Here is a 115,343-nt window from a genome sequence, read left to right as displayed (position 1 = left end):
TTTTTTCTTTTCTCTATTTTCTCTATTCTGCTGATTTTTCCCTCTTACTGTCCTCATTTCTTCTATGCTTTTAATAAGCTATTTTATTAATTGTAAGTAAAATAAGGATGTAAAATGTCTGATGGCACAATAAATACTCATGCTTTTGCTTGTACTACCCTTGCGATCAAAGATAAGAAAAATCGCATTTATCATGGTAGAACAATGGAATTTTCAGCAGACAAACCTGCCTCAATATTTGCCTATTATCCTAAAGGCCATACATTCCAACAAAACGCCCCCAATGGTACACCAGGATTAAAATATGCCACTAAATATCCTTTTATTGCCATTACAGCACCAATTAATTTAGAAGGAACAAAAGACGTACTCGAAGGAGTCAATACACAAGGGCTTTCTTTTAGCTTGAATATGCTTCCTGATTCAAAGCTAAATGATATTACCCCAGAAAACTACTCAACCTCAGTGCCGATCGCCGCAATTGGCGAATGGGCTTTAGCACAATATTCAACCGTTGAAGAATTAAAACAAGATATCCCTAAAACGGCATTTTGGTCACAAAAGTTATTACTATTGCGCAATTTGCCCAGCCCTTTCCATTATGCTTTTTATGATAAAACGGGAGCCTGTATTGTTGTTGAGGTTTCAGAAGGAAAATTGCATATTTATGATAATCCGACTTATTGCATGACCAATGGGCCATTATTTCCATGGCATCTTACTAACTTAAATAATTACACCCACCTTTCTAATATTAATATTTCCACCAGCACACTGGGAAATATTAAAGTAAAACAACCAGATAGTGGAATTGCTTTAGTAACATTGCCAAGCTCTGATACTTCTGTTGATAGATTTATTCGTGCTGTTTACTACACAACGTATTATCACCAAGTTTCTGATCAAGACACACAACTTGTTGAACTAGCTCATATTATGAATCGTTTTGATCGCCCTAAAAATTCCACAATCGATCCTTTACTGGGTAATAACACGTTAAAAGCCCTTCATACAAGCGAATTTTCAGTATGGACAACACTCACCGATTTAGAACGAGGAATACTTTTTTTTAGGGGATATAACGATCTCAACTTCCAAAAATTTACGCTTGAATCGTTTAAAAATGAAATAGAACCTATTTTCATAAAAGTAAATTTAGGTAGTGCTTTATAGCTATAAATATAAGTAACAATAAAACAATACAGATAAAATGTTTTTCTATCAGACTTTTATGAATAAAAATCTTTTGTGAAATAACACGCATTTTTTGTACTGAATATTTGCGTTTTAGGTGTTATTTTTTCTATTGTTCAACTAATGGTTCAGTAGAATGTGGTAAATAAATCCAGCATTTTCCTATATATGTGCCATACTTATTAATGGTTTCATATAAATGCTACTTGTTCCTTTACACAAACTAATAATAGAGGTTGTAACTATGAAAGCGAAACTTGTACTAGGTGCGGTAATTCTGGCTTCAGGCTTATTAGCAGGTTGTTCTTCTAGTAATAATGCACAATTAGATCAAATCTCTTCTGATGTAAGCCGCCTGAATACTCAAGTTCAGCAATTAAGTGGTGATGTACAATCTGCTCGCGCTGAAGCTAAATCAGCTTACGACGAAGCAGCTCGTGCAAATCAGCGTTTAGATAACCAAGTCACTACTTATAAAAAGTAATTTGACTCACCAATAGGCTGAAAACAGCTTTAGGTAAGTATTAATCGCAAAGCCCTAACAATGTTAGGGCTTTGGTTTTTTATAAGGTTATTAATTATTGTGAAGTTTATCGATACCCAGGGCTTTTATACGCTCATTTAAATTAAAATTAGTAGCTAAGTGCGAATTATATTTGATATTTTTATCAGCTTGAATAGATATCTGACTAAATGTATCCCTAATTTTATCAACACTTTTTTGCTGAGTTATTGTTAGTACAGAATACTCCATATCACTTACTTTTTTAAATTCATTCTCTAGAATATTAAACAGCTCAGTCACTGACTTTGAAGATTTTGTGTAGGAGACTCTAGAGCTCGCCATATCAGGCAAAACCTCTATTTCAATTAACTCATATTTCCTCGATCCCTCTTTGGGAATGACTCGTTGAAGGAGCTCATTGCACATTAATTGAATATTTTCACTTTTTAGCTTTTTATCTCCACATAAAAACGTTTTGCAGCTATTTTCCACCTGAGATAAATTATTAAATAGTCTCTCTAAACCATCCCCCACACTAGAAGTGATATTATTATTTCTCTTTATCGTATGTTCATTACTAACTGAAACTCTCATTAAAATACCTTACTATCAATAGAAAACATTTTGATAGTAAGGCATTTTTAACGCTATTGATTTTATAAAGAAGTCTTTTGTTATTTTTGTGAAACTTAAAACAAAACAGGTGCCTGAAGCACCTATTTTATTTTTAATAATATCATCCAAACTGACTAGTAAGCAGTAACCTCTACAGGAATGCCAGAACGTCGAATAAGCTCTGCATCGACTTTATCTTTATCCACTTTACCACTCTCATACCAAGCATTAAATTGCTTCGTGAATGTAAGAGGCATAGTTTGTGGATCGTCATCTTCATTACGTGATAGTGGTTGGTGGACTTCAATAAACTGTCTACCGTCTGCGGTTTCAGTAAATTTAATCGGCTTATTGATTACCTGAACACGGCTACCTTTAGGTACCACGTTAAATAACGTCTCAATATCATTTGGTCTTAAACGAATACAGCCCGAACTCACTCTTAAGCCAATACCAAAATCAGCATTAGTACCATGAATAAGATATTCACCTCGACTATGTGCCAATCTTAGGGCATATGCTCCCATTGGGTTTTCAGGGCCAGCAGGAACAACAGCAGGTAGCGTGATCCCTTTAGCTGCATAGTTTTTGCGAATATTCGCCGTTGGAGTCCAAGTTGGATCTTTAATTAATTGAGAAATCGATGTCACCATTTCAGGTGTTTCTCGTCCTAATTGACCAATTCCAATAGGGTAAACATCAACCGTTCCACCCTCTTTTGGATAATAATAAAGGCGCAATTCAGCAAGGTTAATAACAATACCTTTATGTAAAGTATCAGGCAAAATCATCTGTAATGGGATCGTTAAGGTTTTACCTGCATCAGGCAAAAGAGGATCAATACCAGGATTCGCTTCCATCATATTGAGCAATCCCACTTGGTATTCAGACGCAATGGTTTCTAGTGAACGCTTATCATCAGGAACTATATATGAAAAATTTTCACCAATAATACGCTGGTTATCAGCAGGTAGTAGATATTCTGTCGCATAAGACAAGTGACTACTCATTCCTAGCAGCGATACACCCAAGAGAGTTAACCATTTTTTCATCGTTTATCCCGTGTGTTAGAAATAAAATAAACTGACTATTATGATGATAACATTATCATTGTTATGCTTTCATATAATAAGTCAGTTTAGAACATTAATGTGGGATCAGGTAACATTTATGCTACAGCGTATTCTGAAAAACGCTTAATCAGTGTCGTGACCATCGCATGTAAGCCTTGAGTTCGAGAAGGTGTTAAGTGGCTTTCTAGCGCTAGTGATGAAAAATACTGTTTTACATCTGTGGCTAATGCTTGTTCGAGCGTCTTCCCCTGAAATAAGATAATTACCAAGGCAACAAGCCCTTTCACAATGCCTGCATCACTGTCACCAGCCAGTACCAGTTGTTTATTATCATTAAGAGAAACCGCTATCCAAACTTGGCTTTGACAACCTTCAATAAAATTAGCTGAAATACGTTGTTCATCTGTTAAAGGAGTGAGGCGCTCACCTAACTCCATCATATAGAGATAACGTTGTTCCCAATCCTGACAACGAGAGAAATTGCGTAATAATTTTGCTTCATCTGGCAAATTGGCCACTGCCATGAATAACCTCTTTTTTAATCTTTAACCTAATAACATTTCAACACGTAATAGCGCATTAACCAACGCATCGATATCATTTTTATTGGTATATAAACCAAGAGATGCACGACACATCGCAGGAACTTGGTAATAATCCATAATTGGCATCGCACAATGATGCCCTGTACGAATCGCAATACCATAATTATCAAGAAATGCCCCAACATCATAAGCATGGTGTTTACCTAAATTAAACGCTATCACACCTTGTCGAGAATCATTGCCATAAAGCGTTAAAGATTTTACTTTTTGCAACTGCTCTTGGGCATACTTCATTATATGATTTTCATACTCAGCAATATTATTCATGCCTAATTGTGAAAGATAATCTAACGCAGCACCTAAGCCAATCATTCCCATTATATTAGGAGTTCCTGCTTCAAAGCGCCAAGGTGCATCTGCATAGGTAATATCACCATTAATGTGAACATGCTTTATCATTGCGCCACCGCCTTCCCAAGACGGTAATTCATCCAGTATCTCTTTTTTACCATACAGCAAGCCAATACCAGTAGGTCCATAAAGTTTATGGCCGCTACACACAAAAAAGTCGCAATCAAGTTGTGAAACATTAATTGTTTGATGCATTGCACTTTGAGCACCATCAACCAATATATGTAACTCCCCTCCTTGATCAATAGCATATTGACGAGCATCACGAATAATTTGAGCGATAGGATTCACTGTGCCCAATACATTTGATTGATGCGTAAGGCTGAGTAATTTAGTTCGTTCATCGATTAAGCGAGGTAATTGAGCTAAATCCAGTGTGCCGTCTTGTAATAACGGTAACACTCGAACATTAAAACCACACTGTTTTGCCAGCATATACCAAGGAACAATATTTGCGTGATGTTCCATTTCTGTGATGATGATATTGTCACCATCATTTAAAAATCGTTGGCTATAAACATTTGCGATTAAGTTGATCCCTTCTGTTGTTCCCTTAACAAAAATAATCTCTTCTTCGCTATTGGCACCTAAAAAATCACTGGCTTTTTTACGAACATTTTCAACTAACGTTGTCGCATTTGCACTTAACGTATGAATGCCGCGGTGAACCGCGGCATATTGTGTTAAGGCAAATTGTTTTTCATGTTCAATGACGCAAGCCGGTTTCTGAGCACTTGCGGCACTGTCGAGATAAACCAGTGTTTTTCCTTTTACTTGTTGTAAAAGGATTGGAAAATCATCTCGCGCTTTTTCAATGGAATGCGTCATAATGCCTTATTTTATACCTCTAATAAGCGCTGATTAATTCTGTCTAATACCTGCGCCTTGATCACACTATTTTCTAGTGATTCAGTTAATTCAGCCGCAAATGCATGGATGATCATTTTACGGGCGTCACTTAAAGAAATACCTCGTGAACGCAAATAAAATAGTTGCTCATTATCAATCCGACCTACTGTGGCACCATGGCTACATTTCACATCATCAGCATAGATTTCAAGCTGTGGTTTAGTATCAATTTGTGCTTTCTCACCCAGCAACAGATTGTTATTAGTCATTTGACCATCTGTTTTTAAGGCTTGAGGTGTCACCGTGATCATACCGTTAAATACGGCTTTCCCTGCATCCATCGCAATACTTTTATGCAGTTGACGACTCTGGCAATTTTTCTCACCATGAACCAGCCATGTACGGGTATCCGCTATTTCGTCTGCTTTAGGTAATACAACGCTATTCATCGAAAGTTCTGTATTTTCACCTTTTAGTGCCGAACTCGTGTGATGACGACTAAGTTTAGCGCCTAATAAGAATGCATAACTATTGACACGAGCATCACGACCTATCGTCAGATCATTATGAGCAAAATGCTGACTTACGCCATTTTCAAAACTTAATTTGATATGATTAAAAGAGGCATTATCACCAATCGCTGCGGTTAATCTTGCTCCCGTAAAGTGACGGTTTTCGTTATCACTGCTGATATAGTGCTCTACCACTTGCATCTGGGTATTCGCACCAACATCAAGGTGAAAACGATAATTTGCACTATTTACCTCTGCGCTTTGATCACCTTGAGTAATATTGAGGATATAAAGTGGTTTATCCGCAATAACACCCGCTTTCAGGGTGATCAACAAAGGATGTGGCGCTAAACTTTCAACTAAATGCAGGAAAATTTCACCATTTACCGCTTTAGGTAATTCACTTTGGTTATCAAGTAAAGTGACTTGATAAGGACCAAAATCTTTACTGCTTTCTATCGGTGAAAATGTGCCATTTACCATAACAATACGGTAGCAATCAAAAGACAAAGCGTGTTTAGCCATTAAACTTTGCACATCAAAAGGTGGTAACTGTTGATAGTGCTGGCTTAGCGTTTCTTCTAATGGCGTATAATGCCAATCTTCATGACGGTAAGCTGGGAAACCTACTTTCTCGACTTGTAGCCAGTGATTACGCGCATTGAGATTATCGTCGCCTTTACGTTGATGGTATAACGCTGAAAACGTTTTTAGTGCTTGTTGATTACGCAGTTCAACTTGGCGCTGTTTTTCACGCTTTTCATTGAGGGTCAATAAGCCAGCCATAACCTTGTTCCTCCAATTTTTGCGCCAATGAAAAATCACCAGATTTAATGATTTTTCCCTGATAAAGCACATGTACAAAATCAGGTTTAATATAATCAAGAATGCGTTGGTAGTGTGTTACAACAATAAAAGCACGTTTGCCATCACGTAAGCTATTAACACCATTAGAAACGATTTTTAATGCGTCGATATCAAGCCCTGAATCTGTTTCATCTAAAATACACAATTCAGGCTCTAATGCAGCCATTTGCAAAATATCGTTACGTTTTTTTTCACCACCAGAAAATCCCACGTTAACTGAGCGTGTTAACAAATCTTGTGGCATATCCAATAATTTGATTTTATCTTCAATAAAGTCTTCAAAATCAAAGCGATCTAACGGCTCTTGACCCCGATACTCTCTCACCGCATTCACCGAAGATTGCAAGAAAAATTGGTTGCTGACACCGGGTATTTCAACAGGATATTGAAATGCCATAAAAATACCTTCACCTGCGCGATCTTCTGGTTCTAATTCCAATAAATCTTTATTTTTAAAGGTAATTGAACCTTCATCAACTTCATATTCATCACGACCAGCAAGTGTTGCTGATAAGGTACTTTTACCCGAGCCATTTGGTCCCATAATCGCGTGGACTTCACCTGCACGAACCTGCAAATCTAATCCTTTAAGGATCTCATTGCCTTCAACACTGACATGTAAATTTTTAATCTCTAACATAATATATGCCTTCGGTATCTTTATACTCAGAATTTGGTTAATAGTTAACCGACGCTATGTTCTAAGCTGATTGCTAATAATTTTTGTGCTTCCACAGCAAATTCCAGCGGTAATTCTGAGAACACATCTTTACAAAATCCGTTTACAATCATTGAGATTGCATCATCTTCGCTTAACCCACGCTGACGACAATAGAACAACTGATCCTCACCAATACGTGACGTTGTCGCTTCATGTTCAAGCTGTGCAGAGTTGTTCATTACTTCAACATAAGGGAAAGTATGCGCACCGCACTGCGTACCAATTAACATGGAATCACATTGGGTAAAATTACGGGCATTTTGCGCACCGGGGAGTACTTTTACGAGTCCGCGGTAACTATTTTGGCTTTTACCCGCAGAAATACCTTTAGAGATAATGGTTGATTTGGTATTTTTGCCGATATGGATCATCTTAGTACCAGTATCTGCTTGTTGGTTGCCATTCGTTAAAGCAACCGAGAAGAATTCAGCGGTCGAATTATCCCCTTTTAAAATCACACTTGGATATTTCCACGTAATTGCAGAACCTGTTTCTGATTGTGTCCATGACATTTTGGCGTTTTCGCCTTCACAGATAGCACGTTTAGTCACAAAATTAAGAATACCGCCTTCACTATCGCCACCAGAGAACCAGTTTTGCACAGTAGAGTATTTTACTTCGGCATCTTTATGGATAATGACTTCAACCACAGCAGCATGAAGCTGATAGCTATCACGAACAGGTGCTGAACAACCTTCGATATAACTGACGTAACTACCTTCATCAGCAACCAAAATAGTTCGTTCGAATTGACCTGTTTGAGCCGCATTAATACGGAAATAAGTCGATAATTCCATTGGGCAACGAACCCCTTTTGGAATATAGACAAAAGTACCATCAGATGCGACAGCAGCGTTTAGTGCAGCAAAGTAGTTATCATGGCTTGATACCACAGTGCCTAAATATTGGCGCACTAAATCAGGATATTCTTGAATAGCTTCGCTAAATGAACAGAAAATAATGCCATGTTCGGCAAGCTCTTCACGATATGTTGTTGAAACGGAAACAGAGTCAAAAATGGCATCAACAGCAACGGCTTGCCCTTCTCTTACAGGCACACCAAGTTGGTTAAAGGCATCTTCAACTTCTTTGGTTAAATAATCTTGCGTAGCTTGCTTATCACTCGTCACCGCTTCATTTGTGCCACCAGCACAGCTACCATTAGCACAACATGAGCTACAAGATGGCGCTGAATAATAGCTATAATCTTGATAATTAAGCGATGGATAATCTGCTTTTAGCCAATGAGGCTCTTCCATTTCTAGCCAATGGCGATAAGCATCTAAACGAAATTTCAGCATCCACTCTGGTTCGTTTCTTTTTGCCGATATTGCACGTACAACCGCTTCGTTTAATCCTTTTTCTAAGGTATCGGTTGAGATATCGGTATAAAAACCTTCTTTATAGTGATGATCGCTTAGCCATCCCTGAACTTCATCACCAATTTCAACATTGCTCTGAGACATAATCTGACTTCACTATGTTATACCCCGAAGCTCTCACCACATCCGCAGACGTTTTGAGCTTTAGGATTATTAAATTTAAACATTTGATTAAGTCCTTCACGAACATAATCAACAACTAACCCATCGATAAATGGCATTGCTTTTAATGAGACAAAGAGTTTTGCTCCATTATGTTCATAAACAAGATCATCATCATTTGGGGCAGTAGCGAGTTCAATAACATAACCATACCCTGTACAACCAGAGGGTTTGATACTTAAGGAAAGCCCTTGTTTTTCTGGGTTTTTCTCAATCAAATGGCAGATATGCTTTGCTGCATTATCCGTTAATACAATGCCTTGCCAAGCTGTGTCATTAAGAGAAAAAGTTTCAACGTTGTTTGTCATTTCTGACCTCATTTCGAAAGGAGATTGATATCTTTCCTGACACTAATGGTAATGATAACCCTTATCACTTCAACCATGTCTTTTGAAAGGATATTCTATAAATGTGTGTTTTTTGTTCTATTTTTGCGATTATTTTGTTAACGGTTAATATTAACACAATGTAATATAACACTTTTTTGCTCTTTCATTACAAAAAATAAAACTTTTAATTTTTCTTATATTTCGCACAATACGCATATAAGTTGCAATGTAAATACATGTTATATGTTATCACTGAAATTTAGAGAAAAAAGCATAAAAATGTGTTTTTACATTACAGCTTATTAGCCCTGTTCACATGCATTTTTATGCTTATCATGAAGGATAAGATAGCACCACTTAAGTGATGACCTCTTATTGGATTGTGTGCTCTTTGAACTTATTTACTGATAGTGATGGTTTGAATATATTTGTTTGTACATTCAAGCATTTGACTATTTTTTTGTTTGTTCGATTGGCTATTGAAGTTGCTAATCAACTGTAGTTGCCATACTCGGTTCGTTTTAAGATCAGCCGCTAAAATACCTTCATAGCTCACATTCTCTTTTGCGTATTTCCCTTCAAAAAAGACATGTCGGCTCTCCACATTTGGGATAGTTAATGGTTTTATCGATGTAGATATTTCATTCATACCATCTATTATCGCAATATTATCAACTATACCTTGCGCTCCTGCGTCCACATCGTAACTCATTGCATCGATCATTTTAAAATAAACCAGACGAACCTCTATCAAATCGCAAATAGGTTCTGATTTATAAACCATCATTTCTGTTGTGACATCCTGAATATTATCTGGTAATGATTTAAAATAATTTTCAGTATCTTCTCTGCTCATTGTAAATGAAGTGGGATAAACCATATTAAAGCCAGAAACAGTTTGTACTGGAATATTACTTATATCATTACTCGTTTCAGAGGTAGAATTATTATCACATCCGCTGATTAATAAACCTGCAATTAATAATACTGTGGTGTTGAATTTAGAAATAGTTAACATTATTGGTCGTCTTATCTTTTATTATGAAGATAATGATTATCATTAAAAATAAAATCCAAATAAAGAAATAATTTTATTTTCTCTCTCTATTTTTATTCTTTTGACATTATCTATAAACATAAAAAAACGCACAAAGCGAGTATTTCACTTTGTGCGTATGTCGTTTTTATTCTTTAAGAAATAACAGATGTCGTTAATCTAGAAATACATACTTGACGACCTTCATCATCAAATATTTCTATTGACCAGACTTGGTGTGAGCGTCCTAAATGAATAGCTTTGCATACACCTCTTACCTTGCCTTCTCTCGCTGAACGAATATGATTCGCATTGATTTCTAGCCCGACAATCTTCTGTTCACCTTCGGTACAAAGATAACCTGCAACAGAGCCCAATGTTTCCGCTAAAACAACAGAAGCACCACCATGCAAAAGCCCTAAAGGCTGCTTAGTACGATGATCAACAGGCATTGTTCCTTCAAGATAGTCATCACCAAGACAGGTTAATTCAATACCCAAATGGCTCATCATATTGTTTTGTCCAATATGATTAAGATACTCAATTGTCGTTTCACGTTTCCATATCATGGCATAATCTCCAAAAGTGCCTGTAGTGGGTGTTTTAACTCAATATTATCAATACGTTTTACTTGACTACGACAAGAGTAACCGGTGCTTAAACAACGCATTGTTGGTAATGTTTTTAATGCATTACCCCATGAGAGTTGATAAATGCCCAACGAGTTTTCATAATTATTTAGCTCATGTCCATAAGTACCTGCCATTCCACAACATCCAGTGCTCACAAATTCGAGTTGCTGCCCATAACGTTGGAAAATAGCCTGCCACTGTTTCATACTTTGTGGTAGTGCCGTCACTTCTGTACAGTGCCCGAAAAGATACCATTTTTCAGCATCATCACGAACGGCTATTGGCTCAGATATCAACTTACTTAGCCATTCATGAACAAGTTGAACATTAAAATCCCCACGTTTATCACCCAGTATTTCACGATATTCATCGCGATAACAAAGCACTAATGCAGGATCAACGCCCACCATAGGGATACCTAATTTTGCAACACGATTAAGCATAGTTGAGGTTTTTTGCGCTGTTTTACTAAATTGCTGTAAAAAACCCTTAATATGTTGCGCTTTACCATTAGGCGAAAACGGCAACAATACAGGTTTAAATCCAATTTTTTCAATCAGTTTAATAAAATCAGCAACCACTTTTGCATCGTAATAGCTGGTGAAGGGATCTTGTACCACCAGCACATGATGACTTCTTTGTTTTTCAGATAAACGTTCTAAGTCTTCTAGCGTCATATCTAACGCTTTATGCCCAGCCAATTGCTGTCTTAATGTCGGTGATGACAGCAAAGGTAAATCAACCATTCCTATCGTATGTTTACTTAATGATTGCACCAATGGTTGCTTCATAAAAAAGTTAAAGAATCCGGGTGCTTTCGCCATAATGGGTGTTGTTAATTCAACATTAGCAACAACATGATCTTTTAACGGACGTAAATAACGCTGGTGATAAAGTTCAGTGAATTTAGAACGAAACGATGGCACATCAATTTTAATCGGACATTGCGTTGAACAAGCCTTACAAGCCAAGCAGCCGTTCATTGCCGCTTTGACTTCATGGGAAAAGTCATATTCGCCACGTTTAGCTTTCCAAGTATTACGTGTTTTCTCAATTAAACCTCTTAAACTAGGTTTATTATTTTCAAGGCTAGACTCAAGCTGTTTTGGACTAACACCTTGCTCTGTTAATAAGCGTAGCCACTCTCTTACGAGTGCAGCTCGTCCTTTAGGTGAATGAATGCGTTGTCCGCTGATTTTCATTGAAGGACACATTGGGCTTTTAGCATCAAAGTTAAAGCAAAGTCCATTACCATTACAATCTAATGCACCTTTGAAATCTTGACGCACAGATAAAGGAATTGTGCGATCAAAAGTACCTCGTTTGATAGTATCAACCTGCTTCATGGGTTCATCGACCTCTAATGGAGGGCATATTTTCCCAGGATTCAGCCTATTTCGAGGATCGAACACCGTTTTGATTTGACGCAATTCATGATAGAGCGTTTCACCGAAAAATTCGGGGCTGTATTGCGCTCTAAAGCCTTTTCCATGTTCACCCCAAAGTAATCCACCATATTTAGCTGTTAACGTGACAATGTCGTCTGAGATGGATTTCATCAATAATTCTTGTTGTGGATCGCACATATCAAGAGCGGGTCTTACATGCAATACGCCTGCATCAACATGTCCAAACATGCCATAATTGAGCTGATGGTTGTCAAGCAATGCTCTAAATTCTGTAATATAATCAGCAAGATGTTCTGGCGGTACACAGGTGTCTTCTACAAAAGGAATTGGCTTTGCTTGCCCTTTTGCGTTACCCAATAAACCAACCGCTTTTTTACGCATAGCATAAATACGGTTAATATCCGCCAAATCTTCACAGACTTGATAACCGATAACACCGCCCTGACCCTCTTTCATTAATGAATCTAAGCGTTGGCATAATGATGCGACTTGTGAAGCGATAAGATTTTCATCATCACCCGCAAATTCAACAATATTCAGGCCTTGCATATCTTTATCAGGTATATCAGTGATCAACTCTTTAACGGAGTGCCACACAATATCTTCACGAGCGAGATTTAATACTTTGGAATCAACAGTTTCAACAGAAAGTGCATTCGCTTTAACTAAAAAAGGCGCATTACGTAATGCTGAGTCAAAGGAATCATATTTTACATTGACTAAACTGCGCTGTTTAGGAATTGGCGTAATATCAAGTGTCGCTTCAGTAATAAAAGCTAGCGTTCCTTCAGAGCCTGTTAAAATTCTTGTTAAATCAAATCGTTTCATGTCATCACTAAAGACATGACGTAAATCATACCCAGTTAAAAAGCGATTTAATTTAGGGAATTTTTCAAGAATAAGCTTTCGTTGCTCTTTGCAACGAGACAAAACGGTACGATAAACTTTACCGATTGCAGAACTCTCTTGGGCAATATTTTCTGCTAGTGCGGTATCCATAGCTCGCGTTTCAAGCAGTTCACCCCCTAACAAAACCGCTCTAACACCAAGAACGTGATCAGAGGTTTTACCATAAACCATTGAACCTTGCCCTGATGCATCGGTATTGATCATTCCTCCTAATGTAGCGCGGTTACTAGTAGATAGCTCAGGTGCAAAAAAGAAGCCGTAAGGTTTTAAAAAGAGATTAAGCTCATCTTTTATCACTCCGGCTTCCACTTTCACCCAACGTTCTTCTGGGTTTATCTCAATGATACGTTTCATATAGCGAGATAAATCGACAACAATACCCTCTGTTAAAGCCTGCCCATTAGTCCCTGTTCCTCCTCCTCTTGGGGTCAGAGACAGAGAATGAAATCGAGGTTCATCAACTAAGCGAGCAATAATAGTGACATCAGCTGTTGAGCGAGGAAAAACTACAGCCTGTGGCAATAACTGGTAAATACTATTATCTGTTGCCATAGTGAGTCTGTCAGCGTAACTGCTGGAGATATCACCGGTGAAACCGTTTTTTCGAAGGGTATCAAGAAATTCTGTTGTGAGTTCACTGACTTGCGGTGCTTGCGATATACGTGGGATCATTTGTTATAGCTCTTTAATCTAATAGTCCACATTGCTTAATTTTAGATGTTGAAATGTATACTAAGAGGTACTTTGCCTCATTTTGTACTTTCAGACCGATACCTGTTCACCTTATCATACAATTCTGGCAAATTGCGTAGTGATATAAACAACGTGATATTTGCAATGTTTATTCATCTGCTTCTAGCATTTTTATTCGTGTAGGGATTTAAAACCATGGAAAAACCGCAGATCCATACAGATATACCCAAAGTTTTATTCACTGTTCTTTTTATTTCTTTTTTTATTATCGCCAGTTTTTGGATCCTAAATCCCTTTATTGTGGGTTTCATTTGGGCTGGAATGATTGTTGTAGCAACATGGCCGTTACTTCTTATTATTGAGAAACGGGTAAAATATCGTTGGCTATCAACCATGATAATGATGATTTTGATATTACTGATCTTCGTTATCCCTATTATCTTATTAATTAGTAGTGTCATTGATAATAGCGCCCCCTTAATTGAATTAGCGAAATCACCCTCGAATATTCAGCCGCCTCAATTATTATGGCTTAACGATATCCCTATGATAGGAAGCAAGCTTTATGATACATGGCACTCTATTCTTGTCTCAGGGGGCAATGCATTAATCTCAAAAATCCAACCATATGTTGGGCAAGCTGCAAACTGGTTTTTCGCTCAAGCCTTAAATATTGGTCGATTTGCCCTACATTTGGGTGTGATGTTGTTATTTTCAGGCTTACTGTTTTTACAAGGTGAAAATGTCGTATCTTGGTTGCGCCATTTTGCTATTCGTTTAGCAGGTCAACGTGGTGATGCTGCAATCTTACTTGCATCTATGTCTATTCGCGCCGTTGCATTAGGTGTCGTTTTAACTGCCTTAATTCAGGCTATTGTTGGCGGTATCGGCCTTGCTGTATCTGGCGTACCTTATGCTACCGTATTAACCGTCATTATGTTTATTTGCTGCCTTGCTCAAATTGGCCCTTTATTAGTATTGATCCCTTCAATTTTATGGCTATTTTGGACGGGTGATACCACTTGGGGCATTGTCATGGTGATTTGGGGTGGTGCTGTTGCAACAATGGATGGTGTATTACGGCCTTATTTAATCAAGATGGGTGCTGATTTGCCTATGGTATTAATTCTCACCGGTGTTATTGGTGGGATTTTAACATTAGGTATGATTGGTTTATTTATTGGTCCTGTTGTTCTTGCTGTTGCACATAGTTTATTAAATGCATGGATTAATGAAGTACCAAAACCGAATCCTGATTTAACTGAAACAGTAGAATTTATGAATAAAAACTTTATCGAAAAAGAATAAATAATAATTGAGCATGTAAGTGTAGCTACTTACATGCTCTAAAAATAACAGAGCAAAGTTTAATAAAGATTATCAATTTAGGAATAAACCATTATATTTTTATATTAAAACTTACATTCTGAAACAAATTACATTTTTTAAACCTGTTTGTTACCAGCAAGTTATATTCAATTTTAAATAAACCAATATTCTTTTTATTGAGATAATTCTTAGAGCATAATTAACACATTTCTCTTAATATAAATATCAACGAAACAAATGTTTCATCAAATTAATAATTTCGCCGTTTATATTAATAGATTAATTGGCGGGATTAAAGAATATAAAATATTGCTGTGTGTAGTCTTTGCCTGTCAGCCCATGATAGGCTTTTTTTTTGCCTATTATTTAATAATTGTATAAAAAAAGCTCACATAATATTGTGAGCTTTTATTTATAATGATGATATTAATTCTATTGTGCTAATTTTACCCAAGTTTTAATTACGGTATCTGGGTTTAACGATAAACTATCAATTCCCTCTTCCATTAGCCATTGTGCAAAATCTTCATGATCAGAAGGTCCTTGACCACAAATACCCACATATTTTCCATTACGTTTTGCGGCTTGGATTGCCATTGATAATAATGCTTTCACTGCATCATTGCGTTCATCAAACAGTGCAGAAACCACACCTGAATCTCGGTCAAGACCTAATGTTAATTGGGTCATGTCGTTAGAGCCGATAGAAAAACCATCAAAGTGTTCTAAAAATTTATCCGCTAATAAAGCATTTGATGGAATTTCACACATCATAATGACTTTTAAGCCGTTCTCACCCCGTTTCAAACCGTTTGCCGCTAATTCGTCAATCACTTCTTCCGCTTGGCGTACAGTACGAACAAATGGGATCATTACTTCAACATTCTCTAACCCCATATCATTACGGACACGTTTTACAGCTTCACATTCAAGCGAGAAACAGCGACGGAAATCGTCAGAAACATAACGCCCTGCACCACGGAATCCTAACATTGGGTTCTCTTCATCTGGCTCATAACGGTCGCCCCCTACTAAGTTGGCATATTCGTTAGATTTAAAGTCAGATAAACGAACAATAACGCGTTTAGGCCAGAATGCCGCTGCTAATGTTGCAATCCCTTCCGTTAGTTTGCTGATGTAATACTCAACTGGAGATTCATAGCCTGCCATCATTTCATTGATTTCGGCTTTCAGCGCTTCAGTTTGGTCGTCATACTCTAATAATGCACGAGGATGCACACCAATCATGCGGTTAATAATAAATTCTAAACGCGCAAGACCAACACCATCATTTGGTAGGCCAGCAAAATCGAATGCACGATCAGGATTGCCGACGTTCATCATGATTTTGAGCCCTAATTCAGGCATATTATCGATTGCGGAGCTCTGAATAGAAAAATCCAGTTTGCCATCATAAACAAATCCTGTATCACCTTCAGCACAAGAAACTGTTACAACTTGTCCTTCAGTAATACATTCTGTTGCATCACCACAACCCACAACAGCTGGAATACCTAATTCACGAGCAATAATTGCGGCGTGACATGTTCTGCCACCACGATTAGTCACAATCGCAGAGGCTTTTTTCATGATAGGTTCCCAATCTGGATCTGTCATGTCAGTAACCAACACATCACCCGCTTCAATTCTATCCATCTCACTTAAGTTATGAATAACTTTGACGGCACCAGTACCAATACGATGACCAATAGCACGGCCTTCAATGATAACAGAGCCAGTTTCATTTAATTGATAGCGCTCCATAACTTGTTGGTTAGAACGAACCGTTTCTGGACGTGCCTGAACAATGTATAAGCGACCATTATGTCCATCTTTAGCCCATTCTATATCCATTGGACGACCATAGTGACGTTCAATCAATACAGCTTGTTTAGCTAGCTCTTGAACTTCACTATCAGTCAAAGAGAAACGATTGCGCAGTGACTCTGGTGTATCTTCGATACGGACTTGTTTACCATGTTCAACACTGTCTGCGTAAACCATTTGGATCTTTTTAGAACCAAGATTACGACGGACAATAGATGGTAGACCTTTTGCTAAAGTTGGCTTGTGTACATAGAACTCATCTGGGTTAACTGCACCCTGTACAACCATTTCACCTAAACCATAAGCTGATGTAATAAAGACAACTTGATCAAAGCCAGATTCAGTATCGATGGTAAACATCACACCTGAAGAAGCAAGATCAGAACGCACCATACGTTGAACACCCGCAGATAATGCAACACCACGGTGATCATAACCTTGGTGAACACGATAAGAGATGGCTCGATCGTTAAATAACGAAGCAAATACATGTTTGATTGCAACGAGTATGGCATCAATACCTTGAACGTTTAAAAACGTCTCTTGTTGACCTGCAAAAGAAGCATCAGGCATATCTTCTGCAGTCGCAGATGAACGAACGGCAAACGAAGCTTCAGATTCACCTTCACTTAATGTGAGATAAGCATCGCGAATATCTTTTTCAAACTGAGGCGTAAAAGGTGTATCAATTACCCACTGGCGAATTTGATTACCTGCTTGAGCTAGTTGATTAACATCATCAACATCAACACTATCAAGTAATTCATAAATACGCTGATTGATACCGCTCTGTTCCAGAAAATCATTAAACGCTTGCGCTGTGGTAGCAAACCCATTAGGAACAGAAACACCCAGTTCCGCTAGGTTTGTGATCATTTCACCGAGGGAAGCATTTTTCCCACCAACACGATCAACGTCATTCATACCTAATTGGTTATACCAAAGCACATTGCACGGGGTGAGGCTATTGCTGGACATTGAGAACAATCCTTTTTTAAACAATTATGAGAGAGAGAAAAAAAGAAAAACCCGCTGTCAAAATGACAACGTAAATAAGCGTATCACAATGTGATGCTGAATATAGAAAGGTGAATCGATCAACCAGAAAACTTTATTTTTTTATCCTTTATAATCACTAAAAATGCTTTAGATAATATTGTTTGATTTGCTAATTCAGCTAAAAAAAGGTGAGCGTTATGATATTAAGCTTGAATTCTATTAATTGTGATAATAATGAACCCATTGATAGAACAGTCTTTTTTATCTCTGATGGTACAGCGATTACGGCTGAAGTATTAGGCCATGCGGTACTTTCTCAATTTCCATTAAAAATGAAAAGTTATACATTACCTTTTGTTTCTACTGTGGAAAGAGCTGAAGAAATAAAACAGAAAATCTCTGAAATTTATAAAAAGAGTGGCGCTAAACCCCTTGTTTTTTATTCTATTATCAGCCCTGAAGTTAAACAGATAATAAATAGCAGTGAAGGTTTTTGTCAGGATATTGTGCAATCTCTCGTAATACCACTTGAAAAAGAAGTGGGGATCGAAGCATCACCAAAATTAAATAAAACTCATGGATTGACTGAAAAAAATCTTAGTAAATACGATGCTCGTATTGCCGCCATCGAATACACCCTTTCTCATGATGATGGCATATCATTACGTAATCTCGACCAAGCACAAGTGATCTTAATCGGTGTTTCTCGTTGCGGAAAAACCCCCACCAGCCTCTATTTAGCAATGCAATTTGGTATTCAAGCTGCCAACTATCCATTTACTGCGGATGATATGGATTTCTTAAAACTACCCGCGGAACTAAAAGAGTATCAGCATAAATTATTTGGCTTAACCATTGCGCCAGAACGTCTTGCTGCTATTCGTGGTGAACGTCGCGAGAATAGCCGTTATGCATCGATTCGCCAATGCAGAATTGAATTGGCTGAAGTAGAAGCACTTTTTAGAAAAAACAATATTCCTTATCTCAACACCACGAATTATTCTGTTGAAGAAATTTCAACCAAGGTAATTGATTCTATGGGATTAGCAAGAAGAATGTTTTAACCCTTTATGGCGACTTTTTTATTCGTTTTTCTCTGTGAACGCTGTTGAAATTAGCTGAATTTCGTTTATTGTGATCTTAATCACTGGGTAGACTTACCCTGTATATTTATTGAGATGAATTATGTTAAAGACAGACGAACTACGGACTAAGGTGCTAGACAGTCTGGTAACACCAGAAACCTTAGCAAAAGAGTTCCCCATTTCTGATGAGATAATCCAAAATATCACATCAGCACGTAAACGAATTGAAGCGATCCTTACCGGCGAAAACAAGCGACTATTAGTGATTGTAGGACCTTGCTCTATTCATGATCCTAAAGCTGCCAAAGAGTACGCCACTAAGCTTAATCAGCTAAAAGAACGTTATCATGACCGCTTAGAAATCGTCATGAGAACTTACTTTGAAAAACCGAGAACAGTTATTGGCTGGAAAGGTTTAATTTCTGATCCTTACCTTGATAACTCTTGCAACGTCAACGAAGGTATTCGCCTTGCAAGAAAGCTATTAATTGAAATAAATGCGTTAGGTTTACCCACTGCAACTGAATTTCTCGATATGGTCACAGGCCAATATATTGCAGATTTAATTAGTTGGGGCGCCATTGGTGCTAGAACGACTGAAAGCCAAGTTCACCGTGAAATGGCTTCTGCACTTTCTTGCCCTGTTGGCTTTAAAAATGGCACTGATGGCAATACCCGTATTGCAATTGATGCTATTCGTGCCGCTCGTGTTGGTCATACCTTCTTATCTCCAGATAAAAATGGTCGTATGACAATTTACCAAACCAGTGGTAATCCTTATGGTCATATTATTCTGCGTGGAGGTAAAAAACCGAATTATCACGCAAGCGATATTGCTGACGCGGTTGATGCACTAAAACAAGTGGATTTACCGGAGCATCTTATTATCGATTTTAGCCATGGTAACTGTGAAAAAATTCATCGTCGTCAATTAGAAGTAGCCAGAAATGTGGGTCAACAAATTAAAGATGGCTCACAAGCGATTGTTGGCGTGATGGCTGAAAGCTTTTTACAAGAAGGCTCACAAAAAGTTGTGCAAAATAAACCACTTAATTATGGACAATCTATCACCGATCCTTGTTTAAGCTGGAATGACACAGAACAACTTCTTGAATTATTAGCACAAGCCGTTGAGAGTCGATTTCAATAGCCTTATTTTTAAGGGGATAATCCTTATCCCCTTTTATCTTTTATATTCATTATCTTCCTCCTGATCCTCCCTCTTTCTGACTTTATATTCAGGTAAAATATCAGCCTATTTTATTCCATTGTTTTAAATTTCATCACCTACCTATTTATTACTCACAATATGACTTAAATTTACTTATTTACGTTAAAAAAAGCTTGTCTAAACACTTTTGTTAACGATAATGATTATCATAATGATAACGCTTATTACTCTTAGTGTATTATGAATAAAAAAGCTAATAATTTGGATAGTTCTTTAATCAGACAGAACCCTCATTCTTCAATAATTCAGTCTATTAATAGCATTGAATTATTAGGCAAAGATGGCGTGGTTTACATTCAACATAACGGAGAGTTGTATCAACTACGCCAAACTAAAGCAGGAAAACTGATCCTGACTAAATAATCTTTTTTGACAATAACGTGCAAGCCACCTATCGACTCAGCTAGGCAGCCAGCTAAATAACTCCATATACAAGGACTTTTTATGGATATTTATGGTATGTGTATGCTGAAAAAACATTTCAAATATTCAAGTATAGCAACGGCACTTTGTCTGCTGTATTCCCCTATTGCCTCTGCACACCTCGAAAATACAGGAACGGACTCCCTTACTGTTATTGGCTATAACGATAATCGATCCTCAGACTTTCACTCTGTTATTGATACTTCTTCGGCTAAAACACAAACCGCATCAACTACTGGTGAAATATTAAAAGATGTTGCTGGTGTGACGTTATCAGGAACCGGTATCACGAATGGCACGAATATTTTGATGCGAGGATACGACCAAAAAGGTATCAAGATCCTCGTTGATGGTATTTATCAACCACTAGAGAACACCATAAATAATTTAGGTGGTATCTTTCTTGATCCCTCTTTAATTCGACGTGTTGATGTAAAACATGGCTCCGCATCCACTTTGCATGGTGCAGGTGCTATGGGAGGAGTTGTCGCATTTAATACTCTTGATCCTCGCTCCATATTAGGTACGGATAAAAAATTAGGCGCAAAACTATTTAGCTCAGTTTCATCAGCAGATCGCCATTTTTCTTATGGTGGCATTATTGCAGCCAGACACGATATTGCAGAAGGTTTATTTGCGTATAGCCAACGTCAACGTGGTCCTATTCGTCTTGCTAATGGTGATAAATTAGAAAACCACGAGCATATTAAAAATTTCTTTGCAAAAGCCTATTTTTATCCAACTGAAAATCAAACACTTATTATTTCAGCTCGTCATTATGATAATTCAGGTGAACAACGAGAAGTACTGCATCGAATGGGCGGATTTGGCAAAAATGAAAGTAACCAGATGCAGCGCGACACTCAGCAAAAAAATTATGCGCTCACTCACCACTATGTTTCTGATACAAACTCATGGTTAGATTTAACCACTTATCTTTACTATTCACAGTTTGATATTAACCAAACATTTTTAACAGATACAAAGCTCACTCACACTGAATTAAAAAATAATATCCAAGGTAAAGTTGGTACATACGAGGCACGTACACAATCGACTTACGGACTTAAATTTGAAGATAGTGCCAATATCCATTGGTTTGATACATTCAATCAATCTGTGATTGTTGGCACCGAAGCTTATCAGCAGAAAATGCGGTCAAATGAACAAGCAAAAAACTTTCCTTTAGCGAAAATGAATTATATCGCAGGTTGGTTGCAAAGCTCTCTCAGTACACCATCACTCCCTCTCACACTCACAACGGGTATACGTTATCACTATTACAAAAATATACCTGGTGAAGGGCTTGATCCTTTCTTCAGTAAATTTTCGGCTAAAACATTACAAGCAGAAAAACACACATCGAGTTATCGAGGAACAACTGAAAATATCACGTTAGCCTTCACACCAACACGTTGGTTACAACTTTATTCTACCTATTCAACTGCGTTTCGTGCGCCAACTTTAAATGAAATGTTTAATGATTCATTCCATTTTAAAGCGGGTTTTTTTAATGCGCATTGGGTGCCTAATCCAAACTTAAAACCTGAAAGAAATAGCACTTGGGAATATGGCGCTGATTTCTCATTTAAACAGCTTTTATCACAACAAGATAAACTCATTTTAAAAGCCGCTTATTTTGATACTAAATCAAAGGATTACATTACTTATGGTCCTTGGCATTCAAGTTCATTTGCGGGTAAATTAAATCTCCAAGCATTTAATATTCCCAACGCAATGATTGAAGGTATTGATCTTAGTCTGCGTTATTCACACCCATTAATTTCTCTAGGCTTAAGTTATAACCGTACTCATACCCTAGAGTTAACCACACATGAAACCATTTCGCCGGTTCGCCCTGAAATACTGACGACCTTTATTCAACTTCCTGTCGCTAAAACCCCATTCTCATTAGGGTGGTCAGGAAAATTCGCTGGTACTACCGCGAATAAAGGCACACATCGCGGACAAGCGCCTCATGTGAAAGGTAAAACCACAAATCGAATGCAAGAGCTTATTACTCAATATCCGGGCTATGGTATTCACGATTTTTCAATCAGTTATCAATCGCAAAACAATAAAGATATTCAAGCCGCATTAGTGCTCGCCAATGCGTTTAATCGGGAATATTTCTCAGCATTAGGTGTGCCACAAGAAGGTAGAAATATCAAAATGTCCATCAGTTATCGCTGGTAGATGAGGAGCAATAATTTACATAACAAAGGGCTGTATTTAACAGCCCATTAAATAACGGAGATCCATCTGCATGTCTCAGTCATCCCTATTGATTAAATTCAGTTTGCTGGCAATTGCAGTTTCTTCTGCTTGTGTATCTGCACAAGAGAAGATGCAAACTAGTGAGAAAAAAAAAACAGAAGTGCTTACAGTTTATGCGACGGGTAATGAGCGAGATAGCTTTACATTACCGATGATGTCAACGGTTATAAAAAATAACAATGCGTTGTCAGAAACTGCAGGAAGTGCTTCTGAATTACTTCGCCATGTGCCTGGCATTTCAATTTCAGGCGCAGGTCGTACTAATGGTGAAACCATCAGTATGCGTGGATACAGTAAGAATGGAATACTGACACTTGTAGATGGCGTTCGCCAAGGAACAGACACCGGTCATATCGACAGTATTTTTGTTGATCCTCTGCTTATAAAACAAGTTGAAGTGATTCGAGGTCCTTCTGCTCTTTTATATGGTAGTGGTGCCCTTGGCGGTGTTATTGCTTACGATACGGTTGATGCAACCGATTTGCTTTCAAAAAACGAACAAGGTGGTGTTCGAGTTACTGGTCTTGGTAATACCGCTCAGCATAGCCAAGGTTTGGGTGTTACGGCTTTTGGTCGACATGATAACCTTGATGGACTCGTCGCATTATCAGCCCGTGATAAAGGAGATACCCGTTATGGTGGTGGTTATCGCGCTCAAAATGACGAAACCATTATTAATCTCCTTTCTAAAGGGCGCTGGCTAATTGATGATAGCAACACATTAAGTGGACAATTCCGCTATTACCATAACAATACAAATCAACCTAAAAACCCTCAGGTTCCCTCAAATCCTACACTTGCTAATGTAGAAACTGATCGCACCACGACACAAAAAGATGTTCAGTTAACCTATCAATTTGATCCTTCAGACTCACAATGGATTAATTTGAAAACACAAGCTTATTACAGTGAAGTTGATATCAATGCCAAAACGGTACAAAAAGGATTTGAAGGTCGAGAGCAAAAAACCTATGGCGTAAAACTAGAAAACCGCTCGCAAGTGGGTACATACAGCTTTGCATCACATGGATTGACTTATGGTGGCGAGGTTTATAAACAAAAACAATCACCAAGCCAAAATACAGAAAGCTTCCCACAAGCCGATATCCGTTTTATGTCCGGTTGGGTGCAAGATGAAGTCACTTTACGTGATTTACCTGTCTCCCTAATTTTAGGAACGCGTTTTGACAAATATAAGAGCCAAAACGATCGTTATGATGACATTACTGCGGATAAATGGTCATCAAAAGGAGCGATTAGTATCACACCAACTGATTGGTCAATGCTTTATACCTCTTACTCACAGGCATTTAGAGCACCAACTTTAGGTGAGATGTATAACGATGCGAAACATTTTGATGCCCCTTTCCCTGGCGCACCAACAAACTATTGGCGTCCAAATCCTAATTTAAAGCCTGAAACCAATTCAACCACTGAATATGGATTTGGTTTTCAATTCGACGACTTATTATCTAATAATGATAATCTGAAAATTAAAGCTGCCCATTTCAATACTCGCGCAAAAGATTATATTGATGCAGATGTTGCTATTTTTCAGGGATATACACAATCAACTAATATTTCAAGAGCAACTATTTGGGGATGGGATGTTTCTATGAGCTACCAATCGAAATTCTTCAATTGGGATTTAGCCTACAACCATACCAAAGGGAAAGATAATGCGACTAACGCCTCAATTACCTCAATTGAGCCAGATACATTAACCAGTCGCTTTGATGTTCCTGTACCAAGTACCGATTTTTCTGTGGGTTGGGTCAGTCAATTTACCAAAAAAACGGACTTTACCAAACATGACCGTTTTAATCGCCCAACCAATCGCCAACAAGCAGGTTATGGCGTTAATGATTTTTACCTTCGTTATGAAGGTAATGCCTCATTAAAGGGGCTAACAACCTCGTTTGTACTGAGTAACGCATTTGATAAAACTTATTACTCTTCTGCTGGTATTCCTCAAGAAGGTCGAAATGCAAAAGTACTTGTGAGTTATCAGTGGTAATTAACAATAAAATCAACGATATAATAGGAGTTTCTGTGAATAAACCTCTTTATGAGAGCTACCTGCAAGCTAAAGCGGACAAAAAAGCATCGTATGCACGAGATCTCGCTACTTACTTAAATGTCAGTGAAGCCGAACTCACTCATGCCCGTGTAGGTCACGATGTAAAGCGTCTACGCAATGATGTACAAGAATTATTAAAAGCATTAAGTAAAGTAGGTGAAGTCAAAGCGATTACTCGTAATGATATTGCAGTTCATGAGCACCTTGGTGAATACACAAATGCCCGCTTTAACGATCACGCAGGTTTAATCTTGAATCCGCGTGCAATGGATTTACGCTTTTTCTTCGCTTATTGGTCAAGTATTTTTGCACTTGCCGAAGAAACATCAAAAGGAACGCGTTATAGCATTCAATTCTTTGATATGCATGGTGATGCATTACATAAAGTCTATACGACAGATAACACGAATATGGATGAATGGGATGCACTTATTCAATCATTCTTATTGGAAGAAAATCCTGCTCTGGATATCACTCCTGTTGAACCATTCTCAAACACACCTGTTAGTAATGAATTAGCGGAACAACTCGAACAACAATGGCGTTCAATGACTGATGTTCACCAATTCTTCAAATTACTAAAAGAAAATAATTTAAGTCGTCAACAAGCATTCAAAGCTGTTCCTGATGACCTTGCTTATCAAGTTGATAACAACGCACTGAAAACCTTATTAGAGCTCGCTAAAGAAGCACAAAACGAGATCATGATATTTGTCGGTAGCCGTGGTTGTGTACAAATTTTCACAGGCCAAATTGATCGTTTAGTACCGCACCAATTTGAAAATAGCGAGCAAGTTTGGATTAACGTTTTCAATCCTGCTTTTACACTTCATTTAATTGAAAGTGAAATTGCAGAAAGTTGGGTAACACGTAAACCAACTCAAGATGGGTTTGTTACCAGCCTTGAAATCTTTGATAACAAAGGACAGCAAATTGCTCAACTCTATGGACAACGCACTGAAGGTACTGCTGAGCAACTACAGTGGCGTGAACAAGTGAATACCCTCACTAAAATCGCCTAATCGGAGAATGATTTAATGAAAAAATGGCTTCTTTTGATCCTGTGTAGTGTCATGTCATCCATCACTTCTGCCAATGAACGTATCGTTACTATTGGTGGCGATATTACAGAAATTGTTTTCGCATTAGGTGCAGGCGAGCAGATTATTGCAAGAGACAGCACCAGTTTAGTTCCTGAACAAGTGAAAACACTTCCTGATGTGGGTTATATGCGAATGTTAAATCCAGAGGGGATCTTATCTGTCAAACCAACGTTGATCATTACTAGTGAACTTGCTCGCCCTTCTTTAGCATTACGTCGTATTAAAGAGGCAGGAGTTGCTGTTAAAACGATTACAGGTACACATTCATTAGAAGCCATTAATGAAAAAATAGACACCATTGCGACTGTTTTAAATAAAGAACAAGAAGGCAATGTTCTAAAAGAGAAACTCGCCTTATCTATCAAGCAAATTTCAACCACTCCTATCGATAAGAAAATCATTTATATCATGAGTCATGGTGGTGTTGTTCCAATGGCAGCGGGTCAAGATACAGCTGCAGACACCATTATTTCACTAGTTGGTGGTAAAAATGCCATGCAAGGTTTTACAAGCTATCGTCCACTTTCTCAAGAAGGTGTTATTGCAAGCCAACCTGATATTTTGCTAGTAACCAAAGAAGGTATTAAAGGTATTGGCGGAATTGAAAAACTGTGGGAATTACCCGGCATAAAATACACACCAGCGGGTAAAAACAAGCATTATGTTGTTGTTGATGACATGGGATTATTAGGCTTTACCCTTTCAACACCAGAAGTCATGCATCAAATTCGTCAAGCGTTGGAGCAATAATGTCTCGTTTTCGTTCACCGTGGATGAGTATTTTAGTTTTACTCTTTTTACTCACCACTGTTACATTAATTTCTGTGAATAGCGGTGCATTAGCCCTTTCGTTTCATACATTATGGAATAGCTCTTTTGATGATATGGAATGGCAAATTTGGCTAGATATCCGCCTACCTCGCGTATTATTAGCCATTCTTGTGGGAGGCGCGTTAGCAATATCAGGGGCAATAATGCAGGGATTATTTAGAAACTCATTAGCTGATCCTGGTTTACTTGGTATTAGTAGCGGTGCAGCATTAATGGTTGCCATTGTGATTATTCTACCGTTCTCTTTTTCGCCAGCCTTTGCATTCTACAGTCATATCGTCGCCGCCTTTATTGGCGGTTTAATTGTGGCAATGATTATCTTCTCATTGCATCAATTGAGTGATGGTAGTTTAGCGCGATTATTGCTTGCTGGCATTGCTATCAATGCGCTATGTATGTCGTTTATTGGTGTATTAAGTTACATCAGTACCGACCAACAATTACGTCAATTCTCACTTTGGATGATGGGTTCATTAAGCCAGATTGACTGGAAAACCTTATCTATTGCTACCCTTGTGATCATTCCTGTCAGTATTTTGGCATGTTGGCAAAGCCATAAACTAAACCTATTACAACTTGGCGATGAAGAAGCGCATTACTTAGGACTAAATGTAAGAAGAACTAAATTCATTTTGTTACTTCTTAGCGCCATTTTAATTGGCTGTGCTGTCGCACTGAGCGGTGTTATTGGATTTATTGGACTTGTCGTCCCGCACCTTATCCGTATGCGTATTGGTAGTAATCATGTATGGCTATTACCTGCCACTATTTTAGGTGGTGCAACACTATTACTCGCTGCTGACACATTATCACGAACACTGGTATCTCCAGCAGAAATTCCTGTGGGGCTCATTACAGGATTAATTGGTGGTCCTTATTTCCTTTGGCTGATCTTACGACAACCCGCAGGAAGAATGTCATGATTGAGAAACAGAATACGCCATTACTCTATGGAAATAATTTAACTTACCAAATTGGCAATAAGGTGATTATTGATGATGTGTCACTTTCATTTAATGCTGGGGAGTTAGTTACCATTATTGGTCCTAATGGTGCAGGAAAATCGTCGTTATTACGCTTATTAACAGGCTATACAACACCAACACAAGGTCAATGTTATTTTAAACAAAAAAACTATTCACAATGGAATAGCCAACAATTAGCGCAAAACCGTGCCGTTATGCGACAAAATAGTCAGCTCTCATTTTCATTCTCAGTCGAAGAAGTGGTTGCCATGGGAAGAACACCTCATGGGCAGCAACACAAAAAAATTGCAATTGAAACCGCACTACTCCAAACAGATTGTTTAAAATTTAAAGATAGAGACTATCGTCAATTATCGGGAGGAGAACAACAACGAGTACAACTTGCTAGAGTGTTAGCGCAATTATGGCACCCCACACCACAAGAAGCCGTATTGTTCCTTGATGAACCGACCTCCGCGCTTGATCTTTACCACCAGCAACACAGCTTACGTTTATTAAAACAATTGGCAAAAACGCAGAATCTTATGGTGTGTTGTGTTTTGCATGATCTTAATTTAGCGTCTCTTTATGCCGATAGAATTTTATTACTACATCAAGGAAAGCTAGTTTGTGAAGGTACACCACACAGTGTACTCACAACAGAAAATATACAAAAATGGTATGGCGCAGATGTGAGTGTTAATACTCATCCAGAACATTTATATCCTCAAGTTTTTTTACGCCCCTAAAAGAACACAATCTAAATTTTTGTTACCAAGCCACCTTTTAGCATTACTTTCTAAAAGGTGGCTTAGTTAATTTATTATCAATAAACTTATCAATTGAAAATAAAATGGTGAAGGTAAGCCACATCAATTGATTAATAAATCTTATTTTTATTTTTCGACACCCAATCAAATAAATTGACTTTTAAATACACCTTAATCAATGATTAGCTTTTATTTCGCACAAAAAAACATAACAAAGCCAAAAATAGAAGGTATAACAGAAGCATTAAGTTGAAAAAATAAATCAATAAATTCAACAAAGTAAAAGTCATACAAAATAACATTTTTAATCAGAAAGATTCAGTAAACTGAACCTTACCTAAACTACATAAGCCTCACCTATCGTTGTGATAATGATTATCAATCACGAAAAGCACTTTTTGCCTACCTGTTATTTTCCCCATGCTTAAAATAGATTATAAATAACATACGTTACTATTCTATTTACTTGGGCACTGTGTCCCCACCATTTTTGTGGGAGGTTTTATGGCTGAAAATGTCGTTAATGATATTCTGAAATGGTTAGAAACCCAGTTACAACGTAACGAAGGTATAAAAATCGATACGATTGCAAATAAAAGCGGCTACTCGAAGTGGCACTTGCAACGCATCTTTAAAGATTTTAAAGGCTGCACATTAGGCGAATATGTTCGCAAACGTCGCTTATTAGAAGCAGCTAAATCATTACAAGAAAAAGATATGTCTATTTTAGATATCGCTTTAATGTATGGCTTTAGCTCTCAAGCAACATTTACTCGTATCTTTAAAAAGCATTTCAATACTACACCCGCTAAATTTAGAGAAAATGGCAAAATGCCAGACACTCATTGCTTTATGTCATGTGAAAATCACTAATCAATTTCGCATCACATTATTCTTCATGAAAAAAACCAGCTTTTTTAGCTGGTTTTTGTTTTTTTATTATTTTCTAACGTTAATAAAAATTACGCTATCGCTGTCACAAGCCATTCTTGAAGCTCATTAAGCTCTATTTTATTATTAGGATAACGCTGAATGAGTTGCTCAATCAGCCCTTTTAGAGACTCTGGTGTATAACGCTGCCCTACCAACATCTCTGATAACGCTTCTAATGGTGCAGGATCTAAACTGTCTGTATATATTTGGCTTCTAATAACATTGCCACGCTCAATATCAAAATGCAGCTCAACTCCCCCCCATTTAAAACGATTATCTAAAAGATGTGAAAATGCAGGCGCTTGCCCAAAATTCCATTCCCAACTACTTTGTTTAGTGAACGTTTCTTCAAAACCGGGTAAATCAGGTAATTTTTGCGGTGAAATAATCTCTGCTTCTACTCGTTCACCATAGTATTCAAAAAAGCTTTCAGTGATAGTTTCACAAAGTTTTTCATGGGTAATATTAGGTTTGAGTTCGACCAAATTAGCCACTCGGGAGCGTACAGAAGTGATACCTTTAGCTTGAAGTTTTTTCGGATCTGGATTGAGGTAATTAGCTAATCTAGATAAGTTAGCATTTATTAATAATGTACCATGATGAAAACCACGATCTTTCGTCTCTTTATAGGCTGATCCAGAAACCTTTCTTTCACCATCATCTTGGGGAACCACTAAATCGTTACGTCCTGATGCCGTAGCATTAATACCCGCTTTTAATAATCCATCAAGAATAATTTGAGTTGAAATCGTTTTATTATATTCTGGCTTTCCTGCCATAAAGGTAAAACAGGTATTGCCAAGATCATGGAAAACCGCACCACCACCACTTGAGCGGCGAGCTAATTTCACACCATCTTCATCCATTTTACGGGTATTACACTCTTTCCACGGATTCTGTGCTCGACCAATAACTACCGTATTATCGTTACGCCAAAGAAAAAGTACGCGTTGATCAGCGGGCATTTGTCTAAAAATACACTCTTCAACAGCAAGGTTAAACCAAGGATCATAAGACTCGGAAATTAACAGACGCAATTTGCCTGACATAAGGAATACCTATATGAAGAAAATAAGGTATAAGATACCATAACTCTCAATATATTCGGCTGTTAAATGGCACGAAACTACAATCGGCGAGCTTGCCAAAATGTCTTTTTCCAATAGACATTATCAAGGGATGAACGAGTTACCCCTTTGCTAGTTGATGCATGGATAAATGTGTTATCAGTATCATAAATACCGACATGAAGCCCATTTTCACCACCACCAGTTTTGAAGAAAACTAAATCACCTGGCATTAAATCACTTTTACTGATTTGTGTACCATATTTGGTTTGATCAATGGTCATTCGAGGAAGCTTTATATCAAAGCGATCACTGTAAGTTTTATACACAAAACCTGAACAATCAATGCCGGAAGGCGTCATTCCACCATAGCTGTATGGCGTACCATACCATTGCTCAAGTTGCGATTTTAATTGCACTATAACCATGATGGGATCGGAAAGTTGGGTTTTTAAGGGAGGCGCTGGTGGAATGCGCTTAGACGGGCTAGATGAACATCCAGCCAGTAGAATAATACAGAGTAAGAAAGGATAAAAAACAGACTTTCTCATTACATCCACCCTTATTGTTACCATAGATTTTAAAATCTATCTGCTTTTTTAAGCAAAAACAAGTTATTGAAGATGAATGAGTGATGATTGATAGTATAAATCGCACAATTAACAACGGGGAGTAGAAGATAAACTCTACAATCATTAAGTTAGTGTGTTTGTGCTTCTTTCGTTTTTTGGCTTATTAACCACACACCAATCATGATAAATGCGACACCCACTGTTTTTGTCCATGATGGTGTTTCTTGAAACCAAGGTAATATTACTGCAAGAATATAAACGAACACATAACTCAAGCTGATCAGCGGATAGGCTTTATTTAACGGAATAGTACGTAAAGTGAATAGCCAGCAAACCATAGAAAGGACATAACCAATAAGGCCAGCAAATACGATAGCGAGTGGCGTTACATTTGCCCATAACCATGAGAAATCAAACCACTGCTTTTCTAGCTGTAAAGCGGGTAATTCGGACATGCCAAACTTTAGCAACAATTGAGCTACCGTTACCAATAGTGCACTTCCTACCGCCCATAGATAGCCCTTCATGTCGGCATACTCATTAACACAATACCCATCATAATTGACGCAATACCAACCCAATGTTTGATATTAACTGGCTCTTTATAAACAAATTGGCCAATAAGGGTCACTACAATAAAGTTAATACTCAACATTGGGTAAGCAACACTTAAAGGAAGGAGCTGTAATAATCGGAGCCAAAACAACATTCCTAAACCAAGCATAGCAATTGCAACAAAAAGCCAGAAAACCGTTTTTCTGGCTTTTGTTAATGAGTCACTTTGCCAGCTAACCACCGCTTGTTTTTGACATACTTGTCCTATACAGGTCAAAAAGCTCACGATTAGCAATAAAACAAATGACATTAATTACGCTTCTCATAAGTTAAAATAGCAACTCGATGATTTGTCACCAGCTCTTCAGGTCTTGGTAATTGTGCTAATTTTTTAGGATCTTTAAAGGTAATAACTACTGAAACATTCCCTTCTTTTCTTGCTTCTTCTAACCACTGAGCAAAATTATCAGGTTTAATTAATTTATGCTGAGAATCTGGATACTCTTCAACACCATAAGTTAATTCGCCTGTTCTTTCATAAAGATAAATATCGCTACGCTGTAATTCCCACGCTAATCCTGCGCCGACACCAACACTATTGCTCACAATGTATTTGCTTGCGTTTAATGTCTCTATATTTTGGCGAATAAATTCTTGAGGTAATTTTCCATCCACGCTGCTATTTGGTATTGCCTGACCGATACATAAGCTTACGCCTAGTGAACAAGACGCCGCCCATAACCAGTGTTTTCCATTAAGTGTAGAGCAAAGATAACCAATAATGCCCCATAATGAAAATGCCACTATAGCTAATACCCATTTAGACCATTCATATGGCATATAAATAGGTTTTGAAGAAACGAGCTGGATAACTAAAATAGCGATAACAACAGCGACACCAATAAAGATGTTGATATAACCGTTAATACGCAGCGCTTTCATTCTAAATTTGCGTGCGCAATCTACGCCATATTTCGCCATTAGCATTGCTAGTGGTGCCATAAATGGCAGCATATACGTCGGTAGCTTACCCTTCGCAATACTAAAAAATAAGAACGGAACAACAAACCAGCATAATAAGAAGAATAATTCAGGACGTTTACGTCTTTTCTTCCAAGCGCCCATTAATGCGCCCGGCAGTAATCCGAGCCAAGGGATCACACCTAATAAGACAACTGGGATATAGTACCAAAATGGAGAACTATGTTGAGCATCTTCACCCGAAAAACGCTGAATATGTTCAACCCAGAAGAAGTAATGCCAATAATCCGGCTCTGCTTTAGCAATAGCCAATGCCCACGGCAAACTAATTAATGCCGCACTAAATACGGCAAGTAAGCCATAGAGCAACATTTGCGTAAATTGTTTTTGATACAGCGTGATAGGTATCATAACAATGACCGGTATAGCTAACGCTAAAAACCCTTTGGTCATAAATGCCATACCACATGCAAGCCCTAATGTTACCCACGCTAATATTCGTGTTTTTACTGTGGTAGCTTTAAGCGCCCAAAAACAGCAAACCATACTCGCAGTAACCCAAAGTGCCAACATAGGATCTAAAACACTGTAAGTACCTACGCTAAACACTAAGAACATGGATAAATAGATTAAACTAGAAACAAAAGCGACTTGACGGTTACGCCACATCATTCTTGCCAATAAATAGACAAGTAATGTGCTTAAGAGAATAGAAATAACAGAGCCAAAACGTACAGCAAAATTGGTGTGACCAAAAATTAATTGGCTAACATTATTGATCCAATAACCTGCAACGGGCTTCTCAAAATAGCGAATATCGAGCATATGAGGAACAATCCAGTTCCCGCTCACCACCATTTCACGGCTAATTTCCGCATAACGGGTTTCATCTGGTTGCCATAATAACCGGCTGTTCAATGGAAATAAGTAGGTAAGAACAAAAAAAAGAGCCAAGAGGATGGCCCCGATTTTACTCGCCCGGTTATTCAACATAGTTTCGTTAGACCTCTTGTTGGCACCCTAACCAGCCTTCTCGACCTGGAAAGTCAGATCGAACAACTTTACCCATCGGAAGCGTTTCTTTATCTAGTGGTAATAAATCGCTTAACGGACAGAATTCGATGCCTTCATTTGCAATCATTGCCAGTAGCTGCTCAAATTGAGCGGCTTTTGACATTCCTTCAACTTCGGTGTGGATAGTATAAACAGGTATTCCACTGTCTTTTTTGATTTCATCAATAATAAATTGATTAAAATCTTCATCCTTTACCTTTGTACCAACGACTTCATCATAAGTTGGTAATGTTACTGGAATTTGCACCGTACCGATAGAACCATTTTCTAAAATAGGTCTAAAAGGATGCGTTCCTCGACAATCGCTATTGTAATCGAATTGAAAAGTTTCTTTAACTGTTAATACGCGTTCATCTGCTCGCCACCCAGCAACTGCCGAACATTTTACAGGGTTTTCAAGTGCGTTTTCCAGTGCTTCAACACCTAAACGAACTTGTTGCATTAATTCTTCTGTTGACCAACGCCCGACTTTTGCTTGCCAACCTTGATGATCCCATGAATGCAATCCAACTTCATGTCCCGCATCTTGGGTTTCTTTCATCAAATAACCTAAATTTTTAGCAATTTTTTTACCCGGCCATGCTGTTCCTGCTAATAAAATATCTAAGCCATACAGCGATGCAGCATTAGATCTCAGCATTTTCCATAAAAATTTGGGCTTTAAAAGGCGCCATAAATGACGCCCCATATTATCTGGACCCACACTAAAGAAGAAGCTGGCATGAATGTTATGTCTGGCGAATACATCCAGCAATTGTGGAATACCTTGTTTCGTTCCTTGATAAGTATCCACATCAACTCTCAAACCAACTTTCTTCATTATTTATTCCTATTTAGTGCCTAATTCTTCAACTGCGCCACGTAAGAAGAAATCTAATGTTTCTTCTACTGTTTGACGAGTTTCAATACTTGGTTTCCAATCCAATAAACGCTCTGCGTTTTTAATGCTTGGCTTACGGTGTTCAACATCTTGGTAGCCTTTGCCGTAGTAACTGCTACTTTCAATTTTCTTGAAGCCTGCAAATGGAGGGAAATGACCACGTAACTCATGTTTTTCAAAGCAATCTAACAGCATTTCTGCTAATTCGCGAATACTTGCTTCGTTAGTTGGATTACCGATATTGATAATTTGACCATCACATTTGTTATCACGGTTTTCAATAATACGGAATAAAGCTTCAATACCGTCATTGATATCAGTGAAACAACGTTTTTGCTCACCACCATCAACCAATTTAATTGGTGAACCTTCAACTAAGTTCAGAATTAATTGTGTGATTGCACGAGAACTACCAATACGCGCTGAATTTAAGTTATCTAAACGAGGTCCCATCCAGTTAAATGGACGGAATAATGTAAATTTCAGATCCTCTTTGGCACCATAAGCCCAAATAACTCTGTCTAATAACTGTTTAGATACAGAGTAAATCCAACGTTGTTTATTGATTGGACCAACAATCAGACGTGAATTATCTTCGTCAAATTCTTTATCATCACACATACCATAAACTTCTGATGTGGATGGGAAAATAATACGTTTATTATACTTAACGCAATAACGTACAATTTTTAAGTTTTCTTCAAAGTCTAATTCAAATACACGTAATGGATTACGGGTATATTCAATTGGCGTTGCAATAGCCACTAATGGCAGAATAACGTCACATTTTTTAATGTGGTATTCAATCCATTCTGTATGAATGCTCACGTCACCTTCAATAAAGTGGAAGCGTGGATTACCAATAAAGCGCTCAATTGCAGAAGAACCGATATCCATACCATAAATATCATAGTTACCATCTTTCAATAGGCGCTCTGTTAAATGGTTACCAATAAAGCCATTCACACCTAAAATCAGAACACGTTTACGACGTTTAACTTGTGCCGTCGCTTTTGGTCCAACACGAACATCGGTCACAATACCCATTTCAGCCGCTAAACGACTTCCTTGAACATAAAGACCATTTTCGCTTTGACCAGTAACAACTTCAATTGCACCTTTCGCACATGCAATCACTAACGGCTCTGTTGAAATAACAGTACCAGGGCGTTTGCCTTGATTATCAGCAACAGCGCGTGAACGCCAGATAATCATTTTGCGTTCACCTAAGAAAGTAAATGCACCAGGGTATGGTTCTGTAACAGCACGTACTAAATTGTGAACTGTTTTTGCATCTGCATTCCAGTCGATTAAACCATCATCAGCGCAACGGCGGCCAAAATAAGTTGCTTGGCTTTCATCTTGTACAGTTGTTGAATAATCACCTGATGCAATATGCGGTAATGTGCTAGAAAGTAACTTATCAGCGGCTTCTCTTACTTTTTCATGTAAAATCAGAGAAGTATCATTATCTGCAATGGTAACTTTTTCTTGAGCAACGATATCACCAGCATCAGCTTTCGCTGTCATTTTATGCAGAGTAACACCTGTTTCTGTTTCACCATTCACAATCGCCCAGTTAATTGGTGCACGACCACGATATTTTGGTAATAAAGAACCGTGTAAATTAAATGCGCCTTTAGGTGCCAAATTCAGGATCTCATCACTTAACATGTGACGATAATAGAAAGAAAAAATGACATCAGGTTTCATTTCACGAATACGTTCAATCCACAATGGATGATTGACATTTTCGGGTGCAAATACTGTCAATCCCATTTCTGCACTCACACGAGCAACAGATGAGAAGAAATGATTTTCATTAGGATCGTCAGTGTGGGTAAATACAGCTTGGATGTCATAGCCTGCTTTTTCAAGTGCTTTTAAACCAACACAGCCAATATCGTGATAGGCAAATACTATTGCTTTCATTAGTCTTTTTCCTGATCTTCGTTGGGTTTATTAACGCCAACCACTTTTTGGATAAAATACCGAGGACGCGCTCTTACATCATTATAAATTCGGCCTATATATTCACCTAATAAGCCCATTGCAACGAACTGCGCTCCGATAAACATAAATAAGATTGCGAAAAGTGTAAATACACCTTCAGCGGCCCACATTGCACCGAAAATAATACGTAAAATAATCAACAGTAAGGCTAAAACAAAGCCAGATACAGCGATCACACTGCCGACGATGCTTAATAAACGTAATGGTGCCGTGGTAAGACAAGTTAATAGGTCGTACATTAAATTAATAAGCTTTAAAAAGCTGTATTTTGAATCGCCATATTCACGTTCTGCGTGTGCGACATCAATTTCAATAGTACGACGAGCGAATGTGTTCGCAAGAATTGGAATAAATGTACTTCTTTCGTGACACTGTAACATCGCTTCAACAATGTGGCGACGATAAGCACGCAACATACAACCGTAGTCTCCCATAGAGCGACCCGTTGCTTTAGTGATCATTGAGTTGATCATTTTTGAAGCGGTTTTACGAAACCATGAATCTTGGCGGTTGCGACGACGAGTTCCGACAACGTCATACCCTTCTTCAGCAGTCGCAACAAGTCTTGGGATCTCTTCAGGTGGATTTTGTAAATCAGCATCCAAGGTGATCACTAAATCACCATCAGCTTGATTAAAACCGGCCATAATTGCGGAGTGTTGACCGTAATTACGGTTTAAAATAATTGCAATAACGTGATTTTCTTCAATTGCAGCCGCTTCTTCTAACATCTTAGCTGAATTGTCACTACTGCCATCATCAACAAGGATCAGTTCATATTCTTGTTTTAATTGTTTACAGCTCTTAATTGTACGTTCTAAAAGCTGAGGAAGGCTCTCTTCCTCGTTATAAACGGGGATTACAACCGATACTTTCTTGATTTCATCAAATGTTGACACTTAAATATGCTCCGAAAGAATTTCATTGATCGCATCTACAACGCGAATAACATCTTCATTATTCATATCAGGAAACAGTGGCAGCGAGCATAACGTTGCAGAGTTCCATTCTGATTGAGGAAGGGATAAAGAAGGATAGCGCTCACGATAATATTTTTGTGTGTGCGCAGCACGGAAATGAAGCCCTGTACCAATATCTTTTTGCTTCAATTTCTCCATAAAGGCATCACGATCGATACCACAGGCATTTTTATCTACTCTCACCATAAATAGGTGATTTGCATGTAAATGTGAATATTCAGGGACACTCAACATTTCTAATGAAGAATCTTTGAGTTTTTCACGATACAGTGCAACTAACTCAGCACGTTTAGCATTCATTTCATCTAAACGTCTTAATTGCACCACAGCAATAGCTGCATGAATATCAGATAAGTTGTATTTGTAACCAGGTTCAACAACTTCTGCTTGAGGTTTACGACCTTGAATTTGTCTATCAAAGGCATCTACCCCTAAACCGTGGAATTTTAAGCAACGTACTCTATTAGCCAATTCGTCATTATCAGTAACAACTAATCCTCCTTCTGCACAAGTTACGTTCTTAATTGCGTGGAAAGAGAAAATGGAGGTTCCTTTTTCACCAATCCATTCATTTTTATAGCGAGTACCAATAGCATGCGCTGCATCTTCAATAAGAGGGATTCCTGCATCTTGTGCAACTTTTCTTAATGCATCAAGATCGCAAGGTGCACCCGCATAATGAACCGGAATAATTGCTTTCGTTCTAGGTGTAATCGCTTTTTTGACATCTTCTGCACTCACCATCAAAGTATCACGGTCAACATCAATCATCACTGGCTCTGCACCAAGTAATGTAATGATGTTCATCGTCGAAACCCAAGTTTGTGATGGTGTGATAACTTCATCACCAGCGCCAATTCCCATCGCCATTAAAACAACATGCATACCCGCAGTGGCAGAGCAAATTGCGATAGCATGTTTGCTACCAAATTTTTCACAAAAATCTTGCTCTAATTGATGATTTTGAGGGCCTGTTGTAATCCAACCTGAACGCAGTACATCCTCAACGGCTTTGATTTCTTCATCGCCAATCGCAGGGCGAGAGAAAGGAAGGAAGTGACTCATAAAAATGTAGCCTAATTAATGAATGAATGAATGAATAAAGAAAAAACAATTATATACAAACTATTGTTCACCGACATCCGTCTTATTAAGAAAACATTAAAGAAACCTTAATAATTACTTGGGGATAAGCTTAACAATAGCCATATTATTGTAAAACCCGCCAATCAATATGATCAACATCATTGATGCACTTGATATTTGTATTAAATGTAGTTGATAATAATTTTTCGTCCAATAAGAGTACAGATGCGCCAGAATTAACCAAATATCCATTTTTTATGAGCCAAACTCTGTTTGCTTTTTGATAGGAATGATTCAAATTATGTGTACTCATAATAACGGCACCACCTTGTTGGCAAAATTTATCAACCCACTTATCCAAAATTGCCAACTGTACGACATCTAAGTTATTCGTTGGTTCATCAAGTAACATTAATTTTCCTTTTAAATCATAACTTGACCATAATTGGATAAATGCACCAACAATTCTAACCCTCTGCCATTCGCCTCCTGATAAATGATGAATGTTTTTTGACAATAATTTGTCAATTTTAAAATCATTTAACAGCATATTTAATTGCTGAACATCCATTTTTGACAATTTATGATATAGCGAGAGATAATGAAAAACAGGCATAAATGATAAAGCTTCCAATTGTTGTATAACAATGCTCTGCATTCTAGAAAGATCATCATATTTATAATGTCTTATTGAAGTTTCGTTTAGAATGATTTCACCATTAAATGGAAGCTCTCCCGCGATCGCCATTAAAAGTGTGCTTTTTCCCGCGCCATTTGCGCCAATTAAGTGGACACGTTCGCCATAATTTATTTGCTCTGTAAATGCGTTAAGTCGATTATTAACACTTAAATTATCAAGTTTAAGTAACGCCATATTACAAACGCCCCATCTCTTTTGTTGCCAATAACCAGATAAATAAAGGCGCACCAAGCGTTGCTGTAATCACACCTATAGGAACTTCTGCACCATTTAAAATCAAGCGAGATAATAGATCAGCAAGCAATAACAATCCGCCACCAGCAAGCGCACATGCTGGTAATAACGTTTTATAATGAGTTAATCCACACAGTCTTAATAAATGCGGTACAACAAGTCCTACAAAGCTTATAGCGCCCGCTAAAGCAACACTCAACCCTATCAATAACCCAACGGCTAAAATAAACCAATTTCGCCATTGGTTAACGGATATACCTAATTGCTTTGCTCTGAATGAACCTAGAGATAAATAATTAAGAACATCGGCTTGTAGAATAAGAACTAAGACAATGGGTATAAGAGCCCAAAATAAGATTTGATGACGCCAATCAATGCCACTAAAACTACCCATTAACCAATACATTAATTGTCTTAGATCCAAAGCTGAACTGAAATAAACCAGCCAAGTCATTATCGCGCTTGCCAGAACACCTAATGCCACACCAATTAATAGTAACTGAGCATTGGACAGCTTTCTTATGCGAGTAAAAAACATTAATATGAGAGTAATTCCTAATGCACCGAATATCGCTGCACCACTTATTAACCAAGGGCTTAAACTAATTTGTAAAACAATGAGTAATACAACACACACTCCCGCACCACTACTTACTCCTAGTAATCCTGGCTCTGCAAGTGGATTTTGGAATAGAGCCTGCATAATGGCACCAGCAATTGCTAGGCTGGCACCAACAGTCACAACTGCAAGTATCCTTGGTAAACGGATCTGCCAAACAAATAGATGGGCTTCATCTGTTAACCATTGATGTGGAAATAGCGTAATCTCACCAACAGAGAGGGAAAAAATAAACAAGAAACATAATACTAATGCCATTAGAAACAGCTTTTTTCTGTCATCAATGCGTTGTCTTTTAGTTAATTTAATCAGTGGATTAACTTCTTTATTCATTTCATTCCCTATCCATGCAACAACGGCTCTTACTGTTTTTATTTATAAAATAATTTTTTAGTAACATAACATGTTCGCATTCAATGATGAAAAACTAAATTTAGAACATGTAAGCCTGTCTCTAATAATGAAGAAAAAATTGAGATTAACTATCACTGTGTTGATACAGGCAAGAGATAAAAAGAAAGAGTCAAAATAAGAAATGAGAATAAAAAGAAAGACAGTGAAAAAATAAAAACCTTCCATCCAAATAGAAATATCTATTCAGACTATATTGATAAATATAAATACCCCAATGCGTTTATCATCAAAATTAAATACAGATAATAATGATAAAAAAACGGCTTTCAAAGAAAGCCGTTTTGGATGTTTTTTAAATCTTACTCTTTTGGTGTCGCGCTCTCAACCCGGCTTTTTAACTTTTGTCCTGGGCGGAAAGTAACAACACGGCGAGCTGTAATAGGAATGTCTTCCCCAGTTTTCGGATTACGACCTGGGCGCTGATTTTTATCACGCAGGTCAAAGTTTCCGAATCCAGACAGTTTCACCTGTTCCCCATTTTCAAGAGAACGACGCACTTCCTCAAAAAAGGATTCTACAAGGTCTTTTGCATCGCGTTTGCTAACACCAAGTTTTTCAAACAGATTTTCTGCCATTTCAGCTTTTGTAAGCGCCATAGGTCTAGTCCCTCAAGGATGCTTGGAATCGCTGTTTCAATGCTGCTACACAGTTATTTACTGTTGCAGCAATCTCATCTTCTTCCAGTGTATGCTCGATATCCTGCAAGATTATGCTAATAGCGAGGCTTTTATAGCCCTCTGCTACTCCCTTACCACAATACACGTCAAATAAGTTTATGCCAACTATTTGATTTCCGCCAACTTTCTTACATTCGGCTAAAATATCCTCTGCAGCAACGTCATTCGGAACAACTACAGCGATATCTCTACGATTCGAAGGGTAACGAGAAATTGCTTTTGCTTGTGGTAAACTGCGATTTGCAATTGCATTCCAACGTATTTCGAATACTACCGTACGACCGTTTAAGTCAAGTTTACGTTCAAGCTCTGGATGAACAACGCCAATACAGCCAATATATTCATTTCTCAGATAAATCCCAGCACTTTGTCCCGGATGAAGTGCTGAATGATTAGCTGGTTTAAATGTAATTTCATCTAGCTGGCCTGTCAATTCCAGAATTGATTCAATATTACCTTTCAAATCAAAGAAATCAACAGTTTGCTTATCTAAACTCCAATGTTCTTCATAACGGTTGCCCGCGATCACACCAGCTAACATAAGTTCCTGACGTATTCCATATTCTGCTTGATTATCAGGAACAAAACGCAGACCTGCTTCAAATAACCTAACTCTAGATTGTTGACGATTCTGATTATATACAGTCGTAGTCAATAATCCGGTTAATAAAGACAGTCTCATTGCTGACATATCCGCTGAAATTGGATTAGGCAGAATTAATGCTTCTTCATTTGGATGTAATAAAGATTGGATTTTAGGATCAACAAAGCTATAAGTAATTGCTTCTTGGAAGCCGTTATCTACTAGCATTGTTTTAACGCGTTTTAATGACAAGTTCGCTTCGCGATGATTAGTCATCACCAAATCAGCGCGTAATGGTACATCAGGAATATTGTTGTAACCATAAATACGAGCAACTTCTTCAATCAGATCTTCTTCGATTTGAACATCAAAACGCCATGAAGGAACTGTTGCTAACCAACCATCATTTTCAACAGAAACGTTGAAACCTAAACGAGTTAATGAATCCAGAACTTGTGCATCATCAATCACGTGACCTAATAAACGGTCTAATTTTTTACGTGTTAATTTGACTGGTGCAATATTCGGTAAATGTGCTTTATTGGTTACATCAATCACTTCACCAACTTCACCACCGCAAATTTCTAACAGTAACTTAGTTGCACGCTCAATTGCGTTGTATTGCAGCTCAGAATCAACACCACGCTCAAAACGATGAGAGGCATCAGTATGCAAGCCGTAACGACGTGCGCGACCTGTGATGGATAATGGAGAGAAAAATGCACATTCTAAGAAAACATTTTTTGTTTCTTCATTAACGCCTGATGATTCACCACCGAAAATACCTGCCATACCTAATGCTTGTTTTTCGTCAGCAATAACTAATACATCTTCTTTTAATGTAATTTCATTGCCATCAAGTAAAGTCAGTTTTTCACCTTCTTTACCCATACGAACAACAACAGCACCTTCAACGCGGTCAAGATCGAACGCATGTAGAGGTTGACCCATTTCAAGTAGAATTAAGTTGGTAATATCAACAATTGGGTCAATAGAGCGAATGCCCCCACGACGTAACTTTTCTTGCATCCATAAAGGTGTTTTTGCTTTCACATTCATATTAGTGAAAACACGACCTAAATAACGTGGACACGCTTCTGGCGCTTCAACACGCACAGGGAATGTTGCTGAAGAAGTTGCCGAAACAGGCGACATATCAGGTACTTGGCATTCCATTTTATTGATAACAGCGATATCACGAGCAACACCTAAAATACCTAAGCAATCAGCACGATTTGGTGTAATGCTAATTTCAATTGCATTATCGTTTAATTTTAAGTATTCACGAATATCCATGCCAATAGGTGCATCAGCAGGTAATTCAATAATACCTTCATGATTTTCTGAAATTGCTAATTCAGAAAATGAGCACAGCATACCTTCAGATGGTTCGCCACGTAGTTTTGCTGCTTTAATTTTGAAATCGCCTGGTAATACAGCCCCAACTGTTGCAACCGCAACTTTTAGACCTTGGCGGCAGTTAGGTGCGCCACAAACGATATCGAGTAATCTGTCACCGCCTACGTTAACTTTTGTTACACGTAATTTATCGGCATTAGGGTGTTGTCCACATTCAACAACTTCACCTACAAACACACCGTGAAAATCACCAGCAACAGCTTCAACGCCATCAACTTCAAGGCCAGCCATTGTCAGTTGTTCAGAAAGCGCTTCGCTACTAATCGCTGGGTTTACCCACTCACGTAACCAAAGTTCACTGAATTTCATGAGATAATCCCACCTTATTTAAACTGTTTGAGGAAACGAAGATCGTTTTCGAAGAATGAACGCAAATCGGTGACACCGTAACGTAACATAGTTAGACGTTCCATACCCATACCGAACGCAAAACCTGAATAAACTTCAGGATCGATACCTACATTACGTAATACATTTGGGTGAACCATACCGCAACCCAACACTTCTAACCATTTACCATTCTTACCCATTACATCGACTTCTGCTGAAGGCTCTGTGAATGGGAAATAAGAAGGACGGAAACGAATTTCCATATCTTCTTCAAAAAAGTTTTTTAGGAAATCATGTAGTGTTCCTTTTAAATTGGTAAAGCTAATGTCTTTATCAACAATTAAGCCTTCAATTTGGTGGAACATTGGTGTGTGAGTCTGATCGTAGTCATTACGATATACGCGACCTGGTGCGATGATGCGAATAGGTGGCTGTTTATCTTGCATGGTACGAATTTGTACACCTGATGTTTGTGTACGCAATAAACGCTTTGCATCAAACCAGAAAGTATCGTGGTCGGCTCTTGCTGGGTGATGTGCAGGAATATTCAACGCATCAAAGTTATGATAATCATCTTCAATTTCAGGGCCCGATTCTACAGAAAACCCTAATTCGCCAAAGAAAGTTTCAATACGTTCAATTGTACGAGTTACTGGGTGTAGACCACCGTTTTCAATACGGCGACCAGGCAAAGATACATCGATCTTCTCAGCAGATAAACGTTCGTTTAATAATGCTGATTCAAGATGATCTTTACGAGTATTCAGCGCTTGCTGAACCTCTTGTTTAGCCTGATTAATGACAGCCCCTGCAGCTGGACGATCTTCCGCGGGTAAGTCGCGCAGCGTGGACATCTGAAGCGTTAAATGACCTTTTTTCCCCAAGTATTCAACACGAACCGAATCCAGCGCAGCAACATCCTGTGCCTCTTCGATAGCTGCTTTAGCTTGAGCAACGAGTTCAGCGAGATGTGGCATCGTTTCCTCTTCCTTTGACCTGATGAGGTCTATTAGTTGTTATCAATGATGACGAATAAAATTGCCCTTTTTGGTTTCTAACCCAGTATTGGGATCTGAAAACAAAAAAGCCTCCATATTGGAGGCTCAGGCGCTACTTTTCGTTTCTTTTCTTACGCGCAAAAGCCCCCTTGAATTAGGCGCTAAAGTAAAAAAAGAAACGGAAAAAAGCGATATTTAACATTGATAGTGTCTCTTAAAATATTAACTTATTGAATTTATATCATTAAGCCACAAATTTAGACAAAATAAAAGAGGGAGAAAACTCCCTCTTCCATTGCTTAATAAATAATTAAGCCAGAGCACCTTTCGCTTTTTCAACTAAAGCAGCAAATGCTACTTTGTCGAATACAGCGATGTCAGCCAGAATCTTACGGTCGATTTCAATGGATGCTTTTTTCAGACCATTGATGAAACGGCTATAAGACATACCGTTCTGACGAGCTGCTGCGTTGATACGCGCGATCCACAGCTGACGGAACTGACGTTTTTTCTGACGACGGTCACGGTACGCATATTGACCAGCTTTGATAACAGCCTGGAAAGCTACACGATATACACGTGAACGTGCACCGTAATAACCTTTAGCTTGCTTTAAAATTTTCTTGTGACGAGCACGGGCGATAACACCACGTTTAGCACGAGCCATATTAAACTCCTAAATGTCTATATTCTGTTAAAAAAGTGATACTTATGCGTATGGTAAGCAAGCTACGACCAGACCTAAATCTCCTTTAGAGACCATGCCTTTTGGACGTAAATGACGTTTACGCTTAGTTGATTTTTTAGTCAGAATGTGACGGAGGTTAGCATGCTTGCGCTTGAAGCCACCACCAGCAGTTTTTTTAAAGCGCTTAGCTGCGCCGCGTACTGTTTTAATCTTTGGCATTTCTATAATCCACTTCGCATTGTTAATAACATAAAATAATAAGGCGAATAGCAATCAGCCTTTAAAGGCTGACGCTATTACTTGAATTGCCCGACTATTTCTTCTTCGGCGCTAACACCATGATCATCTGACGCCCTTCAATCTTATTAGGGAAAGATTCAACAGCAGCCAGTTCATCCAAATCTTCACGGATACGGTTAAGCATTTCCATACCGATTTGTTGGTGTGCCATTTCACGACCACGGAAACGCAGTGTGACTTTGGCTTTATCGCCATCTTCAAGAAAACGAATCAGGTTGCGTAGTTTGACCTGATAGTCGCCTTCATCTGTACCAGGACGGAATTTAACTTCCTTAACCTGAATAACTTTTTGTTTCTTTTTCTGTTCTTTGAGAGTCTTACTTTTCTCATAGAGGAATTTGCCGTAGTCCATAATACGACAAACTGGCGGCTCGGCATTAGGACTAATTTCAACTAAATCAGCACCTGCTTCCTCGGCTTTCTCAAGAGCCTCTTTCAGACTAACAACTCCAATCTGTTCGCCATCTAAACCTGTTAAACGAACTTCATGAGCGCGAATCTCACCATTGATGCGATTCTGACGCGTTGATTGAATTCTTTTTCCGCCTTTAATACCTTATTCCTCCAACTGATGAAGACTTCTGCTTCTAATTTCTTGCAGAAGCTTTTCTTTAAATTCGTTAACGTCGATACTGCCAAGGTCTTTTCCTCGACGAGTACGAACCGCAACTTTGCCTGATTCAACTTCTTTATCGCCACAGACAAGCATGTACGGAACACGACGTAAAGTATGTTCACGAATTTTAAAGCCAATCTTCTCATTTCTCAAGTCTGCTTTTGCACGAATTCCGGCATCTTGCAATTCTTTGACGAGTTTTTGTACATAATCAGCCTGTCCATCCGTGATATTCATCACGACAACCTGCTGTGGTGCTAACCAAGTCGGGAAGAATCCTGCGTATTCTTCTGTCAGAATACCAATAAAACGTTCTAAGGATCCTAGCACTGCTCGGTGTAACATAACAGGTACTTTACGCTCGTTGTTTTCAGCAACATAAGATGCGCCTAAACGACCTGGTAGTGAGAAGTCTAATTGCACTGTACCACACTGCCATGCACGATCTAAACAATCGTAAAGTGTAAATTCAATTTTAGGGCCATAAAACGCCCCTTCGCCTGGCTGATATTCAAATTCAATATTGTTATCAGTTAAGGCTTTTGCTAAGTCAGCTTCAGCAACATCCCATAATGCATCTTCACCGATACGTTTTTCTGGGCGAGTAGACAGCTTAACAACGATTTTTTCAAATCCGAAAGTAGAATATACATCATAAATCAATTTGATGCAGTCATTTACTTCACTTAAAATTTGTTCTTCAGTACAGAAGATATGCGCATCGTCTTGTGTAAAGCCACGAACACGCATTAAACCATGCAATGCACCTGATGGTTCATTACGATGGCAACTACCAAATTCAGCCATACGTAATGGCAAATCACGGTAAGAACGTAAACCTTGTTTGAAGATTTGTACGTGACCTGGACAGTTCATTGGTTTGATACAATATTCACGGTTCTCTGAAGATGTTGTGAACATGTTTTCTTTGTAGTTTTCCCAGTGACCTGTTTTTTCCCAAAGAACACGATCCATCATAAACGGACCTTTTACTTCTTGGTAATCATATTCTTTTAATTTACAACGTACAAATGTTTCTAACTCACGGAAAATAGTCCAGCCATCATTATGCCAGAAAGCCATACCCGGCGCTTCTTCTTGCATATGATATAAATCAAGCTGTTTACCAATTTTGCGGTGGTCACGTTTAGCAGCTTCTTCTAAGCGATCTAAGTAAGCTTTTAACTGTTTCTTATCAGCCCAAGCTGTACCATAAATGCGTTGTAGCATTTTATTATCGCTGTTACCGCGCCAATATGCACCTGCGATTTTCTGCAATTTGAAATTATGACAGAAACGCATGTTTGGAACGTGTGGCCCACGGCACATATCAACATATTCTTGGTGATGATAAAGACCTGGTTGAGAATCTTGGCTAATATTTTCGTCAAGAATAGCAACTTTATAGTCTTCACCACGAGAAACAAATGTTTCTCGAGCTTCAGCCCAGCTTACGCGTTTTTTAATAACGTCATAATCTGTTTTCGCCAACTCTAGCATGCGTTTTTCTAGAGTGTCTAAATCTTCCTGTGTTAGAGAATGGTCTAAATCCACATCGTAGTAGAATCCATTTTCAATAACAGGACCAATCGCCATTTTGGTGTTTGGCCATAATTGTTTAATTGCATGTCCCAATAAGTGGGCACAAGAGTGACGAATAATTTCAAGACCTTCATCATCTTTTGCGGTGATAATCGCCAGATTTGCATCATGTTCGATTAATTCACAAGCATCTACCAGCTCACCATTAACACGGCCTGCAATACATGCTTTCGCAAGTCCAGGGCCGATATCTGCAGCGACATCCATGACAGAAACTGCATTTTCAAATTGACGTTGGCTTCCGTCAGGAAGAGTAATAATTGGCATTTAAAATCCTTATTTACAGTGGTGACCCATACGCAAGATCACTTGTAAGCTTTTTATTTCATATATATTCAGTACGTTACGACAATTTCTCACTTTACCTCGCGAGGTTTGCACACAGTTATGTATACATATTTATTTTATAAATATCCATAGCATCACTGAGCCTTATCGCAACTCAGGGGGGATATTATCACAGACTGTAAAGATTTATACATTTATCTCATAGGTAATTTTAATATCTCTTTTTTAATACAGGGAGATAGATAGAATTTTTTATTTAAATTGACTACTATAATAAACAAGCGGAAACCGTGGCTTTTAAAATAACATTCTCTGGGGCGGGCCAGGACCTTCATTATTAACATAAAGGTGTGTAACGTGTTTTATCTAAAGCCCCGCTCTCGTAAATTAGTCTATGCGATTACCTTTGAAACTCTTGCGATTTTATTAAGCACTGTTTTACTTGCAATATTAAGCCAAAGCCAATCACATAATTCACTGCCCGTTGCAATCACAGTTTCTGTTATTGCTTTGATTTGGAATTATATTTTTAATTCTTTCTTTGAATTAATTGAGTCAAAACTAAAAATAAAAAAACGTACAGTCATGGTACGACTTACCCATGCAATAAGTTTTGAATTAGGTCTGTTCTTCTTTACCATTCCACTTTATATGTGGTGGTATAATGTGGATTTTATCAAAGCAATAAGTATGGAAATCACTATATTAGTGTTCTTCTTTATCTATACCTATTTATTTACACTCGCCTTCGATAAAATATGCCCTCGTGTTTATTCTACAGAAAATAAAGTGGTGTAATGGCTTAATCTTGTCGATACTCAGTAGGACTTTTATGAAAGTATTGGCGAAATGCCTGACTAAATGCAGAATGCGAGTCATACCCTACTGCTAAAGCAATATTTTCAATATTTGCTGATGTGTATTTTAATAATTCAGCGGCTTTGCTAAGTCGCTGTTGCGTAACATATTGCATCACAGATATTCCCACCTCTACTTTCATTTTTCGTTGTAACGTACTCACAGATGTATTAAAAGCGAAAGCAATATCATATGTTGTTAATGGTGTATGTAATTTATTCACTAACCAAGCATCCAAGCTATCGCGCCAACCTTTTTGTATTTTCATTTGAGCGAGTAATAAGCGTGTAATCGTTGAATATTGTTCTGGTGGTTGAGGATACCGATGCAGCCACTCTAATAAACTAATGGCTGCTGGTGATAATGCAAATTGCCCACCTTTATCACTTAATTGCCATTGAGAGGTTGCAGGGAGTTCTAGAATAAGATTTTTATTATCGATATTGCCTGAAAAGGCATGATGAATAGTTGGAGGAATAATCAAACAGTTTTGGTTGGAAATCAGAAAATCTTCTCGATTGAAATTAACTTCCATCGAACCCGAAAGCCCGAAAATAATCTGCCATAAATTATCATGCTGATGAGATACCGTCTCTTGTGTATAACATCGTAAATGCAATTGAGGTAATAACAAAAGACACTCCTTTATATCCATCCTGCTATTGAATAATTACTATATCAAAACTCAGCAGAACATCACTATTTAAGAGTGTCTTATCAAGATACGTATTTATGCTAAACGTGAGCCATTTGGTAACGGCAAATTAAACTCAGCCAATACAATTGCTCCCGCTTCATCAGGTGCTCCTGTAATTAAAACTTCAGATTTTATACCTGCAATGCGTTTAACTGGGAAATTACATACGCACAAAATACGACGCCCCACAAGCTCTTCAGGTGTATAGTTTACCGTAATTTGAGCACTTGAACGCTTTATGCCTAATTCACCCAAATCAACATCCATAACATAAGCAGGCTTATTAGCTTTCTTATTTATTTCTGCACTAATAATTGTTCCCACTCTCATTTCTACACGTAGAAAATCATCCCATTCAATTAAATCTGTCATCTTTTTACCAATCTATTGTGTTTACGGTTATATCACTATTACTGAATTATAGATTAACACGCATGATGCTGGCTCACCTGTGGTGAGGCAGTCATTTTCTGTTGAGAAAGAATCACTCATACTCTTTTTTCTCTATTTTCATCATTCTGAAATTTGTCTATTTTTTAATAACTTTTTAAATAGCCATATCAATTCATAAATTTGTTATGTATAAAAAGTATTCTTAAGAAACCTATTTTTATCAACCCTCTCGGAGAATATTTATGATGAAAAAAATAACAGAGTGGACAACACTGGAAGGAAAACTTGTGCGTTTAGTGCCCCTAAATATGGAACACTACTCAGCACTCCATGAGCTAATTGAAACAGATAGACCTGATGAGCTTTGGTATACCACTGTTCCTTCAGTAACAGAGTTACAACACGATATTGAGCATAAACTTCTGTTGCAACAAAAAGGGTTAATGTTGCCTTTTACCGTTATTTCTAAAGCTAATAATCGTGTGGTTGGTATAACAACCTTTATGAATATTGATAACCAAACGCCAAGATTAGAAATTGGTTCAACGTGGTATGCCAAAGAAGTACAAAGAACAGGAATAAACACAGAGGCTAAATATCTCTTACTTAAATATGCCTTAGAAGAATTACAATGCATTGCTGTTGAATTTCGTACTCATATATTAAATCAAACTAGCCGTAAAGCGATTGAACGACTTGGGGCAAAACTAGATGGTATTTTGCGTAATCATAGATTAACGACGACGGGGCAAAAAAGAGATACTTGCGTTTATAGCATTACTGATTATGACTGGGGATCAGTAAAAGTGCATTTAGAATGGCTTATGAAAAAATACTAATACACATTAAGAATATTACGAAGAAAATAACTTTTATCTCGTTTAATTTGTTATCATAATTACTCCTTAATTACCTGTTATTGGGAGCTTTTATATTCCATGCACTCTGTTTACCAGTTTTTTCAGGCTATCGGTCTTGGTCTTATTTTGCTTTTGCCTTTAACTAATCCATTAACGACTGTTGCTCTTTGGCTTGGCCTTTCAGGCAATATGACAAAGGAACAACGTAATCAACAATCCTTAATGGCGTGTGTGTATATTTTCCTCATTATGACCATCGCGTTCTATGCGGGACGGATCATAATGACAACCTTTGGTATTTCGATCCCCGGTCTTCGTATTGCAGGTGGAATGATAGTTGCCTTTATTGGCTTTAGTATGCTGTTTCCAAATACACCTAATGTCGATGATCCTATTTCAGACGATAACAATCCACATCGTAATCCCAAAGAGCCGAATATTGCCTTTGTTCCTTTAGCAATGCCAAGTACAGCAGGTCCAGGAACGATAGCAATGATAATCAGTACGGCGGCTTCAATTCCTTCACGTACTGATATTGCACAATGGGTATTGTATATCGCCCCAGTGACAAGCTTCTTTTTAATTAGCGTTATTGTTTGGGTATCACTTCGCGGCTCCACCAGCATTATGAAGTATTTAGGCCACAGTGGTATTGACGCTATTTCTCGCGTAATGGGATTTTTATTAATTTGTATGGGCGTTCAGTTTATGATCAACGGCGTTCTTGAAATTATTGCTGATTTGCCTGCTTTATTAAAACAGGCTCAAGCAGCCGCTAATTTGCCAGATTAATTATCACCTGCATGGTAAGCCGCTCTCACTTTTGCTAAATAACGCGGCGCTTGAGAAGCTGGATGATTTTTTTCAACATAACGATAAAAATCATCCGCACTCATTGAATTAATTTTAGCAATAGCATTGTCTCTATCTTTATCAAATGTTCTTAAAAGAGCGCCTGCGCCATTCACATAAGCAAGGATAGTGGCGTAATAAAGTGTTTCAGGATCGGCAATACCAACAAGGTGACGCTCTCTTAATAATTGAATATAAGCTGTACCCAAGTCGATATTAATGGCGGGATCTTTTAGTTGAGCCGTTGTTGGTTGCCCTGCCTTACCTCTATTTTGGTAGACATCTCTTCCCGCAGTTGATGCTTTAATTTGCATTAATCCAACTGCATTTGATTTGCTAATAACTTCAGGTCTAAAGTTTGACTCAACTTGGATAATCGCCTTAATTAATGTTTCATCAACATCGTAACGGCTTGATGCCTGCTGTATATGGTTATCAAAAGGTGTTGATCTCCATTGTGCCGTTGAGATTGAAGCATTATTAACGCGATTCTCTACTGGTTTTTGGCTTAAGAATCGTGATGTTTCTTTTTGAACAGGTTGACGAGCATTATCAGCACAACCAGCAAGAAGCAAAATTGCCAAAGAAAAGATGATTTTTACTTTCACGTTTTATCCTTTTGCATAAAGGGTTGTACAAAGACATGTTTTATATATCAATTAGTTAAAGCTATATTATTCTATTTTCATGCAAAAATGCACGTTAAAATATGGCAAAACGTGAGAAATAAATCAATCTATTACTACTTATAGTGTGTGCGTTTTATCTCAAATTTATCCTATTCACAATATTTCCTCCCAAATAGATCTTTTGGGATAGAATCTGCCATAGCAGATTTATATCGTGTTATTGATTATTTTTGAATAAATGATGCACATTAAGTGTACTGTGAAAGAGACTTTGATAGGTCGCGATAAAAAATATAGAGACATAATCCACGTTAGATTAAGAAGGAAGAATGTATTTTTATACATAATAAAAATAATCTCTTGCACAAATAGTTACGAACTATTGTTAATTTTTGTGACAAAACTCGACAATCTACTTAACATTTATTGGAATACATGTTGTTATCTTATTTCTGGTCATTATCAAATGAAGCTTTTTACACAGAGATAACTTGACTTTTTTGAAATGATATTGATAATCATTATCAATTAAGAAAATAACTCTGCAACTATAAGGCAATAATAATATGGATATATTTCGCTCTGTAAACAAACTTTCACTTACGGCTTTATGCCTTATGGCATCTGTATTTTTAACAGCACCTACACAAGCAAAAGATAAACTAAAGATCGTCACCACGTTTACTATTATTCAAGATATCGCTCAAAATGTAGCTGGAGATGCAGCAATTGTCGAATCAATCACAAAACCCGGCGCTGAAATTCACGATTACCAACCTACTCCCAAAGATATTGTAAAAGCTCAAAAGGCTGATCTCATCTTATGGAATGGCTTAAACCTTGAACGTTGGTTTGAACGCTTTTTTAATGAGTTACGTAACGTACCCGCGGTTGTTGTCACTGAAGGCATCACACCAATGGCAATCAGCGAAGGTGCTTACAAAAACAATCCTAACCCACATGCGTGGATGTCACCGAATAATGCATTAATATATATTGAAAATATTCGTAAGGCGCTCGTTGAGCATGATCCAGATAATGCAGCTATTTATAATCAAAATGCAGCACGCTATGCAGAAAAAATTAAACAGCTTGATGCACCATTAAGAGAAAGATTATCTCGCATTCCACCAGAAGAACGTTGGTTAGTGACCAGTGAAGGTGCATTCAGCTATTTAACTAATGACTATGGCTTTAAAGAAGTTTATTTATGGCCAATCAATGCAGAAGAACAAGGTACACCACAGCAGGTTAAATATGTAATTGATACCGTAAGAGAACACAAGATCCCTGTTGTCTTTAGTGAAAGTACAATTTCAGATAAACCAGCTAAACAAGTCAGTAAAGAAACAGGCGCAAAATACGGTGGTGTTCTTTATGTTGACTCACTTTCCGCTGAAGGTGGTGAAGTTCCTACTTATATTGATTTAATTACTATTACAGTAGATACAATTGCGAAAGGATTTGGGCAATGAGCAATACAAAAGCTAATCCTACGTTGACTGTTGATAATGCCACAGTTACTTACAACAACGGTCATACGGCGATTTTTGATGCAAGTTTCTCTATCACTGGCGGCACTATTTGTGCCCTAGTGGGCATCAATGGCAGTGGCAAATCCACACTATTTAAAACCATTATGGGGCTGGTAAAGCCCTCTAAAGGTAAAGTGACATTAAACGATAGCCCAATCCAGCAGGCGTTAAAACAAAATATGATCGCCTATGTTCCACAAACAGAAGAGGTTGACTGGAACTTTCCCGTCCTTGTTTCTGATGTTGTGATGATGGGACGTTATGGAAAAATGGGATTTTTTCGTATTCCTTCAAAACGTGACCATGAAGTTGTTGAAGCATCATTAGAACGCGTTGGTTTGTCAGGCTTAGGACATCGCCAAATTGGCGAGCTTTCTGGAGGTCAGAAAAAACGTGTTTTCTTAGCGCGAGCAATGGCTCAAGAAGGTACTGTTTTATTACTTGATGAACCCTTTACTGGTGTTGATGTTAAAACAGAAAATGCCATTATCGAACTTTTACGCAATTTACGTGAAGAAGGCCACTTAGTTTTAGTTTCAACGCATAACTTGGGAAGCGTACCTGAATTTTGTGACCACGTTATTTTAATCAATAGAACAGTGTTAGATAGTGGCCCAACTGAAACGACATTTACACAGAAAAACTTGGAGCATGCATTTGGTGGTGTGTTACGCCACATTAGCCTGTCGGGTTCTGATCTTCATGATGATGACGATCCTCGTTCACTCACTGTCATTACCGATGATGAACGCGCTGCTGTCTTTTATGGACATCAAGAAGAACACACTCCAGCGCACCAAAGCCAACGTAAACAAGGAGATTAGCCATGCTAGATTTACTCCTACAGCCTTTTGAATATAACTATATGGTGAAAGCTATTTGGGTGAGTGCCTTAGTCGGTGCTGTCTGCGCTTTTCTTTCATCTTATCTTATTTTGAAAGGTTGGTCGTTAATGGGAGATGCCCTTTCCCACTCAGTTGTTCCCGGTGTTGCTGGCGCTTATATATTAGGTTTACCTTATGCTGTCGGTGCTTTTTTTACGGGTTTGCTTGCTGCATTATCAATGACATTTATTCGTCATATCACACGCCTTCGTGAAGATGCCGTTATTGGTTTTATTTTCTCCACTTTTTTTGCCTTTGGTCTGTTGCTGGTTTCGCTTAAACCGACAGCCGTCAACGTTCAGACCATCATTCTCGGAAATATTTTAGGTATTGCTGATGAAGATGTATGGCAAGTTGTGATTATTACAGGTGTCTCTTTCTTAGTTTTATTTTGTATTTGGAAAGACTTGCTGGTGGTTTTTTTTGATGAAGTTCATGCAAAATCAATCGGCTTATCGCCACTAAAATTAAAAATTATCTTTTTTACTCTTTTGAGCGCATGTACTGTTGCTGCTCTTCAAACTGTTGGTGCCATTCTTGTCATTGCTATGGTAGTGACCCCCGGTGCAACGGCTTATTTACTCACAGATCAATTTAAACGACTTGCAATTATTGCTATCTGTATCGGAACAATCACAAGTGCAGTAGGCGCTTACCTTAGCTACTTTTTTAATGGCGCAACAGGTGGCGTAATTGTCACAATGCAAACATCACTCTTTTTGTTGGCTTTCTTATTTGCCCCTAAACACGGTATGTTAGCCGCTCGCCGTCGTGCTCGTCAGAGTTCACAACAGTTGATCACGCAATCTCATCAGCATAAAGGATCAACAAAACCAGAAGAGGTGAAACTATGAATGAGTTGATGGAGTTTTTCATTGAGCCTTTTCAATACCCCTTTATGCAACGCGCTATTGTTGCAGCCATTATTATAGGTATCGCCTGCGCTATTTTATCTTGTTATATGGTATTAAAAGGCTGGTCTTTGATGGGAGATGCAATCTCTCACGCCGTTTTACCCGGAGTTGTTCTTGCTTATGTCACCGCAATCCCGTTAACAGTAGGTGCTTTTCTTTCTGGGCTATTTTGCTCTTTTGCCACAGGTTATTTAAAAGATCACAGTCGCATTAAAGAAGATACTGTGATGGGAATTGTATTCTCAGGCATGTTTGCAGTGGGTTTGGTCATTTTTGCTAGTGTCGATACAGACCAACATTTAATGCATATTTTATTTGGTAATATTTTAGGCATTACACCTGATGTATTAACTCAAATTAGTATTATCTGTGTAATCACCATCACCATTATGCTTGTTAAGCAAAAAGATTTTATGCTTTATTGCTTCGACCCTAACCAAGCAAGGATTGTTGGTTTACCAGTCACATTATTACACTATGGATTACTGTCTATTTTGGCATTAACCATTGTTGCTTCAATGCAGGCTGTTGGGATTATTTTAGTTGTCGCCATGCTTATTTCACCGGGGATCACCGCGTATTTATTAACACGCAGTTTTTCACGCATGATTATGTTAGCAATTGTATTTTCTGTCGCATCTAGCGTTATAGGAACATTTATTAGTTTCCATATTGATGGAGCAACAGGCCCATGTATTGTGCTAACGCAAGCTGTGTTCTTTATTATTGCGCTACTCTGTAATCAGATTAAATTGGCAAAAATAAAGCGACAAACAAAACCCGCTAGCGCCTGATAATATTCTTTATCTTAGCAAAAACGGGATAATCATCCCGTTTTTTAGCTTTATACTTTATTGATTTAATTAAAGTGTTATTGTCATAGTATAAACATCGCTCGTTATTATTTTATTTGGGTCTACTAAGTAAACAACTTTGCGAGGTGTAAGTATGTGGCAGAATATAGGTCGTTTACTGGAATCAAACTTAGGATTTTCAGCAAAGATAAACGAAAAAATTCACCTTTCTAGTGGCGATATTCATCATACATGGAAAATTTATTATGGTGATACGCCGGTTTTTGTGAAATCTAATTTGCGTGAATTTCTGCCTAATTTTAAAAATGAGGCAGAACAACTCGAAATGTTGGCAAAAAGCCAAACAATTCGAACTCCTCGGGTTCTTGGTATCGGTAATAGTAAAGATGCCAGCTTCCTACTCCTTGAATTTTTGCCTGTTCAACCATTTACACCTCATAGCGCCTACTGTTTTGGACAACAATTAGCAAGACTACATCGGTGGGAAGATCAACCTAGCTATGGCTTTGATTTTGACACCCAAATAGATACAACACCTCAACTCAATAGTTGGGAAAAACGCTGGAATCATTTTTATTCTGAAAAACGTATCGGTTTTCAGCTACAATTGGCTTCTGAGAAAGGCATGATTTTTGGGGATATCGACGAGATAACTCAAATCATCAATCACCGCCTTGCTGATCATAATCCACAACCCTCTCTGCTTCATGGCAACTTATGGCCTAAAAACTGTGCTGCAATTGGTCAATCAGAAGGTACAGTTTTCGATCCTGCTTGTTATTGGGGCGATCGAGAGTGTGATATCGCGATGTTACCGCTTTGCACCGCAGTGCCTGCAAATATTTTCGATGGTTATCAAAGTGTTTGGCCACTATCTGATAAGTTTTTATCACGTCAGCCTATTTACCAACTCTATTTCTTCCTCAACCGTTGTAATTTATTTGGGGGCGAAGAAAATTATTTAGAAGTCAGAAAAATAATTGATGATCTATTAGCAACACCTTAATAGGAAAAGAGTGAAATAGCTCTGAGATAAGATACATAAACTAAAAAATATAACCTCGCCAGATTCAGTTGTGCGAGGTTTATTTTTCCCTTCAGTTAATATAAATGAACCATCCTCGTTCACTTTAAAGCAGTGTTACCATCCTAAAAATTTCATCAAAAAATAGCCTATTGCAATAACAATCAGAGGTGACAGATAAAGCACCATAATTTGAGTAAATATAGTATGTCGCGGTAATTTGATATTTTGTTGCAACTCCTCAGCTGTCACACCACTTTTCATTGCGCGTTCAATAATAAGTTGGTCTTGTATATTTTCTTTCAAATATTTCACTTGGCGATAAATTCGTAATCCTGATGCACTAAAAGCTAAGCCAATAAACATAAAAAGAAAAATGACAAAAAAAGTGATATTTTCTTGGCTAAATCCCATTTGTGTATTGGGGATTGGTGAATTTCGCCAGAAAAAACCTAAAAAAGGTGTGTTAAATTGCACCATTTCCGCTAATACACGAAAAAAGTCATTAATTACAGCATTTACACCATCGCCACTTGGGCGTTGTATTGCAGCCAATCCTGTCAATGATACGGCTGTCGAAATAAAGGCAGGAATAAAAATAAGCCAACCAAGTACACGCTTTAAAATGGCATACAATCCTGCATATTGATAACTCATCACATCCTCACTAGTAGAATTCGTCAATATTTATCTGTTTATCGTAGTCTAATTAACGGCTAATACGACAATAAATTAATAGTAGCTATTCTCTCTATTTATTTTACAAAATAAATAAGAAACTGATTAAAAAGATTTTCCTTGTAACTCTTGCTACAATCGCCACTCGACAACATAGACCTTATTTATGGAGAGTAACATGTCTTTTAAATTCCCTATTGAAGCTGCAATATTTGATATGGATGGTTTATTAATCGACTCTGAACCATTTTGGCAGCAAGCAGAACATGAGGTCTTTGCTGAATTAGGCGTCGATTTATCTCTTGCATCTGCAATGCCAGATATGGTTGGGCTAAGAATAAACGAAGTCATTGATTTATGGTATAGAGCATCACCTTGGCAAGGCGTTTCAAAACAAGAAGCAAAACAAAAAATGGTTTCTCGTGTTGTCAAATTGGTTGAAGAAACAAAGCCGCTATTACCAGGTGTTGAACATGCCTTAGAGCTTTGCAAATCATCAGGGTTAAAAATTGCACTGGCATCAGCATCTCCTGATTTTATGCTTGAGCGCGTACTTGAGTTGTTTAATATTCGTCATTACTTCTCAGCCGTCGTGTCTGCCGATGAATTACCACACAGCAAACCGCACCCTGAAGTTTATCTAAACGCAGCTAAAGCGCTTAATCTTGACCCTATCCACTGTGTTTCATTAGAAGATTCTCGCAATGGTATGATTGCTTGTAAAGGCGCTAGAATGCGCTCTATCGTCGTACCGGCAACAGAACAATTTAATGATAAACAATGGGGCTTAGCGGATGTAAAAATTGCATCACTCAATGAGCTAACACAACTGCATTTATTAGGCTAATTTCTATAAATAAAAAGGATATCTTGCCTTGTAAGATATCCTTTTTGTTCTATTTTCAATGTTGATCGCCTCACGAGCCATTTTTCTACTTTTAAGTCTTCCTTTTATATATTTAGCTTACTGCCATTTGCTGTTGTCTTACTTTTTGGTTTCTTATCCTAAATTCGATCATTTTTAAATCAGTCAAATAAAATTTTCCTGTTATTCCTTAATATTTAAGACAATTTTTATCTTTTTTGTCTGTTAGTTATCGTCAAAACCTTTTATACTTCATTACTGTATAAATGAACAGCAAACGAACAGACATGGAATGACAGCAGAAGGACATCTACTTTTTTCTGTGGCAACACTTGTGTTAGCGCAGAAGCTTGAAATAACGCCAGCTCTTGCTCATGGTGATTGGTTTCACATGATCCCTGCTGTCTTATTAGGCTCACTTCTACCTGACTTAGATCACCCAGGCTCTATTCTCGGGCGATTATTCCGTATTATCTCTCTGCCTCTATCGAAGCTTTGTGGTCATCGAGGTTTTACGCATAGTTTACTTGCGTTTTGTGGTTTAGCTATTTTGTGGGAAATCCAAGTTTCACCACGTTGGGATATTTCTGCCGATATCTTTCATGCCCTTTTATTGGGTTATCTTAGTCATCTCATTGCAGATATGTTAACTCCCGCTGGCGTTCCTTTCTTATGGCCTTTAAAAATGCGTTTTGCATTACCTATTTTAGGCAAAAAAAATAATAAAAAAGGCGAGAGATTTATCTCTGTTTTGATCCTTGTTGGCGCACTTTTTTTACCGCCACACCTTACTGTTACCCTGCCTTCACAAGTCAACAACTGGTTACAGATGTACCACGATAAGCGTACTAATTTTTAACACCCCCTGACAAAACCCTACGTTTCTCTATTTATTTATAAATTCTTACATCTTTTTATGCCTACTTTCCTTGTTTTTATAACCAAACGATTATATAAAATAATAATTAATTATAAAAAGTTATTAACAATCCTGTTACCATATAACGAATTGGTGCTGTTATATCCTTTCTTATTACCTAAGAACTCATATCGCATACAATCGTTGAAATTATATAAATAAAGATCTCGTTGGAGAGTTAAGATGAATTTTCCGTTAATCATTAACGTACTCGTCTTTGTCGTGCTATTACTCATCTTGGCTAAATTAAGTCAACGTCAGTGGAGCCTTTCAAAGAAAGTTCTTGTTGGTTTAGTTTTTGGTGTTGCTTTTGGACTAGCACTACACGCATTCTATGACTCACACGATCCTATTATTAAAGAATCTATTCTTTGGTTTAATATCGTGGGTAATGGCTATGTACAGCTGTTACAAATGATCATTATGCCATTAGTATTTGCCTCTATTCTTAGTGCTGTAGCTCGTTTGCATCAAGCATCATCACTAGGAAAAATTAGTGGCCTCACTATTGGTACACTATTATTTACCACAGCTATTTCTGCCTTAATCGGTATTGTTATTGCTAACCTATTTGGCTTAACCGCAGAAGGCTTAGTACAAGGAGAACAAGAAGCACAGCGTTTAATTGCACTTGAACAAAATTACATGGGCAAAGTTTCTGACTTAACAATGCCACAGCTTATTTTGTCATTTATCCCTAAAAATCCATTTGCTGATTTAACAGGGGCAAGCTCAACATCGATTATTAGCGTTGTTATCTTTGCTACTTTCTTAGGCATGGCTGCATTGAAATTACTCAAAGAAGACCAGCCTCGTGGTGAGAAAGTTTTAGCCGCGATTGATTGCTTACAATCATGGATCATGAAGCTGGTTCGCATTGTTATGATGTTAACACCTTATGGTGTAATGGCTCTGATGACTAAGGTTGTTGCAAGCTCAAATATGCACGACATCATTCAACTAGGAAGCTTCGTTGTTGCCTCTTATGTTGCTATTGGCTTAATGTTTGTTGTTCATGGATTACTGGTCAGCTTTACAGGTTTAAATCCTGTTAAATTCTTCAAAAAAGCGGGACCTTTATTAGCATTTGCATTTACAAGCCGTTCAAGTGCTGCAAGTATTCCGTTAAATATTGAAACTCAAATTAAGCGTGTTGGTGTACCAGAATCTATCGCAAGCTTCTCATCATCTTTTGGTACAACAATTGGTCAAAATGGTTGTGCGGGTATTTACCCTGCGATGTTAGCTGTTATGGTTGCACCTACCGTGGGAATTAACCCATTAGATCCAATGTGGATCGCAACTTTAGTTGCTATCGTAACTGTTAGCTCTGCTGGTGTTGCTGGCGTGGGTGGTGGTGCAACATTTGCAGCCCTTATCGTTTTACCTGCAATGGGCTTACCAGTGACATTAGTTGCTCTGTTAATTTCAGTAGAGCCGTTAATTGATATGGGACGTACAGCATTAAATGTTAGTGGCTCAATGACAGCGGGTACAATCACCAGTCAAATTATGGGACAAACGGACAAAGCTGTCTTCAACCAAGATGAAGAAACTGAACTTACCGTAAAATAAACGTTATCTACCTCTATTGATAAAGCCAGTTCATTTGAACTGGCTTTTTTTTGTATCTATATTAAGTTACGTATTTTTTAGTTATGCAATTCATCAATATCAATAAAAAACCTATAAATATAACAAGGTAAAATCGTGCAAAAAATTATGCGAGTTTTACGTAAACTCTATAAATATGAAAACAGTCAATATGATCCAGAACGCCAAGTTTCACTGTATCCCCTTGATATTCTTTCAGACAAAGAACAAACCTTGTTATCTGAGGCCAATTGGCAACCGAATATCATAGAAAAATTTTCTGATCACACTGATGTTATTTCTAAATTAAATAGCTTAAAGAATAATCCATTACTCACCCAAAAGCGTTGCTTAGATGCTTTTGTTGCAGGTGTCGGAGGCAGTTATCTTAGAGGTCGCTCTGTTTTAGGTGCTTTTCATAAATTACAAAATTTGCCATTACATAATTATGAAGAAAAGCCTCAATATGCCTGCTGTTGGGTTTGTAGTGATAGGGATCAGCAAAAGCATATTAATGACAGCTATTTTCAATATTGTCTCTATTACGGTAATTCTTATACAGGCAATCCTTCTTATGCTTACTTGAATTTAAAACATCTACTGACCGTCACACCAGTCAGTCCAACACGCGCAGATAAAGAGATCTTTAAGCAATTACTCCATTTATTACGTCATGCTCCTGAAGATGAAACTCCGGGTAAGTTTGAAAAGCGGTTAAATGAGGCTAAGTTAATTTCTGGTGATAAATATACCAAACGAGGTATTTTGCACTCACTTGCCTTAGTTGGTGTTATTCCCAATGCCTATATTTCACTATCTTTGAATCATTGGGCTAATTTCGGTGATATTACCATTGCAGAAAATCAACTTAATAACACAAAAGGTCGCTCTGATATGGAAATGCCATGGGCTGGCTGGAAAGGCAATCTTAAAATTGATGAGGAAAAAGTGGTGACATACTTTGGCGAGTATTTAGATTAAATCCCCTATTCTTCATAAATAAGAAGCGCTCAATACTTTCATATTGAGCGCTTTAATTTGAGAGTTCGCGATTAAACCCTCAATCTTATTTCAAATACTCACCGTTACGCAGTGCTTCAATACGCTTATCTAATGGCGGGTGAGATAAAAATAACTCGCTGAATGACTTATTACGGCCATTAATACAGAAAGCCATCATGCTACTTTCTTCTTGAGGCTCATAACTCGTTTTCAAACGTTGTAATGCAGCTATCATTTTCTCACGACCAACAAGCTTTGCAGAACCGGCATCCGCATGGAATTCACGATAACGAGAAAACCACATTGTAATAATGCTGGCAAGAATACCGAATACAATTTCCAGAACCATTGAAACACCCATATAGACCCATGGGTTTCCATTGCTATTTTCACTCTCTTCATCATTAGAGATAAAGTTAGCAACAAATTGAGCAATGATACGAGAAATAAAGATAACGAAGGTATTCACAACACCTTGCAGTAAGGTCATGGTAATCATATCACCATTAGCGACATGGCTAATTTCGTGGGCAATAACCGCTTCTGCTTCATCACGGCTCATACTGGCTAACAACCCCGTACTCACAGCCACCAGCGAAGCATCACGACGAGCACCTGTCGCAAACGCATTAATATCAGGCGCATCATAAATTGCCACTTGTGGCATTTTAATACCGACTTGTTCAGATTGGCGTCTTACCGTATCTAATAACCAACGCTCTACTTCTGAAGTTGGGTTTTCGATAACTTGACCACCCACTGAACGTAATGCCATCCATTTTGACATTAATAGTGAAATGAATGCACCACCAAAGCCAAATAAGCCCGCCATGATCATCAAGCCTTGAACACTACGACCTTGTATACCTGTTAAAGATAAGATGATCCCAAAAACAAACATAACGGCTAAGTTTGTTAACAGGAATAAAGCAATTCTCATCATATTGATACTGTTCCTATTTTATCTAATTATCACATTGCTAAAACTGTCTTATAAATAAGGCTTTTTTAGATTTTATCAAGCCTTTTAACTTATTTAATATTAAAAACGATATAACTTTACATTTTGATAAAAAAAATAGCCAGTGAACACCTAATATTAGGCATCATTTAAAACTTAAGTATAAAGTGAGATTGATAATAGATATAGATGATATGAATTTTCTGTTTTGTCGAACGAAAGGAATTTATTTAAGAAAGGCTGGTATTGTTTAATGTCATAACAATGGGTTTATCATATAAAGCAACATAAATTAGTATACAGACTCCATCATTTACAATAATCGATAGGGCAACTATCTCTGTGCTTTTATGCACGACTCACAACGTATGCAAGTCGTGCATCTGATATAAGCAATAAGCTCAATTAACGCTATAAATTACATTTTGAAGCGATATGTGGTTGTCATAGAGCCTGATAATGAGTGAGCTCTTTGTGAGTGTCCATCATAAAGTTTTGGTGTGGTATAGTCGTTTTCTTGCTGGTGGTGCCAGCCGATACCACCGCTTAAAGAAACAGAAAGATTCGCGGTTGGTTTCCAGTAGCTAAATAAACCAAACTGTCCTTGTTTTAATCTTTCGCCAGAATAGCTGAATTCACTATAGTTGGTACGTGCACCAACAGACAGTTCTTTGCTAATTCTGTATTCAGCTTCCAATGCCCCCATAACTTCACCATCACGTACATAGTCGATATCTGCGTAAGCTGGTGAGTTAAAGCGTCCACGGGTATTACCAATTGGGTTACGAGCAAATTGACCAACACCATTAGCTTTTTCAGCATCGGTATACGTCACACCTGTACGTAATGTCCATGGTGACTCTGGAATACGCCATTCCATAATACCTGCAAAGTGCCATGCGTCCTTATCAAAGTTACGTTTACCCTTATTGGCATCACTTAATGTACGTTTACCATCACTACCATAGTCATGATAATAAACAACACCACCAACAGTAACATCTGAAGTTAATTTATATTTTGCTTCTAAACCTTGTTGACGGAATACATCATCCGCTTGACCATAGAAATAAAATACTTTTAACGGTTTGGAGTTGTAGTTAATGCCACCGGTAAGAACATGATCGATATTATGTCTAACGCCATTACCATCGCTGAAATACATTCTGTCGATATTTGGGCTATCACGACGCATTACTTTTCCGTCAAGGAACAGTAAATCTAAGCTCCAGTCGCCCATTGCCGTATTAGTTGCATAACCATTATAGCTGTTTAATGATAAACGTTGTGAGTTAGAGAAAATACCCGTATTTTTCAGAGTAAACCAACCGGCTTTACCGTTAATTAATACAGGATCTAAATCGAATTTAACTTTTGCAAAACGTTGACCAATTTTGTTATAGCCTTTTGCTTCGCCATCATCATTATATAAGATTGCACGAGAGGCGAAGTCTTTACTTGCGCCTAATTTGATACCACCATAATAAGAGACATCAAATCCTAGAATGCCACCTAAATAACCTGATTTAAAATCAGCTTGGAAGTTTTGACCCCAAGCATTAGCAACTTGCTTTCTGTAGCGTTGCTCTTCTTTATCAAAACGGTTTTCAGTTTTCAAGTATTTCCACATATTAATTGTAGAAAGTTCGAGTTCTGAATCTGAAATAAATGCGCTTTCTTTAATTGAGTCTTCCCAATTCGCAGCATTAGCAGCGCTTACCGCTAAGAAACAAGGAGATAGCATAAACAATACTATTTTTTTTACTTTCATCTTAATGCAACCTGGTTAATAAATATTTGAATTAAGTTATGCTGACTTATATTCAGCAAGTTTAATAAAACACCATTTCTTTATTTAGCTAAAAAATAACCTTTGATTAAATTTATAGTTGCACCATTTTCAAGCAATAGAGTCATTTTCTGGCATAAAAAATCCAATATGGATATCTCACCATATTTATATTTACTTATTTTTTGCAATAAAAACCTATAAGCAAATTATAGGTTATTTGCCTTTAGTCATTATCCCTTACGTAGAGAACCTTACTCTGAAAATATATTATTTTAGTTATAATGTGTTGCTCTAAAAATACATTTTGAACTCATAGAATAAAGATAACTCATCATTTAGGTAAGATTTTAGCTAACGCGTCAATATCCAAAAATGACGCAAATATTTCATAATCTGTATACTATAGTAATCTTATGTCAGCTTTAGAGATCATTGTCACAACATGTTACATTTATTGCAATAGACATGCTATCAAATGAGATCTTAATCACAATAAATAATTCCTTTATCTTTTCATTCCACTTATTAAATAAGAAACTCACTTCTTATCTAAAAATTAACCTAGTATTCTCTCTTATAGCTTACAAAACTTATTCGAGATATATTTCGGATTAAAAATTAAGTTACATAAAGTAAAATTCAAATATCCATCTATTAATAATTATTTATATTACTGGTAACTTAATATAGTGAATAACTAAAAATATGAAGGGTTCCATTCAAGAAGATATTATTGGTTTTCTTAAAAGGATTTTTGATAAAAAGCCTGATAAACATTGATTGGCAATGATAATTTTATATCTCGATTAATATAAATATAAAAACCCCCCAGCAATTGGTTATCCAACTATTGGGGGGTTAATTTAAGTCTCTGTTGTTATAACTGATAACTTAATTTAATAATTTCTTAGGCTTAAGCACTTTTGAGAGATCAACTGCAATTTTAGCAGTTTCATCTAAATAAGGATCTGGCCCCTCATAATCCTTAGGCAAATCATCGAGTGATTTCAACGCAGGCTTACCCTCTAATTTAAAACGCTCATTAATGCGGTTTAATTTAATGGCTTCAAGCTCTTTGTTTTCTTTCTCTCTTTCAGCAAAGTTTAAGATAACAAATTTATCTTCACCTTTTGCTTTAGCATCGTTATAACGCTGAATATCAGCAAAGATGTATGAAAACTCTCTGTCATTTGCAATACGCTTAGTATGCTGTTCAGTTAACGGTGCTAACGCCGCTTTCAGCTTGTCTGAATACTCAGATAACTGATAGCTTGCTGGAGAAATACTATCCCAAGGCAATGCATTATCTTCAAAACTTTCACCCATTTCAGCACTATCAAAGCTTGGTAACAACAAATCAGGTGTTACCCCTTTAAGTTGAGTACTACCACCATTAATTCGATAGAATTTTTGAATAGTGTATTGAACTGAACCTAAACCAGGCCAATCAGGGCTTAGCATTTGATCGTAAACACGGGTTAATGGGCGGTATTGCTGAACTGTTCCTTTACCGAACGTTTGCTCACCTACAATTAACGCGCGTCCGTAGTCTTGCATTGCAGCAGCAAAAATTTCAGAGGCAGAAGCACTAAAGCGATTTACGATAACAACCAGTGGCCCTTTATAATACACAACATCATCTTTATCGAAATCTTGTCGCACACGACCATTGTTATCTCTGACTTGCACAACGGGACCACTTGGAATAAATAATCCTGAAAGTGAAATCGCCTCTGTTAATGCACCACCACCGTTACCGCGCAAATCAATGACTAAAGATGAAACATTATCTTTCGCCACTTTTTGTAACTGTGTTTTTACATCATTGGTTAAACCAACATAGAAGCTTGGAATATCCAAGATTGCAACTTTATCACCGTTAATCACTTTTTCAGTTAGCTTAACAGCTCTGTCTTCTAAACGGATTTGCTCTCTAACTAAAGTGATTGTTCTTGGTTTAGCGCCTTTCTCATCAGAAATAACTTCTAATTTTACTTGGCTACCTTTCGGTCCTTTAATCAAAGCAACAATATCATCAAGTCGCCAGCCGACAACATCAACCATCGCTTTATTTTGTTGCCCTACTGCAATAATTTTATCTCCAACTTTCAACTCTTTACTTTTTGCAGCCGGACCACCGGTTACCATAGAGTTGATCATAGGGTAATCATCATCCATCTGTAATACAGCACCAATGCCTTCTAAAGATAGGCTCATTTCAGAATCAAAGGCTTCAGTATTTCTTGGTGATAGATAACTTGTATGAGGGTCAATTTCGCGGGCGAATGCCGACATAATGATTTGGAAAACATCTTCGCTTTGGCTTTGCGTTTGACGACGTAACGCAGCTTTATAACGTTTAGTGAGTGTCTCTTTAACTTCACTATCTGTTTTTTCAGATAATTTCAGCGTTAACCAATCATATTTTACTTTTTCATCCCAAAGTTTATCTAGCTCAGCTTGAGTTTGCGGCCATGGTGCTTTTGTTCTATCTAACTCAAACTTGTCTTGGCTAGTTAAATCCATGGGTTTATCTAGGCGGTTTAAGGCGTATTGGAAACGTTCAAAACGCCTTTTTTGCGCTAAATTAAAAAGATCATAAAGGGGCTGAAGCTCACCTTTTTTCAGATATTCACCTACTTGGGTTTTTTCTTTATCAAATTGGGCAATATCTGATGCTAGCAACACATTGTGGCTATAATCTAATAAATTAAGATAGCGATTAAAAATCTTTTCAGAAAAGCTCGCATCTAGCGAGAACTGACGGTAATGAGAGCGTTCAAAACGAGAGGTTACTCGCTCGCTCACAGTGGAATGCTGTGGCTCTTGCTTTAATTCGGGTAACTGATCAATAGTTACCATTGCTGGGGTGGCTGGTTTCTCAGCCATCACAACAGAAGTGCCTGTTAACGTTAATCCGATTGCAAAAGCCACATTTAAAAGTTTGTTCATGCTCTGGTTGGCCTCCGTATCAGAACTTTAAATGTTCCGTGCGTACATTCATTGCCAAACCGTTAGGCAATTGTACACGTACACCCTCTTTCGCTATCTCTAGCACTGTCGCGTCCATCACGCTGCTACCAACGTTAACTTTCAGCGATTGACCAACAGTAAGAACTGATGTGTCTTTCACTGGAATTAACTTTTCAGTATTTTGGCGTGGTGGTGCTTTACGAGGTGCTTGAGTCGCTTTTTGAGGACGAGGCTGCCGTTTTTCACCCTCTTTAGGTGGCTGACGACGTGTATTATTTGGCTTTTTCGCTGCCGGACGTTTGCTGGTCTCCTTATCACCTTCAGCTTCGCGCTTCTTAGCACGTTGTTCTGCTCTCTGAGCTTGAACGCGCGCCTTAGCTTCTGCTAATTGTGTACGAGCATGTTCAATATGCTCAGCTTCCAGTTCGCCGCAGTCATTACCATTCAAATCGACACGTTTTGCTCCTTCTTTAACTCCATAAAGGTAGCGCCAACTTGAGGTATATAAGCGTAATGCCGAACGTAACTGTGTTTTACTCAGTTGAGTTTCATCTTTTAGAACTTCAACAAGATCTTGAAAAATGCCAACTTTCAAAGGGCGAGCTTCGCCCTCAGCGATAAAACACTTAGGGAAACGTTCAGCTAAAAAAGCGATGATTTCTTTACTACTATTCAACTTAGGTTGATTTTCCATGAAATTTCCTGATTACAACGGTTTTGCCAACCAGCGCAGGCATGAACAAGCGACATTATAATAGTGTTGCCAACAATTTCTATGGCAAACGCCTGTTAACTTACACAAAATTCACAATATTTTGCTGTATGACAAGTTTTTAAATGCTCGCAGAGCACGTCACACAACGCTTTAAGCCCATTTTCATCTTTTTTATCAAAACGATCAAAAATAGGGCTATCAATATCGAGAACGCCGATAATTTGTCCATTTACTTCTAAAGGTAGAACAATTTCAGACTGGCTTGCACTGTCACAAGCAATATGACCACTAAATTGGTGAACGTCACTTACTCTTAAAATTCTGTTTTCAGAGTATGCAGTTCCGCAAACTCCTTTCCCAAAACCTATTCTGACACAAGCAATTTTGCCTTGAAATGGGCCAAGGACTAATGAATCACCATCATTAAGATAAAACCCAACCCAATTTATCGTATCTAACTTCTCGTAAAGCAGCGCGCTGGTATTAGCAAGTGATGCAATAAGATCATTTTCACCAGACAACAAGGCTGACAAATTATCAGTGAGTTCCTGATAAAAAAGCGATTTTGGCATCATTAAACCCTATTTGCGTAACTAAAATAGATAACATACTCGTAATTTAGCCTATTTTATCTTGAGGTTGAATACTCCATTTTCAAGAATGGGGTAAAAAAAAGATAATATCCCCTTAACACCCACAAAAAAAATCAGACACTTTGTATTGTAAAATGAAAGGCATAAATATAATAAAAATGATAACTTGTGAACCATTGAGTATAGGTACTTTTTTTTAACTTAATCAAACGATAACTCTTGAGAAAACCAACTTAGGCGAATTAACGAGCAACATAGTGAACAATATCGCAACAAAGGAAAAAAAATCAATACGCTGTCAGGAGTGTGATCACCTCGTGACACTACCCCTTGCCTTAAAGCGTGGAGAGGATGCTTATTGCCCACGTTGCCAAGCCAAACTCGCATCTTATCGATATTGGTCATTAACTCGTCTACTTATTCTCTCTATTACAATGCTTATTTTGGCATCAATAGCATTTACTCAACCACTAATTAAAATTCATCTATTAGGCACGATGATAACGGCGAATGTGCTTGATGGTATTCGCATGATGTCAGAGCAAGGCTCTCCTCTTACAGCAACGATGGTAGCCTTTTGTGCTATTGCTGCACCACTTAGCCTCCCCATCGCTATTTTATATCTCCATTTAGGATCCCGCTTACGCCTTAATCTTCGCCCAGTTTTATTAATGTTAGGGAAATTAAAAGAATGGGTAATGCTAGATGTCTATTTGATTGGGCTTGGTGTTGCAACAATAAAATTAGGCGATTATGCAACCGTCTATATTGGCAATGGCCTAATTGCTTTTATTTCTTTAATGATACTCAGTTTATTAATGCTAATTAACATTAATATGGACCAACTTTGGCAACGCTTTTATCCACAAAAAGAAATAGAAAAAAGCCCTGCAACTTGCCACGCTTGTCATTATCATTTTAAAAGAACACCATCAACACACTGCCCACGTTGTAAATCTTGCTATACCCCAAGACAGCCAATGAGTTTACAAAAAACATGGGCGGCATTAATTTCTGCAATAATTTTATTAATACCCGCAAATCTATTACCTATTTCCATTTTCTATTTAAATGGTCGGCGTAGTGAAGACACTATTTTTTCAGGTGTACTTTCCTTAGTGAATTCAGGCAATACTCCGATTGCGGTTATTGTTTTTATTGCCAGTGTTTTTGTGCCTTTTTTCAAAATCATAATTATGCTGGGCTTATTATTAAGCATTCATTTTAATATTCGTATTGATCCCCTACTTCGAATGAAACTATATCGTTTCGTCTCTTGGATAGGACGATGGTCAATGCTTGATCTCTTTGTGATTGGGTTGATGATGTCATTAATTAATCGAGATCAATTGATGACTTTCACAATGGGGCCAGCGGCTTTTTATTTTGGTACTGCGGTTATTCTTACTATCCTTGCCGTTGAATGGTTGGATAGTCGTTTACTATGGGATACTTATGCAACAAGAAGAAAACGACGTTCAGGACACACAAGCCCAAATACGCCGCAAGCGTAAAATTTCGACATTTTGGCTACTCCCTGTTATCGCCATTTTTATTGCTAGTTGGTTGCTTTTCCAACATTGGCAAGATAAAGGCATACAAATCACGATTGATTTTCAATCCGCATCAGGAATTGTCTCTGGCAGAACACCTATTCGCTATCAAGGTGTTGATGTGGGTCTTGTTAAAGATGTCACTTTAAGCGATGACTTACGTCGAGTTATTGTTACAGCTGATATCCGCAAAGATCTCGCGACTACACTGCGCAAGAACACACAGTTTTGGTTAGTTACACCTAAAGCCAGCCTTTCTGGTGTATCTGGGCTAGATGCTTTAGTTGGTGGTAACTATATCAGCATGTTACCGGGTGATGGTGAAAAGCAGTTTAAATTTATTGCTCAGGAAGTTCGACCTCAAGCTAATATTGATAAAAATCAGCAATTAATAACATTAACAACAGAGAAATTGGGATCACTCAATGTTGACTCTCAAGTTTATTATCGTCAAGTTCCCGTTGGTAAAGTGTATAGCTATGCGATTCGCCCCGATAATCAGGGTATTTTTATTGAACTTAGCATTGATAAACAATATACCCACTTAATTCGCCAAGATAGCCATTTCTGGAACGTCTCTGGCTTTCAAGGTAATTTCAATTTAAAAAGTGGCGTATCAGTAAAAATGGAAAGTGTTTCTGCTTTAATCAATGGCGCAATTGCTTTTGATTCTCCAGAAAACAGCCCTCCCGCACAAGAAAACCAGCAATTCGTTTTACAATCAGCAACCTCCGTCGATGCAGGTAAAGCAATATATGGCGAAGATGGATTAATTATTTCGCTAACCAGTGAAGAAAGTTGGGGTGTCGATGCAGGACAACCTATTCTTTTTAGAGGAATTACTATTGGACAAATCATTCAGCGTAATATGAGTGATGATGGGGTTATTTTTGATGCAATTATTGCCCCTGAATATAAACATTATATTTATGAAAATAGTAAATTTGTTGCCAATAGCCGAATTAACGTCAATATGGGTCTAAATGGTATTGAAGTTCAAGGTGCGACACCTCAAGAATGGCTTGAAGGAGGTATTCACCTTATTCAAGGTACTAAAGGAACACCTAAAGAACAGTATCGCCTTTATCGTAACGATTTTTTTGCTAAAGCCAGTGTTAATGGTAATGAGTTACCCGTGACACTCACTTTAAAAGCATCAAGCCTTCCTGGGATTCAAAAAGGGTCAGTGGTTCTCTATCATCAATTTCAAGTTGGTGAAATTACTGATGTTCGACCTTTAATGGATGAATTTGATATTGATGTTTATATTTCAAAACAATACCGCCATCTGCTCACAGAAAAGAGTGTATTTTGGACTGAAGGTGCAGCTAAAGTATCTGTTAATGGCTCAGGGTTAACTGTTGAAGCAACACCGCTAAATCGTGCATTAAAAGGCGCAATTAGTTTTGATAATTTCGAAAATATCAATAGTAACGTTTCACGTTACAAACTCTATCCGTCAGAAACTAGCGCACGAGCTATCGGTGCTCAAATTACTTTAAAAACATATGATGCAAGTAAACTTTCTGAAGGAATGCCTATTCGTTATTTAGGCATTGATATTGGGCAAGTCGAATCATTAATCCTTTCACCAGATAGAAAAGCAGTAACTGTATCTGCTGTTCTCTACCCTGATTATGTCAAAACCTTTGCAAGATCAGGCAGTCGCTTCGCTGTTGTTACTCCTGAATTAACAGCATCAGGATTAGATAACTTAGATTCACTTATACAACCTTATATTAAAGCAGAACCGGGCAATGGTGGCGTATATCGACAATTTGAATTGCAAACATCTAACATTACAGATTCACGCTATCTCGATGGATTAAACCTCGTATTAAATGCCACTGAGGCGGGTTCGGTACAAATTGGTACACCAATTTACTACCGTGGTCTTGAGGTTGGCGCCGTAACAGGTCTTGAACTAGGAAACATGTCTGACAGAGTATTAATTCACATCCGTATTAGTAAAAAATACCAATACCTTGTTCGAAATAATACAGAGTTTTGGCTCTCATCTGGATATAACTTCTCGTTTGGTTTAACTGGCGGCGTTATTCGTAGTGGTACATTCAAGCAATTTATACGTGGTGGGATCACTTTTGCAACACCGCCTTCCACACCATTACAAGCGAAAGCAAAACAGGAACAGAATTTCATTTTAAATGATAAAGAACCCAAAGATTGGGATGAATGGGGAACGGCAATACCTAAACCTTAAAAATTAGATAATTCTGCCCTATTTCAGATAATTTATTTAAAGCGGATCACAAAAAATGATCCGCTTTTTTTATTTTTAAAAAATATTTTGGAAATAGATTCCATTTATACTATGCTTAATTTTGTTTGGTCAAAAAGCATTCTTTAAAATAAATGCCACCAACAGAACACAACACGACATCGCTTAATCTGGAGCTTTATTATGAAAAAGACAACGTTGAAAATTGCTTGCTATGAAATTGAAGATATTACTTTGAAACACTCTTCCGATAATCAATTAACTTATATTCATATTCCATGTGATTATGACAAAGAGTTTTGCATGCAATTAGATGGATGGGATGAAAACACAAGTATTCCAGCTCAATTGAAAGATAAAAATATTCTGCTTTATCGTCATGCTTATGATAAAGACAATCACCACTGGATCTTAAAAGTGGCATAACGAGATGCTAAAGCGAAATAACATAAAAAAAGCCAGATAAATCATTTATCTGGCTTAGGGAAAAGGCTCATTGCGAGCCGTGCGCTAAAAAGTATTTGCTGATTACTGCATAAACAAAAATCGAGGACTAACTCAGACTTTTCTATCTCACAACCTACTGTTAAATATTAGCTAACAATATGTAAAGATCCAGTAAACAACCTAGTAGCACACTATTTTCTATTCAAAAAATCTTTGTTGTTAATTTTTATTATTTAAATCAATGCGATAAAAATAAAAAAATCTTAGCTATATTATCAATCACTTGATTAATTACTCTCACAGAGCAACTTGATTGCATTCTGTATCACTTCTACTGATTTTTTCTTTTCAGGTGCATTAGGATCTGGCAGTAAAATAACATCAATTAACTGTGCTTTTACTTTTCCACTTTCCATTTGTTTCATTGCAATTTCATTAAGTGGATACTGCATCAGTGTTGCTGGATTAATCACAAACCAAGCCCCGTCAGCACGACAATTGAGCATCACTTCCTCTCGAGTAAATGGCCAATCGTCACCAAATTGAAGCTTACTGACCGTTGAAATAGGTGCTGCTGAGAATGCTTGAAAAGAGAACAGCATTAACATTCCCGCTAATAAAAAATGTTTCATGTAGGTATCTCACTTAAGAAATTAGGTTTTTTCGATTATATAACAATCTATACAGGTGAGTTAATCGCAAAGATGGCTACAGTAAAAACAACCATTGTTCCAAGTAATAGTTCAAGCCAACTATTTACTAGCAACCATTGAAAGTTATTTTTCTTACGGATATGAGGAACTAAAACATAGCGATTGATTACAGCTAGACCAAGCATTAACACCACTAAGCTAATTTTAAGCCATAACATGCTTTGATATTCAGATGATAATTGTACTGCTGGCCATCCTGGAATTAACATAACAGCACTGATAATACCGGTAATAATAACCAATAAAACAGCAATATGACCAAAAAGTGAAAACCGCTTCATCGTACCAATAATAGGTTTGATCATCCCATCTGCAAGCTCATCTTTATTCCGTAAAAATTGCAAACAAGCGACAAATGGCCATAAACCACCAAACCAATAGGCGGCACTAATAAGATGAATACTTTGATTAACTTTATAAAATATCGCTTCTGATCCTGTAAACATGGCACCATGACCAATTGATGCATGTAAGGTCAACATAATTGAAGCAACAATTAATAAAGAGAAATTACGAATATAACGCTGGTGTATAAATAAAACGGCTAATGCAACGGTTGCTAATGCCAATTGCCATTGCCAAATTTGACCAAATGAAGTTCCTAATACCGCTTTCCATATTTCAAATGACCAAGCATCTTCCCATCCATCTCCCATAATACCGGATTGCACAACCATCCATAAATAAGTCGTAATAAAGACAGTGACAGTACTAATGGCTAATGCAGGGCGCAAACGAACTTGAATAAGAGGAATGAACTTATCTTTTGCAAGAATGGCAGCCGAGAAGCTCAGTCCGAACATAAACATGACTGCCACGAAATGGAAAAAACGGCATAAAATATAAACGTCTTCAGGTGTCATTATTTTACACTAAATTGATAAGAACCTTTTGTCTTGTGCCCATCAACAGAAACAACATTCCAATTAACTAGATAATTACCTTCTGCTAAATCACTTTCTAAAGGCAATAATAATTTAGTGTTGTTAACAGGGTCTAAACTCAGTTTTCCTACGGTGATTTCTTTACCGTCGCTATTAGTGACTTTAATTTTGCTAAAGGCTAATTCAATACCTTCAGAGAAGTCTAGCGTGATAACTTTAGGCGCTTGCGCTTGTTCAATAGCAGCACCTTCAGCAGGTAACTGTGATTTTAAATGTGCGTGTGCTAATGCTTGTTGGTATGACATACCAAGGAATAAAACAGCAATAGCCGATAATTTACCCCAAGATGTCTTAAGTGTATTTAATGACATAATAACCTCTTAAATTACAGGTGATTTTTTTATTTATGAAAATATTTTATAGCAAATTTACGTCAAGATCTTCGCTTCTTGATATTAGAAATAAAAGGTTGTGAACTAGCACTCAAAATATATGTTATTTAGACCAGATTCTGTTTCAAATATCACCCATTTTTACATTTTGAGAAAATATAATACCCATATTGACAGTCTAAACAGTTCAATACATAACCAAATACAGCTAAAAGTAAAATAACCACTCTATATAAATAGCATGGGATAAGTATTTTTTAGGATAAAAAACAGACAATACAAGTAAAGGAAAAGATAAAAAATAGGAACTGTAAGAATAGCAAGGGAAGTAATATAGAAGAATAAAAAAACGCCCTGCTATTCATTCACAGCAGAGCGCAATAATTTATTTATTAACTTAAGCTATCTAAAACTTTATTAATAATTATACATGTGCAGATGTTGATAATGTGTTCAGATCTTTATCTAACAAGAATAAAGCTTTTCCACTGTCACCAACCATTGCTAATTTATCAAGGATTGATTTGAATAATTTTTCTTCTTCATGCTGCTCTGCAACATACCATTGTAAGAAGTTAAACGTTGAATAATCCTGAGTTGTCATTGCAACATGCGCTAATTTATTAATCTCAGATGTAATATGTTTTTCATGTTCGTAAGTTTTATCGAACAACTCAGATAATGATGAAAACTCAGCAGGTGGTGCTTCAATCGCCCCAAGTAAAGGCATTGCGCCTGTATCACTTAAGTAATCAAATAAACGGTGCATATGCTCCATTTCTTCACGAGAGTGTGCTTTTAAAAATTTAGCAGCACCATCAAATCCTTTATCGTCGCACCAAGCACTCATTTGCAAATACAGATTTGCCGAATAAAACTCTAAATTTAGCTGTTCATTCAATTTATTGATCATATCTTGATGTAACATATTTTACGTCCTTTGCGATGAAAATTAACATTATGGATATTATGCACAGTTAAAAATAAAAATATAGCTATTTAAGTGTGGTTTTATTTATTTTTTTCAATTAATTAGCTGTAATAAAAATAAAAACCAATCTCATTTGTAATATGCTTTTAATACTATTAGAAAACCAAATAAAACTTATTATCATTAATGGTTAATATGTATTTAACCATTACATAAAAACAACCCAACCCATTGAAATGTAATGACATAATATTTTTATTTTGATATTTTATTTTAGTTTTCATATTTATTAATTTTTTCTTTATAATCCAAAAAATTAAGATTAACATTAAATAAAAATCATATTTCATTCATTCAAAAACAAGCTTTACCATATATCAATAAATATATACAAAGTAATATCTACGATAATCATAGTTAGAAAAATAAAATATCTTTCTATTACTTATTATTATTTCCTATTTTTATGATTTCTATTTGATATTGCTACATTTTTATTTGTTAAGACCGTGGTTTTTTCACATTTTTCATATAAAAAAATACATAACTCTCAAAAAATAAAAATAATTTCAATTTTTGTGCAGTTTTTCATTTTGACTGATAAGATTAGTAGGCAACTCATATTTGTATGCACGAAAAATTAATATTAAAGCCCTAATCATAATAAAAGGTTAATTAGGAGCCACTATGACAAAAACAGTGTTAGTACCCGTTGATTTTACAGAGCTTGGTTTATTGGACAAGGTTGTGTCTCATCTAAAAGCATTGTCTGTCGCTGACAAATTGAATATTCATTTTTTATCAGTCATTCCAAGTTATGAGTCTTTTGTCGGATTTGCATTCGCAGGCCAAGATAGACTAGCAAGTGATAAACAACGTATTGAAATTGCATTATCCACACTAAAAGAAAATTTATCGCACATTGATATTCCCAATAGTACGACTCAATTTTACGTGTCTATAGGTAATCCTCGCGATAAAATTTTAGAAACCGCAAAAAAAATTCAAGCAGAGCTGATTGTCATTGGTTCTCGTAATCCTGGTATGAAAACTTATCTTCTAGGCTCTACCGCATCTTCAGTGGTTAGTTACGCAGAATCATCTGTATTAGTCGTGCGTTAATCACCACTCCTGCTTCTATAAGAAATCTGGTATTCGTCATAAGCCAGATTTCTTATTCTTTTCACCATAAAATCCATTCAAAATAATATTTTACTTTATCTTATTTATTTTTAAGAGTGATCATTAAAAATATATTCTGAAGCAATAAGATAATTATTAAAAAATGACTAGAAACACAATCACTTTAATGCTTTTTATATAAATTCTTATATTAATAATCTCTTAATAAATTTATATTGTTCATAATGTCAAAGTATGTAAAGATACTTTTCTATTAAGGCTAAATTTAATCAACAGAGTAAAAGGAATTAAAATGAATAAAGAATTTTCTGAAAAATGGCAAGAACGTTTTTCATTTTTTGATAAATATGGCTCACCTAAAACACCAGAATTTAAAGCTGCTTATAAAGAACTCTCCTTTGGTAAACGTATTCTTATTGGAATGAATATCTGGGCATTTTTCTTTGGTTTTATTTACTTTCTTATTTTAGGTTTATGGCGCAAGGCATTAACATTATTTGCTATTAATATTGCTATTTTTACTATTATTAGTTTTTTACCTGTAAACAATGGTGTTATCAATGCTGTGGGTATCGCAGTTAACATTTTATGGGCTATAACAGCCAACTATGCATATTACTTAAAAGAAACCAAAAATGATCAAAGCTGGAACCCCTTTGAAGGTGTTCTGTAATAATAAAAGGGGCCAACGCCCCTTTTATTTTCTCTTATGTCTTCCTTTTTTAATAAAAAACATTCCCTTCTTCTTGTTTCATAGTAATTTTATCCATTACTCTATTTAAATGTTTTCATCTAACTTACTAAAATAGAAAATAATGAAATAACACTAAAAGTTAGTTTTTATCCCAGAAGCACATCATGTTAATGCTATAATTCATTAACGCTAAATTGGGGAAAACGCATGTCTGAACACTTTCAAGGTAAATTTGAAGCTGAACTAAAATATCACCTTCAAAATTCACAAAATTTTATTAATAAATTAAAAAGTGCAGGAGCCACATTATTTACACCTGAGAATAAAGAAACGGATTGGTACATGGAACATGATAATACTGAATTTTCGGCTCCAACTATCAGTTTATGTGTAAGAAAAATGCTACCCGCAGGAATAAACCTTCTTATCGTTAAAGGCCCTGATTTATCCCAATGTGAAGCTGTTCGTATCGAAGATGCAGAAAAAACAGTCTCTATGTTTATGACGCTTGGCTACCATTGTATTCTCAATTATACAAAATCAAGAGAAATCTATTTTCTAGATAAATTTCATATCACTATAGATAAATTAGATAAATTGGGCTCATTTGCTGAGTTTGCTATCATGACAGACGACCAAAGTAAACTCTCACTCTACACTGATCAACTAAGGCATTTAGCCGAAAAATTTGGGTTTACAGAAAAAGATCTTGAGAAAAATAACTATAAAACACTAATGTTAAACAACCTAAAACCATAAACAACTTTATTCAGTAAACACCTCTATAAAATAATTAAAAACTTTCTCATCTAAGCATCGGTATTCTATCAACAGATATTGGTGCTTTGTCATTTCTAATTCTTTTTATTTTACCCACTAACAATAAAAAATGGAGCTTCAAATAGAAAATTTATTTGAATGTCATATTTATTACATTTATCCAATAATTTTATTTTTCTTATCTTAAATAAACCTCACTCTTAGCCAAAAAATGTCATTTAGATCTAATTTTAAAGATATTTTTGTAATACTACTTATATTAATGCACTGTTTTTACTAGAATTAGTGAAAAAATATATTAATAGGAGGGTTTATGCTTGAAAATTACCTTAATATCTTTATTAAGGCGACTTTTGTTGAGAACATGGCATTAAGTTTCTTTTTAGGAATGTGTACTTTTCTTGCTGTTTCTAAAGAAGTAAAAACCTCATTAAAACTAGGTCTTACTGTTACTGCCTTACTTATTATTGCCACACCTATCAATAACTTAATCTATCACTTCATCCTAAAGAAAGACGCGATAGTTGAAGGTATTGATCTTAGCTTTCTTAGATATATCACTTTTATTGGCGTTTTAGCAGCACTAGTTCAAATTTTAGAAATGTTTTTAGATAAATTTATCCCTTCGCTTTATCATTCATTAGGGATCTTTTTACCTTTATTGACTATTCATTGCGCTATCTTTGGTGCCACTATTTTTATGGTTGAGCGTGATTACACATTTACTGAATCAGTGATATATGGTGCAGGATGTGGCATAGGTTGGTTACTTGCGATTATCGCCCTCTCAGGTTTACGTGAAAAAATGAAATATTCAGACATCCCGAAAGGACTGAGAGGATTAGGGATCACATTTATCACAGTAGGATTAATGTCTCTTGGTTTTATGTCATTCTCAGGCATTTCGCTTTAACCGCATGTTTTTATCTTTAATCTTATGTAAAATTTTCATGCATCATTAGGGTCATTATCGATGTGATCTTTATTTATAAGCGGAAGGGTTATATACCTTCCGTTTATAGTGATTTCGTCTGCTTTCTTATTTTTTCTCTACTACAATCTTTTTATCACTCGCTCACTTATAACGTTAGGTACTCTTATTTATTCTATTAAATAAACAAAAATTAATTTAATTAATTGCTATTTTAATCATTATTGTTTTTTTATTTTATAAATAGAAACTCTTACACTATTTAAATCTAATTGTTTAAAAACACACTAGCAAATTACATAAAATTAATAATAAATCAACAGGTTAACTACTATCTACTAAGGTGACATCTTTTATATCATTTTTATTCTTTATCTTTAACTTTTAATATTCAAGAAAAATTAATTAAAAATCAAAGCGTTATAAAACAAACGAATACATTTAATAAATTTATTAATCAGAACAATAAATAAGCATAAAGAATATTTATAAAATGCCGATACTATTTTTTAGTATTTGAAAAAATCAAAAGGATATATGGCATTAAATCAAAGAGTGACCTAAAAACATATTTTCACTTGTTTTTTTAATTCTTTGTCTATACCAGTTACAGGAAGTAAAAATAAAACTTAAAAATCAATAAATTACACAGTTATATTTTTATGAAAAAGGAAATAACATTACATGTTTAAGAACTTCAAACAACGTTATTTGCCAAACGTCTCTTTTAATATGTCGAGTTTAAAAACAACCACTTTAGTTTGGCTTATTACAGGCTCTTTAATCTTACTTCTTGGGCTAGCCTGTGTTTTGTTCCTCTCTTCAGTTAATGATTACAAGAGAAACTTGAACACGCTAAATAATATCTACCACGAACAATCGCTACTAAATAATACTTGGGAAAATCTATTACAAACACGTAATACCTTAAATAGAGCCAGCTCTCGCCACCTATTAATCATAAATAAAATGGCTACTGCCAATACTGACATTTCTTCATTATTACAACAAACTAAAGAAAAACTTCAACAAGTTGAAAATGGATGGGAAAATTTCAAGAATTTTCCTCATAATGTTGAAGATCAAAGTTATATACAACAATTAGAGCAGAAATATACTGAGCTTAATGCAGCACTCATTGAATTTTTAGCCTTCCTAGAACAAGGCAAAACATACGAGTATTTAAATCAACCAACACAAACCTATCAAGACAATTTTGAGCAAGCCTATACTAACTATCATCAACAGCTAGAAAATTATTACACGGCTTCATTGGGTGAAGGTGAATTACTGTACGATAAAATTATTTATAGCTTAATCGTCATTTCAATATTAATTGTTATTTTTTCTTTCTTAGTTCAAGTTGTGCTACGAAAAAACTTTATTTCACCTTTGAACGCTATAATGAGAAATATCGAAGATATTAGTAATGGAGAATTAGCGACCGATGTAACCACAAAAGGTCTATTTGAAATAAACATTCTCACTGCCAATATTCAAAAAATGCGAGATCAGATAAAACGGATCGTCAATAACATCAATCAAAGCTCCGGCCTTATTAATTCAGAATTAAGTGATATTGCTGTTATGAACAATAATCTTGCTATTCGTGTTGAACAACAATCAGCAGCCGTACTCGAAACCTCAGCAGGAATACGACAATTAAGCGTTACATCAAAACAACATGCAGAAAATACACAAGCATCATGTGAGCTAGTAACAAAAACAGATACGATGATCCATCAAAGCAATGAAATGCTCGCTAACGTTGTTGAGAATATGCATGACGTTGTCACGTTCTCTGAACAAATTAACGACATTACCTCTACGATCGATAATATTGCCTTCCAAACAAATCTATTGGCTTTAAATGCTGCCGTAGAAGCGGCAAGAGTGGGTGAACACGGAAAAGGTTTTGCGGTTGTCGCTAAAGAAGTAAGAGAATTATCCATTAGCTGTAATTTGGCATCAAAAGAGATAAAAGTACTTGTCGCTAATTCAAGTAAAAAAATAAATCAGTGTTTTCAGCTAGCCGCTGACGCAAACGATAATATGATAGATATTTCTAAACATACTGAAAATATTAATGAAATGATCCACGATATTTCTATTTCTACAAATGAACAAAGTAATGGTATTGCCCAAATTGAAGATGCAATAAATCAATTAGATCAAACAACACAAGCTAATTCAACAATGACACGAGAATTAGTCAGTTCATTAGATTCTTTGCAAACACAATCAGATAGACTAAAACAAGAATTAACTGTTTTTCATCAGTAAGTGTTAAGCCTTCCACATCATAAAAGCTATCTTAATCTTAAGATAGCTTTCTTATTACTGATTTAACCCAATATTAAAAATGGCTAAATTCAGGGATCTCTTTTTTACCGTGTGACTTTAGAAAATCTAACACCCTTCTTGGCGTTACATTTAATATACGCTCTTGTGGAAAATCTATTTGTGCTAATACTTCTAATACTCGATCAAAATTTCCTAGTGAAGAAGCAATGTGTGAATCAGAGCCTAGTGCAATTAATCCCCCTGCATCACGTACTGCTTTCGCTATTTCTATGCAATTTTTCTCACTTCCTACCCTAGAATGAATAAATGATGAATTATTCATTTCTAAAGCAACGTTGTAAGTGGCAGCGGCTTTTGCAACTTCAGCAATATCTATTGGATATTTCGGATTACCTGGATGCGTAATCATTTGAACACAGCCGCTTGCTATTGTTGCAATTAACGCTTTTGTATTATCAACAAGGCCTAATGAACACATTACAGGATCATGAAAACCAGCAAGTACAATATCCAATTTTTTGCTCATTTTCTCACTACAATCTGTTTCACCTTTAATATTTTTAATATTCGCTTCTATACCATAAAGAATACCAACACCATCAATAATACGAGGGATCACCGGTAAGTTAGAAAAATGCCATTCATGAGGTGCATCATCCATATCTGGGCCATGATCAGTAATTGCAAACAATTGAATTCCCTGCTTTTTAGCTTGTTGGAAATATTCACTAACTGTACTGTAAGCATGTGTACTAGCAATAGTATGAGCATGTAAATCAACGGGATACATAAACAACTCCTTTCTAAAAACACCTTATGAACATCGATAAGATGGTTTTTCTTAACTATAAGATCTATCTAGAATTAATTATCAATTCCAGTAAAAATACGCAATAACCCACAAGCAATATACTATCTACTTCACTTTTTCTCACATTAGCAAGAAATGAAGATAAATTTTAATAAATATGCTTTAATCTTTAACATACTATTTAATATCAAATAGATAAATAAAGTTTTACTTTAGTACTATACACAAGAATTTTGAAAACACATTATATTGTGTAATTTCATGTTAAACCTAGTTTTCAACTTTATAAAAGGCTATTTATGTTCAACTATCCAGCAGTCGCTCATTTTGATGAAGAAAGTGAAACTTACGAAATTACCTACCGTGATTTTGATAATATACACGCTGTTGCTTATACAGAAGATGATATTGAACTAGAAGCCTCTGATATTTTACATGTGGGTCTTGAAGAATTTATTGCGAGTAAACTGCCTATTCCTGCTCCATCCAAAGCACAAACAGGTGATTTTATTGTCTACTTGCCTCTTATTAGCTGTTTAAAAATTGCATTACATAATGCAATGTTAGAAACAAAGACAAAAAAATCTGATCTTGCAAGAAAGATGAATTTAACGAGTGCACAAATAGAGCGTTTACTTGAAATTAATCAAACATCAAAAGTAGATAGCCTAGAGCAAGCACTTTATTTATTAGGCTATGCTATTTCTGTCAGCGTTAATAAAGATATTAACTAACAATAATTAAAAAATAAAAATGGCTCTAAATTGATTAGAGCCATTTGTACTAGCTTATTTCACAATAAGTATGCAGGATAATTAAAGCTTTTTACTTGCCAAGAAATTCGCATGGTTTGTATAAATAGCAACAATATCTTCACCACGCCCTACTAACCCAGCAACCTGATTTACCATATCCAGATGATCTTCAGCATAATTATCTTTAATCAGTTTACCTAAGCGCATACTTGTACGACCGACCAAGCCATCATTTTCACGCTCAGCAAAGAATGCACTTAATACACGCATTGCGGCATGAGTAGGATCCAGTAAATTGCCTTTTTCACCAGCAATCAAACCTTGGATATAACTACCAAATGAATAGTAGTGAACGCCATTTACGACTTCTTTACCTTCACCACCACGAACATCTGGCAACCCTTGAGGGTACTTTTTATTAAATTCAGTTACATTTTCAGTTGTTAACGCTTCTAATGCAGCGACAGCATCTTGTGGATTACCACGATTACCTGAAAATGTAGAAATAATAGTACCAATAGCTTTCATTACGGCATCAGCAATATATTCTGGCACACTATCCTTGCGCATAATACGTCGTACTAAATCTGCAATTTCTGAACCATGGTTTACACCATTAACAGAAGTAACAGAAGCAATGCTCTTCGCATGTTTTGCAGCAACATAACGGCAAGCTAATGGACCTTGGCTATGACCGATTAAATTTACTTTTTTTGCTTTCGTTTCTTTGAGAATTTTTTGCACAAATTCCCAAAGTTGTTCACCACGAACTTCGTTAGAGTTAAATGCAGAAAGAGATGCGGTGAAAACTTTATGACCATCCTTTTCTAAGGCATCAGCAATACCATAAAAATAAGGATAACCGACGATATCATCAAAACCAGATAAACCATGAACTAAAACAATTGGATATGTAGTTGACATATTTTCCACTCCTTGGGTTTAAATTAATTTATTTAATTTACTAAACATCCTATTAGCAATACTTAAAACAACATTTAAAATACAATCTTTGAAGTACAAAAATTATAGTAAACATCGTATTTTTATACCTTAATTGCTCTAAGTGTTATTAGCTTAATCTTTATTTTACGATCGTAAAGCATTATTTTTATCAATTTTAATTTTTTCTATAATATTAATTAATATCCGAAAAAATCAGCATACCTTCAATCATTCCTTCCGCTTTTTTCAGCTTTTTTCCAATATATGTATCCGAACATTGATCATATTTTGCAAGTTGAATAAACGTTTTACCAAAAACATAATAATTAATAAGCAACTGATAGTCCTCTTTATTGTGCGCCATCAGTCTTTTCATCAAATCATTGATAATATTAGCATTATGATGAGAACATTTTTTTCTTAACTTTATACGCTCAGGAACAAGTTCTTTATTATTCAATAGATTAATCGCGTTTTGATCATTAGCTACCCATGATCCCCACTCTTCTAATGTTTTTGAAATATTTTCCATATTAACATCCTTATTTTTCCGCATAGTAATAATCGCATCCTGCAATCATTTAATAACGATCCATTAAAATTTAATGAATATTGATATTAATATAGTGACCAACGTGTAATTTACAACTCAGATTTATAAAGATATTAATTTTTTAACTTAATTTATTGATAGAAAAGAAAAATAAAAGAGATACAACTAGCCACTTTAATTAAAAATTAAATTATTTTTAAATTATAAAAAATATTTTCTCTTAAAATGGCTATAAATATAAAAGAATAGCAATTATGGCAATACTTCTTCGGGACGTAAAGTGAGTACTTCATATCCTGTTGCTGTTACTAAAATCGTATGCTCTGATTGAGCAGATAACTTTTTATCTCTTGTCACAACAGTCCAACCATCTTTCTTGGTTTTTATTTTAGCGCCACCTTGATTTATCATTGGCTCAATCGTAAAAGTCATGCCTTCTTTTAATTCAACACCCTGCCCTTTAATACCATAATGTAGTACTTGTGGCGCTTCATGCATTTCTCTTCCTATTCCATGCCCACAGTATTCTCTCACGACACTATATCCATGACTTTGTGCAAAGCTTTGAATAGCATGACCAATATCACCTAATGTCGCACCCGGTTTTACTTCCTTAATACCTTCCCACATTGCTTGATACGTTGTTTTTGCTAATTTACGCGCAATAGGTGATGCCTCAGGCATAATATACATTTTACTAGAGTCAGCAATAAATCCATTTTTTTCTAGTGTGATATCAACATTAACAATATCTTTGCTTTTAAGGCGCTCATCTGCTTTTGGCACACCATGGCAAACAACTTCATTTATAGATGTATTTAGCACATACTCATAACCATATTGGCCTTTACTCGCTGGTCTTGATTGAAGTTCATTGACAATAAAATCATCAACTTTATCGTTAATTTCTAGTGTTGAAACACCAGGTACAATAAAATCATCAAGCATTGTAAAAACTTTCGCCAATAAACGCCCCGACTCACGCATTAATTCAATTTCATCAGCCGTTTTAATCGTTATTTTATCCACTCTTCTTTCCTCTTATTCTACTTCTTGCTTGATGGCTTCTTTTTCCAGCATTTCATTGATAATCATTGGAAACGTTTTATCTGGGTTTAATTCTGCTTGAATGCCAATTTTTATCCAAAACTCTGCCTGAGCATTAACAGAGCGTGACATCACATTACTTGCTTTTCGCAAATACTCATGTAATTCATCTGAAATTTTTACAATACCCACGCCAACCCTTATATATAGATCGTTATAAAACATATACGTTCTATAATAGAATCAAACTCTTCTTCTTTCAATTGCTATTCGATACCACCATAGGCATAAAATGCCTAAATAAGAAAATAAGGAGAAATGGGAAGAAATAAAAACTCAAAATAATGAGATCATATTTTTGCTTTTCATACGCTTTATTACCCCCATACATAAATTCATAACACTTAGCTTCAAACTATCCTAAATAGTAGCTATTTATCTTTAAATGCGATTATCCTAAGAATTAGCTGAGAGACAAATTAGAAAGCAAACGCTAATTTAGTATTAATAAATTTAAGAAACAGATTTCGCATAAATACTAAGGAAAGCAAGAATATGAATCTATTCAAAACAATCACATCAATTTCGCTATTGAGTAGTATTTTAATACTAACCTCTGGTTGTACAACAATTGAGAGAAACTATCCTACTAGCTTAAGTGTTGTTAATGAGCAAACTGAAAATAGAGATCTTTCAACAAAATGGGGAGAAAGTTTATCTTCTGTTACTGAAAGTGTTGAAGCATATCGATTATCACAGACACCTTCACAAACAGCATCTATATTTTACCAAAGTGGAGTGCCTTCCAATTCTTATTCAAAAGTTGCTCGTATTAGTGAAAGCCCAGTACAGATTTCAATCTTAACTGAACACAGAAATATAATGCCATTATATCACACACAAAATAATCAATATTTACTGTATGGAAAGCAAGATGAGCGCTATATTATTTTCTTACATAACACTAGCCATAAAATAATCTATGAAGCGGTTATTACTGTTGATGGCTTAGATGTCATTAGTGGAACAGCAGGCGCTTATCAAAATAGAGGTTATTTATTAAGACCTGGAGATACTTTATTTGTTGAAGGTTTTAGAAAAAATCAGCAACAAGTTGCAGCTTTTCGCTTTGGTGCTCCTGAGGAAGGATATGTAAATTATAGTGTTCAAGGTGATAAAAGAAATACGGGTGTAATTGGTGTTGCACTTTTTGAATCAGAAGAAGGCTCACAAAAAACGATGAGAAAATGTAGTTATTTACCAAATCCTTTTCCAAATAGTAACTATGCACCAGAGCCTTGTATTCCTTAATGTTTACCCATTAAGTTTCTTCTTCTAAAAATAGCGTAAATTATTACGCTATTTTTTGATCTTCCATGAAATAAAGCATTTTAAGATTTATATTAGCATTTAATGCTAGCACGCTTTTTCTGATTCTATTTCTTAAGTATACTTAATCTCTAACAGCTCTAAAATTAACGCCCCCTCTACATATCATCCCAATTCTCTTTTTCTTTGTTAATTATATAAAATTATAGGAGCCATCGTGCCTGAAAAATCGCATCGCATTATATTAACTGGAGGTCCCGGTTCTGGGAAAACGACACTAATAAATGAGCTTAAAAATAGAGGTTATCCTTGTTTTTTAGAAGCAGGAAGAGCCATTATTCAAGACCAAAGTGTTATTGAAGGAAATGCATTACCGTGGATAGATCCTAATACTTTTGCACAAGCAATGCTAATTTGGGAGCTACGGTCATGGCATGAAGCAAGCAACAAAAAAATGCTTTATTTCTATGATAGAGGCCTTCCTGATATTGCAGGATATTTACTACTATGTGGTTTAACTATTCCCAAACACCTTGATAAGGCAATTACCTCATTTCGTTATTCCACAAATGTGTTTATAGCACCACCATGGGCTGAAATTTATACTCAAGATCAAGAAAGAAAACAAACCGAAAAAGAAGCAGAAGAAACCTATTTAGCTATGATAGCTGTTTATAAAAAATATAATTATAATTTAATAGAGCTACCTAAAATAGGAATAACTGATCGCAATAATTTTATTATTAATAAAACCTCAAAAATTATTATCAGCCAGTAATAATTACTGGCATAGATAATAGCATTAATTTTTAATAAGAAGCCATGATCTGTAAATCAGGTTTTTCTCCTCGCATAATAGCCCGCTGCTGTTCATGAACAGCCTCATTAATTGCTTTTTGCTCTCCTGGTGTTCGAGTATTCTTACCACAAACTAATGCAGAACACACTGGACTACCTATTCTATGGCTCCCTGAATTACCCGTACTAAAAGTAACGTCATCAGTAGTACAACCCAATAATAGAAAAGATAACAATAAGGTGATTGCTATGCGCATAATTTTTCCATATAAAATTAAATTTTAAATTGATACTAAAGTATTAATAGGCATCAAAAGTATAATGTGGCTTTTGTTTCCATTTGAATTCAACAGTTTGTTTTTTTTCATTCCAAATAGGCTCAGGAACTGGCATGGTAAAACTTATTTTTTGAATGGGCTTTAATGTTGAATTATTATTTAAATATTGATCGTTTATTGATGGTTTTTTCTCATTTAAACCAACTTTAAAAACTTGTCCAAGTCTTTTTTTTTCTTCTTGCACTTCCATTTCAAAACGAGATTGTTTTCCTAACATAAAAACCAAGTTATTATGAACTGCGTGACTATCAGGGGTGGAATTATCGGTGTGTGTTTCAATTAATTTAGTCTGAGTTACTTTATTAGTGGTACATCCAGAGCTTATAAATACAGAAAGTAATAAAAATAAAAAATAATACATAAATTGAATATCAATAAGAAATAGGAGTAAATAATTATTCCATAAAATTGATTCATCGACAAAATAAATTTGTCTATTTATATAAAAATAAAAAAATCCGCTCATAAAATGATTATGGGAAATTATTTAAGCTATAAACTGGTGAAAATTACAGAGCAAACAAACAACTTAACCAAAATAACAAGAATAAACGAAAATACACTCAACCGGAATATATAGTAACTAAGTACATTAAAACCTTGTCATATGGAAATAAAAAAGGACACCAATAAGATGCCCTTTAAATACAATTTGAAGAATTTAATTATATTTTTTTATAGTGTGATTTAACAAAAGAATCTAAATATATTTCTGTTTTATGATGAGCAAACTCTATTTTTTTATCATTTGGAATAAATAATGGTATTCCCTCACCTAATAAACTAGGTATTCTAGTTATTATGAGTTCATCAACAAAACCTTCATTAATAAAGCCTTGTACTGTTTTCCCACCATCAATATACACTCTATTATAACCATCATCTTTAAGTCTTTTTATTATATCACTAACATTTCCTGATAAAATATTTACATTGCTAGGTAATGAGTCTGGTAATTCTTTAATGGTATTACTTAATACAAAAACAGGCTGTACATAAGGCCACTCAATATCAAAATCCATTATTGTTTCAAAAGTTGTTCTTCCCATAACAATTACATCTATTTCACTAAGAAAGTTAGCAAAACCAAAGTCTAAATTTTCAGGGTTTTCAATACTAGTAAGCCAATCAATATTACCTTGCTTATCAGCAATATAACCATCTAAACTTGTTGCAATATAAACTACAATGTTCATTTTAATACTCATTCTTAGAGAAGGCATTTTATATTAACATTAAATAAATAGAATTGAAAACGGATAGAGGGCTAATAAAATAGAGAGGCAGTAAAAATTAATTATTTCTTATCTTTATATCAGATTTAATAAGAAAATATTTCGATATAAAAAGCATTTTTATCTTTTAATCAAAAAAAGCCTTATAAATTTAATTATTATAAGGCTTAACGTAACAGAATAAAACTTATTGACCTGCTGACATTTTTTTCATTTGCTCTAAAGAATCTAATGCTTGCTTACAAGTACTTTCCTGAACATCTTTAGGTAATGCTGCAAATTGTTCTTTAGCTTGAGCATATTGCGCTTTCATCGCTTCTGCTTGAGCTTTAGTTGCATCATTTTTTGCCATTAACTCAACATAAGAGTCAGTTTCTTTAAAATACTCTTCGCATGCTTTAGATAAATCAGCAGAAACAGCGATAGAAGAAATTGATAATAAACCCAATGCTAAAATAAGCTTTTTCATAAATATCCTTTAAGTATTTTTAACAGTTAGAAAGTAACTCTCATTATTTTTTAAGTCAGTATTATCTCAAAGAAGAATAAAATAGGGATAAGCATTATCTTAATTAAAAAAAACAAAACATAATCTAATAATGATTATTATAATAAGTATAATCAAAATATGATAATTGAATTTAGTTTATTATTTCCCATATTAGCTAACACATTGATTTATTCTTTTAAGCTTAATATGTTATTATTATCCAATAATGATTTTACTTTTATAGTAATACTACTATTTGTATGTTGATAATACTTGACACAATAAAATAATCTCCCTAATCAACGCAGGTATAAAAATGGCAATTGATAGAATCGACTGGCACGCTTATGGTGATTTTCCTGACGACCTTCCACCTGAAAATGGAGGTATACATATAGGATTTTATTTAACTTGGATTATTGAAAATAACTTAGAAAGTGATGATTTACAAGAAGATGCAATTGAAGAATTAGAAATGGTACGTAAAAGAAAAATGGATGGTCTTACATTTCTTATCCAAGTTTGTGACGAGAAGTTTATTAGTGATGATTTGAGTGATGAAGGATACGCATTTACACAATATTATTATGGATCAGAAAATAATAGCTATTTCGAAGATTTAGAGCGTGTTTTAGCCCAAGGGCTATCTTCTTCATATTATGTCGAAAATACATGGGATAATTATGAAAAAATTGCACCTGTAATTACAGATGCATATACAAAGTGGAAAAAAGAAATAAATAACTAAATTAATCCATTTCTAAACGTCATTTATACTCTGCATTATTAGCAATAAGTTATTTAAACAATAATTAACTTATTGCTCATTAAATTAACATTCTTAGGATCTAAAAATTATCTTATCTAGTTTATTAATTTTGACGTGATCTATATAAAAGAATCATACGTTATTCTTATATATAGTTGCTCCGTACTTAATAGGTTCTATTAGTCAGGGGGGCTCCCCCCATCAACGGAGGCATTTGATGTCTATAAAATGGGTTTTAATCCTATCTGGATTTATTATTGGTACTATTGCGTTATTTCTTGGTATTAACGGAAATCCACCTAATATGGGGGTTTGTGTAGCTTGCTTTATTCGTGATAGCGCAGGAAGTATGGGCTTACACCACACCGAAACGGTACAATATCTTCGCCCTGAAATATTCGGTTTTATTCTTGGCTCTTTTATTGCCGCACTTATCTTCAAAGAATTTCAATCAAAAGCAGGTTCTGCGCCTATTATTCGTTTTACGCTAGGCTTTCTAATGATGGCAGGTTGCTTAGTTTTTTTAGGTTGTCCATTAAGAATGGTACTTCGTATCGGCGCTGGTGATTTAAATGCTGTAATAGGATTAGTTGGATTAATAATAGGAATTGGTATAGGTAGTTTATTTATCAAAAAAGGATTTTCTCTCCCAAGAAATTATAGCCAATCTCCTATAGAAGGTTTTATTTTACCTATTATATGTATATTCCTATTTGCTTTATTCTTATGGAATAGTGATATATTCAATGCCAGTGTGAAAGGTCCTGGAGCAAGTCATGCGCCAGTGTGGATGTCTATCATCGCAGGGCTTATTATTGGTTTTATTATTCAACGCACAAGATTTTGCTTTATTGGAATGGCCAAACATGTATTTTTGTCGCGCAATTATAATATGGCGTTTGGTGTAATCGCATTAACACTCGTTGTTTTTTTGGGTAATCTCTATTTAGGTAAGTTTAATCTTGGTTTTGAAAATCAGCCAATAGCCCACAGCGATGGTCTATGGAATTTTCTCTCTATGGCGCTGGTAGGCTTATGTGGTGTACTCATTACAGGTTGTCCATTACGACAATTGGCTAATGCTGGTCAAGGTAACTCAGATGCTGCTGTAAGCGTCATGGGTATGTTAGTAGGGGCAGCATTTGCTCATAACTTCACTTATGCCTCAAGTCCTACTGGAGTTACCGATAATGGTAAGCTAGTTGTTATTATTGGTTTATTGTTTGCTGTCATTGTTGCTACTATTTATACCTATGCCGCAAATAAAGCAAAAAATAATGGAATTAGTAAAAATGGCGTATAACTATTTATTTCTTTTTCATGAGCAATACGCTGTAAAAAAACTTCAGCAACAACTCCAACAAGATAATTTTTCCGCAAAAATTATTGATGCTCCACGAAAAATATCATCAGAATGTGAGTTAGCCGTATCCATTTACTTTTCTGATGATGAAATTTATAAACAGTATATTAATGATAACGTTAGGGCTGTTTATAAAATAAATTCAAATCATTTTGATGTACTTTGGAAAGATGAGTTTTGACATAGTACATAACTAAATTACCATTTTAGAACCTAGGCAGTAAAAAGGCTACATCTAGTAGCCTTTTCTTTATAAGTACAACTATGTGGTTTATATAATTTTTTAATCAAAAATAAATTATCTTTCTAAAAACAAAAAACCATCCCTTTTTAGTTGGATGGTTTCTACACCTTTATGTATTTATAGAGTAATTACTTTTTATTACTTACTCTTCTTCCGGTGGGTTTTTGAGGATCTGATGAATTTCCTCTTTCAGTTTTAATTTTTGTTTTTTTAGCTCAACAACTTCTTCACCATACCCTCTTCTATCTTTATGTTCTAATCTCACAATTTTATGGTCAAGTTCGTTATGTTGTTCAAAAAGAGCACGAAAATGAGGATCAGTCTGACGAAGTTTTGAAATTAAATCACGATATTCTGGAAACATAAATAGCTACCTTCCTTATTAATTGTGAATTAAATACTCTTATAATATTTACTCAAACTGATTAATCTGTCATTGTCTTTATGTTAAAAACAAGACCAATATCAATTAATATTTTTAATTTTTAAAACAACTCAATATTTTTATATTATATGCTCTCAACATAGTTATAAAATTCAGTGTGTAAGAGCATATAAAATGTAAATCTACTTAATCTAAAAATTACAAAATAATGATAAATACTTATTCATTTATCTCTTCAAACCAAACATCTTCATATCCGTTTCTATCAATAATAAAATGATACCCTTCTGGTAGATAAAGATAATTTATTACTTCAGGTAGCAGTTCTTCCAAATTTTCTGTATGCAATGGCTGATAAAAGTCGTCCTTTGCACAATATTCCCCACAATAAAAAAACCAGCTTATATTGCCGCCGTCTAAGTGTTTTATGCGTGTACCATAAATAGGATTACCACTTAGGTTATCTAAAGCAATCGCTACCATTTCTTCTGGCTCTTTAGGTAAAACCCCATATCTTTCACATATTATTTTCTGTTGTTCAGAAATCAATAATTTATTGTTTTTATTCATGTTGTATCTTTAGTTTTACAAGAATCACTCAAGAAAAGAGTTTATTAGTCCTTGATTATAATTAACTTATCGTTATCTACCAAGTATTGATAAAAGAACGCAGGGATCTCTCTATTCACATAGCAAAGAGCAAAAAAACAAGTAAATCTACGAAACTCTGCATAACCAAATGGAATGAAAAAACGTCAATTTGCTTTAAAACTAGACGGCATAAAGCGTAACAGCACTTTTTACCAAAAAAAAAAAGCATTTATTGTTAATTTATAAAATGAAAATTCACTACATTTATACCGATCTCTAATAGTTTTTTATACCCATCTATTCGAGTCACTAAGCCCAATGCCGCCACATTGGGCTTTTTTATTAGCAATGGTCATTGATGTCATGTTCTCATTTCAACTAGCTTATGTCTCTTTAACTTTACTCAAATGTTTTTTTTAAAAAAATAAAGCCATTTGATTTTATGTAACTTAATCATTTTCAACTGGTACATTACATAGTCCTTTCATATTTCCTTTCACACTAATTTTTGTTCACTCTTATTAGTATTCATAATTATTGTCTTAAAGTTTAATGTACATAAACTATAATCGATTATTACTACTCAACTTTATAGTATAAATTGATGCCGACTCAATTCCCTTTTGTCGGCATTAATAACTATTTATTAGATGAAATCTCTTGCTCTTTTAATTTAGAAAGTGCTAATTCTTTCATCCAATCTGCAAGTAGTGGTGCTGTTTTTATTGAATCCAATAATGCACGCTCTTTTTTTGTTAAACGAATAACAATAACTTCTGTTTTCATTGTAGACATAATAATTTCCCATTTGTAAAAGAGAAAATATTGGCACAAAACAGTAACAGAACGGTCTGACTTACATGGTTTTACAAAATCATCATTTAAAGATGATTAGCAATACATTATCGATAGGATATTTGCGATATAGTTCGTTGTTTATTTTTAGGAAAAACATTAACATATTCACGATAAATTAGAAAATAGATAGGTATTATTCATGTTTCTAAACCCAAAAAGAGCCGTAAAAGCCAATGTAAGAAAAAGAAACTCAATTTTTCCTGGTTTGGGAACTACATACAGAATTAGTCTTTCTGATGATGGGCCATCACCACAAGAAATTCAAAAAATAGAATTTAATAAATTTGTAGATAAATCCGTTGATGAAGTCTCTACAATGATTGGTTGTTTTGAAAGATCAGAGAAAAAAAGTAAAAGCCCTAACTCTGATAAGCCTTTGCATTATGAAAATTTAGACAATAATTTTCTTAGGCTTACTGTATCATTCTTTCAAATTATTCAAGAAATTAGATATTCTGGTGATACAAGTCAGCACGCAAAGAATAGGATTACCACCTCATTATTTGGGATAACTCGTTGGTTAGATAATAAATATCCATCATGGAATAGTGAAAGAGCTGAAGTAGAAAGAAATGGTAAAGAAATTGAAAAACGAGTTAAAAAAGAATTTCTACAATTTATTGTCCTTGTCATTCTGCACGTACCGATAATGCACAAATTTTTATTTCTTACTGAATACCTATACTTATCTCTTTTATACGAAAAAAGGTCACCGAAGTGACCTTTATAAAAACGATAAATGATTTTCAATAAAACTAGTGGCAATTAGCTAGCTTTGCAGCCACTCAATACTGGTTTATCTTTTCCTTCAACTAAATCGGCATTATCCCCCTTAGTATAAAGCTTATAGGTATAATTTTTATTTATCGCCTCATAGTTTGCACCAGAAGCCATTTTCATAATCTTCATTGGTATCATTTCATCCATTTGATGAATGATTGCATAGCTATCCTTTGCTGTATTTACATAGATAACTTCCATCACTTTATTATTTTCACAAACATAAGAGATTTTGGTTATCTCATCAGCATTATCTGCCATAGCAAAACTAGAAGACAAAATACCTATAGCAAGAAAAATACTTTTAAATAAAAATTTCATATAATCTCCTAAATATCATTAAGTTAGTATTTATAGGTGCTTCTTTTACTCTTCTTTAATTTAAAAAAATCCATCTGAAACTCTAATGGGATTTATCCAATTTATAAAATTTAATATTAATCATTAGTTGTGTTTTGTTGGCCCCATACAACGACTATTATGACAACTAGCGAACCCTGCTATCGCTTTATTTGAATATATTCGAGTAAATTTTGGATCTGTCCAAACATTAGGTTGCACATATAACCTAAATCTTTTACCTGTTGTGTAGTAATAATGAGCTTGCTGAAAAAAGTGCTCATAAGAAGAAGCCCAACCCGACTTGTTAGATACTGCACAGGCGACAAATTCACCACCTTGATTCATGGCTTTAACACAAAAATACCGACCATCTTCAATTTTTCCTGAGCTAAAATCAGTTAACGTAACATTAGAATAATATTCAATATTATGACTTAATGTATCCGTGGCGAATGCCGTTGGTGTTAATAATAAAAAGGTAAAAAACAGATTACGTAATAACATACTGTTCCTTAAGAAAATAAAGATAAAAAGCCTCTAACCCAGAATAATATCTCTTATTATTTTTTATTCTTCGCTGTAAACAAAGCAACAGTACCTTGTACCTGTATAGAGATGTCATGGAATAAAGAAGAAAGCATTTCTTCCAAAGAGTCCACCGAATCGGAATAATTGCAAAAAATGCCTTTTTTGTTATAAATTGACATTAGTTTTTTACCAAAAGAATTATGTTTAACTCCCTTCCCTAAAATCGTTGCACCATACAAAATTCCCTTTTCTGTCAGTAGATAACTTATATTTTTTATTGCTTTCTTCTTATCATCCATCGTTCCAGGTAAACAATGTAATAAATAAAACAAAGAGATAGAATTATAAGATGCATTTAATTTATTAGAAAAAGGATGAAAAACATCATGCTGGAGGTAATTTATTAATTTATCATCAGGTATATATTTTCTAGCATGTTCCAAACTATGCAAGTTAAGATCGATCAGTGAGATTTCATTTATATAATTCAATGATTTTTTTAAATAAAATCCCGTTCCAACACCAATATCCATATGGCGATCACTAAGGTGATTTTTAAAATGTGGAATTAGATATTTATTCGTATCACAGTGCCACGCATAGCTATTAGAAATATTAAGCACCCACCAATCATATAGCTTCAATGACACGGGGGTATATACTTTGACTCCATCTTGTGTACTTAATGTCATACAATTACCCATCATAAAATGACTATTTTATTTTTTATTTATTGTATGAATAGTTGAAAATACCGAATAATAAATCAGGAAATATTTTTAAAACATTATCTACGAAATAAATGACTTACTTTATTTCTATTAATTTTAAAATAGATTTTTTATTGCCAGATATTATCAATAATAACAATAAGATATAATTTATCATTCTGTTTTTTCAAGTAAACTTCAGTAACAAACAGCAACCATCACTTACCTTTATAATCTAAATATGATTAAGTAATAACACTATTAACTAACTTGTGCTGGTGATAGTTATGTCTTGCAAACACAAGATCCCTATTGGAAAAAATGTGTTAGATGCCACTCAAGCACGAATTGAATGGTTGTTTGATACTTTTGAGCAAATCTCTCTCTCCTTTTCTGGAGGTAAAGATTCTACTGTTCTTTTTCATCTTATTGCTGCTGAAGCAAGAAAACGGCATCGAAAATTCAACGTCATGTTTCTTGACTGGGAAGTGCAATACTCCGCTACCATTAGCCATATCGCAAAAATGAAATTCTTGTATGAAGATTGTACGGAGCGATTTTACTGGATAGCATTGCCGATAACGACGGAAAGTGGAATTTCACAATATGAACCCACATGGACAGCGTGGGAACCTGGTAAAAAATGGGTAAGACAACCGCCTAAAGATGCCATTACTGATCCTGATTTTTTCCCTTTTTATCATCCGAATATGATTTTTGAAGACTTCACACCCGCATTCAATCAGTGGATCACAGGAAATCATCATAGTTCGGTCATTTTATTAGGAATTAGAGCCGATGAATCATTAAATCGCTTTATTGCTATCAATAATAACCAAAAACTACGTTATGCCGATGACATTCCATGGACAACGGCATCACCAGAAGGTTTTTATTATATGGCCTATCCTATTTATGACTGGCATGTAAAAGATATTTGGACATACATTTCACGTTTTAATCTACTCTATAATTCTATTTATGATCTAATGCACCAAGCTGGAGTTAGTTTAAGTCAAATGCGCATTTGTGAACCATTTGGCCCTGAACAACGTAAAGGATTGTGGTTATACCATGTTTTAGAACCTGAAACGTGGAGTCTCGCCTGTGAACGAGTAAGTGGCGCTGATGCAGGTATGTTATACACCCACCCTCGTAATAAATCAGGTTTTTTTGGGCAACGTAAAATTAGTAAACCCGTCCATCATACATGGAAATCTTACGCCCACTTTTTGCTAGCGAGCTTACCAGAACAAACCGCTGAGCATTACCGAAATAAAATCGCAGTTTATCTTCATTGGTATACTGAACGAAATTATCCAAATGGAATACCAGATGAACAAGACGGTGATACTAGCAGTAAACAAATCCCGTCTTGGCGACGGATCTGTAAAACTATTTTACGTAATGATTTTTGGTGTAGAACATTAGCATTTAGTCCTACCAAATCACACTGTTATGACCGATATTGCAAACGGATGCAGGAAAAACGTAAAAATTGGCAGTTGATTTAACAAGAGGTAAATATGACTATTGAAACCGTGTTTTCTTCGCTCACAGATTATCTGCTAAAACTAAATGATGAGCAAAAAGTCGAAGCTATCAACAAAATAAAACTATTTCTTCATCAAATTAGCCCGTTCAAAAATGAACCTATAGATTGTGTTCTTTGGATAAAGCAAAATCAAGTCGTAGCAAATGACTACAATCCTAATGTTATGTCTCCAACAGAAAAGAGATTACTCAAAACCTCATTGATAAAAGACGGTTATACTCAACCTGTTGTAGTATTATCTGTACAACAAAATAAAACTAAACAATTGCAATGGCAAATCGTTGATGGCTACCATCGTTATTTATTAAGTAAAGAAAACGCCTTAAAAAAACGAATTAATAATTATTTGCCAATCACTATCCTTGATGTTAAAAACCACACAATATCAGATCAAATAGCAACAACTATTCGTCATAATCGAGCAAGAGGACAACATCAAGTCGCAGCTATGTCAGATATAGTTAGAGATTTATCTCGATTGGGATGGAGCGATAAACGGATTGGTGATGAACTAGGCATGTCACAAGATGAAGTATTACGCTTAAAACAAATCTGTGGGTTAGCCGAATTATTTTCAGAGCGCCAGTTCTCAGAAGCCTGGACAGTAAAATAACAAATAATTGTTTTTTATATACAATAAACGGAAACTAATAAGCCACCATTAACTATTTATTTATTAAGGTATATCCACTCTTATTATACTCAAAATACCATGAATATATCTTTTTATAACTAGTTGATTACCACAATGCTTTTATTGGTTTTGATAACCCCCCCTTTAATTAGGGCTGTAAACATGATTTAGTGAGTATGCAAAACATTAGCGGGAGAGATGAGAATTAGTTCTAAGTTAAGGAATATGGTGTAAGACCATAAAAGACCTAATATTTCTCAGAAGTACTATGATAGATATGATTATTTAAGAGAAAAGCGGGAAACACTTGATATGTGGTTCGACAAACTATCACATCTACTTAATAAGTAATAATAAGCCTATTATAACTAAGTGAAATAGTTAGTTCCATTACCACCAGGTGGAGTGGCTACGCCTGTGAAGAAATGAACCCTCGTTCACATAGAAAATCAGCCCGTCGAAGCTCGCCAGCTATAACTGACTTCCTCGAAGGCTCATATCAAAGTGATTGGATTCGACGTTTGTGAATTGCTCTGTGAATGAGCGATGAAATGTGTATAAAAAAAGCCACCAGCGATTAACTGATGGCTATCCATATACGCCACTAAATAAATGACGTTTGTAGAATTAAATATATTGATGTCTTTCCATCGTCACGCCTTTTCTTCTACCTAACGTTGGCATTGCTAGTAATATCAAACATCACAATAAAAATGGGAATAATCAACGACTCTTACCTATCCTTTCAGGATATTGACACCCATTATTGCCTTGATTAAAAATAGTTAATAGTTGCAAACATAGTAACCACAGACCCGAGTAACAATAAGGAATAGACTATGACCGTTCAATCAAATAAGAACCCACAGATTGATATGGCTGAAGATAATGCATTTTTCCCTTCAGAATATTCGCTAAGTCAATATACCAATCCCGTTTCTGATCTTGATGGAGTGGACTATCCAAAACCGTATACTGGCAAGCAAAAAATTCTAGTGATTGCTGCTGACGAACGTTATTTACCAACAGACAATGGTAAATTATTTTCAACGGGTAACCATCCGATTGAAACCTTATTACCTTTGTACCATCTGCATGCTGCTGGTTTCGAATTCGAAGTCGCGACTATTTCGGGTTTGATGACAAAGTTCGAATACTGGGCTATGCCACGAAAAGATGAAAAAGTGATCTCATTTTTTGAACAACATAAATCTCAATTCCATAATCCAAAAAAATTGGCAGATATTGTCCAAAACCTAAATGCAAATAGTGAATATGCAGCAATATTTGTTCCCGGTGGTCATGGCGCTCTTATTGGCTTACCTGAAAGTAAAGATGTTGCTATCGCACTACAATGGGCAATCGAAAATGATCGCTTCGTTATCTCTCTTTGCCATGGTCCAGCCGCTTTTCTTGCGCTTCGCCATGGTAATAATCCGCTAAATGGATATTCGATTTGTGCATTCCCAGATTCAGTGGACAAACAAACACCAGATATAGGCTATATGCCAGGTCATCTAACTTGGTACTTCGGTGAAGAACTGAAAAAAATGGGAATGAATATCGTCAATGATGATATTACTGGCCGAGTACATAAAGATCGTAAGCTTTTAACCGGCGACAGCCCTTTTGCAGCTAATGCACTAGGTAAGCTTGCTGCACAAGAAATGCTAACAGCTTATGCGAATTAATGCCTAATACGTAACTTTACATATTAATTTAATTAGCCCTAGCACTCACTATGCAGGGCTTTTTTATTTCGCACACTCTTGTCTTACATAATCCTGCAATCCTCTAATTATTTTTTCTGATTCTGCAATTCGCTCTCTGAGTAACCAATAATTTCGGATAGCGGTGTCAGTAGGTCTGGCGGTGGTTGCATAAGCCAAGCTGGTGGAGGGAGTGGTTTCGCTTTTTGGGCACTCGGCTTTGATGTACACCCGCTCAGGATGACGTTCGCTAATATCACGCAAGCGACTAATTTCATTTTTAGCATTCGCTAACTCCTGCGTATATTGAATATCCAACTGATTTAATCGCATTATGCGTGCTTGATAATCAGTATTAATAGACTTCTGTTCTTCGAGAGCCACTGTTAGTTTTTTGTTGGTATCTATCAGTGAATTAATCCTGTTAGCTTGCCTGTTAATCACCCAATAGCCACCCACAATGATGCCTACCATCGCAATGACGGCATAGAGTTTCCCGTATTTCATGATTAGTACCGATGATATGAGAGTGCAATCTGACAGCGTTTTTCTAAACTAACGTGATCTTTAGTACATGTGTTATCAATCAAGAGATAAATACCACCAGCGACAGTGATGAATAATATGATGATAAAGCTGATAATGATGATTAAAGGTTTCCATGACATAGTGCTGACTCCGCCTCTCGACGACTGACAAGCCCTCGCCAAACCTTTCCACCCGCATAAACCCAACGTTTCATTTCTTCACAGGCGCCCGCTCTATCACCAGCGTTTAGTTTCTTGAGTAATGTTGAGTGAGAAAATGCGGTTGTACCTACATTAAAAGCAAAGGAATATAAAGCAGCTTTGGTGTAGTCATCGAGTGGTACTTTGATTAATGCATCGACTTGCTGTTGTGTCTTAATAAAATCGTTTTGTAATAACGCATCACATTCTTGTTGTGTGTATCTCTTACCTTGAATAATGTCTTTGCCTGTATGCCCATAACAAACTGTCAAAACACCTGCCACATCACGATAAGGCTCATAACGCACACCTTCAAAATGGGCTATCACTACTAGCGCAATTGCTGTTGCTCCCGCAGTTGTTAGCGCCGCTATTTTCTGTTTGAGAGACATTAAATATCCTTTGGTGCTTTCACCATTAATTCAGCAAGTCTTTTTAATGTTTCGGTTGGGTTTTGTGGATCAACATGACGAACAAGCTCTTCAAATAATTGAGTGCGTTTTCGTTGTTCTCTACGTGTCATAAAGTAAGTGGCTAACCCCAGAACCATGCTAAACGCCATCCCAATAACAAATCCCCATTCATATAATGAGAGGCTGGCAAAAAATGCCGTTAAGCCTGCGGTTCCGTAAGTAACATTGGTTAATTTTTCCATACGCATAGTCACCCCCAGAGGAGTGTCCGTTAATGATTAGTGTGAGAGAGTTAAAAGTGAAACGATAAAAATTAGGCAGGTATTGATACTTTAAGTGCTTTTAATAAACCTTCAGGCAACTGCTCTTCAAGTGACGCATTAGAAACAATCACAAGGCCGTACATGGATATCCATGTATTCGTTTGTTGTAAGTGTCCCTGAATAAATTGCTTCGCTTTCTCTAACAAATAAACACAGCTCTCTTGTGTATTTTTGCGCCAATAAGATTCAATCGCCACCAGCAATGGATCGCCTGCATCACTAATTTTTTGTGTGCCGATTCGATATTGCTTTTTACCAGCGGGAGATGTCGTGCAAATTAGTTGTGTAAGCTGTTGAGTTTCACCATCAGCCGTATGGATATTCGCCGTTAAAATGATGGAGGTATTCATTTCACTGTCTGTTTCTGAGGCGTAGTGAAGACTAAACTGTAATTCGCTTATCTCTTTTGACATAACATTTACCGATTTATTTTAGTTAATAAGGTGCCGACTCACAGCTCTTGTGTGAAAGGTATAAGTGGGTGTTGATTCTGTGGTCGGCGTAACCGAAAAGGCTACAAAGTAACCTTATTTAATTTAGGGTTGAATATATTAATGAGAATAATTATCATTACATATGTATCAAGTTGACAGGTTTGATACGAATTAGTACGACATGACTTACATTGCTTCTTGCGTTTATTTTATATGCCGATATGACTCCTAGCGTATCGGCATTTTTTTATTTTGTGTTAAGCAATTCTTTCATACTTATAGTTTAGATATTCTGCTCAGTGCCAAGTGCGGACATTGCAAATATCACGCTGTTTTAATCAATGGGGAGTATGTCATCTCGGGGCGCGGACTTTCGCGATAAGCCGCTCAAACCTGAAGCGTACAGCAGAAAGACTACTGCACGCTGGCATCGACCTTCGGGGAGCAACGTTCAAATCTAGCATCCCGAAATTAGGCCCTGCACTTTTAAATCATAAGGTCGCATATCTCTGCTGGTAACATCTTTCTTCCAAGTGAGCTCATTAAGCTAAACATGCCTCAAGAAGTAATACACCCGACTGTCTCAGCGGTCAATCTGACTAAAATTTTTAGTCCAAGTTATAACTGAAGTGACAAGCTGCGAGTAACTCGGTCGAGGCATAGACACCGTATCTTCCTCTCTGTCGTCCTGACTCCGAGATCAAGTGAAGGTTTTTACGAGCACGGGAGCTCAATACATAGAGGAGCTTGCTTGCGGCGACATGTCCATTCGCTTCATTGAAGTGCGGTACCATGCCCTCCAGTAAGCCAAAGGCGATGACGACATCGAACTCGGCGCCCTTGACACCATGGATGGTGGAGACTGTGATGCCGGTTCGCTCGCGAAAAACTTTTTTGAAGAATGATACTTGATTGATGTACGTCGCCCCTTCCTTCTGCAGCCGCTCTATTCGCGCTGCCGAACTGCTGAAAAATGCCTCTCGGTGGGTCAAGAGCGCAGGATGGATTTCCTGGGAGATATCGAGCCTCTTGAGCAGAGCGTTGAAGGCCTGGTCCAGGTAGCGGAGTCCGTTCGTTTCATCGATTGTAAGTGCGTTAATTTCCCGCAGCAAGATGCGCGGAGTCAATGTTTTGGTGTCAACGCCGAAACTATCGAGGTCTTTGATTACGTCGTTTGCCCAACGCATTCGCCTGACGAGCAGTCTGGGTGAGGAGTCCGTTAGTAAAACCTTGGAGACCTTGAACCAGAAATTATCGAAGTTGTTACTGAAAGGAACGAGACCTGGGCCATCAAATTGCTGGTCAGGCAACATCGCCACTAGTTTTCGTGTCGTAGATGCAAGCAAAACCCACTGTGGAGCGAGAACGCAGATGTTTTCGGGAGAGTAGCCGTTGGCGAGACTCGCACGAATCAACCTTACAATCTCATCATGTACATCGCTGCATGTTACGTTTTGATTGTAGGTCACCCTGCTGGGAAACTTAGCATGTTTCCCAGCGCCGTGGATTTTTGTTGCATGAACGCTGTAGTTCGAAAAGTAGCTGATAATTCGCTCACTGGAGCGATAGTTTAGGCTGAGCACAAATTCCTTAATCGAGATCCCGGCGCGGGTACGGAATTCATCCACTGGCATAGCGTAGCCACCCAGTGAGCCATAGATAGCTTGATTCGGATCGCCAACGATGAGTATTTTGGTCTGTCCGCTGCCTGCACGAAGTATGGACGTCACAATAGTGTACTGGATCTGTTTGGTGTCCTGATACTCATCCACAAGGATGTGGGAAAACACACGCGAGAGCATCACTGCGATTTGGGCCCTATCCCGCATCAAGCTGTAGGCATGCCAGAGGATAAGTTCGAAGTCGATCTGTCTGTTCGCTGAAAGCTCGTCGAAGTACGCCTTCAAAACCTCATGTATGATATGGTGTTTTCTCATGTCTACACAGCCAAGCTGATATCCCGTTTCAGTAACGTAGTAATCGCAATCCCAATGAGTGACACCTTTATACGGAGCGCATAGCCTCTCCAATAGGCGTTCACGATCATACGGGTCGATCACGCGGTAACCGTGAGCAAGTTCAGGGGAATAGATACCGTATGGCTTGAGTATCCACTCTAGACAGAACGCATGGATCGTACCAATCCATAGACCCGAAGTGTCGACTCCTAGGTCCTCAATGCGCTCTTGAATCTCATCTGCAGCGCGGTGGGTGTAGGTAATAGCTACAACGATCCGCTTGTCAGTACGACGAGATAGTTCGTAGGCAATTTTGTAGGTCAGGGTGCGGGTTTTACCGCTGCCAGGGCAAGCGATCAGAAAGATGCTTGATGGCTCGATCACTGCCGCCGCCTGCTCAGGATTGAGGTCTCTTGGATCCCAAGCGAACATCACTGCATCTCCGCTAAGAATGCATCAATAGCATCTCCCGGTAGCATGCGTCCGATTGCTATCCTTAGTTCAGCCAAGCCAATATCCCCTTGCGCAAAACGCTCAATTTCCAGAAGAAATGCCTGCTTCGCTGGCGAATTCAACACATCGGAACCGTATCGGTATTCGGCGCGATGTTGGAGAATTCTGGCTATAAGGGGGAGAGTAAATGTGCCATGTGCAAAATGAATGGCCTGCATGATGTATGCTGGGATCTGGACTTGGGGAGTAAGGTACTCAGCGAGCAAGAGAGCGAACCACCCCTTGCCCTCTTGCTTGGCCATCGTCAGCGTACGACGGCCCATTTGTCGCAGGTCTCGGGATTGGAGTTGCTGCTTTGCCTCGGCCCTGGTTCCCTCGTCCTTGTAGACTTTTGGAATGGTTTGGACAACGGCCTCATGGTTACCAGCTGCGATAAAGTCGACCTCAAAGGTGTGTTTGGCATAGAAGGTTACAATCCATGGATTTTCTGCAGTGAATTCAGTCAGATCGGCCTGCCGTTCTAAACCGGCTTTCTGGGATCCAGCGGCTTTGGCCTTTATCTTAGCCACACCTTCCGTATCAGTTGTCTGTACGGTGATATCAAAGAAGGCCTGGTCCAAATCAGTGATGATGGCGCATCGTTTCTTAATACGGAAGTTATGGAAGAGAACCGCAACATTCTTAAAACCTGTGCTGCGAATGTTGATGACACTGATGCCCAACTCGTCAACGCTTACTCCCAGTACTAGCTTAATTAGAATTGGTATCAGAATTTCCTCCACATCACCTTCGACGAGTATCACGCTTTTGGCGAAGAGCAGATTGCTACGCACCGCATCCAGGTAACGCTGGATACTGTTGATCTGAGCGGGCTCAAGACCTCTGGCAGGCTGATAGGCCTCGCAGAACGATCCATGACGGCCCAAGATGTTGGCATTGCTTACATTGCTGACTTCAGAGATGTGAGTGGAGTGAGTAGTGTAGATGATCTGCGCGTCACTGTATGTGATGCGATCGAATAGGGTTTTTTGAATGTGTGTATGGATGTGCGCTTCCGGCTCCTCGATCAGGAGGAAATTGGCTATGGCCAGCTTTTCGCGCTGGTACTTGAATTCCAGTAGTTTGAGCGTCAGATAGATAAGATTGGCTCCACCTAGGCTCAGCTCATGAATTGCACCTTCGTACCCTTCCTCTGATTCACCCACGAAAAGTCGGAGAGACTGGAAAAGCTTATCGGCTTCTTCGGGAAGATCGGATTTGATCGAGAGTGAGGCTGGCGAGTAGGTTTCACCTGCGGCGTCCTTGATAGTCTCTCGAATGTGATTGCGAACTGACTGGACGTCCTCTAGGCCTTCGATCGAGGTATTGAGTTCGCGGACCATCTCGGTGATTGGCTCCATCGTCGCTGGATTGATCTCTCCACTCTTGCTTTTAAGCAGGGTGAGTAAGGGGTTGGTACGGTTGTTGTGGAACTCAGAAACAACATCGCGCAAGGCCTGGATGAAAGTCAGCGATACCTCTTTCGTAACGGAAAGAAAGCCGGGTACTTTTGCCCCGATTTCTGGAAACTCCGTCTCTGGTGAGAAGTCACAAATATCAAAATCTCCAACGATGCTTTTATATACCACAGGATTGCCGAAGTCGGCCCAGCTCCGTCCTGTAAAAATCGTTTCGTAATCATCGATCGTGATTGCGTCACGGATCTCCGAGAGTTGTTCATCCTCAAACGTTCCCAAGGCTGCCAGCTTCAACCTGATTTCTTTTTTAGGCCGGAAGATCAGGTTATAGGTGGCCTTATGAATCGGCCCATCATCCACTGGAGCTGTTCCATGGAGGAAGAGTGCCTGAACGGATTCATCGGTGGTGATTTCCTCAAACTCCATGCTGATGATAATCCAGTGGCCCTGCCATTGGCCGAGTGAGCGGCTGAAATCAGACTCATCTAGGCGATAGGCAGCACGCACCATGGTGTCGTCAAGCAGGAGGCGGATAGCTCGCAGGATGTTAGATTTACCGGAGCCGTTTTCCCCAATAATGGTGTTTACTCCCTTGTGAAACCGCAGAGATGTGTTCTTGAAGTTCCTGTAGTTGACCAGGGTCAGTTTGGAAATATGCATGGTTCTCCAGCCTGCTGCTCCTTGAGCAACCTTAGTTTTTTGCTCACGATTTTAGCGCAACTGCTGTATAATTGCGAATGGCCACTTGGTTAAAGATAGCGTTGCATTGGCACGTTGAACTCACAGCTCATAGCGGACATTGCTGGCACATGGTATGTTAGTTTAATGAGGGCAGGTCATCTCTTTACATAAAACCCATGCCATTGAATTATTTTTTGTCTGTTATTGCGCTGATCCCCCTTATTGTGAACCTCTTATCACCATTGAAATATAGAGGGGATTTGAAATAAGGACCATCTTTAATTCTTGTTGATGTACTTATTAGATCCTCGATTGCTTTTTCGAGCCCTTTATCCGCAAATGCTATCGAGTCATCACCTATTGGATAGCCGGGCGTTGTAACTGTACACGGTATATTAGGGTGATTAACACAATCTAATAAGTATTTGTAAAACACACTTTTGGGGATGACTAATCCAAACTCGCGCCATGCATATTTTCTCCCCCAATAGTAATCATTTTGCACAGCGTAATTTACTCTTGAATCATTCTTGCCTTTGTTTTCATCATGCTTTTCTCTTGAAACTAATTTTGCACATTCGTAGCTAATATATTGATTAACTACAGAGGACTTCGATACACAAGATATATCTACCATTTTAACTCCACCTGCTTCGGTAAATCCTATGTTGTATCTTTCTCCAGGGATTAGCTCGTTCTCAAAGTTAGCTTCGAATTGATAGGTTGTATCTGTTGTTGCTGGCTGGAATGTGTGTAGATAACGACCATTACCTAAATCATGTTTCTGGTAGTTCGTAACAATCAGGTCGTGAATTGTTTTTAAATCTCTCGACTTCATCATTTGATCCATTTTATAAAAGTGTATCGGTAAGCTTACCCCAATATCATACATCTGTACGCAGTGAGACTGAAAATAAACCTATATAAGATGACATATATCAGTAATGTAATTGAGGGGTAGAGCATCTAGCTTTTCAGCAGGAATGAAATGTCCTAAGATTGATGAAATTTTTAACTCGAGCAAACGTTATGGCAAAAAAACTAGAGCAATGGAAAAATAGGCTTACCGTTGAGAAAATTGTAGAGGGCATGAATGCTGCATCATCTAATGCACGAAGGCTTCTGAACGATGCCTCTGCTTTATTTGATTTAGAACGCTATCCCTCTGCTACCGCTCTAGCAATCTTGGCTATAGAAGAAGCAGGAAAGGTATCAATACTTCGAGAGATGTCACTGTTGAAAGATGGCAAAGATATCAAACAGATTTGGCACAGGTATCGCTCACATACTGAAAAAAATATGATGTGGGTGTTTCTTGATGCAGTTAAAAAAGGCGCCAGGAATCTCAACGATTTTTCACCAATTTTCAGCGATGAATCAGAACATCCCTTTGTATTAGATCAATTAAAGCAAATATCATTTTATACGGATTGTCTTGGCAAGGCACATTGGTCGATACCAGACAATGTAATCGATAGAGATACAGCTATAAGCATCATAGAAGCCGCTAAACCTTTAGTATCGTCAAAATTACACACAGTCGAGGAAGTTGAACTCTGGGTGAAATACTTGGGACCTGTGTGGAAAACTGATGATGCTCTTAAGCGTGAGGCATTAAAAAGTTACTTCGATGCCATGTCCGCAAAAGGACTACTTTCAAATAAAACTGCCGTCTCAGCATTCTTAAGTATCTGAATCAATATTTCTTTAGGGATATTGCTGTTGGCGCTGCGAGAGACCTGAAATGGTTGAGCTGCTCCCCGTTGATCAACACGCAGCAATGTCGTTAACGTGACTGTTTGGCTACGAGATCAACTGCGAACTTCCGCTCTTCGCTCATTGCTGCCACTGGCTCTTTCCTAAAGCAGCTTTGTGCCTGAAGTAGCGTTACTAACTTTCTCTGTTGGAGAGTTTCTCAAGTATAGGATATTGTGAAAGAATTTCGATGATCCGTGAGACACATTCATCACTGGATAAACTATATGAGTCTAAAATAAGGTGTTCTCTGTTCCATGGTTCATAAGTCAAGTTTGTGACATCTTTCCAGTCAGGCAAGGTTAATCCCTCGACTTCAGACACTCTGGTTTCAACTCGTTTACGATGCTCAATTATATCGGAACATATGATCTCAATTTCTAAATAACCAGTTCTTGTGGATAAAGCTATTTCTCGATAGGCATCACGGGTTAACGCCAATGGATTCACTGAGTCAGCAATTACTGTCGCCCCTAATTGTAGATTCTCTCTGGCGAGTGTGTAAGCGACAAAATAACCAGCTGGCCCCATTTCGCGATCATCTTCATCGGCTTTGCGTATGGCTTGCTCAATCGTGTCGATTCGCAAGTAAAAAGCGTTTAACCGCTTTGCCAAAGCCTGAGCGATAGTACTTTTCCCGCTTCCCGGCAAACCACTGAAGATGATTAGCATAACTTGTCCTTTAAATAATGAAATCTAATAACATTGAAATATTTCGAACCCTAAATTGTTGGGTTTCGTGAAGCTATTATGACAAGCGGTATGACAAGAGTCGAAGAGTATTACTGCTTGTGTTAATACTTGACGTGTCCGCCTTCTCTCAGATCTAATTGTGTTCGACTCACAATCTTTGCAAACCCAAATTTGAATGAATGCTCTTACAAAAACAATTAAGGCTACACATTATGTGTAGCCTTAATCTTATTCACGTTATCTAACTCAATTAACTTTTATCTTTATTCTCTATCGCTATTGTTTGCCGTTTCTCTTCTTCCGGTAACTCATACTCAATAGCAATGGTCAGAAGTCCACTTGATAAATCGGCTTTTTCTATTTTAACATTTTTACCAAGGTCAAATTGCAATGTAAATTGCCCTTGAGATATGCCTCGGTGGATCCATTTATCATTATCTTCTTCTGATTTTTCTTCTTTTTTCCCTTCAATCAATAAACGACTTCCTTTTAATGAAACCGATAGGTCATTTTCTTGATATCCAGGCACACTTACTGTCAGTTCATAATGGTTATCATCAATCTGTTTCAGGTTATAAGTCTGTACAGGTGATGCAATGGGCTTACTGCCTGTTAACTGACTAAACAGGCGATCTATCTGATCAAAACGATTTGAAAGTAAGTTGTCAGATAATGTTGGGAATAATGAAAAAGGTTTAATGTTAGGCATATAACTCCTCCTTCAGTATTTAGTGAATTATGGGCGGTCTCTTATTTACCCAAAATATAAATATGAACGAACGAGAGTTTTTCAAGCCCTAAAACCTAAATTTTTTATCTTTAACCAATATAAGATTGTAGATAGCAAAAAACCCCGCCGAAGCGAGGTTTTGTATATTCAACTATTTAATGCTCAACTCATTTGAGCTGTCATCACACTTTTGCAAAAGATACATTTTGCACCGTGTGGGTTGTTCACTGTTACATCAAATTGTGATGTTCTATATTGTGAACCACTACAACAAGGGCATTTAAAATAGAGGCGAATAGTAATAGCGCCTTTAGAGAGCCACCACGTTGCCTGCTGCTGGGCCTTTCATACCATTTTCCATGGTGAATGAAACTTGTTGGCCTTCAGCTAATGTTTTGAAGCTATCACTTTGGATTGCAGAGAAATGTACGAATACATCTTTGCTGCCATCAGCTGGAGTAATAAAACCAAAACCTTTACCTTCATCGAACCATTTTACTGTACCAGTCATTGTATTAGACATAGAATTTCCTTTAATTTATTTAATTTGCCATAAGGCATATGCGGTTTGTTTTGTATTTTTACTTATGGGTATTAATTAGAAGGAATTCACAATGAAGAGGTATCGAGGATAACGCTAAACGGGAACAACTTTAAACTTACTAACATAAATAGGTCTGTACTTCCAAACCAGTGACGCTATTAAGCCATAGAAAAATTCAGATAGCAAACTTTATTTTTTAACTATAAATCAGCTTAAGTAGACCTATAAAAAATACAACCCCGTTATACTCACGAGGTTTTCAATAGGTAAGAAGCGTAATATCAAAACCATCATAAACACAATATATTCTGTTTTGTAATTACGCAAGACCATAAATGTGGTATTTCCTAATTATTTTATCCATATCTAATTTTACGTTATCAACCGATAGACACCCTTCAATAAAGCCTTCTGCTGTCTGCAATCGCTTAGCCACTTCGTTATGAGAAATACCAAGTTTTGAAGCCATTGAACGCAAAGGATAATTCTTCACATAATACATAATAACCAACTGAAACAAGTAACTATTATTTACCTTTAAATGTAATACCGCTTTATTGATTTTTAAGCCATCATCATCTGAACATTGCTCTCGGCTTCGTCTTGAACTTGGAATTAATCCTTTAAAACCTGCGGCAATTGATGAGTAATCGATACTATTTCCCTCATTAGCTGACCACGCTCCCCAACGCGATAAAACTTCCTGCATATCTCTCATACTAATACTCCCCATGCCGTACACACGTTAAACCAATGCCCCTATTCCTAATGAACGGTTTAAAAAAGAAAATAACAATTCGATTTGATTGCCGTAAGTGGCTTCCCACAATTTCGGATCACGATGCAATTCATCATGATGTTGACGACATAATGGAATAGTGAATAAGTCATGAGCTTTCGTTCCCATGCCTCCCATACCATGGCCGATGATATGATGTGGATCATCAGCTTGTTGTCCGCAAACACAACATGGCTGTGTTTTTACCCATTGAAGCCATTGGGAATTCTCCCAACGGTGCATTTTAGGTTTAAGAAGAAATGAGGCTGGAGGTTCAGGATCGACAGTCACATTAATAACGGGTTTTATAGCATCTAAACGCGCATTCATTGCTGATAGTGCTGTCACTTCATTTGGAACAATATCAGCTTCAGGAAAACCGCCATGCACCCTGCGCTCTTTAGTTTTATCAGGCCAATTTAAGATACGGCGCAATATAGCATCAGGTAATTTATCAACCAGTTTATGCATCACAGCAAAAGCAAAAAAATCAGGTATCGTCAGCGAATGGCTATCATCTAATCTCAAACGACTGCGAATAGTGTCTATCATCCAAGCAATACGATTTTTATACGCTAATTCAGCAACCCACCTCGCCGGTGAATTGCGAATATGATTATCATGGTACCAACAAGTCCGTATCACACCGTCTTTATGCCATGTGGTTGTTAATTCATGATGATGATAACTGTCATGCTCATCGTTGATCTGGCAGCAATGGATATTTCTGCATACCCACATATTCATCGATGCCAGCTCGCCCATAGCTTGGATCACTTTTTCATTATTCAAAAAGCCAATAATGTCCTTGTTATTTAATAATGGTTGTTCATTCCCTGTTAATGCACCAGAAGGCCATTTATCTAAACTTTTTGGCACATCACTAATAATCACGCGAGAATGTTGTTTAAGTTGCTCAATTAACTCCTTTTCAGGCTTCAATAAAACAACACCAAGATCAGGCTGAATATAGGGTGTTAATAATAATTTCATGCACTCACCTGTTTATTCAGCATCACCATACGGATCAATTCATCCGTTTTACTTTCAAAGAAATGGGGTTGAGTCTCACGAGGATTATTAGGGCTGGTCATGTTCTTCCCAAACTGGCAGCCCCGCGCAGTCACTGACCAGAACTCTTTCATTTTGTTAGCAGTTTTCGTACTTGGGCGTGATAAACGTTCAACAATGCCGAGATCGGCCAACCGTTTATAAGCTTGTTGGGCTGAAATAGGTAATTGATGTTTTCTAATCAGTGTTGATAAAGCTACTGTTGGACGACTTGAACCATCCATTGATCCGCTTGGCGCATCAATCGCATACACAGGGACTAATTCGGGTAAGCCTGCCATGGCTTGTAATTTTTGATATGCCCCTAATTTCGAAGAGTTTGAGAAATTCAGGCTTTTAGCCATCGATTCAAGCAATATGACTCCAGCTTGAACTTTATCGGCTAACTTTTCGCCGTGTTGCTGTGTTATCAATGCATCAAAAGTACGGATCACTTTTAAATGAAATGATGGGCTTATCCACATTGCATAGGCATACACTAATTCTTTGCAAACATATGTTCCTTGGTTAAGCCCACCAACAATGGTCACTATGGGAACCGCTCCTGTGATCTCAGGAGCGGTTGAAATTTCATCAACCAACTCTTTAGTTTGAGTTAAAGCACTCCAATTCGATGGTTGATGCCGTTTTTCACCACCTGAGACTCGATGAAGATCATTTAAACAATAACGCCCTGCGGTATCTCGACGAATTTGAACACCATCAATAACAATTAGTCCATTCATGTTATTTTTCTCCACTCTCGTTTATAGCAAAACTTCCTGAGCAACTTGTTCCGCGACTTGTTGCCAAATACCTCGCCACGCAGCTAAACCTGCAACCTCATTCATTCTGCCTAGACCATTTTTCTTTGCCTGAATAGCCGCTAATTCTTGGATTTTATTTTTAGGTTTCCAACCCGTACCCCAGATGAGCCGGAATGTTTCATCACGCTCTACGGAGTCGATGGTGATTTTTTTCTTACCCGCCAAACGTAAGGTTAAATCATCCCATTGAGCCCTGAGTGTACGAGGACACTGAACATTCTTTTTCCAAAAATCATCTTGTGTAATTCGTTTATAGAACTGGCAAATTTCTTTGTGAGTATGCCCATCAATCGTTGTCATTAAGCGAATATCATTAGCCCAATCAGTGAAATTTGGCTCTTTAGGCGTTTTTAATCCCATCTCTTGAAACACTTCGCATTTACGGCTGAATAGCCATTTAGCGCACTTCAAATCGTCAGAGGAGCCCCATTTTTGAAAATTGGCACTGTAAATCACAGCTTCAGGATAACGAGTTAAAAAATCATTTTTGGGCTGGTCGCTGGATTCGCCAGAATTCTGCGACGAAGAATAATTTATTAATGGATCATATTTTGAAGTTACTGATGGATCGCCCTCAGGAGCTGGCGGTTCAAAATCCCTATTTTTGCTCGATTCTGAAGGAACAGAATTTGATGCAACAAATTTTGATGGGTCAAAACCTGATGCATCAAGTTTTGACACGTCAGATTTTGTTGGTTGAGAAAGCGCTTTCTTTGCTGATTGGTATAGTTTCTCTACATTCAGCTGGTAAATATTGCTTGCGTTACGATTGCCTTTTCTGCGCTTTTCGCTGGTTAACCACCCTTCTTTTTCT

General features: G+C 36.8%; 118 protein-coding genes, 1 pseudogene and 1 other annotated feature. Of the genes and pseudogenes, 44 read left to right on the top strand and 75 right to left on the bottom strand.

Annotation, left to right across the window (positions count from 1 at the left end; translation table 11 throughout):
• Window positions 1-114: 114 nt before the first annotated feature.
• Together CBE70_RS02825 and CBE70_RS02820 are read left to right on the top strand one after the other, a co-directional pair.
• On the top strand, window positions 115-1,173 hold the full coding sequence (locus tag CBE70_RS02825) for a linear amide C-N hydrolase (RefSeq protein ID WP_100158124.1): 1,059 nt from the start codon (window positions 115-117) through the stop codon (window positions 1,171-1,173).
• 265 nt (window positions 1,174-1,438) lie between these two features.
• A complete protein-coding gene (locus tag CBE70_RS02820) occupies window positions 1,439-1,678 on the top strand; it encodes an Lpp/OprI family alanine-zipper lipoprotein (RefSeq protein WP_036913221.1) in 240 nt (79 codons plus the stop codon).
• 90 nt (window positions 1,679-1,768) lie between these two features.
• Here the strand turns inward: CBE70_RS02820 and CBE70_RS02815 are convergent, their stop codons facing one another.
• The 11 genes from CBE70_RS02815 to ydiJ all read right to left on the bottom strand — a co-directional run bounded on the left by CBE70_RS02815 (window position 1,769) and on the right by ydiJ (window position 13,823).
• The gene (locus CBE70_RS02815) at window positions 1,769-2,293 is read right to left on the bottom strand and encodes a hypothetical protein (protein WP_100158123.1); all 525 of its coding nucleotides are present in this window, start codon (window positions 2,291-2,293) and stop codon (window positions 1,769-1,771) included.
• A 155-nt stretch (window positions 2,294-2,448) separates the two neighbouring features.
• Complete coding sequence (locus CBE70_RS02810; protein ID WP_100158122.1) at window positions 2,449-3,366, bottom strand: L,D-transpeptidase family protein; 918 nt, start codon at window positions 3,364-3,366, stop codon at window positions 2,449-2,451.
• A 116-nt stretch (window positions 3,367-3,482) separates the two neighbouring features.
• Window positions 3,483-3,911, bottom strand: a complete 429-nt coding sequence (gene sufE / locus CBE70_RS02805; RefSeq protein WP_100158121.1) for a cysteine desulfuration protein SufE — start codon at window positions 3,909-3,911, stop codon at window positions 3,483-3,485.
• Between the two features lie 21 nt (window positions 3,912-3,932).
• Window positions 3,933-5,171: a cysteine desulfurase SufS gene (sufS, locus tag CBE70_RS02800; RefSeq protein ID WP_198585682.1), complete on the bottom strand. Its 1,239-nt coding sequence runs from the start codon at window positions 5,169-5,171 to the stop codon at window positions 3,933-3,935.
• 11 nt (window positions 5,172-5,182) lie between these two features.
• Window positions 5,183-6,490 carry a Fe-S cluster assembly protein SufD gene (gene sufD, locus CBE70_RS02795; RefSeq protein ID WP_100158119.1) on the bottom strand — a complete coding sequence of 436 codons (1,308 nt, stop codon included), beginning with the start codon at window positions 6,488-6,490 and terminating at the stop codon, window positions 5,183-5,185.
• Window positions 6,465-7,211: a Fe-S cluster assembly ATPase SufC gene (gene sufC, locus CBE70_RS02790; protein WP_023582353.1), complete on the bottom strand. Its 747-nt coding sequence runs from the start codon at window positions 7,209-7,211 to the stop codon at window positions 6,465-6,467. Before sufC ends, sufD begins: the two co-directional genes overlap by 26 nt.
• Window positions 7,212-7,255: 44 nt before the next feature.
• Window positions 7,256-8,758 carry a Fe-S cluster assembly protein SufB gene (gene sufB / locus CBE70_RS02785; RefSeq protein WP_100158118.1) on the bottom strand — a complete coding sequence of 501 codons (1,503 nt, stop codon included), beginning with the start codon at window positions 8,756-8,758 and terminating at the stop codon, window positions 7,256-7,258.
• A 17-nt stretch (window positions 8,759-8,775) separates the two neighbouring features.
• The gene (sufA, locus tag CBE70_RS02780) at window positions 8,776-9,144 is read right to left on the bottom strand and encodes a Fe-S cluster assembly scaffold SufA (RefSeq protein WP_100158117.1); all 369 of its coding nucleotides are present in this window, start codon (window positions 9,142-9,144) and stop codon (window positions 8,776-8,778) included.
• A gap of 418 nt (window positions 9,145-9,562) precedes the next feature.
• Window positions 9,563-10,183: a hypothetical protein gene (locus tag CBE70_RS02775; RefSeq protein WP_100158116.1), complete on the bottom strand. Its 621-nt coding sequence runs from the start codon at window positions 10,181-10,183 to the stop codon at window positions 9,563-9,565.
• Window positions 10,184-10,356: 173 nt separating this feature from the next.
• Window positions 10,357-10,770: a 1,4-dihydroxy-2-naphthoyl-CoA hydrolase gene (menI, locus tag CBE70_RS02770; RefSeq protein ID WP_100158115.1), complete on the bottom strand. Its 414-nt coding sequence runs from the start codon at window positions 10,768-10,770 to the stop codon at window positions 10,357-10,359.
• On the bottom strand, window positions 10,767-13,823 hold the full coding sequence (ydiJ, locus tag CBE70_RS02765) for a D-2-hydroxyglutarate dehydrogenase YdiJ (RefSeq protein ID WP_100158114.1): 3,057 nt from the start codon (window positions 13,821-13,823) through the stop codon (window positions 10,767-10,769). Before ydiJ ends, menI begins: the two co-directional genes overlap by 4 nt.
• A 216-nt stretch (window positions 13,824-14,039) precedes the next feature.
• Between ydiJ and ydiK the strand changes: the two genes are divergently transcribed.
• Window positions 14,040-15,152: an AI-2E family transporter YdiK gene (gene ydiK / locus CBE70_RS02760; protein WP_023582359.1), complete on the top strand. Its 1,113-nt coding sequence runs from the start codon at window positions 14,040-14,042 to the stop codon at window positions 15,150-15,152.
• A gap of 453 nt (window positions 15,153-15,605) precedes the next feature.
• Here the strand turns inward: ydiK and ppsA are convergent, their stop codons facing one another.
• Window positions 15,606-17,978 carry a phosphoenolpyruvate synthase gene (gene ppsA, locus CBE70_RS02755; protein ID WP_100158113.1) on the bottom strand — a complete coding sequence of 791 codons (2,373 nt, stop codon included), beginning with the start codon at window positions 17,976-17,978 and terminating at the stop codon, window positions 15,606-15,608.
• A 218-nt stretch (window positions 17,979-18,196) separates the two neighbouring features.
• Between ppsA and ppsR the strand changes: the two genes are divergently transcribed.
• The 10 genes from ppsR (at window position 18,197) to CBE70_RS02705 (ending at window position 29,637) form a co-directional block, all read left to right on the top strand.
• Window positions 18,197-19,063 (top strand): posphoenolpyruvate synthetase regulatory kinase/phosphorylase PpsR, encoded by an 867-nt coding sequence (gene ppsR / locus CBE70_RS02750; RefSeq protein WP_100158112.1) that lies wholly within the window; start codon window positions 18,197-18,199, stop codon window positions 19,061-19,063.
• A gap of 121 nt (window positions 19,064-19,184) precedes the next feature.
• The gene (locus CBE70_RS02745; RefSeq protein ID WP_100158111.1) at window positions 19,185-20,234 is read left to right on the top strand and encodes a 3-deoxy-7-phosphoheptulonate synthase; all 1,050 of its coding nucleotides are present in this window, start codon (window positions 19,185-19,187) and stop codon (window positions 20,232-20,234) included.
• A 282-nt stretch (window positions 20,235-20,516) separates the two neighbouring features.
• Complete coding sequence (hemP, locus tag CBE70_RS02740; protein ID WP_408633990.1) at window positions 20,517-20,678, top strand: hemin uptake protein HemP; 162 nt, start codon at window positions 20,517-20,519, stop codon at window positions 20,676-20,678.
• A gap of 81 nt (window positions 20,679-20,759) precedes the next feature.
• Complete coding sequence (locus CBE70_RS02735) at window positions 20,760-22,934, top strand: TonB-dependent receptor domain-containing protein (protein ID WP_100158109.1); 2,175 nt, start codon at window positions 20,760-20,762, stop codon at window positions 22,932-22,934.
• 151 nt (window positions 22,935-23,085) lie between these two features.
• Window positions 23,086-25,032 carry a TonB-dependent hemoglobin/transferrin/lactoferrin family receptor gene (locus tag CBE70_RS02730; protein ID WP_408633996.1) on the top strand — a complete coding sequence of 649 codons (1,947 nt, stop codon included), beginning with the start codon at window positions 23,086-23,088 and terminating at the stop codon, window positions 25,030-25,032.
• A 35-nt stretch (window positions 25,033-25,067) separates the two neighbouring features.
• On the top strand, window positions 25,068-26,117 hold the full coding sequence (locus tag CBE70_RS02725; RefSeq protein ID WP_100158107.1) for a hemin-degrading factor: 1,050 nt from the start codon (window positions 25,068-25,070) through the stop codon (window positions 26,115-26,117).
• Window positions 26,118-26,132: 15 nt separating this feature from the next.
• Window positions 26,133-26,948, top strand: coding sequence for a heme/hemin ABC transporter substrate-binding protein (locus CBE70_RS02720; protein WP_100158106.1), 816 nt, complete (start codon window positions 26,133-26,135; stop codon window positions 26,946-26,948).
• On the top strand, window positions 26,948-27,952 hold the full coding sequence (locus tag CBE70_RS02715; RefSeq protein WP_100158105.1) for a FecCD family ABC transporter permease: 1,005 nt from the start codon (window positions 26,948-26,950) through the stop codon (window positions 27,950-27,952). Before CBE70_RS02720 ends, CBE70_RS02715 begins: the two co-directional genes overlap by 1 nt.
• Window positions 27,949-28,743 carry a heme ABC transporter ATP-binding protein gene (locus CBE70_RS02710; protein ID WP_100158104.1) on the top strand — a complete coding sequence of 265 codons (795 nt, stop codon included), beginning with the start codon at window positions 27,949-27,951 and terminating at the stop codon, window positions 28,741-28,743. The genes CBE70_RS02715 and CBE70_RS02710 overlap by 4 nt, the downstream gene beginning before the upstream one ends.
• A 525-nt stretch (window positions 28,744-29,268) precedes the next feature.
• On the top strand, window positions 29,269-29,637 hold the full coding sequence (locus CBE70_RS02705) for a helix-turn-helix domain-containing protein (protein ID WP_069369334.1): 369 nt from the start codon (window positions 29,269-29,271) through the stop codon (window positions 29,635-29,637).
• 89 nt (window positions 29,638-29,726) lie between these two features.
• Here CBE70_RS02705 and CBE70_RS02700 read toward each other — a convergent pair whose 3' ends face one another.
• The 19 genes from CBE70_RS02700 to thrS all read right to left on the bottom strand — a co-directional run bounded on the left by CBE70_RS02700 (window position 29,727) and on the right by thrS (window position 48,352).
• Complete coding sequence (locus tag CBE70_RS02700) at window positions 29,727-30,746, bottom strand: lipoate--protein ligase A (protein WP_100158103.1); 1,020 nt, start codon at window positions 30,744-30,746, stop codon at window positions 29,727-29,729.
• Window positions 30,747-30,823: 77 nt separating this feature from the next.
• Entirely contained in the window at window positions 30,824-31,315 is a 492-nt protein-coding gene (locus CBE70_RS02695) for a C40 family peptidase (protein WP_036937364.1), read from the bottom strand.
• Between the two features lie 149 nt (window positions 31,316-31,464).
• A complete protein-coding gene (arnF, locus tag CBE70_RS02690) occupies window positions 31,465-31,863 on the bottom strand; it encodes a 4-amino-4-deoxy-L-arabinose-phosphoundecaprenol flippase subunit ArnF (RefSeq protein ID WP_100158102.1) in 399 nt (132 codons plus the stop codon).
• Window positions 31,860-32,201, bottom strand: a complete 342-nt coding sequence (arnE, locus tag CBE70_RS02685) for a 4-amino-4-deoxy-L-arabinose-phosphoundecaprenol flippase subunit ArnE (RefSeq protein WP_100158101.1) — start codon at window positions 32,199-32,201, stop codon at window positions 31,860-31,862. The genes arnF and arnE overlap by 4 nt, the downstream gene beginning before the upstream one ends.
• Window positions 32,201-33,865 carry a lipid IV(A) 4-amino-4-deoxy-L-arabinosyltransferase gene (arnT, locus tag CBE70_RS02680; RefSeq protein WP_100158100.1) on the bottom strand — a complete coding sequence of 555 codons (1,665 nt, stop codon included), beginning with the start codon at window positions 33,863-33,865 and terminating at the stop codon, window positions 32,201-32,203. Before arnT ends, arnE begins: the two co-directional genes overlap by 1 nt.
• Before the next feature lie 7 nt (window positions 33,866-33,872).
• A complete protein-coding gene (arnD, locus tag CBE70_RS02675) occupies window positions 33,873-34,766 on the bottom strand; it encodes a 4-deoxy-4-formamido-L-arabinose-phosphoundecaprenol deformylase (protein WP_100158099.1) in 894 nt (297 codons plus the stop codon).
• A 9-nt stretch (window positions 34,767-34,775) separates the two neighbouring features.
• A complete protein-coding gene (gene arnA, locus CBE70_RS02670; protein ID WP_100158098.1) occupies window positions 34,776-36,758 on the bottom strand; it encodes a bifunctional UDP-4-amino-4-deoxy-L-arabinose formyltransferase/UDP-glucuronic acid oxidase ArnA in 1,983 nt (660 codons plus the stop codon).
• Complete coding sequence (gene arnC, locus CBE70_RS02665; protein WP_100158097.1) at window positions 36,758-37,738, bottom strand: undecaprenyl-phosphate 4-deoxy-4-formamido-L-arabinose transferase; 981 nt, start codon at window positions 37,736-37,738, stop codon at window positions 36,758-36,760. Before arnC ends, arnA begins: the two co-directional genes overlap by 1 nt.
• Complete coding sequence (gene arnB / locus CBE70_RS02660) at window positions 37,739-38,884, bottom strand: UDP-4-amino-4-deoxy-L-arabinose aminotransferase (RefSeq protein WP_100158096.1); 1,146 nt, start codon at window positions 38,882-38,884, stop codon at window positions 37,739-37,741. It abuts the gene before it with no gap.
• A 145-nt stretch (window positions 38,885-39,029) separates the two neighbouring features.
• Entirely contained in the window at window positions 39,030-39,779 is a 750-nt protein-coding gene (locus CBE70_RS02655; RefSeq protein ID WP_100158095.1) for a vitamin B12 ABC transporter ATP-binding protein BtuD, read from the bottom strand.
• 1 nt (window position 39,780) lies between these two features.
• Window positions 39,781-40,791, bottom strand: a complete 1,011-nt coding sequence (btuC, locus tag CBE70_RS02650; protein ID WP_100158094.1) for a vitamin B12 ABC transporter permease BtuC — start codon at window positions 40,789-40,791, stop codon at window positions 39,781-39,783.
• 380 nt (window positions 40,792-41,171) lie between these two features.
• Window positions 41,172-41,468, bottom strand: a complete 297-nt coding sequence (gene ihfA, locus CBE70_RS02645) for an integration host factor subunit alpha (RefSeq protein WP_023582381.1) — start codon at window positions 41,466-41,468, stop codon at window positions 41,172-41,174.
• A gap of 4 nt (window positions 41,469-41,472) precedes the next feature.
• Window positions 41,473-43,860, bottom strand: coding sequence for a phenylalanine--tRNA ligase subunit beta (pheT, locus tag CBE70_RS02640; protein WP_100158093.1), 2,388 nt, complete (start codon window positions 43,858-43,860; stop codon window positions 41,473-41,475).
• Window positions 43,861-43,874: 14 nt separating this feature from the next.
• Complete coding sequence (gene pheS, locus CBE70_RS02635; protein ID WP_006537109.1) at window positions 43,875-44,858, bottom strand: phenylalanine--tRNA ligase subunit alpha; 984 nt, start codon at window positions 44,856-44,858, stop codon at window positions 43,875-43,877.
• 100 nt (window positions 44,859-44,958) lie between these two features.
• Window positions 44,959-45,082: a sequence feature (Phe leader region), on the bottom strand.
• Complete coding sequence (pheM, locus tag CBE70_RS18660; protein WP_120655563.1) at window positions 45,034-45,081, bottom strand: pheST operon leader peptide PheM; 48 nt, start codon at window positions 45,079-45,081, stop codon at window positions 45,034-45,036. (Overlaps the previous feature by 48 nt.)
• 107 nt (window positions 45,083-45,189) lie before the next feature.
• A complete protein-coding gene (gene rplT / locus CBE70_RS02630; RefSeq protein ID WP_006537111.1) occupies window positions 45,190-45,546 on the bottom strand; it encodes a 50S ribosomal protein L20 in 357 nt (118 codons plus the stop codon).
• 42 nt (window positions 45,547-45,588) lie between these two features.
• Entirely contained in the window at window positions 45,589-45,786 is a 198-nt protein-coding gene (gene rpmI, locus CBE70_RS02625; protein WP_004263702.1) for a 50S ribosomal protein L35, read from the bottom strand.
• Window positions 45,787-45,880: 94 nt separating this feature from the next.
• Window positions 45,881-46,420 (bottom strand): translation initiation factor IF-3, encoded by a 540-nt coding sequence (gene infC, locus CBE70_RS02620; RefSeq protein ID WP_036937410.1) that lies wholly within the window; start codon window positions 46,418-46,420, stop codon window positions 45,881-45,883.
• Window positions 46,421-46,423: 3 nt separating this feature from the next.
• Complete coding sequence (thrS, locus tag CBE70_RS02615; RefSeq protein ID WP_100158092.1) at window positions 46,424-48,352, bottom strand: threonine--tRNA ligase; 1,929 nt, start codon at window positions 48,350-48,352, stop codon at window positions 46,424-46,426.
• 378 nt (window positions 48,353-48,730) lie between these two features.
• On the opposite strand from thrS, the gene CBE70_RS02610 reads away from it, so the two are divergent.
• Window positions 48,731-49,171, top strand: coding sequence for a PACE efflux transporter (locus CBE70_RS02610; protein ID WP_100158091.1), 441 nt, complete (start codon window positions 48,731-48,733; stop codon window positions 49,169-49,171).
• Between the two features lie 4 nt (window positions 49,172-49,175).
• On the opposite strand, the gene CBE70_RS02605 is transcribed toward CBE70_RS02610, so the two are convergent.
• Together CBE70_RS02605 and CBE70_RS02600 are read right to left on the bottom strand one after the other, a co-directional pair.
• Window positions 49,176-49,865, bottom strand: a complete 690-nt coding sequence (locus CBE70_RS02605; protein WP_100158090.1) for an AraC family transcriptional regulator — start codon at window positions 49,863-49,865, stop codon at window positions 49,176-49,178.
• A gap of 96 nt (window positions 49,866-49,961) precedes the next feature.
• Window positions 49,962-50,300: a tRNA-binding protein gene (locus CBE70_RS02600; RefSeq protein WP_100158089.1), complete on the bottom strand. Its 339-nt coding sequence runs from the start codon at window positions 50,298-50,300 to the stop codon at window positions 49,962-49,964.
• Between the two features lie 266 nt (window positions 50,301-50,566).
• On the opposite strand from CBE70_RS02600, the gene CBE70_RS02595 reads away from it, so the two are divergent.
• Window positions 50,567-51,160, top strand: a complete 594-nt coding sequence (locus tag CBE70_RS02595) for a GNAT family N-acetyltransferase (RefSeq protein ID WP_100158329.1) — start codon at window positions 50,567-50,569, stop codon at window positions 51,158-51,160.
• A gap of 99 nt (window positions 51,161-51,259) precedes the next feature.
• Window positions 51,260-51,973, top strand: a complete 714-nt coding sequence (locus tag CBE70_RS02590) for a MarC family NAAT transporter (protein WP_099075216.1) — start codon at window positions 51,260-51,262, stop codon at window positions 51,971-51,973.
• Here the strand turns inward: CBE70_RS02590 and CBE70_RS02585 are convergent.
• On the bottom strand, window positions 51,970-52,641 hold the full coding sequence (locus tag CBE70_RS02585; RefSeq protein ID WP_100158088.1) for a transglycosylase SLT domain-containing protein: 672 nt from the start codon (window positions 52,639-52,641) through the stop codon (window positions 51,970-51,972). The genes CBE70_RS02590 and CBE70_RS02585 overlap by 4 nt on opposite strands.
• Before the next feature lie 680 nt (window positions 52,642-53,321).
• Between CBE70_RS02585 and CBE70_RS02580 the strand changes: the two are divergent.
• The 5 genes and pseudogenes from CBE70_RS02580 to CBE70_RS02560 form a co-directional block, all read left to right on the top strand.
• Window positions 53,322-54,137: pseudogene (locus CBE70_RS02580) on the top strand (metal ABC transporter substrate-binding protein); the annotation flags it as partial.
• A complete protein-coding gene (locus CBE70_RS02575) occupies window positions 54,134-55,021 on the top strand; it encodes a manganese/iron ABC transporter ATP-binding protein (protein WP_100158086.1) in 888 nt (295 codons plus the stop codon). The pseudogene CBE70_RS02580 and the gene CBE70_RS02575, both read left to right, overlap by 4 nt.
• A 2-nt stretch (window positions 55,022-55,023) precedes the next feature.
• Window positions 55,024-55,935, top strand: coding sequence for a metal ABC transporter permease (locus tag CBE70_RS02570; protein WP_099073583.1), 912 nt, complete (start codon window positions 55,024-55,026; stop codon window positions 55,933-55,935).
• Window positions 55,932-56,789 carry a metal ABC transporter permease gene (locus CBE70_RS02565; RefSeq protein WP_100158085.1) on the top strand — a complete coding sequence of 286 codons (858 nt, stop codon included), beginning with the start codon at window positions 55,932-55,934 and terminating at the stop codon, window positions 56,787-56,789. Before CBE70_RS02570 ends, CBE70_RS02565 begins: the two co-directional genes overlap by 4 nt.
• Before the next feature lie 154 nt (window positions 56,790-56,943).
• A complete protein-coding gene (locus CBE70_RS02560; protein WP_100158084.1) occupies window positions 56,944-57,816 on the top strand; it encodes a fructosamine kinase family protein in 873 nt (290 codons plus the stop codon).
• 135 nt (window positions 57,817-57,951) lie between these two features.
• On the opposite strand, the gene CBE70_RS02555 is transcribed toward CBE70_RS02560, so the two are convergent.
• Window positions 57,952-58,491, bottom strand: a complete 540-nt coding sequence (locus tag CBE70_RS02555; RefSeq protein ID WP_100158083.1) for a YniB family protein — start codon at window positions 58,489-58,491, stop codon at window positions 57,952-57,954.
• 199 nt (window positions 58,492-58,690) lie between these two features.
• Between CBE70_RS02555 and hxpB the strand changes: the two genes are divergently transcribed.
• The 4 genes from hxpB to CBE70_RS02535 all read left to right on the top strand — a co-directional run bounded on the left by hxpB (window position 58,691) and on the right by CBE70_RS02535 (window position 62,870).
• A complete protein-coding gene (gene hxpB / locus CBE70_RS02550) occupies window positions 58,691-59,359 on the top strand; it encodes a hexitol phosphatase HxpB (RefSeq protein WP_100158082.1) in 669 nt (222 codons plus the stop codon).
• Window positions 59,360-59,669: 310 nt separating this feature from the next.
• Window positions 59,670-60,236 carry a metal-dependent hydrolase gene (locus tag CBE70_RS02545; RefSeq protein WP_100158081.1) on the top strand — a complete coding sequence of 189 codons (567 nt, stop codon included), beginning with the start codon at window positions 59,670-59,672 and terminating at the stop codon, window positions 60,234-60,236.
• A 243-nt stretch (window positions 60,237-60,479) separates the two neighbouring features.
• On the top strand, window positions 60,480-61,871 hold the full coding sequence (locus CBE70_RS02540; RefSeq protein ID WP_100158080.1) for an L-cystine transporter: 1,392 nt from the start codon (window positions 60,480-60,482) through the stop codon (window positions 61,869-61,871).
• Between the two features lie 135 nt (window positions 61,872-62,006).
• Window positions 62,007-62,870, top strand: coding sequence for a hypothetical protein (locus CBE70_RS02535; protein WP_232797336.1), 864 nt, complete (start codon window positions 62,007-62,009; stop codon window positions 62,868-62,870).
• 85 nt (window positions 62,871-62,955) lie between these two features.
• Here the strand turns inward: CBE70_RS02535 and htpX are convergent, their stop codons facing one another.
• The 5 genes from htpX to CBE70_RS02510 form a co-directional block, all read right to left on the bottom strand.
• On the bottom strand, window positions 62,956-63,834 hold the full coding sequence (htpX, locus tag CBE70_RS02530; RefSeq protein WP_088495802.1) for a protease HtpX: 879 nt from the start codon (window positions 63,832-63,834) through the stop codon (window positions 62,956-62,958).
• A 436-nt stretch (window positions 63,835-64,270) separates the two neighbouring features.
• Window positions 64,271-65,623, bottom strand: coding sequence for an OprD family outer membrane porin (locus tag CBE70_RS02525; protein ID WP_100158079.1), 1,353 nt, complete (start codon window positions 65,621-65,623; stop codon window positions 64,271-64,273).
• A gap of 912 nt (window positions 65,624-66,535) precedes the next feature.
• The gene (gene prc, locus CBE70_RS02520) at window positions 66,536-68,596 is read right to left on the bottom strand and encodes a carboxy terminal-processing peptidase (RefSeq protein ID WP_100158078.1); all 2,061 of its coding nucleotides are present in this window, start codon (window positions 68,594-68,596) and stop codon (window positions 66,536-66,538) included.
• Between the two features lie 19 nt (window positions 68,597-68,615).
• Window positions 68,616-69,311, bottom strand: coding sequence for an RNA chaperone ProQ (gene proQ, locus CBE70_RS02515; protein WP_100158077.1), 696 nt, complete (start codon window positions 69,309-69,311; stop codon window positions 68,616-68,618).
• 95 nt (window positions 69,312-69,406) lie between these two features.
• Window positions 69,407-69,904 carry a GAF domain-containing protein gene (locus tag CBE70_RS02510; RefSeq protein ID WP_088495806.1) on the bottom strand — a complete coding sequence of 166 codons (498 nt, stop codon included), beginning with the start codon at window positions 69,902-69,904 and terminating at the stop codon, window positions 69,407-69,409.
• 278 nt (window positions 69,905-70,182) lie between these two features.
• On the opposite strand from CBE70_RS02510, the gene yebS reads away from it, so the two are divergent.
• The 3 genes from yebS to CBE70_RS02495 all read left to right on the top strand — a co-directional run bounded on the left by yebS (window position 70,183) and on the right by CBE70_RS02495 (window position 74,143).
• Complete coding sequence (gene yebS / locus CBE70_RS02505; RefSeq protein ID WP_100158076.1) at window positions 70,183-71,439, top strand: membrane integrity lipid transport subunit YebS; 1,257 nt, start codon at window positions 70,183-70,185, stop codon at window positions 71,437-71,439.
• Complete coding sequence (locus tag CBE70_RS02500; protein WP_100158075.1) at window positions 71,381-73,699, top strand: PqiB family protein; 2,319 nt, start codon at window positions 71,381-71,383, stop codon at window positions 73,697-73,699. The genes yebS and CBE70_RS02500 overlap by 59 nt, the downstream gene beginning before the upstream one ends.
• 201 nt (window positions 73,700-73,900) lie before the next feature.
• Window positions 73,901-74,143: a DUF1480 family protein gene (locus CBE70_RS02495; protein WP_023582410.1), complete on the top strand. Its 243-nt coding sequence runs from the start codon at window positions 73,901-73,903 to the stop codon at window positions 74,141-74,143.
• Between the two features lie 308 nt (window positions 74,144-74,451).
• Here the strand turns inward: CBE70_RS02495 and CBE70_RS02490 are convergent, their stop codons facing one another.
• The 4 genes from CBE70_RS02490 to ftnA form a co-directional block, all read right to left on the bottom strand.
• Window positions 74,452-74,796 carry a YebY family protein gene (locus CBE70_RS02490; protein WP_100158074.1) on the bottom strand — a complete coding sequence of 115 codons (345 nt, stop codon included), beginning with the start codon at window positions 74,794-74,796 and terminating at the stop codon, window positions 74,452-74,454.
• A gap of 47 nt (window positions 74,797-74,843) precedes the next feature.
• Entirely contained in the window at window positions 74,844-75,740 is an 897-nt protein-coding gene (gene copD, locus CBE70_RS02485) for a copper homeostasis membrane protein CopD (protein ID WP_100158073.1), read from the bottom strand.
• Window positions 75,740-76,132, bottom strand: a complete 393-nt coding sequence (copC, locus tag CBE70_RS02480; protein WP_023582413.1) for a copper homeostasis periplasmic binding protein CopC — start codon at window positions 76,130-76,132, stop codon at window positions 75,740-75,742. The genes copD and copC overlap by 1 nt, the downstream gene beginning before the upstream one ends.
• 445 nt (window positions 76,133-76,577) lie before the next feature.
• Entirely contained in the window at window positions 76,578-77,081 is a 504-nt protein-coding gene (ftnA, locus tag CBE70_RS02475; RefSeq protein ID WP_075673382.1) for a non-heme ferritin, read from the bottom strand.
• A 690-nt stretch (window positions 77,082-77,771) separates the two neighbouring features.
• On the opposite strand from ftnA, the gene CBE70_RS02470 reads away from it, so the two are divergent.
• The 5 genes from CBE70_RS02470 to CBE70_RS02450 all read left to right on the top strand — a co-directional run bounded on the left by CBE70_RS02470 (window position 77,772) and on the right by CBE70_RS02450 (window position 82,915).
• Window positions 77,772-78,206, top strand: coding sequence for a universal stress protein (locus CBE70_RS02470; RefSeq protein ID WP_072062602.1), 435 nt, complete (start codon window positions 77,772-77,774; stop codon window positions 78,204-78,206).
• A 313-nt stretch (window positions 78,207-78,519) separates the two neighbouring features.
• The gene (locus tag CBE70_RS02465) at window positions 78,520-78,900 is read left to right on the top strand and encodes a DUF2628 domain-containing protein (RefSeq protein ID WP_099073598.1); all 381 of its coding nucleotides are present in this window, start codon (window positions 78,520-78,522) and stop codon (window positions 78,898-78,900) included.
• Between the two features lie 228 nt (window positions 78,901-79,128).
• Window positions 79,129-79,680 (top strand): class IV adenylate cyclase, encoded by a 552-nt coding sequence (cyaB, locus tag CBE70_RS02460; RefSeq protein ID WP_100158072.1) that lies wholly within the window; start codon window positions 79,129-79,131, stop codon window positions 79,678-79,680.
• A gap of 334 nt (window positions 79,681-80,014) precedes the next feature.
• The gene (gene nqrE / locus CBE70_RS02455; RefSeq protein ID WP_100158071.1) at window positions 80,015-80,614 is read left to right on the top strand and encodes an NADH:ubiquinone reductase (Na(+)-transporting) subunit E; all 600 of its coding nucleotides are present in this window, start codon (window positions 80,015-80,017) and stop codon (window positions 80,612-80,614) included.
• A 702-nt stretch (window positions 80,615-81,316) separates the two neighbouring features.
• Window positions 81,317-82,915 carry a methyl-accepting chemotaxis protein gene (locus CBE70_RS02450; RefSeq protein WP_198585681.1) on the top strand — a complete coding sequence of 533 codons (1,599 nt, stop codon included), beginning with the start codon at window positions 81,317-81,319 and terminating at the stop codon, window positions 82,913-82,915.
• A gap of 73 nt (window positions 82,916-82,988) precedes the next feature.
• Here CBE70_RS02450 and CBE70_RS02445 read toward each other — a convergent pair whose 3' ends face one another.
• Window positions 82,989-83,726 carry a phosphatase gene (locus CBE70_RS02445; protein ID WP_100158070.1) on the bottom strand — a complete coding sequence of 246 codons (738 nt, stop codon included), beginning with the start codon at window positions 83,724-83,726 and terminating at the stop codon, window positions 82,989-82,991.
• Window positions 83,727-84,046: 320 nt separating this feature from the next.
• Between CBE70_RS02445 and CBE70_RS02440 the strand changes: the two genes are divergently transcribed.
• On the top strand, window positions 84,047-84,481 hold the full coding sequence (locus CBE70_RS02440; protein WP_100158069.1) for a type II toxin-antitoxin system HicB family antitoxin: 435 nt from the start codon (window positions 84,047-84,049) through the stop codon (window positions 84,479-84,481).
• Window positions 84,482-84,562: 81 nt separating this feature from the next.
• Here CBE70_RS02440 and CBE70_RS02435 read toward each other — a convergent pair whose 3' ends face one another.
• The 4 genes from CBE70_RS02435 to CBE70_RS02420 form a co-directional block, all read right to left on the bottom strand.
• Window positions 84,563-85,426 (bottom strand): lipase family alpha/beta hydrolase, encoded by an 864-nt coding sequence (locus CBE70_RS02435; RefSeq protein WP_100158068.1) that lies wholly within the window; start codon window positions 85,424-85,426, stop codon window positions 84,563-84,565.
• A gap of 214 nt (window positions 85,427-85,640) precedes the next feature.
• Window positions 85,641-85,979 carry an antiterminator Q family protein gene (locus CBE70_RS02430; RefSeq protein ID WP_232797335.1) on the bottom strand — a complete coding sequence of 113 codons (339 nt, stop codon included), beginning with the start codon at window positions 85,977-85,979 and terminating at the stop codon, window positions 85,641-85,643.
• 273 nt (window positions 85,980-86,252) lie between these two features.
• Window positions 86,253-87,029, bottom strand: coding sequence for a type I methionyl aminopeptidase (map, locus tag CBE70_RS02425; RefSeq protein ID WP_100158067.1), 777 nt, complete (start codon window positions 87,027-87,029; stop codon window positions 86,253-86,255).
• A 12-nt stretch (window positions 87,030-87,041) separates the two neighbouring features.
• The gene (locus CBE70_RS02420; RefSeq protein WP_036913277.1) at window positions 87,042-87,239 is read right to left on the bottom strand and encodes a ParD-like family protein; all 198 of its coding nucleotides are present in this window, start codon (window positions 87,237-87,239) and stop codon (window positions 87,042-87,044) included.
• A 363-nt stretch (window positions 87,240-87,602) separates the two neighbouring features.
• Between CBE70_RS02420 and CBE70_RS02415 the strand changes: the two genes are divergently transcribed.
• Window positions 87,603-88,358, top strand: a complete 756-nt coding sequence (locus CBE70_RS02415; RefSeq protein WP_100158066.1) for a hypothetical protein — start codon at window positions 87,603-87,605, stop codon at window positions 88,356-88,358.
• A 235-nt stretch (window positions 88,359-88,593) separates the two neighbouring features.
• On the top strand, window positions 88,594-89,154 hold the full coding sequence (locus CBE70_RS02410; protein WP_100158065.1) for an AAA family ATPase: 561 nt from the start codon (window positions 88,594-88,596) through the stop codon (window positions 89,152-89,154).
• 31 nt (window positions 89,155-89,185) lie between these two features.
• Here CBE70_RS02410 and CBE70_RS02405 read toward each other — a convergent pair whose 3' ends face one another.
• The 4 genes from CBE70_RS02405 to CBE70_RS02390 form a co-directional block, all read right to left on the bottom strand.
• Complete coding sequence (locus CBE70_RS02405) at window positions 89,186-89,431, bottom strand: hypothetical protein (protein WP_100158064.1); 246 nt, start codon at window positions 89,429-89,431, stop codon at window positions 89,186-89,188.
• A gap of 43 nt (window positions 89,432-89,474) precedes the next feature.
• Window positions 89,475-89,978: a hypothetical protein gene (locus tag CBE70_RS02400; RefSeq protein ID WP_157925988.1), complete on the bottom strand. Its 504-nt coding sequence runs from the start codon at window positions 89,976-89,978 to the stop codon at window positions 89,475-89,477.
• A 199-nt stretch (window positions 89,979-90,177) separates the two neighbouring features.
• Complete coding sequence (locus CBE70_RS02395; protein WP_100158062.1) at window positions 90,178-90,708, bottom strand: dihydrofolate reductase family protein; 531 nt, start codon at window positions 90,706-90,708, stop codon at window positions 90,178-90,180.
• A 226-nt stretch (window positions 90,709-90,934) separates the two neighbouring features.
• A complete protein-coding gene (locus CBE70_RS02390) occupies window positions 90,935-91,216 on the bottom strand; it encodes a DUF5339 domain-containing protein (RefSeq protein ID WP_100158061.1) in 282 nt (93 codons plus the stop codon).
• A 337-nt stretch (window positions 91,217-91,553) separates the two neighbouring features.
• Here CBE70_RS02390 and CBE70_RS02385 point away from each other — a divergent pair, with 337 nt between their 5' ends.
• From CBE70_RS02385 to CBE70_RS02375, 3 genes are all read left to right on the top strand, one after another.
• On the top strand, window positions 91,554-91,985 hold the full coding sequence (locus CBE70_RS02385; RefSeq protein WP_100158060.1) for a DUF7832 domain-containing protein: 432 nt from the start codon (window positions 91,554-91,556) through the stop codon (window positions 91,983-91,985).
• Between the two features lie 238 nt (window positions 91,986-92,223).
• Window positions 92,224-93,309 (top strand): YedE family putative selenium transporter, encoded by a 1,086-nt coding sequence (yedE, locus tag CBE70_RS02380; RefSeq protein ID WP_232797334.1) that lies wholly within the window; start codon window positions 92,224-92,226, stop codon window positions 93,307-93,309.
• Complete coding sequence (locus CBE70_RS02375) at window positions 93,284-93,550, top strand: putative Se/S carrier-like protein (protein ID WP_157925987.1); 267 nt, start codon at window positions 93,284-93,286, stop codon at window positions 93,548-93,550. The genes yedE and CBE70_RS02375 overlap by 26 nt, the downstream gene beginning before the upstream one ends.
• A gap of 205 nt (window positions 93,551-93,755) precedes the next feature.
• Here CBE70_RS02375 and CBE70_RS02370 read toward each other — a convergent pair whose 3' ends face one another.
• From CBE70_RS02370 to CBE70_RS18330, 3 genes are all read right to left on the bottom strand, one after another.
• Window positions 93,756-93,977, bottom strand: a complete 222-nt coding sequence (locus tag CBE70_RS02370) for a DUF465 domain-containing protein (protein ID WP_075672624.1) — start codon at window positions 93,975-93,977, stop codon at window positions 93,756-93,758.
• A 240-nt stretch (window positions 93,978-94,217) separates the two neighbouring features.
• Window positions 94,218-94,568 (bottom strand): immunity protein Imm33 domain-containing protein, encoded by a 351-nt coding sequence (locus CBE70_RS02365; protein ID WP_100158057.1) that lies wholly within the window; start codon window positions 94,566-94,568, stop codon window positions 94,218-94,220.
• 660 nt (window positions 94,569-95,228) lie between these two features.
• Window positions 95,229-95,384, bottom strand: a complete 156-nt coding sequence (locus CBE70_RS18330; RefSeq protein ID WP_196568759.1) for a hypothetical protein — start codon at window positions 95,382-95,384, stop codon at window positions 95,229-95,231.
• A gap of 202 nt (window positions 95,385-95,586) precedes the next feature.
• Between CBE70_RS18330 and CBE70_RS02360 the strand changes: the two genes are divergently transcribed.
• Window positions 95,587-96,168, top strand: coding sequence for a hypothetical protein (locus CBE70_RS02360; RefSeq protein ID WP_100158056.1), 582 nt, complete (start codon window positions 95,587-95,589; stop codon window positions 96,166-96,168).
• Between the two features lie 44 nt (window positions 96,169-96,212).
• Here the strand turns inward: CBE70_RS02360 and CBE70_RS02355 are convergent, their stop codons facing one another.
• From CBE70_RS02355 to CBE70_RS02345, 3 genes are all read right to left on the bottom strand, one after another.
• Complete coding sequence (locus CBE70_RS02355) at window positions 96,213-96,548, bottom strand: c-type lysozyme inhibitor (protein ID WP_100158055.1); 336 nt, start codon at window positions 96,546-96,548, stop codon at window positions 96,213-96,215.
• Window positions 96,549-96,671: 123 nt separating this feature from the next.
• A complete protein-coding gene (locus tag CBE70_RS02350; RefSeq protein WP_100158054.1) occupies window positions 96,672-97,073 on the bottom strand; it encodes a subtilase family AB5 toxin binding subunit in 402 nt (133 codons plus the stop codon).
• 56 nt (window positions 97,074-97,129) lie between these two features.
• A complete protein-coding gene (locus CBE70_RS02345) occupies window positions 97,130-97,789 on the bottom strand; it encodes a class I SAM-dependent methyltransferase (protein WP_100158053.1) in 660 nt (219 codons plus the stop codon).
• 305 nt (window positions 97,790-98,094) lie between these two features.
• Between CBE70_RS02345 and CBE70_RS02340 the strand changes: the two genes are divergently transcribed.
• From CBE70_RS02340 to hchA, 3 genes are all read left to right on the top strand, one after another.
• Window positions 98,095-99,321 carry a phosphoadenosine phosphosulfate reductase gene (locus CBE70_RS02340; RefSeq protein WP_100158052.1) on the top strand — a complete coding sequence of 409 codons (1,227 nt, stop codon included), beginning with the start codon at window positions 98,095-98,097 and terminating at the stop codon, window positions 99,319-99,321.
• A gap of 12 nt (window positions 99,322-99,333) precedes the next feature.
• On the top strand, window positions 99,334-99,975 hold the full coding sequence (locus CBE70_RS02335; protein WP_100158051.1) for an IbrB-like domain-containing protein: 642 nt from the start codon (window positions 99,334-99,336) through the stop codon (window positions 99,973-99,975).
• 860 nt (window positions 99,976-100,835) lie between these two features.
• A complete protein-coding gene (gene hchA, locus CBE70_RS02325; RefSeq protein ID WP_100158050.1) occupies window positions 100,836-101,687 on the top strand; it encodes a glyoxalase III HchA in 852 nt (283 codons plus the stop codon).
• A 63-nt stretch (window positions 101,688-101,750) separates the two neighbouring features.
• On the opposite strand, the gene CBE70_RS02320 is transcribed toward hchA, so the two are convergent.
• The 8 genes from CBE70_RS02320 to CBE70_RS02290 form a co-directional block, all read right to left on the bottom strand.
• Window positions 101,751-102,212: a lysis protein gene (locus CBE70_RS02320; RefSeq protein WP_100158049.1), complete on the bottom strand. Its 462-nt coding sequence runs from the start codon at window positions 102,210-102,212 to the stop codon at window positions 101,751-101,753.
• Between the two features lie 2 nt (window positions 102,213-102,214).
• Window positions 102,215-102,373 carry a hypothetical protein gene (locus CBE70_RS18325; protein WP_198585680.1) on the bottom strand — a complete coding sequence of 53 codons (159 nt, stop codon included), beginning with the start codon at window positions 102,371-102,373 and terminating at the stop codon, window positions 102,215-102,217.
• The gene (locus CBE70_RS02315; RefSeq protein WP_100158048.1) at window positions 102,355-102,825 is read right to left on the bottom strand and encodes a lysozyme; all 471 of its coding nucleotides are present in this window, start codon (window positions 102,823-102,825) and stop codon (window positions 102,355-102,357) included. The genes CBE70_RS18325 and CBE70_RS02315 overlap by 19 nt, the downstream gene beginning before the upstream one ends.
• Window positions 102,825-103,094 (bottom strand): phage holin family protein, encoded by a 270-nt coding sequence (locus tag CBE70_RS02310; protein WP_046334538.1) that lies wholly within the window; start codon window positions 103,092-103,094, stop codon window positions 102,825-102,827. The genes CBE70_RS02315 and CBE70_RS02310 overlap by 1 nt, the downstream gene beginning before the upstream one ends.
• Before the next feature lie 65 nt (window positions 103,095-103,159).
• Window positions 103,160-103,582, bottom strand: a complete 423-nt coding sequence (locus CBE70_RS02305) for a hypothetical protein (RefSeq protein ID WP_100158047.1) — start codon at window positions 103,580-103,582, stop codon at window positions 103,160-103,162.
• A 629-nt stretch (window positions 103,583-104,211) separates the two neighbouring features.
• Window positions 104,212-105,993 (bottom strand): UvrD-helicase domain-containing protein, encoded by a 1,782-nt coding sequence (locus CBE70_RS02300; RefSeq protein WP_100158046.1) that lies wholly within the window; start codon window positions 105,991-105,993, stop codon window positions 104,212-104,214.
• A complete protein-coding gene (locus CBE70_RS02295; RefSeq protein WP_100158045.1) occupies window positions 105,993-108,131 on the bottom strand; it encodes an AAA family ATPase in 2,139 nt (712 codons plus the stop codon). Before CBE70_RS02295 ends, CBE70_RS02300 begins: the two co-directional genes overlap by 1 nt.
• Window positions 108,132-108,339: 208 nt before the next feature.
• Window positions 108,340-108,990 (bottom strand): hypothetical protein, encoded by a 651-nt coding sequence (locus CBE70_RS02290; protein ID WP_100158044.1) that lies wholly within the window; start codon window positions 108,988-108,990, stop codon window positions 108,340-108,342.
• A 191-nt stretch (window positions 108,991-109,181) separates the two neighbouring features.
• Here CBE70_RS02290 and CBE70_RS02285 point away from each other — a divergent pair, with 191 nt between their 5' ends.
• A complete protein-coding gene (locus CBE70_RS02285) occupies window positions 109,182-109,847 on the top strand; it encodes an AbiV family abortive infection protein (protein ID WP_198585679.1) in 666 nt (221 codons plus the stop codon).
• A gap of 195 nt (window positions 109,848-110,042) precedes the next feature.
• Here the strand turns inward: CBE70_RS02285 and CBE70_RS02280 are convergent, their stop codons facing one another.
• From CBE70_RS02280 to CBE70_RS18445, 8 genes are all read right to left on the bottom strand, one after another.
• Window positions 110,043-110,579: an AAA family ATPase gene (locus CBE70_RS02280; RefSeq protein ID WP_100158043.1), complete on the bottom strand. Its 537-nt coding sequence runs from the start codon at window positions 110,577-110,579 to the stop codon at window positions 110,043-110,045.
• A gap of 271 nt (window positions 110,580-110,850) precedes the next feature.
• The gene (locus tag CBE70_RS02275) at window positions 110,851-111,309 is read right to left on the bottom strand and encodes an Hsp20 family protein (RefSeq protein ID WP_072070436.1); all 459 of its coding nucleotides are present in this window, start codon (window positions 111,307-111,309) and stop codon (window positions 110,851-110,853) included.
• Between the two features lie 183 nt (window positions 111,310-111,492).
• The gene (ymcF, locus tag CBE70_RS18730) at window positions 111,493-111,633 is read right to left on the bottom strand and encodes a cold shock small protein YmcF (protein ID WP_418312483.1); all 141 of its coding nucleotides are present in this window, start codon (window positions 111,631-111,633) and stop codon (window positions 111,493-111,495) included.
• 7 nt (window positions 111,634-111,640) lie between these two features.
• Window positions 111,641-111,853, bottom strand: coding sequence for a transcription antiterminator/RNA stability regulator CspE (cspE, locus tag CBE70_RS02270; RefSeq protein WP_004244726.1), 213 nt, complete (start codon window positions 111,851-111,853; stop codon window positions 111,641-111,643).
• A gap of 340 nt (window positions 111,854-112,193) precedes the next feature.
• Window positions 112,194-112,592 carry an antiterminator Q family protein gene (locus CBE70_RS02265; protein WP_100158042.1) on the bottom strand — a complete coding sequence of 133 codons (399 nt, stop codon included), beginning with the start codon at window positions 112,590-112,592 and terminating at the stop codon, window positions 112,194-112,196.
• Between the two features lie 27 nt (window positions 112,593-112,619).
• Window positions 112,620-113,645, bottom strand: a complete 1,026-nt coding sequence (locus tag CBE70_RS02260; RefSeq protein WP_100158041.1) for a DUF968 domain-containing protein — start codon at window positions 113,643-113,645, stop codon at window positions 112,620-112,622.
• Window positions 113,642-114,448 (bottom strand): KilA-N domain-containing protein, encoded by an 807-nt coding sequence (locus CBE70_RS02255; RefSeq protein WP_100158040.1) that lies wholly within the window; start codon window positions 114,446-114,448, stop codon window positions 113,642-113,644. Before CBE70_RS02255 ends, CBE70_RS02260 begins: the two co-directional genes overlap by 4 nt.
• Before the next feature lie 21 nt (window positions 114,449-114,469).
• On the bottom strand, window positions 114,470-115,343 hold an 874-nt coding region (locus CBE70_RS18445; RefSeq protein WP_232797333.1), incomplete at its 5' end, for a replication protein.

The sequence above is a fragment of the Proteus columbae genome, from assembly GCF_002777965.1.
Taxonomy (GTDB): domain Bacteria; phylum Pseudomonadota; class Gammaproteobacteria; order Enterobacterales; family Enterobacteriaceae; genus Proteus; species Proteus columbae.
The sequence above is the reverse complement of the archived record's forward strand: the minus strand, read 5'-3'. Positions and strand labels throughout refer to the sequence as shown.

Bases quoted from the DNA above. Each gene is read 5' to 3' on its own strand.
- CBE70_RS02825 (WP_100158124.1), top strand. From the start codon at position 115: ATGTCTGATGGCACAATAAATACTCATGCTTTTGCTTGTACTACCCTT.
- CBE70_RS02820 (WP_036913221.1), top strand. From the start codon at position 1,439: ATGAAAGCGAAACTTGTACTAGGTGCGGTAATTCTGGCTTCAGGCTTA.
- CBE70_RS02815 (WP_100158123.1), bottom strand. From the start codon at position 2,293: ATGAGAGTTTCAGTTAGTAATGAACATACGATAAAGAGAAATAATAAT.
- CBE70_RS02810 (WP_100158122.1), bottom strand. From the start codon at position 3,366: ATGAAAAAATGGTTAACTCTCTTGGGTGTATCGCTGCTAGGAATGAGT.
- sufE (WP_100158121.1), bottom strand. From the start codon at position 3,911: ATGGCAGTGGCCAATTTGCCAGATGAAGCAAAATTATTACGCAATTTC.
- sufS (WP_198585682.1), bottom strand. From the start codon at position 5,171: ATGACGCATTCCATTGAAAAAGCGCGAGATGATTTTCCAATCCTTTTA.
- sufD (WP_100158119.1), bottom strand. From the start codon at position 6,490: ATGGCTGGCTTATTGACCCTCAATGAAAAGCGTGAAAAACAGCGCCAA.
- sufC (WP_023582353.1), bottom strand. From the start codon at position 7,211: ATGTTAGAGATTAAAAATTTACATGTCAGTGTTGAAGGCAATGAGATC.
- sufB (WP_100158118.1), bottom strand. From the start codon at position 8,758: ATGTCTCAGAGCAATGTTGAAATTGGTGATGAAGTTCAGGGATGGCTA.
- sufA (WP_100158117.1), bottom strand. From the start codon at position 9,144: ATGACAAACAACGTTGAAACTTTTTCTCTTAATGACACAGCTTGGCAA.
- CBE70_RS02775 (WP_100158116.1), bottom strand. From the start codon at position 10,183: ATGTTAACTATTTCTAAATTCAACACCACAGTATTATTAATTGCAGGT.
- menI (WP_100158115.1), bottom strand. From the start codon at position 10,770: ATGATATGGAAACGTGAAACGACAATTGAGTATCTTAATCATATTGGA.
- ydiJ (WP_100158114.1), bottom strand. From the start codon at position 13,823: ATGATCCCACGTATATCGCAAGCACCGCAAGTCAGTGAACTCACAACA.
- ydiK (WP_023582359.1), top strand. From the start codon at position 14,040: ATGGAAAAACCGCAGATCCATACAGATATACCCAAAGTTTTATTCACT.
- ppsA (WP_100158113.1), bottom strand. From the start codon at position 17,978: ATGTCCAGCAATAGCCTCACCCCGTGCAATGTGCTTTGGTATAACCAA.
- ppsR (WP_100158112.1), top strand. From the start codon at position 18,197: ATGATATTAAGCTTGAATTCTATTAATTGTGATAATAATGAACCCATT.
- CBE70_RS02745 (WP_100158111.1), top strand. From the start codon at position 19,185: ATGTTAAAGACAGACGAACTACGGACTAAGGTGCTAGACAGTCTGGTA.
- CBE70_RS02735 (WP_100158109.1), top strand. From the start codon at position 20,760: ATGGATATTTATGGTATGTGTATGCTGAAAAAACATTTCAAATATTCA.
- CBE70_RS02730 (WP_408633996.1), top strand. From the start codon at position 23,086: ATGCAAACTAGTGAGAAAAAAAAAACAGAAGTGCTTACAGTTTATGCG.
- CBE70_RS02720 (WP_100158106.1), top strand. From the start codon at position 26,133: ATGAAAAAATGGCTTCTTTTGATCCTGTGTAGTGTCATGTCATCCATC.
- CBE70_RS02715 (WP_100158105.1), top strand. From the start codon at position 26,948: ATGTCTCGTTTTCGTTCACCGTGGATGAGTATTTTAGTTTTACTCTTT.
- CBE70_RS02710 (WP_100158104.1), top strand. From the start codon at position 27,949: ATGATTGAGAAACAGAATACGCCATTACTCTATGGAAATAATTTAACT.
- CBE70_RS02705 (WP_069369334.1), top strand. From the start codon at position 29,269: ATGGCTGAAAATGTCGTTAATGATATTCTGAAATGGTTAGAAACCCAG.
- CBE70_RS02700 (WP_100158103.1), bottom strand. From the start codon at position 30,746: ATGTCAGGCAAATTGCGTCTGTTAATTTCCGAGTCTTATGATCCTTGG.
- CBE70_RS02695 (WP_036937364.1), bottom strand. From the start codon at position 31,315: ATGAGAAAGTCTGTTTTTTATCCTTTCTTACTCTGTATTATTCTACTG.
- arnF (WP_100158102.1), bottom strand. From the start codon at position 31,863: ATGAAGGGCTATCTATGGGCGGTAGGAAGTGCACTATTGGTAACGGTA.
- arnE (WP_100158101.1), bottom strand. From the start codon at position 32,201: ATGTCATTTGTTTTATTGCTAATCGTGAGCTTTTTGACCTGTATAGGA.
- arnT (WP_100158100.1), bottom strand. From the start codon at position 33,865: ATGTTGAATAACCGGGCGAGTAAAATCGGGGCCATCCTCTTGGCTCTT.
- arnD (WP_100158099.1), bottom strand. From the start codon at position 34,766: ATGAAGAAAGTTGGTTTGAGAGTTGATGTGGATACTTATCAAGGAACG.
- arnA (WP_100158098.1), bottom strand. From the start codon at position 36,758: ATGAAAGCAATAGTATTTGCCTATCACGATATTGGCTGTGTTGGTTTA.
- arnB (WP_100158096.1), bottom strand. From the start codon at position 38,884: ATGAGTCACTTCCTTCCTTTCTCTCGCCCTGCGATTGGCGATGAAGAA.
- CBE70_RS02655 (WP_100158095.1), bottom strand. From the start codon at position 39,779: ATGGCGTTACTTAAACTTGATAATTTAAGTGTTAATAATCGACTTAAC.
- btuC (WP_100158094.1), bottom strand. From the start codon at position 40,791: ATGAATAAAGAAGTTAATCCACTGATTAAATTAACTAAAAGACAACGC.
- ihfA (WP_023582381.1), bottom strand. From the start codon at position 41,468: ATGGCGCTTACAAAAGCTGAAATGGCAGAAAATCTGTTTGAAAAACTT.
- pheT (WP_100158093.1), bottom strand. From the start codon at position 43,860: ATGAAATTCAGTGAACTTTGGTTACGTGAGTGGGTAAACCCAGCGATT.
- pheS (WP_006537109.1), bottom strand. From the start codon at position 44,858: ATGCCACATCTCGCTGAACTCGTTGCTCAAGCTAAAGCAGCTATCGAA.
- rplT (WP_006537111.1), bottom strand. From the start codon at position 45,546: ATGGCTCGTGCTAAACGTGGTGTTATCGCCCGTGCTCGTCACAAGAAA.
- rpmI (WP_004263702.1), bottom strand. From the start codon at position 45,786: ATGCCAAAGATTAAAACAGTACGCGGCGCAGCTAAGCGCTTTAAAAAA.
- thrS (WP_100158092.1), bottom strand. From the start codon at position 48,352: ATGCCAATTATTACTCTTCCTGACGGAAGCCAACGTCAATTTGAAAAT.
- CBE70_RS02600 (WP_100158089.1), bottom strand. From the start codon at position 50,300: ATGACAGATTTAATTGAATGGGATGATTTTCTACGTGTAGAAATGAGA.
- CBE70_RS02595 (WP_100158329.1), top strand. From the start codon at position 50,567: ATGAAAAAAATAACAGAGTGGACAACACTGGAAGGAAAACTTGTGCGT.
- CBE70_RS02590 (WP_099075216.1), top strand. From the start codon at position 51,260: ATGCACTCTGTTTACCAGTTTTTTCAGGCTATCGGTCTTGGTCTTATT.
- CBE70_RS02575 (WP_100158086.1), top strand. From the start codon at position 54,134: ATGAGCAATACAAAAGCTAATCCTACGTTGACTGTTGATAATGCCACA.
- CBE70_RS02570 (WP_099073583.1), top strand. From the start codon at position 55,024: ATGCTAGATTTACTCCTACAGCCTTTTGAATATAACTATATGGTGAAA.
- CBE70_RS02565 (WP_100158085.1), top strand. From the start codon at position 55,932: ATGAATGAGTTGATGGAGTTTTTCATTGAGCCTTTTCAATACCCCTTT.
- CBE70_RS02560 (WP_100158084.1), top strand. From the start codon at position 56,944: ATGTGGCAGAATATAGGTCGTTTACTGGAATCAAACTTAGGATTTTCA.
- CBE70_RS02555 (WP_100158083.1), bottom strand. From the start codon at position 58,491: ATGAGTTATCAATATGCAGGATTGTATGCCATTTTAAAGCGTGTACTT.
- hxpB (WP_100158082.1), top strand. From the start codon at position 58,691: ATGTCTTTTAAATTCCCTATTGAAGCTGCAATATTTGATATGGATGGT.
- CBE70_RS02545 (WP_100158081.1), top strand. From the start codon at position 59,670: ATGACAGCAGAAGGACATCTACTTTTTTCTGTGGCAACACTTGTGTTA.
- CBE70_RS02540 (WP_100158080.1), top strand. From the start codon at position 60,480: ATGAATTTTCCGTTAATCATTAACGTACTCGTCTTTGTCGTGCTATTA.
- htpX (WP_088495802.1), bottom strand. From the start codon at position 63,834: ATGATGAGAATTGCTTTATTCCTGTTAACAAACTTAGCCGTTATGTTT.
- CBE70_RS02525 (WP_100158079.1), bottom strand. From the start codon at position 65,623: ATGAAAGTAAAAAAAATAGTATTGTTTATGCTATCTCCTTGTTTCTTA.
- prc (WP_100158078.1), bottom strand. From the start codon at position 68,596: ATGAACAAACTTTTAAATGTGGCTTTTGCAATCGGATTAACGTTAACA.
- proQ (WP_100158077.1), bottom strand. From the start codon at position 69,311: ATGGAAAATCAACCTAAGTTGAATAGTAGTAAAGAAATCATCGCTTTT.
- CBE70_RS02510 (WP_088495806.1), bottom strand. From the start codon at position 69,904: ATGCCAAAATCGCTTTTTTATCAGGAACTCACTGATAATTTGTCAGCC.
- CBE70_RS02500 (WP_100158075.1), top strand. From the start codon at position 71,381: ATGCAACAAGAAGAAAACGACGTTCAGGACACACAAGCCCAAATACGC.
- CBE70_RS02495 (WP_023582410.1), top strand. From the start codon at position 73,901: ATGAAAAAGACAACGTTGAAAATTGCTTGCTATGAAATTGAAGATATT.
- CBE70_RS02490 (WP_100158074.1), bottom strand. From the start codon at position 74,796: ATGAAACATTTTTTATTAGCGGGAATGTTAATGCTGTTCTCTTTTCAA.
- copD (WP_100158073.1), bottom strand. From the start codon at position 75,740: ATGACACCTGAAGACGTTTATATTTTATGCCGTTTTTTCCATTTCGTG.
- copC (WP_023582413.1), bottom strand. From the start codon at position 76,132: ATGTCATTAAATACACTTAAGACATCTTGGGGTAAATTATCGGCTATT.
- ftnA (WP_075673382.1), bottom strand. From the start codon at position 77,081: ATGTTACATCAAGATATGATCAATAAATTGAATGAACAGCTAAATTTA.
- CBE70_RS02470 (WP_072062602.1), top strand. From the start codon at position 77,772: ATGACAAAAACAGTGTTAGTACCCGTTGATTTTACAGAGCTTGGTTTA.
- CBE70_RS02465 (WP_099073598.1), top strand. From the start codon at position 78,520: ATGAATAAAGAATTTTCTGAAAAATGGCAAGAACGTTTTTCATTTTTT.
- cyaB (WP_100158072.1), top strand. From the start codon at position 79,129: ATGTCTGAACACTTTCAAGGTAAATTTGAAGCTGAACTAAAATATCAC.
- nqrE (WP_100158071.1), top strand. From the start codon at position 80,015: ATGCTTGAAAATTACCTTAATATCTTTATTAAGGCGACTTTTGTTGAG.
- CBE70_RS02450 (WP_198585681.1), top strand. From the start codon at position 81,317: ATGTTTAAGAACTTCAAACAACGTTATTTGCCAAACGTCTCTTTTAAT.
- CBE70_RS02445 (WP_100158070.1), bottom strand. From the start codon at position 83,726: ATGTATCCCGTTGATTTACATGCTCATACTATTGCTAGTACACATGCT.
- CBE70_RS02440 (WP_100158069.1), top strand. From the start codon at position 84,047: ATGTTCAACTATCCAGCAGTCGCTCATTTTGATGAAGAAAGTGAAACT.
- CBE70_RS02435 (WP_100158068.1), bottom strand. From the start codon at position 85,426: ATGTCAACTACATATCCAATTGTTTTAGTTCATGGTTTATCTGGTTTT.
- CBE70_RS02430 (WP_232797335.1), bottom strand. From the start codon at position 85,979: ATGGAAAATATTTCAAAAACATTAGAAGAGTGGGGATCATGGGTAGCT.
- CBE70_RS02415 (WP_100158066.1), top strand. From the start codon at position 87,603: ATGAATCTATTCAAAACAATCACATCAATTTCGCTATTGAGTAGTATT.
- CBE70_RS02405 (WP_100158064.1), bottom strand. From the start codon at position 89,431: ATGCGCATAGCAATCACCTTATTGTTATCTTTTCTATTATTGGGTTGT.
- CBE70_RS02400 (WP_157925988.1), bottom strand. From the start codon at position 89,978: ATGAGCGGATTTTTTTATTTTTATATAAATAGACAAATTTATTTTGTC.
- CBE70_RS02395 (WP_100158062.1), bottom strand. From the start codon at position 90,708: ATGAACATTGTAGTTTATATTGCAACAAGTTTAGATGGTTATATTGCT.
- CBE70_RS02390 (WP_100158061.1), bottom strand. From the start codon at position 91,216: ATGAAAAAGCTTATTTTAGCATTGGGTTTATTATCAATTTCTTCTATC.
- CBE70_RS02385 (WP_100158060.1), top strand. From the start codon at position 91,554: ATGGCAATTGATAGAATCGACTGGCACGCTTATGGTGATTTTCCTGAC.
- yedE (WP_232797334.1), top strand. From the start codon at position 92,224: ATGTCTATAAAATGGGTTTTAATCCTATCTGGATTTATTATTGGTACT.
- CBE70_RS02375 (WP_157925987.1), top strand. From the start codon at position 93,284: ATGGAATTAGTAAAAATGGCGTATAACTATTTATTTCTTTTTCATGAG.
- CBE70_RS02370 (WP_075672624.1), bottom strand. From the start codon at position 93,977: ATGTTTCCAGAATATCGTGATTTAATTTCAAAACTTCGTCAGACTGAT.
- CBE70_RS02365 (WP_100158057.1), bottom strand. From the start codon at position 94,568: ATGAATAAAAACAATAAATTATTGATTTCTGAACAACAGAAAATAATA.
- CBE70_RS18330 (WP_196568759.1), bottom strand. From the start codon at position 95,384: ATGTCTACAATGAAAACAGAAGTTATTGTTATTCGTTTAACAAAAAAA.
- CBE70_RS02360 (WP_100158056.1), top strand. From the start codon at position 95,587: ATGTTTCTAAACCCAAAAAGAGCCGTAAAAGCCAATGTAAGAAAAAGA.
- CBE70_RS02355 (WP_100158055.1), bottom strand. From the start codon at position 96,548: ATGAAATTTTTATTTAAAAGTATTTTTCTTGCTATAGGTATTTTGTCT.
- CBE70_RS02350 (WP_100158054.1), bottom strand. From the start codon at position 97,073: ATGTTATTACGTAATCTGTTTTTTACCTTTTTATTATTAACACCAACG.
- CBE70_RS02345 (WP_100158053.1), bottom strand. From the start codon at position 97,789: ATGACATTAAGTACACAAGATGGAGTCAAAGTATATACCCCCGTGTCA.
- CBE70_RS02340 (WP_100158052.1), top strand. From the start codon at position 98,095: ATGTCTTGCAAACACAAGATCCCTATTGGAAAAAATGTGTTAGATGCC.
- CBE70_RS02335 (WP_100158051.1), top strand. From the start codon at position 99,334: ATGACTATTGAAACCGTGTTTTCTTCGCTCACAGATTATCTGCTAAAA.
- hchA (WP_100158050.1), top strand. From the start codon at position 100,836: ATGACCGTTCAATCAAATAAGAACCCACAGATTGATATGGCTGAAGAT.
- CBE70_RS02320 (WP_100158049.1), bottom strand. From the start codon at position 102,212: ATGAAATACGGGAAACTCTATGCCGTCATTGCGATGGTAGGCATCATT.
- CBE70_RS18325 (WP_198585680.1), bottom strand. From the start codon at position 102,373: ATGTCATGGAAACCTTTAATCATCATTATCAGCTTTATCATCATATTA.
- CBE70_RS02315 (WP_100158048.1), bottom strand. From the start codon at position 102,825: ATGTCTCTCAAACAGAAAATAGCGGCGCTAACAACTGCGGGAGCAACA.
- CBE70_RS02310 (WP_046334538.1), bottom strand. From the start codon at position 103,094: ATGCGTATGGAAAAATTAACCAATGTTACTTACGGAACCGCAGGCTTA.
- CBE70_RS02305 (WP_100158047.1), bottom strand. From the start codon at position 103,582: ATGTCAAAAGAGATAAGCGAATTACAGTTTAGTCTTCACTACGCCTCA.
- CBE70_RS02300 (WP_100158046.1), bottom strand. From the start codon at position 105,993: ATGTTCGCTTGGGATCCAAGAGACCTCAATCCTGAGCAGGCGGCGGCA.
- CBE70_RS02295 (WP_100158045.1), bottom strand. From the start codon at position 108,131: ATGCATATTTCCAAACTGACCCTGGTCAACTACAGGAACTTCAAGAAC.
- CBE70_RS02290 (WP_100158044.1), bottom strand. From the start codon at position 108,990: ATGAAGTCGAGAGATTTAAAAACAATTCACGACCTGATTGTTACGAAC.
- CBE70_RS02285 (WP_198585679.1), top strand. From the start codon at position 109,182: ATGGCAAAAAAACTAGAGCAATGGAAAAATAGGCTTACCGTTGAGAAA.
- CBE70_RS02280 (WP_100158043.1), bottom strand. From the start codon at position 110,579: ATGCTAATCATCTTCAGTGGTTTGCCGGGAAGCGGGAAAAGTACTATC.
- CBE70_RS02275 (WP_072070436.1), bottom strand. From the start codon at position 111,309: ATGCCTAACATTAAACCTTTTTCATTATTCCCAACATTATCTGACAAC.
- cspE (WP_004244726.1), bottom strand. From the start codon at position 111,853: ATGTCTAATACAATGACTGGTACAGTAAAATGGTTCGATGAAGGTAAA.
- CBE70_RS02265 (WP_100158042.1), bottom strand. From the start codon at position 112,592: ATGAGAGATATGCAGGAAGTTTTATCGCGTTGGGGAGCGTGGTCAGCT.
- CBE70_RS02260 (WP_100158041.1), bottom strand. From the start codon at position 113,645: ATGAAATTATTATTAACACCCTATATTCAGCCTGATCTTGGTGTTGTT.
- CBE70_RS02255 (WP_100158040.1), bottom strand. From the start codon at position 114,448: ATGAATGGACTAATTGTTATTGATGGTGTTCAAATTCGTCGAGATACC.